Genomic DNA, 115,343 nt, shown 5'->3' with positions numbered 1-115,343 from the left:
AGTTCGTATTCTCCAATGACCTGGGTGCCGACAAGGTTTTTGTTTACCGTTTCGACCCCAAGGCCAACCCGGAGCGGCCGTTGACTCCGGCCACGCCAGCCTTCGTCCAGTTGCCGCCCGGAAGCGGGCCACGGCATTTGTTGTTCAGCGCCGACGGCAAACACGCCTGGCTGACCCTGGAAATGAGCGCGCAAGTCGCCGTATTCGATCACCGCGATGGCAAGCTTGAGCAAACGCAGATGGTCGAACTGGCTGCCGGTCAACCGGTCAGCGACAAGGCCGCTGCTGCATTGCACACCTCAGCCGATGGCAAGTTCCTCTACGTCAGCAACCGTGGCACGGCCAATCAGTTGCTGGTGTTCGCCATCGCCCCGGCGACCGGCCATCTCAAGGAGCTGCAACGCCGAACGGTGGAGGGTGACCATCCCCGTGAGTTCAGCCTCGACCCCAGTGGCAAGTTCGTGCTGATCGCCAACCAGAAAAGCAACCAGATTGTCGTCGTCGAACGCGATGCCAACACCGGTCTGTTGGGCAAAACCGTGCAGAAACTGCCGATAGACGCCCCGAGCGACCTCAGGTTTTTGCTGCGGCAATAGGCCGCAGGCCCCGGTTTATGGGGCCTGCGCCGTTCTATCAATGAGGCTGATATGTAGTAATGCTACAAAGCATTTCAAGGCCTCATTCCTCGAGGGTTAAGTTTGCTTCACGGCCCCACCGGGCAAGCAAGCCAACTGACTCCGAGGAATACCGCATGAACTTCAATCTCTTCTCCGTAATCGCCGCGTCTGCCATCTCTGCCAGCGTTGTTCTGCCTGCCAGTGCCAACGTTGAAGTCAGCGACAAAAAATCCCACACCCAGAGCTATACCCAGAAATACCTGCAACAAAGCGCCAAGTTCTACGCCGCGCTGGATCACAAAGCCCAAGACTGAAATGTCCTTTCTGCAGCCTTTATGCAGGAGCGAAGTCACTTGCCGATCGAGGGCTGAAGACTCGAAAAGCGCCGAAGTGATGTCGCTCCTGCATAACGCATTTACGACAGCATCAAATAGCTATCAAGGTATCGCTTGATATCATATGGCCACCGGTATAAATTTGGCGCGGATTTATTGACTCCTTCTCAAGAAAAGGATCGACAATATGGCGATGCGTCTGGCCGTGGTTTTGCTTTTCCTCTATTCCACTCCTATTTTGTCCGCGGCTGAGCCTGTTTCCGGCGAGCCTGACGCTGCCCGCGAGCGCTTGATTAGTTTTATTGAAGACTGAAATAGTCTCCTTTAATGATCAACGAAGTTGATATTCGCTATAGATGAGACTCGTTGGTTCTTCGGGCTGGTTTGATTGATTCTGTGGACTCTGAAACATGTCCACGGAGTTCATCATGGCCCATGCAATCATCACTTCTGCCAAACGCGGCGCCTATGTGGCCATCGGTCTTTACCTGGTCATGGTGCTGGTCGTCAGTCTTTCGCCGCAGTCGCAACAAACCTTCGAAGCGCCGATTCAGGTCGCCCATCCTGGTATCCAGTTTGAACACCGCGCCCAGCAGGCGATGGTCGATCAGGCTGACCTCGCAGGAGTCGGCGGAGCATGAACAGATGCAAACTCTTGATCATCGCCTTCCTGGCGTTCATCACCAATGGATTTTCCCTGCTGGGGATCGGGCAAGGCTCGATAGGCGGGGTGGCACGGGCCATCGAGGCTAACCACAACATCGCGCGCAACATCGACATCGCCAAGGGCATGGGTGTGGGCATGCTGGCCGGTAATCCGCCGGTTGACCCTGAAAGCAGTTTTTTCGGGCCGTTCCAGGTGGATTGCTCGGTCATCGGGATGTGTGAAGTTTTGGCCTGAGTACCAGCGAAATTAATTGTGGCGAGGAAGCTTGCTCCCGTCCGGCGGGAAGCAGTCGTAAAAGAGGCTGCTCCGCAGCCCAGCGGGAGCAAGTTCCCTCGCCACAATTCCAGTGCTGTTATTTTTTCATGATCAAAGTAAACAGTTCGGACTCTAGAAACCGCTGCAACCAGGCCTGTAGATGGCGATACGGTGTCTGCGCGAACCAATCGCGATCGACATGGGCGAATTGCCGTATGAACGGCATCAGCGCCACATCGGCCAGGCTTGGGTGCTGCGCGAACAAGTAGTCGCGCTGCTCCAGCAACTGATCAAGTTTGTGCAAAAACACCGAGCCCTCGGCGCGATAGGTTTCCATCGGGTGCTCGGGGTAGCGTTCGGCGTATTTGTAGTGGTTCAGATGCACCTTGAAGGTCTGATCGTTCTCTTCGATCAGCTCGGCGATTTGCGCCTGGCCTTGCGGATCATCCTTGAGCAGCCAGTCTTGTGGATCGTTCTGCGCCAGTGCCCAGCGCATGATCTCCAGACTTTCTTCGATCACCCGACCTTTGACGCTGAGCACCGGCACCGTGCCCTTGCTCGACAGCGCGAGCATCTCGGCGGGCTTGGCTTTGAGACTGACTTCGATGATGTCCACGGCCACGCCCGAATAACGCAGGGCCATGCGTGCGCGCATGGCGTATGGGCAGCGGCGGAAGGAATACAGCGTGTTCATTTCACCTCCAGGGTGCTCAAGCCATTGCCTTGGCGGCGAACCTGAATCTGTACCGGAATCCGCTCATGCATTTCCTGCACATGGGAAATCACCGCGACTTTGCGCCCCTGCGCCTGCAAGCCGTCGAGCGCATCCATGGCCAGTTGCAGCGACTCCGGGTCAAGGCTGCCGAAGCCTTCATCGATGAACAGCGACTCGATTTTCAGTGTGCTCGACGCCATCGACGCCAGGCCGAGAGCCAACGCCAGCGAAACCAGGAAAGTCTCGCCACCGGACAGCGAATGCACCGAGCGCAGTTCATCGCCCATTTCGGTGTCCATCACTAGCAACCCGAGCATGCTGCCGCCGCGTTTGAGGCGATAGCGGCGCACCAGTTGGCGCAATTGCACGTTGGCGTGGTGTACCAGCAAATCGAGGTTGTAGGCCTGGGCGATCTTGCGGAAGGTGTCGCCGGTGGCGGAACCGATCAACGCATTCAGGCGCGCCCAGCGCTGGAACTCGGCATAGGCATCGGCGATTTGTTGGGCCAGTGCCTGATTGGCATTCTGCCGGCGCTGATCTTCGGCTTGTTCGGCGCGCAGTTCGGCGCAGCGGTGCTCGCTGGCGGTGAACTGCGCCTGCAGTTCAGTCAGCGCCGAGGCGAGTTGTTCCGCGTCGAGGTTGCCGTTGTGTTGCGCTTGATGATCGACCAGGCGTTTATCGCGCTCCTGCAGCAACACCTTGGCCTGCTCGATGGCTTTTTCGCTGTTCAGCAAGCGCTGGCGCAGTTCGTTGACCTGCTGGTCTTCGATACTCAGCAGCGATTCCAGCCCGCCGTCATCCAGCTCCGGATGCAGGGCGCGCCAGTCGTTGATCTTGCCGCTCAGTTCACGGTCTTCGGTGTGCAGGGCCAGCTGGCGCTCCTGCTGCGCCTTGAGTTCGGCGGCGAGTTGCACTCGCTGCGTGCGCACCTCCTGAAGTTGCTGATTGGCCGAAGCTTCGGCGCTGCGTGCCTGTTCAACGGCTTGATCAAGCTGTTGCTGCCATTGCTCGGCACTGGCGTGGGTGCCGAGCAAGCCGCTCAGTGTTTGCTCACACGCCTGTTGCTGCGCCGTGAGTGCGTTGAGCTGTTGCTGCACTGTCTGCAGGTGTTGGCTGCGCGATTGCTGGCGATCCTGTTCTTTTTCCAGGGTTTGCTGGCGTTGCTGCTGTTCGCCGAGTTCGTCGCGCTGCTGTTCGAGTTGTTCCAGGCGCTGGGCGATCTGCTGATCGAGCTCCATGAAGGTCGCCGCGGGATCACGGCGTAAAGCTTCAAGCGTGGCGGCGGGGAGCAGGGTGCTGAAAGCCGCCAGCTCTTCATCCAGCCGCTGGCGATCATTGGCCAGTTCCTTTTGCTGATTGACCAGGTGCTGCGTCGCCTGCTGACTCGCTGTCTCACTGCTGCGCAGCTGTTGTTGCAGGCGTGCGGCATCCTGTTGCAGGGTCAGCAGGGCGGTTTGCCGTTGCTCGTCCTGGCTGATGCTCTGGTTCAGCTGGCTGTTTTGCTGCGCCAGCCAGGCATCGCGTTTGCCAGCATCCTGGGCGAACAATTGGGTCGCCAGCGGATGCGCTTCAAGGCTTGGCGTCAGGCTCTGTTGCTGCGTCGAGAGCGCTTCCTGTTGTTGCAGCAACTCTTTTTGCCGGGCGATCACGCCACCGACTTCAGCACGCAGCTCGGTGAGTTTTTCCTTGAGCAGGTCGACGGCTTTCTGCGCATTGGCCTGCTCGCTTTCGTCGTGTCGGCCAAGGCTTTGCAACAGCGCTTCAGGCTGGTGATACGGGTGCTCGTTGCTGCCGCACACCGGGCACGGCTGGTCATCCTGCAATTGCGCGCGCAACTCTTCGACACTGGCACTGCGCGCCAGGCGTTGGCGTTCCAGCAGCTCGCGGGTGACGTTGAGGGTTTGCTCGGCGACCACCAGTTCGCTCTTGGCCTGGACGCCGTCCTGGGTCAGGCGCTCGCGGGTTTGCTGCGCATCGAGTTGACGCTGCTGGAGATCGGCGCCACGTTTGTCCAGTTCCTGCTGGCTGGCCCAGAGCCTTGTCAGCTCTTCAAACCCGCGCAGTTGCTTGCGATTGTCTTGCAGCAGGCTGCCGAGAATCTGGATTTGTTCAGCCACCGCTTCGGGCTCGGCGCCGGCCTCTTTGTAGAGCACTTCCAGGTGTTGCTTTTGCCCGGCCAGTTCTTCGCCGGCCTGCGCTGCACGCTGTTCAAGCGAGGCCAGTTCTGTCTGACCCTTGTTCAGGCGATTGCCCACCAGCATCAGTTGCTGCAAGCGATCTCGGTAGGCATGCCAGGCATCGCTCAGCGGCGCCAGTGAGCTGCTTTGCTCAAGTTCGGTGGTAATGCGCTGCAAGCGTTCCGCGACCCGTTGTTGCAGGTCGAGCAGACCCTGGACGGTGCTGGTGCCCTGAGTGCAGGCCTCTTCGGCCTGTCGCAGCATCTCGGCACTTTGGTTCACGTCCTTGACCAGACGCGCGAGGGTGCTTTGCTCGTCGAACGCCTGGCGCAGCAACGGGGCGCTGCGGGTGTGTTGGCGTTGCGCTTCGGCCAGTGCCGCCTGGGCTGCGCTCAGGCTTTGTTCGAGCTGAGTCTGGCGTTCGGTCAGTTCATCCTGTTGCCGGGTGTACTGCGCAATCTGCGCCGCCAGCGGTGTGAGCTGAGCGCTGAGCTCAGTCTTGCGCGCGAACTGGTGCCGCTGTGGAGCCAGTTGTTCCAGGCGGTTGAGTTTCAGGCGCTCGCCGCCGAGGCTGTCCCAGTGAGCCTGGGCCGATTGCAGTTGCTCGCTGGCGGCCAACTGATCGTCCTGCACCTGGCGCAGTTGCTTCAGCCAGGTGTCCTGCAACTCCAGTTGCTTGAGTTGCGCCTGCTGCGTCTTGAGTTGCTGCTGTGCCTCGTTGAAACGCTCGTCCAGTTCGGCGCGCGCTTCGGCAGACAACGGCGTCACACCGCTGGCTTGATCCTGCAACAGCTTGTGGGCTTCGCGGGCCTCCTTGGTCTTGTCGAAGGCGCGGCGACCGAGACGGGTGTAGAGCGCGGTGTCGGTGAGCTTTTCCAGCAGTTCGCTGCGGTCGTTGTCATCGGCCTTGAGGAAGGCGCTGAACTCGCTTTGGGCCAGCAGCACGGCGCGGGTGAACTGTTCGAAATTCAGGCCCAGCGCAGCTTCCAGCTGTGTCTTGTATTCACCTTTCTGACTGGCCAGCAGTTGATCCTGATCGATATCACGCAGGCTCTGGCGACTGGCTTGCAGCTTGCCAGCGGCCTTTTCCCGGGCGCGGTTGGCTTCCCAGCGCGCGCGGTAGCGGCGGCCGTCGACCCCGACGAAATCCACTTCGGCATAGCCCTCGCCAGTGCCACGGCGCAACAGGGTGCGCGGGTCACCGGTGCCGATTTCGCCGTCGGCGTCCGGCACCTTGGCGTCACGGCCGGTGTTGTTCAGGCGCGGTACAGCGCCGAACAGGGCCAGGCACAGGGCGTCAAGCAAGGTGCTTTTGCCGGCACCGGTAGGCCCGGTAATGGCGAACAGGCCAGCGCTGGCCAACGGTTCGGCGGTGAAGTCGATCTCGAACGGTCCAGCCAGCGAGGCCAGGTTTTTCAGGCGGATTGCGAGGATCTTCATGGCTGTTCGCTCTCCAGCTGTACGTCTTGCAGCAGCTCGGCAAAGTCCTTGAGGGTTTGCTCGTCGACCTCGCTGCCGTAGCTGTCCTGCCAGGCACGACGGAACAGCTCCTGGGGCGTGAGCTGATCGAGTTCGATCAAGGAGCCACCTTCGTCGGCGCCATCGCGGTTGCCGTTGCCTGCGTACTCGGCGGCGATTCGCACCAGGCGTACAGCCTTGCCTTGCAGGGCGGTTTCAATTTGATTGCGCAAATCTGGCTGGGGCTCGTCGAGGCGAACCCGCACTTCCAGCCAGGGTTGGCGCTGGTAGTCCGCCAGCAGATCGATGATCGGCAGATCGGCCAGTTGCACCAGGATGTCCGCCAGCGGGGCCGGGCCGATGCGTTGCAGATTGACCGCGCGCGGGATCAGCCTGGGTTCCACGCTGACCAGGGTTTCGCCCTCGAGTGTGATGTCGAGGATCTGGTGCTGGTAGCCGATCTCGGAGAACGACAACGGAATCGGCGAGCCGCTGTAGCGGATGCGTTCTTCGCCGTTGACCTTCTGCGGTTTGTGCAGGTGGCCGAGGGCGACGTAGCTGATGCTGGGCCCGAACAGACTGGCGGGCAGGGCTTCGGCGTTGCCGATGATCAGGCTGCGTTCGGAGTCTTCCGACACCGAACCACCGGCCATGTGCGCATGGCTGATGGCGATCAGCGCCTGGCCCTTCTTGCGCTTGGCATTCGCTGCCTCGATCAGCCATTCATGAACCTGACCAATGCCGCGCACGTAGTTGTCACCCAAATGCGCCCCCGTGACTTCGGCAGGGCGAAGGAATGGCAACGCCAGGCACCAGGCAACGGTTTTACCTTTTGCATTCGGCAGCGGTATCAGCAAGCGTTCGGCGTCGAGTTGCCCATCATCCAGCCACAGCACACGGCCCAGCGCATGGGTGCGCAAGCGGCGCATCAACGGCGCCGGCAGTTCGATCCGCGATCCGGAATCGTGGTTGCCGGCAATCATCACAATGGTCAGCAACGGCTGCTGTTCGTGAGCGCTGACGATAAAATCGTAGAGGCGTTCCTGGGCTTTGACCGGCGGATTGACCGTGTCGAAGATGTCGCCGGCGATCAGCAGCACATCCGGCTGATCCAGCTTGAGCTGGCGCAGCAGCCAGTCGAGAAAACAACCGTGCTCAAAATCGCGATCCTGACCGTGCAGGTTTTGCCCGAGGTGCCAGTCGGAGGTGTGGAACAGACGCAAGGGCGACTCCGCTAAAAAAGGTGATGGCCGCGAGGAAAGATAACGGCGGCGAAAGGGGAGAGAGTTTACTGGGAAAAGGCGTGGAATGTAGAAAGCAAAAACGCTGTCTACGATAGTTCATACAGGTAATGCGCATATTCAGTGTGGGAAGATTCGTGACTGCGATATTTCAAGCTTGGCAAAGGGAGCAAGGGGGGCACGTAGTCGACGTAAATTGGCCCTCGGTCGATTATTCAAGGAAGCGTCATGACTCAACGGTTACTGCAACTTGATCAGGTGTCTTTCAACCTGCCCGACGGGCGCGTGTTGTTCGAACACTCGAACCACACGTTCATCACCAGTGCCACCGGCATCGTGGGTGCCAATGGGTGTGGCAAGTCCTTGCTCGGCCGGCTTCTCACGGGCGAGCAATGGCCCACCGGTGGCATTGTCCGCCGGGAAGGGCGGGTTTACGGGGTGGCGCAATTGCTTGATCCCGAGCGCTATCCCACCGTCGCCGCGCTGGCCGGCGTCGATCAAATCCTGGCGGCGCTGGCGCGCATTGCCCAGGGCAGTGTCGACGAAGACGACCATGCCCTGGCGGTCGACCAATGGGATTGCGCCACCCGCCTTGAGGCGCAACTGCAGCAAATCGGTCTGGGTCATTTGAATGCCGACGCGCGCACCGACACCCTCAGTGGTGGCGAGCGGCAACGGGTGGCGCTGATGGGGGCGTGGTTATCGAGGGCCGACTGGTTGATTCTGGATGAGCCGAGCAACCATCTGGATATCGATCAGCAACACAAGCTCGCGCAGCAGATCGAGCGCTGGCCCAATGGCTTGATCCTGATCAGCCATGACCGCAGCTTGCTGGAGCATGTCGACGAAATTGTCGAGCTTTCGCCCCTCGGGCTGGCGGTGTATGGCGGCAACTACAGTCATTATTCGGCAGCGCGCGAGCAGGAACAGCAGGCGTTCCAGTCGGCCCTGCAAGGCGAGCGGGCACAGGCCAGACGCGAACAACGCGAGATGGTCGTGCAGATGGAGCGTCAGCAACGGCGCAATGCGCGGGGCGACCGCCAGGGGCGTGACGGCAACCAGACCAAACTGATTACCAATGCGCAAAAAGAACGCAGCGAAAACAGTCAGGGCAAGCTGCGCCTCAATCAACAGGTGGCCCGCGAACAACAACAGCAACGTATCGCTGAGGCCCGGGCGCGCTGTGCGCCGGACATCCAGCGTGTGATGCTGTCACCGGAGTGTTCGGTGCCAAGTGGCAAGCTGATCGTGCAGTTGATCAATGTCGTTCTGCCTTTCGGCCATGCGCAGCCAATCAACCTGACGCTGACGGGCCCTATGCGCATGGCTATTCTGGGCGCCAACGGCAGCGGCAAGTCGACTCTGTTGCAGGTCATCGCCGGGCAGCTTCCAGCGCGTGCGGGGGACGTGGTGCGCAGTTGTCATGTCGGCTGGCTGGATCAACACGCCGGGCTGCAGCATCCGCAACGCACGGCGGTGCAATGGCTTTACGAAAGTAACCCGCAGTTGCCCGAAGCCGAGGCACGGACGCGGTTGGCGCAGATGGGGATCGATGCGGATCGAGTGATGCTCAAAACCTGCCAGTTGAGCGGAGGAGAGCGCCTGAAAATTGCCCTGGCCGCCGAGTTGTATGCGTTGCGACCACCGCAACTGCTGTTGCTGGATGAGCCGGACAATCATTTGGATTTGCCCAGTAAAATCGCCCTCGAGCAGATGCTCGACCAATACACCGGGGCGTTGATCGTAGTCTCCCACGACAGTGCTTTTTTACAGGCGATACATCTGGATACTGAATTCCATCTCGGCAATGATCGCACCGCGAACCTGTGGCGAGGGAGCGAGCTCCCTCGCCACAAAAGCTTTCTGCCATAAAAACGGGTGTTTACTTGGGATAAAGCGGCGGCAAACCACTGTCGCCCACCGGGTCGTGGACTCGTTCGGCGATCGGAAGGGTGCGAATCACCCGCCATAGCTCTTCACCCTGCCAGTGCTGGCCGGTTTCACTGTAGAGCGCGCCGTTCAGGCCGTCGAGGGCATCGGACAGCGGGACGAAACGGGCGGCCATGTCGGCCAGGGTTTCCGGTTGTTGTCGGGCCCAGGCGTCGAGGGCCTGGCGGGTGGCGTGGGGGTCGTTGGCCTGGCAGGCGCGCTTGAGGTCGTCGAGCACGGTGCGCGGGCTCGGGCCGGTTTGCGCGGCGCGCAGGATTGCCGGTTGCCAGCGGGCTCGCCACCACAGGCCAAAGCCGATCAAAGTGGTGCAGGCCAGAATCAGGGTGCTGAGTTTCCAGCGCCAGAGGGTTTCGCTGTCGACGCCGGCATTGGCCGAGGTGGTGCCAGCCGGCGTGTCGACCATCAGGCTTGGATTGGCCGCCACGTGCAGGGTGCGGGCGGGCAGGCTGGTGTGTTCCAGGTGATCTTCAAAGGTGTTCCACCACACCACTTCAACCGACGGCAATTCGATCGAACCGCTTCGCGACGGAACCAGCGCTTCGCGGTCTTCGCGACTGCCGATCAGACCGCGCTCGCTGTTCTGGTTGCCCAGCACCGGTTGATCCGGGTAACGGCGCAGGCCGTTGACCTCGGTGCCCGGCAGGGGCGGCAGTTGCGAGCTTGCCAGGCCTTCGGCTTTCACCGTCAGGCTACGGGTCAGCGAGTCACCGACCTGAACGTGTTCCGGCTCCGGGTTCCAGCTTTCACTCAGGGTCAGGCTGCGCGCTGGCAACCACGGCAGGTCGGCGGGGTAGGTGATGGGTTTGGCCTTGACCGTCAGCAGGATTTCACCGGAGCTGACGCGCATCAGTTTGCCGGACTTCGGCGACGTCGCCGTCGAGTCCTGGGTGGGTTGCGCATCCACCAGGGCGGCGTTGAAGATTTGCCCCGGAATGATCAGTTCACCGCTGTGCTGCGGATAGATCGCGTAGCGCATTTCAATCACGCCGTGGCGCACGCCGTTGATGTCTTTTTCGTAGGTGCGCGACTCGCCCAGCTGTTCGATGCGCGCATCGGGAATCTGCAACGGCGGCAAGCTGCTGTCGTCGTACAGCGACACCGAATGGTAGATACGCAAGGTCAGGATCGCCTGGGCCTGCACGTAGACGCTGGTTTGATCAAGAGTGGCGTCGATGAACACCGGAGCCTGTTTGTTCGGGTTGTTCTGGGTTTCGCTCTCGACCACTTGCACGGTAATCGGCTGGCTCTGCGCATCCCCCAACTTCAATGACGGGATTTCCACACTGCCGTTCTGCAACGGCAGCAGGGTAACGATCCAGCGGGTGGTCGCGCGGTTGTCACCATTGAGGGTGTTCAATTGGTTGACCTGGCGCGTGCCGCGGACTTCGAACAGCGGCTCCAGCGGCGTGAGGTCGGGTTTGCCGAACTGGGTGACATCGTTGGATTCCAGCGTCAGCTCGACCGTCTCGCCGGAGTTCAGGCGTGCGCGATCGACACTGGCTACCAGCTCGGCTGCCTGGACCTGCGAAGTGCAGAGCAGCAAGGCGATCATGAAAGCCGTGAAGCGGGTCATCGAGTTTTTCCCTGATCCTGATGTTGTTGCTGTTCGTACCAGAATTTGCGCCTGAGCAATTCTCCCGGGTCATCCGGGATCTGCCGCAGCCATTGCTCCAGCGCCTGTTGCTGCTCGCCTTCGATGCTGTCGCTGGCTGGGCGCATGGGCGGCGTGGTGTGTTGTTCATCACCCAGTTCGCTGCCTGGGACTTCGTTGGCGCCGGGACGCGGTGGCGTGGTTGACGGTTGTTCCGTTTCGGCGCTGGCCTGAGGGTCAGCGGTTTTCGGTTCGCCGTTGCTCGACGGCTGGGCCGGAGCGACGGGCGGTGTTTCCTGTTCGTTGGCCTGGGGCGTTTCGTCGGGTGCCTTGTCCGGTTCGGCTGCGGGCGGGGCTGCCTTCTGCTTGAGCAGACTTTCCACCAAGGCCTTGTTGGTCAGTGCCGGACGCAAATCCGGCTGGCGCTCAAGGGCCTGTTCGTAAGCATCCAGTGCCGCCTCCAGTTCACCGCTTTTAGCCAGGGCGTTGCCACGATTGTAGTGGGCGTGGGCGTCGTCGCCTTCGGCGAAGCGCTGGGCAGCTCCAGTGTAATCACCGGCCTCATAGAGGGCCACGCCTTGCCACTGATGATCTTCAAAGTGCCGCGCAGCCTCGGCCGGGCGTTTTTGCTTGAGCAGGTGCAGGCCCTGCTGGTCGGGGCGCAGCCACAGGTCCTGGAGCTCGAAGGCATAACCGGGTTGCGGCAGTGCCAGCAACAGCGGCAGGCACAACAACCAGCCACGCCGACCGGCGCAGGCCGCCAGCAGCAACAGCGGCAACAGCAGCCAGTAACCCTGATCGGCCCAGGTGTCCAGGCGCACGGTCTGGCCGTCGTTGCGCAGGTTGCGTGGGCCGTCGAGCAAACCCAGAGCCCGCAGATCCGAGTCGCTCAAACGCGCATGGCGATAGCGTCCGTCCAGATCACTGGCAAACGCTTTCAGTGCGGGCTCATCCAGATGCGGCACCAGAATGGCGCCTTGTTCGTCCTTGAGGAAACTGCCGTCCTCCTGAGTGATCGGCGCGCCTTCGGCGGTGCCGATGCCGATCATCAGCCACTGCGTTGATTTGCCGCTCAGTGCGCGCTGAATGCCTTGGCGTTCAGCCTCCGAGAGGGATGAGCCGATGAGCAGGATCCGGCCGTCACCCAGCGCAGCCTGATCCAGCAATGCCAAGGCCTTGATCACTGCCAGATCGGCGCGATGGCCGGGCTCCGGCATCAGCGACGGCTTGAGCGCATCGAGCAAGTTGCGGCTGGTCGACAGGTCGTCCGACAGCGGCACCAGCGTATGCGCACTGCCGGCATACACCACAATGGCGGTCTGCGCGTCGCTTCGGTAGTGCAGCAGGTCGAAGAGCTTGCGCCTGGCTTGTTCCAGGCGGTTGGGCTGAACGTCGGTCGCGAGCATTTCCGGGGTCAGCTCAAGGATGACCACCAGCGGGTCGGCCGGTTTCTGACTGAGTTGTTCGACCCGCGACCAGCTGGGTCCGACCAAGGCGAAAATGGTCAGCAGCCATGCCACGCCCAGCGCGATCCATGGCAGTTTGCTGTTGCGGCCATTGCCGCCGCTGAGCAGCGCGGCGTGAAAGGCCGGCGGCAGGATCATCTGCCAGCGCCCGGCGCGTTTCTGCCGGTGCCAGAGTTGCCAGAGCAACCAGCCAAGCAGCGGCAACAACAGCAGCCACCAAGGTCGGAACCAATACGGCCAGAGCGCGCTCATCGGCGCCTCCGCAGACGCAAACGTCTGAGACGCTGGCGCCAGTCAGGCAGTTGCGTTTGCAAAAACAGATCCTTGGTGAACAGGCGCTGCAGCGCGTTGTCCGGCCACAGTTCGCGTGCCACCAGCAACATGCTCAGCAACAGCGCGATCGCCAGTGGCCAGTGATACAACGCCTGGGCCGGGCGAGCCTGGGTCGGTTGCTGGGTCACGGGTTCCAGCTGATCGAGGGTGTCCTTGACGGCTTGCAGTTCCTTGCCATCACGTGCCCGGAAATACTGGCCACCGGTGGCTTCAGCGATTGCCATGAGGGAAGGTTCGTCCAGGTCAAGGCTCGGGTTGATGCCGAGAAAACCCAAGGTGCCGCTTTGTTCCGGGTCGGCGCCGATGCCGATCGGGTAAATTTTCACCCCTTCCTTGGCCGCCAGTCGCGCCGCCGTCAGCGGATCGATCTCGCCGCCGTTGTTGGCACCGTCCGTGACCAGGATCAGCACGCGACTTTGCGCCGGGCGCTGGCGCAGGCGTTTGAGGGCCAGGCCGATGGCGTCGCCGATGGCGGTGTTTTTGCCGGCAATGCCGATGCGCGCTTCGTCCAGCCAGACGCGTACGGTGTGCCGGTCGAAGGTCAGCGGTGCTTGCAGGTAAGCCTGGCTGCCGAACAGGATCAGGCCAACCCGGTCGCCTTCGCGGCTTTCGAGGAAGTCCCCGAGCAAATGCTGGACCAACGTCAGGCGGCTGACGTCCTCGTCCTGCCATTGCATGTCGGGGTAGTCCATGGAGCCGGAGACGTCGACAGCCACCAACAGGTCCCGGCCACTGGCGGCAATCGGCAGCGGGTCACCCAGCCATTGCGGGCGCGCGGCGGCGGTCAGCAGCATCAGCCACAACAGCAGGAACGGTGCCTGTTGGCGCCAGGCCGGCAGATTGGCCCGGGCCCGGCGCCCGGCCAGGCCTTCGAGGTCGCTGAGGAAGCTGACTTTGAGCGCCGGTTCGCCGCTGTCGGCGACCGGCAGCACGATGCGCATCAGCCACGGCAAGGGCAGCAGGGCAAAGATCCACGGCCAGGCGAACTCAAACATGTTTGCGAATCCAGGTCTCGACCGCCTGGGTCAGGCCCGCGATGGCCTTGTCGTCAAGCTTGCATTCAGGCTTGTAGGCGCCTTCAACCAGCACCATCCAGCGGGTCAGGCCGGCTGCCGGGCAGCGGTTGTCGAGGAATGCCAGCCATTTGCGGCCGTTGAGGGTATGACTCTGGCTGTAGGGGTAGTGATTGCGGCACAGGCGTTTGAGCAGGCCATTGAGTTGCTGCAACCAGGCGCCGGCCGGCGCGCCGTCGTACGGCTTGGGCATCAGCGCCAGTTCGGCCAGGGCGGCGACGCGTACCGGGTCCAGTGGTTGTTCGGCGCGCACGACAGGGCGCTTGTTGGGAATGAAGCGCCGCAGCTTCCAGATGGCGAAGCCTATGATCGGCAGCAACAACAGCAGGAGCCACCAGCCCGGCGCGGGAGGCCAGAATCCGATCGGGGGTGGGGAAATCAGCGGTTGCAGTTGATCGAGACCGTTCATCGGCCTTTACCTGGCTTCTGCGGGTTCAAGTATTCGCGCAGTTGTTCCACCATTTCGCTTTGGGTACTCAAGGGCATCAGCAATACCCGCAGCTTTTGCGCGAGCAGCTCCCAGCGGGCAATGCGGGCTTCGGCCTGGGCGCGGTACGTCTGGCGCAGGTCGAAGTTCAGCGTGTCGAGTTCCAGTTGCGCACCGCGTTCGGCGAAGCGCAGCAGCCCGGCAGCGGGCAGGGCATGGTCCAGCGGGTCGGACAGTGGCAGCAGCAACAGATCGCAATGCCGCGACAACAGGCTCAGCTGTTGTTCGGCGCTTTCCGACAGGGCGCGCTCATCGCAAATCACGATTGCCAGGCTGCCCGGGCGCAATACCTCGCGGGCGCGGCGCAAGGCAATGCCGAAGGCGTCGCGATCCGGCTCGCTTTCGGTGTGCAACGACTGATTGACCCGTACCAAACGATTGAGCAGTTGCAGCAGGCTTTGTTTGCTACGTCGAGGTTTGATTTCGTAGTGCTCGTTGTCGCCGAACACCAGTCCGCCGACCCGATCATTGTGGCCCAGTGCGGCCCAGCCGATCAGCGCTGCCGCCTGGGCGGCGAGCACTGATTTGAACATCAGCCCCGAGCCGAAAAACAGTCGACGGCTTTGCTCGACCATGATGAAAATCGGCCGCTCACGTTCTTCATGGAACAGTTTGGTGTGCGGCTCCTGGGTCCGTGCGGTCACGCGCCAGTCGATAGTGCGCACATCGTCGCCGGCCTGATAGACCCGCACCTGATCGAAATCCACCCCGCGCCCGCGCAGTTTGGAGTGGTGCAGGCCGATCAGCGGGCTGCGTTGGCTCGGCGTGGAAAACAGCTGCACTTCGCGCACGCGATGGCGCATCTCGATCATCTCGGCGAGCGTGATGCGGATGCCCGGTTCGGGCGGCAGAAGGGCGTTCATCGGACTCAAGCGACAGCTACGACGTCGAGGATCCGCTGGACCACCCGGTCCTGATCGATGCCAGCGGCTTCGGCTTCAAAGGACAGAATGATGCGGTGACGCAACACGTCGAACAGCACCGCCTGAATGTCTTCCGGGCTGACGAAGTCGCGACCGGCGAGCCAGGCGTGGGCGCGGGCACAGCGGTCGAGGGCAATCGAACCGCGAGGGCTGGCGCCATAGGCGATCCACTCGGCCATCTCCGGGTCGAATTTGGCCGGGGTGCGGGTGGCCATGACCAGTTGCACCAGGTATTCCTCCACGGCATCGGCCATGTACAAACCGAGGATTTCCTTGCGAGCGGCGAAAATTGCCTGCTGGCTGACCCGGCGTTCGGGCTTGGTTTCACCATTGAGCGCTTCGCCACGGGCCTGTTGCAGGATGCGGCGTTCGACGGCGGCGTCCGGGAAGCCGATTTTCACGTGCATCAGGAAACGGTCGAGCTGCGCCTCGGGCAGCGGATAGGTGCCTTCCTGCTCGATGGGGTTTTGCGTGGCCATCACCAAAAACAATGGCGACAGCTCGTACGTACTGCGCCCGACACTGACCTGGCGCTCGGCCATGGCTTCGAGCAACGCCGACTGAACCTTGGCCGGCGCGCGGTTGATTTCGTCCGCCAGCACCAGGTTGTGGAAGATCGGGCCTTGCTGGAAGACGAAACTGCCGGTTTCCGGGCGATAGATTTCCGTACCGGTGATGTCTGCAGGCAACAGGTCAGGGGTGAACTGGATGCGATGGAACTGAGCCTCGATGCCTTCGGCCAACTCTTTGATGGCCTTGGTCTTGGCCAGGCCCGGCGCGCCTTCGACCAGCATGTGGCCGTCGGCAAGCAAGGCGATGAGCAAGCGCTCGATGAGTTTTTCCTGGCCGAGAATCTGCGTTGAAAGAAAGGTTCGCAGCGCCAGCAGCGCTTCACGATGTTCCATCGATGACTGTTCCTGGAAATGGATGGCCGAGGTCGTGATTAATACGCCAGGGCTGGGGGCGTTACTTTAATCCATCGCGGGGGGCGGCGACTAACGGCATTTTGTGGAAAGTGCGGGAAATGGTTGGGGATTGTTGGATTTTTGCGGGGCGCGAGTCTTGGGATGGCTGGCAGGGCCTCATCGCTGGCAGGCCAGCTCCTACAGGTAAAGGCGGCGTGCATGCAATCTGTGCAACACATGAGCCACTGTAGGAGCTGGCTTGCCAGCGATGGGGCCGGTTCAGTGCCCTCAAATCTGGCTGATGAAGGTCCCGGTGCCATCAAGGATGTTCTTCAGTGTCTCCTCCACTTCCGCCAGATCGCTCGCATCCGTGCTGTGAGTGATCTCCAGCACATCATCCCCATTCAGCGCATCGGCATCCGCCGCCGCAATTTCAATTTTGAGCAGGGTGGCGCTCAGTGTGACCTTCACACCGTCGAGGGTCGAAGGCTCGCCGTCCAGGGTGATTTCCAGCTCGTCCTCGTCCGGATAGCGGCTCATCAGGAACATTTCGCCCTTGTCGCTGTGGCAGCAGAGCATGGCCATGTTGTCTTCCTCGTCGTCGCGCGGGTTGACGATCAAGAGGGCGGTGGTCATTTGCATGGGGGATTTCCTGGCTCGGCGAGCGTTGTAAAGGGCGAACAAATGGCGATTCTGCCAGCCCACGCGCATTTATGCTCGTCCGAGTGTCAGAGGATGTGTCGGGAACGAGGGAAGTGTTGCTGGTCATTTCCGGTACGCATGTCCCGTAAAACCGGACGGAAATCCGTCATTTTTCTGTGCGGATGCTAGTGTTGTTCGATGCGCGAGCCTGAAGCTGCGTACCGTTGACCGAATATGTCGCAGCACCGCAAGCACGGGCCTTGCCGCACTCGTTAAGCTGCGCAACGGATGAGCACCCGTAAAGACATTGCGCTGCACGCAGCCCAGTCGTTTTTGCAGATGCCCATTCACGGAAGGTGAATGTGACCCGAGTGTCTCGTCCAGCTTCACCCACCTGTCACCCTGTTTCCTCTGCCCGAGAATCAGGAACAGGGTGACGGGTTGCCCCGAACAGGGGTTTTTGCACGCGACGCTTCCATCAATAACAAGCCCAAGCGGAGTACCACAGATGGCGTTCTTCACCGCAGCCAGCAAAGCCGACTTCCAGCACCAACTGCAAGCGGCACTGGCGCAGCACATCAGTGAACAGGCACTGCCACAAGTGGCGCTGTTCGCTGAACAATTCTTCGGCATCATTTCCCTGGACGAACTGACCCAGCGTCGTTTGTCCGACCTCGCTGGCTGTACCCTTTCTGCGTGGCGCCTGCTTGAGCGCTTCGATCACGCGCAACCGCAAGTGCGCGTCTACAACCCCGATTACGAACGCCACGGCTGGCAGTCGACCCACACCGCGGTCGAAGTGCTGCACCACGACCTGCCATTTTTGGTGGACTCGGTGCGCACCGAGCTGAACCGTCGCGGCTACAGCATCCACACCCTGCAGACCACCGTGCTGAGCGTGCGTCGCGGCAGCAAGGGCGAGTTGCTGGAAATCCTGCCAAAAGGCACTCAGGGCGACGACGTGCTGCAAGAGTCGTTGATGTACCTGGAAATCGACCGTTGCGCCAACACCGCTGAATTGAACGTGCTGTCTAAAGAACTGGAGCAAGTGCTCGGTGAAGTGCGCGTTGCGGTGGCCGATTTTGAGCCGATGAAAGCCAAGGTCCAGGAAATCCTCAACAACCTGGACAGCAGCAAGTTCGTCGTCGATGGCGACGAAAAGGCTGAAATCAAAAGCTTCCTGGAATGGCTGGTGGGCAACCATTTCACCTTCCTGGGCTACGAAGAATTTGTTGTTCGCGATGAAGCCGATGGCGGCCACATTGTTTACGATCAGGACTCTTTCCTCGGCCTGACCAAATTGCTGCGCGCCGGCCTGACCTACGATGATCTGCGCATCGAAGACTACGCCGTGAACTACCTGCGCGAACCGACCCTGCTGTCGTTCGCCAAGGCCGCACACCCAAGCCGTGTACACCGTCCGGCTTACCCGGACTACGTGTCGATCCGTGAAATCGACGCCGACGGCAATGTCATCAAAGAATGCCGTTTCATGGGCCTGTACACCTCCTCGGTGTATGGCGAGAGCGTGCGGGTCATCCCATACATCCGCCGCAAGGTCGAGGAAATCGAACGCCGCTCTGGCTTCCAGGCCAAGGCTCACTTGGGCAAAGAGTTGGCGCAGGTGGTTGAAGTGCTGCCACGCGACGATCTGTTCCAGACGCCGGTGGACGAGCTGTTCAGCACCGTGATGTCGATCGTGCAGATCCAGGAACGCAACAAGATCCGCGTGTTCCTGCGCAAAGACCCGTACGGCCGCTTCTGCTACTGCCTGGCCTATGTGCCGCGTGACATCTACTCCACCGAAGTGCGCCAGAAGATCCAGCAAGTGCTGATGGATCGCCTGAAAGCGTCGGACTGCGAGTTCTGGACCTTCTTCTCCGAGTCCGTGCTGGCCCGCGTGCAACTGATCCTGCGCGTTGACCCGAAAAACCGCATCGACATCGACCCGCAGCAGCTGGAAAACGAAGTGATCCAGGCTTGCCGCAGCTGGCAGGACGATTACTCCGCGCTGACCGTCGAGACCTTCGGCGAAGCCCATGGCACCAACGTGCTGGCCGACTTCCCGAAAGGCTTCCCGGCGGGTTACCGCGAACGTTTCGCAGCCCACTCGGCTGTGGTCGACATGCAGCACCTGCTGAACCTCAGCGAGAAAAATCCGCTGGTCATGAGCTTCTACCAGCCGCTGGGCCAGGTGTCCGGTCAACGTGAGCTGCATTGCAAGCTGTACCACGCCGATACTCCGCTGGCATTGTCCGACGTGTTGCCGATCCTGGAAAACCTCGGCCTGCGCGTCCTGGGTGAATTCCCGTACCGCCTGCGTCACACCAACGGCCGCGAGTTCTGGATTCATGACTTCGCGTTTACCGCGGCCGAAGGCCTGGACCTGGACATCCAGCAACTCAACGACACCCTGCAGGACGCGTTCGTCCACATCGTCCGTGGCGATGCCGAGAACGATGCGTTCAACCGACTGGTGCTGACCGCCGGCCTGCCATGGCGTGACGTGGCGCTGCTGCGTGCCTACGCCCGCTACCTGAAGCAGATTCGCCTGGGCTTCGACCTCGGCTATATCGCCAGCACCCTGAACAACCACACCGACATCGCTCGCGAACTGACCCGGTTGTTCAAGACCCGTTTCTACCTGGCGCGCAAGCTGACCGGCGATGATCTGGACGATAAGCAACAACGCCTGGAGCACGCGATCCTGACGGCGCTGGACGACGTTCAGGTGTTGAACGAAGACCGCATCCTGCGTCGCTACCTTGACCTGATCAAGGCGACCCTGCGGACCAACTTCTATCAGACCGATGCCAACGGCCATAACAAGTCTTACTTCAGCTTCAAGTTCAACCCGCACTTGATCCCTGAACTGCCGAAGCCAGTGCCGAAGTTCGAGATTTTCGTCTACTCGCCACGGGTTGAAGGCGTGCACCTGCGCTTCGGTAACGTTGCCCGTGGTGGTCTGCGCTGGTCCGACCGTGAGGAAGACTTCCGTACCGAAGTCCTCGGCCTGGTAAAAGCCCAACAGGTGAAGAACTCGGTCATTGTGCCGGTCGGCGCGAAGGGCGGCTTCCTGCCGCGTCGCCTGCCACTGGGCGGCAGCCGCGACGAGATCGCGGCCGAAGGCATTGCGTGCTACCGCATCTTCATTTCGGGTCTGTTGGACATCACCGACAACCTGAAAGACGGCGCACTGGTACCGCCGGCCAATGTCGTGCGTCATGACGACGATGACCCGTACCTGGTGGTCGCGGCGGACAAGGGCACTGCAACCTTCTCCGACATCGCCAACGGTATCGCCATCGACTACGGCTTCTGGCTGGGTGACGCGTTCGCGTCCGGTGGTTCGGCCGGTTACGACCACAAGAAAATGGGCATCACCGCCAAGGGCGCGTGGGTTGGCGTACAGCGCCACTTCCGCGAACGCGGGATCAATGTCCAGGAAGACAGCATCACGGTCGTGGGCGTCGGCGACATGGCGGGTGACGTGTTCGGTAACGGCTTGCTGATGTCCGACAAGCTGCAACTGGTTGCTGCGTTCAACCACCTGCACATCTTCATCGACCCGAACCCGAACCCGGCGACCAGCTTCGTCGAGCGTCAGCGTCTGTTCGACCTGCCGCGTTCGGCCTGGTCGGATTACGACACCAGCATCATGTCCGAAGGTGGCGGTATCTTCTCGCGCAGCGCGAAGAGCATCGCGATCTCCCCGCAGATGCAGGAACGCTTCGACATCAAGGCTGACAAACTGACCCCGACCGAACTGCTGAACGCCTTGCTCAAGGCGCCGGTGGATCTGTTGTGGAACGGCGGTATCGGGACTTACGTCAAGGCCAGCAGCGAAAGCCACGCGGATGTCGGCGACAAGGCCAACGACGCACTGCGCGTGAACGGCAATGAACTGCGCTGCAAAGTCGTGGGCGAGGGCGGTAACCTCGGCATGACCCAATTGGGTCGTGTGGAATTCGGTCTCAATGGCGGCGGTTCCAACACCGACTTCATCGACAACGCCGGTGGCGTGGACTGCTCCGACCACGAAGTGAACATCAAGATCCTGCTGAACGAAGTGGTTCAGGCCGGCGACATGACCGACAAGCAACGCAACCAGTTGCTGGCGAGCATGACCGACGAAGTCGGTGGTCTGGTGCTGGGCAACAACTACAAGCAGACTCAGGCGCTGTCCCTGGCAGCCCGTCGCGCCTTGCCGCGAATTGCCGAATACAAGCGTCTGATGAACGACCTGGAAGGCCGCGGCAAGCTGGATCGCGCCATCGAGTTCCTGCCGTCGGAAGAAGCCCTCAACGAACGCATCGCCGAAGGCCATGGCCTGACCCGTGCCGAGTTGTCGGTGTTGATCTCCTACAGCAAGATCGACCTCAAGGAGCAGCTGCTGGGCTCCCTGGTGCCGGACGACGACTACCTGACCCGCGACATGGAAACCGCTTTCCCGCCGACCCTGGTGAGCAAGTTCTCCCAAGCCATGCGCCGTCACCGTCTGAAGCGTGAAATCGTCAGCACTCAGATCGCCAACGATCTGGTGAACCATATGGGCATCACTTTCGTTCAGCGACTCAAAGAGTCGACCGGCATGAGTCCGGCGAACGTGGCGGGCGCTTATGTGATCGTGCGCGACATTTTCCATCTCCCGCACTGGTTCCGTCAGATCGAAGCCCTGGATTACCAGGTCTCCGCTGATGTGCAACTGGAGCTGATGGACGAACTGATGCGTCTGGGCCGACGCGCTACGCGCTGGTTCCTGCGTGCCCGTCGCAACGAGCAGAACGCTGCCCGTGACGTTGCTCATTTCGGTCCGCATCTGAAGGAGTTGGGTCTGAAGCTCGACGAGCTGCTCAGCGGCGAAATCCGCGAAACCTGGCAGACCCGTTATCAGGCCTACGTCGAAGCCGGTGTGCCGGAGTTGCTGGCGCGTATGGTGGCTGGCACTTCGCACCTGTACACCCTGCTGCCGATCATCGAGGCGTCCGACGTGACTGGCCAGGATCCGGCTGAAGTGGCCAAGGCTTACTTTGCCGTGGGCAGTGCGCTGGACATCACCTGGTACATGCAACAGATCAGCGCGCTGCCGGTTGAAAACAACTGGCAGGCCCTGGCCCGTGAAGCGTTCCGTGATGATGTGGACTGGCAGCAACGTGCGATCACCATCTCGGTCCTGCAACAAGGCGACGGCACTCAGGACGTGGAAGCACGCCTGTCGCTTTGGATGGCGCAGAGCGAAAGCATGATTGAGCGCTGGCGTGCCATGCTGGTGGAAATCCGTGCTGCCAGCGGCACGGATTACGCCATGTACGCGGTGGCCAACCGTGAACTGTTGGACCTGGCGTTGAGCGGGCAAGCGGTGGTGGCACCTGCCACGGCCAATGCCGAGCTTGAGCTGGCTTAAGTAAGCGTTGAATGAAAAAGCCCCGCATTGAAAGATGCGGGGTTTTTTTTCATTCGAGGGGCAAGACAATACGCCGGCCCATGGATGACACTCAGCTGTAGGGGGTGGAGCCTGCGGGTGACGAGACCTTCCTTTCCAGAATATCCAGCTTGAACGTGGCGATGTCTCCAGACTTGTCGGTGAAGCAAGTGCTGTACGCCGGATCGCGCCAGATTTCTTTTTTGATAATGGCGGCGTTGCGGGCTTTCAAGTGAACGGTCGCCTGGTCGCTGCTCAAATCGTCCAGCGTGATGATTTGCTGATGGCTGTCCAGCAAATTGAATGAGGTGGTATCACCGCCGGCCGCCGGATAAGCGCCAAGCACACCTTGGTCGCCCTTGCTGAAGTACTTCTGATAGTACGCTTCGCTCAGAATCTGCAGGTTGTAGTAGTCGTCATAACACCTGAAGTGGATGACCATGGCCGTGCGTTTTCTGCCGCCGACAGGGCGCATTGTGCCGCTTGCAGGATCATAGCCTTCAAAGGTAGTCACAATATTTGGCGGGATCGGCGATCTGCGTCCGCCAGGTTCAAAATGACCTGCGCTCAATATCTGGTCAAAAAATGTCATGTTGCTTCCATTGCACGTAATACGGGCAATGAAGGATCTTTCCTGGTCTTTAGTCATGAAGACGTCCTTGTCAGTAAAAACGGTTGTTGGCGCTGTAGCGCGGATCTGAAGATACCGTTATTCAAATGTCATGGTTTTGATTAATTGTGAGCAAACCCTTCCTGTCCTGGTTTGGGTTTACTCACAAATTTTGTCGCTGGCTTAATACAGTTTCTGCTCTGGTGTTGTGTCGGTCATTGAGAGGTTAGTTGTCGGTCTGGTCAGTAATTTATTGAGCGACTGGTCAAACTTCTGCAAGGCCCTTACTTGCACGTTTTGCTGTTCGTTGATGTCTGCCACGATCTCCTCGCTGCGCTTGAAGTCGGCCCATACAGGGCTGAGCGCTTTGGCGTCACGACCTTGTGCCGTACCGATATAGTTGAACTGGCTGTCATAGAAATCGGCACTGACTTTGGACTCCACGTCCGAGCTGCGTGAGGTGATCAATTGACTGCGACTGTCGATGATCGCAACGACATCCGGTTTGGCGGCCTTGAGGCTTTGCATGTCCGGGTACACCGTTACCGAACCGAACTGACGTTGCAGCGAGGCTTTGACCCAATCCACGGCGAGGTCGGGTTTTGAGGTGGCGACGTAAGCGTCATGGATTTCCTGCACCAGCAGGCTCTGGCCGAAGCCGGTGCCGGCATTGGCCTGGTATTCCTGCAAGTAGGCGCGGTTGGCCTGGGTATTGTGGTTGTACACGACGCCCAGGGAAACATCGCTGCCGTTGGGAATGCGCGTCGCGCTGCTGCGGCCCACCGGTTCGGTGAAGATTCCGTCCAGCGAGGAAACCGCCGAAGGCGCCGTGGGAACCGAGCAGCCAGTCATGAAAGCAGCCAGCGTTAACGTACTGACAAGTGCAAGTTTCATTGTGTTTCTCCAGTGAAACAACATCAGCAGGAAAGTTGGAGTTGCCGGAAGCACCGGCAATGTCTTCAGACTAAACCGCGAAGAGAAAAATGAAACAGCCAATCATTGCAGTTAACAGGTGACCAATAGTTTTGTTTGGTGTAAAGAAGTCAGGTTAATTGCCTTGAGAAATAAAAACGCCCGAATGATGGATTCGGGCGTATTTATTTATGGCTGTCGCTTCAGCGATCAGTTTTTCAGCGGGACCAATATTTTTTCATCAGGCGACAACACCATGAATACCAGCAACTTTGCGGGCTCGGTGGCGCTGGCGTTTTTTGACACCAAGTGTTCGGAGCCAGCCGCTTCGTACCAATATTCGCCTGCCTTGTACGTCACTGCCTTCTCGCCTTTTACCTGAGAAGTAATAGACCCAGAGAGGACGTATGCCATGGCGGTACCGTCGTGTTTGTGGGCAATGGACGATTGGCCTGGCTCATAGTCCACCTCGATCATTAGAGCCTTTTTCCCGGGTACGTTTTTCAGCATTTGGTCTTGCAAGACCGTGACCTTTTCCGAAGGGTCGCCAGCATCATGTGCGAATGCCGAAGAGGAGACGGTCAGGGCCAGGGCAACAAGGGGAGCGGCACAGTAGCGCAAAACGTTCATGGTTCATCACCTGCGTTGGATGAGTGGTGTGGAACCAATCTAGTGCGCGGCGTGTGGCAATAGAACCACCAATATTCGGGAAGATCAGGGGACCAATTGCGCAAGCGGACGCTAAAAAGATCGCAGCCTCCGGTGATTTCCGCAGGGGTACCCATACCCTGCGGGAACGACCAAAGGCTGCGATCTTTAACGGGTTTTCTAGCGGATCGGAAAGCTGTTGAAGTCGACGGCGTTAGCCAGCTGGCAGTCGATCAGATCGATGAAGCCTTGTACCTGCGGGCTGTGGAAATGCGACTGCATGGCCGATTCCGATTGCCAGTGGGCACTGACGGTCCAGCGGTTACTGTCCTCAGGGCAGCGGTCGACCATATAGGAGTCACAGCCCGGTAGTTCGCGCAGGGTGTCGACAATCTTTTGCAGTTGCTTACCCAGTTCTTCCGAGCGGCCGGCGACGGCCTGCACCTTAACGGTATTGATCACTTTGTAGGACATTGGCTCACACTCCTGAATCAGGCCGGACGAATCCTGCTCATTGAGGGATAACGTCTACGCAGAATAGGCCTGCACCCCCGGACATCCAATAGCCAATCGCCTGATAAAGCCGCAGACCAATCCATCAGGCGACTTGCTGCAAAATGTCCCTCAGCCGATCCAGCGCCGTGTCGATGTCCAGGGTTTCGATGGCGCCGAAGCCCATGAGAAAGCCGGCCTGAGGCGTTCGCTGGTAGAAAAAGCTCTCGATGGAATACAGCCCCACTTCGACTTTTTTCGCGAGTTCGATGACCAGGGCAATATCAATTGGCGCTTTGCACATGACCGCCATGTGAAAACCCGCGGTGCTCGGGATCGCTTCAAGCCACGGTGACAGGTCGCCGGCCATGCGCGAGAGGATGCGCTCCCGTCTGCCGGCATAGATCGTGTGGCAACGGCGGATATGCTTGAGCAAACAGCCTTCAGCAATGAATTTCGCCAGTGCCCATTGGGGCAGGGTGGAGGTGTGCAGGTCGGTCAGTTGCTTGGCGCGCACCACGGCTTCGTGGATGGCTGGCGGCAGGACCGCGTATCCGAGGCGCAGCTCCGGCAACAGGGTTTTCGAGAACGTCCCGACGTAGGCGACGATTCCGCGCTCATCCATGCTTTGCAGCGAGTCCGTGGGACGGCCTTCATAGCGAAATTCGCTGTCATAGTCGTCCTCGATGATGATCGCCCCCAACTCATGGGCCTTGGCCAGCAACGCAACCCGCCGCGCCTGGCTCATGGGCATGCCCAGCGGAAACTGGTGCGAGGGGGTGACGTAAATCAGCCGGGTGCCGAGGGGGATCTTGTCCACCTGAATACCTTCGGCATCCACCGGCACGCCTACCACCGTGGCGCCGTGGGTGCCGAACAGCAGGCGCGCGGGCGGATAACCGGGGTCTTCCATGGCCACGATGCTGCCGGGACGGGTCAGCACCCGGGAAATCAGATCCAGCGCCTGTTGCGCGCCATTGCACACCACTACGTCGTCGTCCTGACAATTGACCCCACGGGAGAACGCGATGTGTCGTGCGATGGCATTACGCAACGCCGGCAGGCCTTCGGGCAGGCTGTAGAAGCCCTTGGACCCTGCCATCTGCCGTAAGGCGTGGGACGTGCAGCGCCGCCAGTCATCCTGTGGGAACTGGCCCTTGCTGGTGGCGCCGCCGATAAAGTCGTAACGCAGCGAGCCTTCCAGCGTCGGGTGGCGCAGAAACACCGGCAGGGTGCGCCAGGACTCGATCACTTCGAAACCCGCGAGCTCGGTATGGTTTTGCTTGCGCTCGACTCTGGCGGTCCGCGCATTGACGTAGGTACCCTTGCCGATCACGCCGGTGAGGAAGTTCTCGTAGGTCAGTTGCGCGTAGGTATCGGAAATCGTCTTGCGAGATATACCCAATTGCTCGGCCAACAGGCGGCTGGGGGGAAGTTGTGTCCCGGCTGCCAGGCGTCCCGACTCGATGGCGTTGCGCAGTTGCTTGTACAACTGGCCCGCCAGGTCCTTGCGGCCATTGATGACAACATGTAGTTCCATACCGGCGAGGCTCCGGAGCAATTAAGGCGCGTGTGCGAGGCGCCAGATTACCCTCATCCGGTGTGAATGCAGAAGTTGCGTGGCGCAAATACCGCTAATTGGTCTGGCGCCGGGCGGTCCACGGTTTTTTCGCAGAATTGGACCTGTAACGCGCTGGCATCAACGACTATCTTGAGGGTTCATCACCGTGACACGAGGCTTGCCATGACCCTCCGCCTGGATTACTACAGCGCTTCACCCAAAGCGATGAAAGCAATGATCGCGCTGGAGGCGTTGACCAGCAGCCTGAGCATTGAAATGGCGTTGCTGCACCTGATCAAGATCCGCGCCTCGCAGCTCAATGGCTGTGCGTTCTGCACAGACATGCACTCAGTCGATGCCCGGCGTCTGGGCGAGACTGACCGGCGCCTGTATTCGATTGTGGTGTGGCGCGACAGCAACTTCTTCAACCCGCGCGAGCGCGCGGCCCTGGCCTGGACCGAGGCCGTGACGCTGCTTTCGCAAAACCATGTGCCGGATGACGTCTATGAACAGGCGCGGGCGCAGTTCAGTGAAGGTGAACTGGTGGACCTGACCATGGCGGTCACCACCATCAACAGCTGGAATCGCCTGGCCGTGAGTTTTCGGCAGACGCCCAGCGTTTGAACTGCATCCCCCCCCTTGTGGACGCGGGCTTGCCCGCGAAGCATTCACGGCGCAGGCGGGCGCTGTGGTTTCACCGACGTGCCGAAGGTATTGCCCATGCGTGTGCTGGTGGCTGCCGGAGTTGCCAGACCGACTTGATTGGGTGGACGCTTGTTAATCGGCACGTTCATGGCTTCCAGATTTTTTTGTGCAGCGGCGGCGCCTTCCGGGTTGTTCCCCATCTGCTGGCTCAGGCAGTTGTAGTCCGGCGCCTTGTAGCCTCCCACCGATACGTCAACACACCCCAATGGCTCTTCGGCCTGCGCCAGTGTCAGTGCGCTCATCAGCAAAACGCCTGATGCGATGCTCATTAACGTGTTCATTCAAGACCTCCTGTCCCGCCCGAACGGGCTGTGGATACACTTGAGTCTAATGCATAGCGTTTTGCTATCTCATGATGGTTTTTTTGCACTGGCCGTCACACCAGATTCATAAACAGTGATCAGGATGACGGTTTTCAGGGGCAGGGCAGCCGTGCAACGAGGCAGAGTCAGGGGCGCGCGTCAGATTGTGTTGATGCAGATTCGCCAGGTGTGCCTGGCGTTGCTGATCGGCTTGATCGCATCGGTCGCGACGGCCGGGCCGCTGGATGCCGCGACACCCCAGGAGCTGGACATTCCGGCCCAGGAACTGGCCGGCGCACTTGAGCAGTTCAGTCGTTCAACCGGCATGGCTGTGTTGGTGGATCGGCAACTGACCCGCGGTCGACGTTCGCTTGCGGTCAAGGGCCGCTTGAGCGCCACGGATGCCCTGAGCCAGATGCTCAGTGGCAGCGGATTGATGGCCCGGTACGCCCGTGCCGACGCCTTCACCTTGCAAAAGGCAACGGTAGCGCCGGTGCCTGCCGCTGCGGCCCATGTGGAAAAGGCTTCGCCGCTGCCCGGCAGCAGTTATGCGGCGTCGATTCAAAGTGCGATTGAACGCAGCCTGTGCCGCTCGTCATTGATCCGGCCGGGCAGTTTTCGCGCGTTGCTGCAACTGTGGATCGGCCGCGATGGTGTGGTTCAGCACAGCCGTCTGGTCAGCTCGACGGGTGATGCCCAGCGCGACGCCGCGCTGGTGGAAAGTTTGCGTAACCTGGATATCGAACGCCCGGCACCCAGCTCTCTGAGCCAGCCGGTCACGCTGCTTTTGTTACCGGAATCATCAGGAAAACGCATGGAATGCTCAAAAGGGAAAGGAGTTTCCGGGGGATGAAAGACACCGGAAAAAAATCGATGGTCGGGTTGTTCCTGACTTCCTATGACGACTTCAAGGTGCGCCTGCGTCGACGTCTGGGGTCTGAGGATCTGGCCAACGATGTGCTGCACGAAACCTACCTGCGGGTCGACCGCATGGAAGACGTGCCGGACATCGCCCAGCCCAATGCCTATTTGTATCGCATGGCGCTCAACATCGCCGCCGACCGCCGCCAGTCGGACGCCCGCTTGTTGACGGGCAGTGAGGTGGAAGAGTTGTTGCAGGTGTCCGATGAGGCGCTAGATCCGGCGCGGGTGGTCGGCGGGCAGAAAGAGATCCTGTTGCTGCTCAGCGCCCTGTACGAGTTGCCCGCGCGACGACGCAAAATCTTTATCGCCGCACGCCTGGAAGAGGCGCCACACCTGGAAATTTCCCAGCGTTTCGGCATTTCGACACGCATGGTCGAGAAGGAAATCAAAGCCGCTTTAGGCCATTGCGCCGCACGGCTGGAAAGAAAAGTGATTCAGAGGTTCGGTCCCTGCGCGGGAAAACCGTCTTGAAAGTAGAGTCCCGAATAATCCGTGAGTATCCCCGCGCTTTGAACATCTTTCGAATTTCGCCACCTGAGGCCCAGGCCCAGCCTCAGGATCGGCTCACCCGCGAAGCCCAGAGTTGGTTGGTCCTGTTGACCTCCGGCCGGGCGACTGTTGCCGATGCCAACGCCTTGCGTGAATGGTGCGCGCAAAGCCCTGAGCATGCCCAGGCATTCGAGCAGGCCAAGGTGCTGTGGCACCAGTTGCGTCCGGCTGCCGAGCAAATGCAGGCGCCACGTCATTTCGGGCGGCGGGCGTTTCTCGGTGGCGCCATCGCGGCTTCGGCAGCGTTTTTCCTTATTCGTGGGACAGTGCCGGGTGGATTCTCCGGATTGGGCGCGGACTACATCACTGAAGTCGGCGAGCAGCGCCGGTTGGATCTGGCGGGCGACGTGAGCCTGGAGCTCAATACCCAGACGCGCCTCAACCATCGGCAGGGCGCCGATGGCAGCCAGGGCCTCGAATTGCTCAGCGGTGAAGTTGAGGTCCTGACGCAGGCTGATACACCCCTCAAGGTGCAGGCCGGGGGCGGTTGGCTGAGCGCCAGTCGTGCGCGATTCAACGTGCGCAATATCAATCAGAGCGTGTGCGTCACGTGCCTGGATGGTGCGCTGCAACTGGAAACTCTGGGGCGCAGCGTTCGTTTGGAAACGGGTCAGCAGGTGACCTACGACACCCGGCAGATCGGCACGCCGCAATCGGTCGACACCACGGCGGTGATTGCCTGGCGCCAGCAAATACTGGTGTTCAACGACGCCACGCTGGCGTCGGTAATCGATGAAATCAACCGCTACCGTCCCGGCATGTTGCTGTTGCTCAACAGCGAGCTGGGCAAACGCAAGGTGCAGGCGCGGTTCAGCCTGGATCAGCTGGCGGGCGTGGCGTTGTTGATTCGTGATGCGTATGGGGTCAAGTGCACGGAGTTGCCGGGTGGGGTGGTGGTGCTTAGCTAATGCCTGGCGTTGGTTGAGGCTTGAATGTTCTGACGCTACCGCGAGCAGGCTAGCGATGAACGGTGACGCGGTGACATCGAAATGGCAGCCCTTTGAGGCTGCCATTTTTTTGGGGGTACTCCCCAATCATGAAGTTTGTGTGACATCCGTTCGGTCTGGCCCTTCGATAACCGCCTATGTCGTAACAGCAGGTTCTACTCGGCCTGCGGCCTCTTGCGCCAATTGAAAAGGACCTAGTAGTGATGCTCGTTCGCCAAGCCCGTCGCAATACCCATTCCTTGCCTGTCCGCCGTGACGCTGCGCGTTCGGTGGACCCGGCGCTGTGGTTGCTCAAGCCGCTGGCGCAGGCGATTGCGCTGTGCCTGGTGGCCGGCAGTGCCGAGGCGGCGACCGCGTTCAGTTCCAGCTGGTTTGCCGCCAAGGGCGCGGCGCAACAGGCCGCGGCAGCGCGTCCGGCAGGTGGCTTGCCGGGCATGACACCGCCGCTGGCGCAACAGCAACGTGCCCGGCAACAGCTGGAGCGTTCGGTGCAGACGCTCAACAACACCGTGGCCGCCATTGCTGCGCAACAGGCCGCGCAGGCCGCCGGACGGGCAGCGGCGTTCGCCACGGTGAAGTTCGTGCCGGACGGCCTGGGCGAGGGCGGCTTGAAGGTCGATACCGGCCTGACCCAGGGTTGGCAGAATGCCAAGGGGCCGCAACAGACACAGGCCGATGGCAAGACCACGGTGAGGATCGAGCAGACCGCCGACAAGGCCATTCTCAACTGGGAAACCTTCAACGTCGGCCGCGATACCACGGTGGAATTCGCCCAGCAGTCGAACTGGGCGGCGCTCAACCGGGTCAACGACCCGAGCGCGCGGGCGAGCCAGATCCAGGGCCAGATCAAGGGCGACGGCACGGTGATGCTGGTCAACCGCAATGGCATCGTGTTCAGTGGCACCAGCCAGGTCAACGTGCGCAACCTGGTGGCGGCTGCGACGAATATCAGCGACGCCCAGTTCCGCGACCGTGGCCTGTATTTCGACAGCACCGGCAGCCAGCCGACCTTTACCGATGCCGCTGGCAAAGTGCTGGTGGAGCGTGGCGCGCGGATTGAGACTCACAAGCCGACGCTGTCCACCGATTCCGGTGGCTACGTGCTGCTGCTCGGCAATGAGGTGGAAAACGCCGGCACCATCAGCACCGCCAAGGGCCAGACCGTGCTCGGCGCCGGTGACCGCTTCTACATTCGCAAAGGCTCGGGCACTGAAGGCAATGGTTTTTCCACCACGTTTGGCAGTGAGGTCATTCCTGGCTTCAAGGCCGGTGGTTCGGGCAAGGTCAGCAACACCGGGCTGATCCAGGCCTCGACCGGCGACATCACCATGACCGGTCATGAAGTCGTGCAAAACGGCGTGTTGCTGGCGAGTACCTCGGTCAATACCCGTGGCACCATTCATCTGCTCAACCCGGCGACCGACACCAGCGGCAGCGTGACTCTGGGCCAGGGCAGCGTCAACGCGATCATGCTCGACAGCAGTGATCTGACCGCTCTCGACAGTCAGCACGATGCCGCATTGACCGGGGTGACGCTCAACAACCGTATCCGCAGCGATCAGTCGCGCATCGACATCGGCAGCGGCGGTACCGTGGAGTTTCAGGACGGTTCGATCACCCTTGCCACGGGCGGTCAGGTCGCGGTGGCGGCGGGCCAACGCAGCCTTGTGCGCAACGGTGCGCTGATCGATGTGTCCGGGGCGTTGGGCGTCAAAGTGGCGATGGAAGCCAACAACATCAAGATCAACGTGCAGGGCAACGAGCAGCGCGATTCCTCGATCAACCGCGAAAGTGGCGCACTCAACAGCAATGACGTGTGGGTCGATGTGCGCGAGCTGATTTTCGTGCCCGCCGGCACCAACGGCTATGCCACTGATCGCTGGTACACCGCCGGTGGTCTGCTGGAAGTCGGTGGTTACCTCGGCACGCAGGGGCACAGCATCGGTGAGTGGATGGCCCAGGGTGGCACGGTCAGTTTCACCGGCAATGATGTGGTGACCGAGAAAGGATCGGTGATCAATCTGTCCGGCGGCACCCTCGATGTGCAGAGCGGTTTCATTCGCCAGAGCTGGTTGCGTGGCGCCGATGGTCGTTTGTACGAAGTGTCGCGGGCACCGGGCGACATCCTCTACACGGGCCTCTACAAAGGCTATGAAGACCACAGCGAACGCTGGGGCCAAACCCGTTACTTCTTCAACCCACTGATCGCGCCGAGACAACGTTTCGAGTCTGGTTACTCGGTAGGTCGTGATGCCGGGCAATTGGTGATCGCCACCAACAACGCGGTGCTCGATGGCCAGTTGGTGGGCGAAGTGTTCCAGGGTGAACGTCAGATCCAGGCGCCTCGTGCCGGGCTCGACGGTTATGACCAGGCGCAGACTGCCAGGGCGCGGCGGGCGCAGTTGATCGTCGGTACTTATGATCCAAGTTGGTCGGCCACCACCAATGGCCTGGTGTATCAGCATCTCGCCATGCTCGATCAGGTGCAGATCGGTGGTGAGCGTCCCGCCGATGGCAGCGACCTGGGGTTGACCGGCGCGGTGTCCGACGACCGCAAAGGCAAGCTGTTCCTTGATACCGACATGGTCAATGGTTTCCGTCTGGGCGCGTTGAAAGTCGCGGCCAAGGACAAGGTTGAAGTCAATGAAGCCGTGACCGTGGACACCGGCGGTGACATCACCCTGTACGGGCAGGATGTGCGGGTCAATGCAGACCTGACCGCCCGCGCTGGCAGCCTGCAGCTGGGTAACCAATTGGCGCAAACGAGCAAACCCACGCATACGACCGTGGCCGAAGGTGTGCACCTGGACACCCGTGGTCTGTGGGTGAACGCGCGTATCGATCCGACCGATGCCAACAACCTGGCCTATCTGAATGGTGGCCTGGTGTCGATCCGCAGCACCGGCGATATCACTGTGGCCAGTGGCAGCGTCATCGACGTTTCGTCCGGCGGTGCGGTGTTGAGCAATGGCAAGACCCGGGGCGGCAAGGGCGGCGACGTCTCCCTTGAATCCAGTGCGGATACCCTGCCAGGCCAATTGCAATTGGTCATGGACGGTGACGTGCGCGGTTATGGCGTCACGGGCGGTGGCACGCTGAAGATTCAGGCCAACAAAGTGTTGATCGGCGAGCCTGACGGCCCTCTGGCCGATCACACCTTGCGACTGGCAGCGGATACGTTCAACAAGGGGTTCTCGGCTTACAACATCATCGGCCTTACGACCCTGCAAGTGGCAGACGATGCGGTGGTCGACGTGTCCATGCCGGTCTACCGTTTTTCCGATTCGGCAGCGAACCAAACCGGTGGCGCCGATCCGCTGATGGCATTGGAGCTGTGGACACCAAGCCTGTTCCAGGAGAACCCGGCCAAAGGCGTGCTGACCCAACGCGGCGGCGCTAGTCTGTCACTGCAAGCGGGCGGCAGCCAGATCAATCAGATAGACCCACTGAACAGTTTGTTGACCATCGGCCAAGGCGCGCGCATCAGCGTCGATCCCGGCCAGCGCATCAACTTGCGCAGTGCCGGGCAGCTCACCGTTGACGGTGAACTCAACGCTTGGGGCGGCACCCTCGACATTCGTCAGCAGCAGTTCGGTTCGATTGATGTAGAGAGCTCGCAGCAGGAGGCGGATCCGACAGCTCATAATCGTTCGATCTGGATCGGTGACCATGCAGTGCTGGATGTGGCGGGGCGCGCAACTACGGCGGTCGATGCGCTCGGCCGGGTCTACGGTCAGGTGGGCAAGGGCGGCAGCATCATCATTGGCGGCGAGATCGACGCTAAAAAGGCCACCGCGACGTCGGCGGATGCCTATGTGATCGTGCGGCCGGGCGCTCGTCTGGAGGCGTCCGGTGCCGAGGCTGTGCTGGATATTGCCGGCACTGGTCCGACCCGGGTCGCCACGGACGGCGGGCGCATTGCCTTGAGTTCCTACAACGGGTTGTTCATCGACGGCACCCTGCGTGCCGCTGCTGGTGGGGTCGGTGCAGCCGGGGGACGTCTGGAAATCGCCCTCGATTCGCCGTTGTATCGCGATACTCAGGGAAACAACGCTGTTCGGGTAGCCAGGGAACTGATCATTGGCCAAGGGCCGGACGACGTGCGGCTACCCGCCGATTTGCGGCCTGGAGAGGCCGCTGCACCGTTGCGTTATGGCTACACCCGACTGAGCGCCGATCAATTGATGACCGGCGGCTTCGATAGCCTGAGCCTGCTGAGCAACGGCCTGCTGACGTTCGACGGTGATGTCGATCTGCACATGAACCAGAGCCTGAGCCTGTACGCCGGATCACTGTCCCTCGCCGAAAGCTCCAAAGATACCGCGCGCATTAATCTGGCTGCGCCTTACGTGCGCCTGTCGGGGTTGGGTGAGTATTACACCCCTCCCAGCGCGTTAACCCGCCCTCGAGTGCTGAACACCCCCACCAACCGGGTATCGGCCGCGCAGTTCAGCGCCACCGCGAATTTGCTTGATCTGGGCAACGCCTTCTCGTTCGGTAGCGACGGGCTGATCAAGTTGCTCAACGGGGCGACCATGGCGGTCAGTCGCCGCAGTTTTGACCTGGTCACCCTCGACAGCAGTGGCGACATACGTATGCTCGCAAAGCCGGATTTACAGACGGGTTCCAGGGTGTGGACGGCCGGTGATTTGCACTTGCGCGCGGCACAGATCTATCCGGGCACTCGGGTCTGGTCCGATATACGCGCCGGGTATCAGAGCGAGAGCAGGATCGATCCCGACCGTACGCTGAGCATCAGTGGCAATGGTGCGGCACCGGCCGTGCCGCCTTATTCGGTGTTCGGCAGGCTGAAACTGTACGGGGGGAATATCGAGCAAGGCGGGGTCATTCGCGCACCCTTGGGTTTGATCACGTTGGGTAACGATGCCTTTGGCGATACCCGGGCCATTCACTTGTTGCCGGGCAGCGTGACCTCGGTCAGCGGCGCCGGACTGGTCATGCCGTATGGCGGCACAACCGATGGCACCGACTACCGCTACAACGGCCAGTCCGTGGTGCTGCAAGGGATTGCCAACGAAAATACCGGGGTGGTCCTGAGTGCCCAGTACGTCGATGCGCAAACAGGCTCGTTGATCGACCTGTCCGGGGGCGGGGATTTGCGCGGTGCCGGGTTTGTCTCCGGGCGTGGCGGTTCTACCGATGCGCGTTTCAACCCACTGGTTCGCAACGCGGCTGATGGCACGTTCAGCCTGCCGGGCCTGAGCAGTAACCCGGTGTATGCCATCGTGCCAGGCAATCAGAACGCCTATGCACCGATGCTTGGCGAGGCCGGTGCCAGTGATCCACGCATTGGCCAGCAGATCAGCATCGGTGCCGGTGTTCCAGGCCTGGCGGCGGGCACTTATACCTTGCTGCCATCGACCTTTGCCTTGCTGCCCGGCGCCTTCCGGGTCGAAGTCAACGGTCAGGCAGCGCCGGGAGCAATCAACGGCGCGCTGAAAATGCGCAATGGCTCCTGGGCAAGTTCCGGGCAAATGTCGATTGCCAACACCGGGCTGCGTGACAGTCTTTCCAGCCAGGTCATCCTGACGTCGGCGGATGTGCTGCGCCGCTATTCCCAATACAACGAAACCAGCTACAACCAATTCGTTAACAGCGACGCTGCACGTCGCGGGGTGCCGCGCGGGCAGACGACCCTGGACGGCAAATCACTGACGTTTTTGTTCAAATCAAGTGATCGTGACACAGCCCTTGATTTCAACGGCAAGGCATTGTTCGCTGCCGCCGAGGGTGGTGTGCTCGGCACCGCAGCGGTAAGGGGATCATGGGCTTTTGAAATTCTTGGCACTGGTGCCGTCAGCACTCAGGGTTTCGACGGTGTTTCGTTGTATGCCGACGCCCTTAACAATCTTGATGCCGGGCGTTTGGCCATCGGTGCAACGCCGTTTGTGCAATACGACACTGCGGGTAATTTCATTCAATTCAGAGGTGATACCAGGAGCATTGACCTGCGCGAGGGGGCGATGCTCTCGGCGCCTGAAGTCGTCCTGTGGACGACGGGCCTCACTGGCGGCATTACCCTTGAAGCGGGGGCGGGCATCAATACGCTGGGGCGTGGGAACGTGCCCTATGACTCCACGGCGGGCTTCATCTATCAGCCAGGGCAAGCCAGCCTGTTGATGGTGTCCAACGGTTGGACCAATGTGCTGGCGCCGGACGCGGGCACTAACGGAGGGGGCGCCGGCAGTATCCGGATCGGCACCTGCCCGGCGCAGGGTTGCATCAATCCTTCGTTGCTCTATTCCAACGGCAGCATCACCGCAGCCACCGATAATCAATTTGAGTTGGGCGAAGCGGTGCGTTTCGGTACGCGTCACCTGGCGTTGGCCGTCGGCGCGGTGAACGCCGGCAGCGCCGAAGCGCTTGCGGCGGCGAGCGGTCGCTTGCCGGCCGGCCTGACCCTGAACCAGAACGTCCTCGATCGACTGCTGCGCGGCGACACGCAATTCGGTGCACCGGCTCTGGAAACCCTGAGCCTGACCACCCGCGATTCATTCAACTTCATTGGCAGCGTGACTCTCGACACCCTGGACCCACAAACGGGCAAGAGCCGCCTGGAAAACCTGATACTGGTGACACCGGCCATTTACGGCCTGGGCGATGCCAGTGATGTGGCGACCATTCGCACCGCCAACCTGATCTGGAACGGCGCGACCCAGGCCCCCGGCACCGTGGTCAACGGCGGCGCAGGCACCGGCCATGGCACGCTGAATATCGAGGCGCAACGCATCGAGTTCGGCTATGGCCCGAATCCGCAGCCCAATGGCCTGGACCAGAACAATCGCCTGGCGCTGGGTTTTGCCAACGTCAACCTCAATGCCAGCGAACGCATCACCGCCAATCACAAGGGCAGCCTGGCCGTTTACGAACAACAGGGCGCTTACGACCCGGTCAAGGGTTATGCCTACAGCGGCGGCAACCTCAACCTGCGCACGCCGCTGCTCACCGGTGAAGCCGGCTCGGTCAACTTGCTCAAGGCGGGCAACAGCCTGACCCTGACGTCGCCAACCGGCGATCGCACTGCCGTCGCCGATGCCTTGGGCGCGGAGCTGAATCTCGAAGCACGCAACGTGTTGCTGGACGGCCGCATCGTGTTGGCCAGCGGCAAATTGGTGGTCAAGTCCGAGGGCGATGTGACGCTGACCCGTAACGCTGAACTGGACGTGGCAGGACGCACGCTGCCGTTCAACGATGTGAAGAAATACAGCTGGGGCGGCGACGTGGCCCTGTACAGCAGCAACGGCAATATCCGCCAGGCCGCCGGTTCGCGCATCGACCTGTCGGCAGTCAACAACCAGGCCGGTAACCTGAGTGCCGTGGCATTGGCCACCGGTGCGGGCGTGGTCGATCTGCAGGGAGAAATCCTCGGCAACAGCAGCGGCTATTACGATGCGGGCGGCACCTGGGTGCCCTACAAGGCGGGCGGTGTGGATATTCGCGCGCAGCAGCTGGGCAGCAGCGGTGACCTCAACGGCGAATTCGCCGCGCTCAACCAGCGGCTCAATGCCGGGCAAGTGTTTGGTAGCCGCAGCTTCCAGCTCAAGCAAGGCAATCTAGTGATTGGCGACGGGCTCAAGGCTGGCGAGGTCAATGTCTCGGTGGACAACGGCAGCCTTACCGTCGTGGGCCTGATCGACGCCAGTGGCGAGCGCGTCGGCAGCATTCGCCTGTCGGGCAAAAATGGCCTGACCGTGGCCGGCAGCGCGGTGCTCGATGCCCATGGCCAGATGTTGCGGGTCGATAGCTACGGAAAGATCATCGACGCACCGAACCGGGCCATGGTCGAGCTGAACGCCGGCGATGGCCTGTTGACGCTGGCCTCCGGTGCGCGGATCGACTTGCGTCACGGCACCGACGTCGCCATCGGTAATTTGCCGGGGCAGCATGACGGTCGCGCGCGGGGCACACTGGAACTCAACGCACCGCGTGTGGGTGCTGGCGATATCGCTATCGATGCCAGCGGTGCGCTGAACATTCAGGGTGCGCGCTCCATTGGGCTCAACGCCACGCGCCGCTACATTGATGCCGCCGACGGTACCGACCCGGCCGCCAGCGGTCGTCCGTACCAGGTCATCGACCAGGCTTATCTGGACGGCATTCACGTCGACAGCACCGCGTTCATCAACGCAGCCCTGGCCAATACGGATTTGCTGCAACGCAAACTGGCCGGCCTGAATAACGCCGCCTACGCCGATGCCTTCCACCTGCGTCCCGGCGTGGAAATAGCCAGCAAGACCACTGACGGCGATCTGGTGGTGCAAGGCGATCTGGACTTGTCCGGCTACCGCTACGCCAGTCTCAACCCGCACACGCAGAAGACGTCGGTCTACGGTTCCGGCGAGGCCGGCAGCCTGGTGATTCGAGCCGGTGGCAACCTGGATGTTTACGGCAGCATCAACGACGGTTTTGCGCCATCACCGGAAACCGTCGATGACACCGGCTGGAAACTGGTGCCGGGTGTGCAGCCGTTCGGCGGCGACCTGATTGTGCCGGGCGCGGGTGTGACCCTTGCTGACGGTACCCAATACCCGATCGGTGCCACGTTGAACTACGACTTGCCGATCCAGGCCGCGACACTGGCCAGTGGCACGCTGTTACCCACTCAGGGCGTGCTGGCCGAGACGTACACGTTCAGCGCCGGTACGGTATTGGCGGGGGCGGTGCATGACGCGGCGGGTAATCTGTTGTACGCCGCCGGCACATTGCTGGGGGCCGACGTCACCTTGCCGGCGGGCAGTCTTCTTGGCGCGGGTACGCAGCTGAACAAGACCACCGCGATGCAAGGCCTGCTGTGGCCTAAAGGCGTGCCGCTGCCGGCTACGTTTTTCGACAACGCAACGGCGGGCGTGAAGCTCAGCGGTTCGCTGGCACTTTTGCGTGGTTCGCTGATTCCGTCCATGACGGATGTGAAACTGGCGGATGGCACTGCGTATATCGATTTGCGCCCACTGAGCGGCACCCAGCAAGGGCGCAACTGGGCGGTGGCGAGCATGTTGCCGTCGGGCAGTGCGTCGTGGTCGACACGGGTGGTAGCGGGTGCGGATCTGGGCGCGGCGGACAATCGAGTGGTGAAGCCCGTCACCACTGAGGGCAACCTTCGACTGGCCGATACTCACTACGGTCTTAAAGTGATTGAATCGGCCGCGAAGCTGGTCTGGACGGTGGACAACGGGTTTGGATTCAACCCCTATGAGCCTGTACCTGAGGAGTATCTGATTCTCTGCGACATCGTGCCTGATGCTTGCGCACCGATGGAACGCTGGACGTGGGCGCCTGGCAACTATATGGGTTTTACTGATTACTCGCCCGTCAGTGTCGATGATATGTTTTGGTGCGTTGATATTGATCCGTCGCTTTGCCTTGAAAGCAAACCAGGCACCGCCGTCAACGCCCACACTCAGATGTTCAGCGTACTGCGAACCGGCACCGGCGATCTGGACCTGATGGCCGCCGGTAACCTGAGCATGGATTCACCCTTCGGTGTGTACACCGCCGGTACTCAGTCCAGCAATATCGACCCACGTTACAACCAGCCTCGCGGGCGAATGTCGGACGGTGGCTCGGTGCTGGGCAGTGCCGGCAGTGACTATGAAAAATGGGTCAATGGCGGCAGCGACAGCCTCTATCAGGCCTGGTTTCCGCAGATGGGCGGGAACCTGACAATCAATGCGGGCGGATCTGTGTCCGGTGATGCTGTCGGACGTAAGGCACTCTCTCTTGGTGGAATGCGCGAGCAAAACCCGAGCGTTGCCGTAGGTAACTGGTTATGGCGTCAGGGCACTGCTGGCAATGACGTGCCGACAGCCTGGTGGATCAATTTCGGTAGCTATGCAACTCGCCTGCCTCTTGCATCAGATGTGGAACCCGAACCTTATCTGGTGGGGTTCACCGGTTTTGGCACGCTGGGTGGTGGCAACATCAGCCTCAGGGCAGGCGCTGATAGCGGCATGCTCAGGCCATTGGGAGACGTCTTTGGTACGAATCAAAACCCTCGAAGCCAGGGACTTATTGTGGCGGTAGGCAGCACCGGGCGCGTAGGTAGCGACGGCAGCCTGCAACTGACCGGTGGCGGTGACATGGATATCCGCATCGGCGGCACGCTCAACCCGTCACTGCAAGCCAGGGCGGGAGCGACCGGTGTCGGCACCCCCATTCATGATCTGCAGGGCGCGCTGATTAACCTGCGGGGAGCTGCACATGTGAGCGCATCGGCGGTGGGTGGAATCCGATTGCAGTACGGCTCATTCTCAGGCAACCAGGACCAGCGCGAGGCTCGCGGCTACGATCCGTTTACGGCCACCACCAGCAGCGCAACCGGCGGCCTGGTGTTGATTCCGGGGGACTCGGGCATGCAGCTCAATACCCGAGGTGATTTGGTGTTGGGAGGCGCGGCGGACCCTGGTCGGGTAGTACTGCAGAACTCCACATCGTTCACTACGCCTGATGGGGTGGTGCATGCGGGCGGTGGTTTGACAGGCTTCTCGTTATGGACCGATCACACCGCCATCGATCTTTTCTCGGCGGGAGGCAATCTCACGCCAAGTACATTGATGGCTGAAGCGATCAACAATTCAACGATCCCTAGCGGTAGCAATACTTCACCCACCGATAATCGATTCGTTATGCCCTCGATCCTGCGAGCAGTCGCCGGGCAAGGTTCAATCTATGCCGGTCCGTCTGCTGGTTTCTATGGTGGGGGGAGTAACTATCCGGGCATTTCGTACTCCTTGTTGTTGGCACCCTCACAATCCGGGCAGCTTGAATTGCTGGCAGGGGATTCCATCTATGCCGGTGGCTATGCAATCAATCAATCGGGTGCCAGCCCGCTGTCCATCGCGACGCCATTTACGCCTGCGTTCAATGGTTATGCCAAGGATGGTCAGCGAGTGATAACGCTGATGTCTAATAGCGGCGCTGATAGCGTCTCGCCCGGACTCAACAGCCGTTATCCATTGTTCGCCTTCGGTGCCGAGAGCTATTCAGGCTTGAGTGGGGTTCAGGCCCCTGCGCGGTTCTACGCGCTAACCGGCGATCTGGTTGGCGTTCGCAGTGGCGAAACCTTGAGTTTCAGCAACTCCAAACGCACCTGGTACGAAGCGGCCGGGCCGGTCTGGATGTTGGCCGGACGCGATATCGTCGCGTCGGGTACAACCGTCGGACAGCCACAGGCCGTGAACCGCGATGGTATGGGCAACAGCAGTGACACCGTCACCGCCACGGGCAACCTGTTCATCCACAACAACGCGAACGATGTCTCGCGCGTGTCCGCCGGTCGCGACATTCTTTACAGCAGTTTCGACATTGCCGGCCCCGGCACGCTGGAAATCAATGCCGGGCGCAATATCCTGATGGAAGACCGCGCCAGCATCACCAGTATCGGGCCAGTAATGGCGGGTGATAACCGTCCGGGTGCCAGCCTTGTATTGCAGGCGGGCGCAGGGGCCGATGGTCCGGATTACGGCCGCTTCATCGCCCGCTATCTGGACCCGAAAAACCAGGCTGCCGGCGGTACGCCGCTCAGCGATCAACCGGGTAAGGTGGTCAAGACCTACGATGAAGAACTGATGTCCTGGCTGATTCTGGGCTACGGCTTTAACGGCAATGCAGAACAGGCACGGACGTTCTACGCCGCACTGCCGGGCACCGAGCAAGCCGTGTTCGCTCGTCAGGTGTACTTCGCCGAGTTGCGTGCCGGTGGCCTGGAATACGCCGATGCAAACGGTCCGCGCCAGGGCAGTTACCTGCGCGGTCGCAACGCGATTGCGGCGTTGTTCCCGACGACCGATGTGGCGGGCAATACCATTCGCTACGACGGCGACATCACGTTGTACGGCGGCGCAGGCGTGAAGACGCTGTTCGGCGGTGACATTCAGATGCTCACTCCCGGCGGTGGCCAGGTGTTCGGTGTCGAAGGTGCGGCGCCGCCGTCCACGGCGGGGATCGTCACCCAGGGCGAGGGCAACATTCAGCTGTATTCCCAGGGCAGCATCCTGCTTGGGCAGAGCCGGGTCATGACCACGTTCGGCGGCAGCATTCTCGGCTGGTCGGCCGAAGGCGACATCAACGCCGGCCGGGGTTCAAAAACCACCGTGGTGTTCACGCCGCCCAAACGTATCTACGACACCTGGGGCAACGTGACGCTGTCGCCGACCGTGCCGAGCACCGGCGCCGGTATCGCCACGCTCAACCCGATTGCCGAAGTGCCACCGGGCGACATCGACCTGATCGCACCGCTGGGTACGATCGATGCGGGCGAGGCGGGGATCCGGGTGTCGGGCAACATCAACATCATCGCCCTGCGGGTGGTCAACGCGGCGAACATCCAGGTGCAGGGCAAGTCGTCGGGCATTCCGGTGACGGCGTCGGTGAACACTGGGGCGATCACTTCGGCCAGCTCCGCGGCTACATCCGCCACGCAAGCGGCCGAGGACATGTCACGCCAGCAACAGGCCGCGGCACGCAAAAACCTGCCGTCGATCGTGACGGTACAAGTGCTGAGCCTGGGCAACGAACCGCTGACACCGAGCAGCGACGGCGCAAGCCGTGCGCCGACGCCTGGCTACAACCCCGATAGCCCGGTGCAGGTGCTGGGTGCCGGCGCATTGGATGAGCGGGCGCGTGGGCAATTGACGGAAGAAGAACGCGGCAATCTGACGTTGTAACGCGCCATCAAGCAGGATCAGAGGCGACCTTCGGGTCGCCTTTTTTATGCGTCAAATTCACACAAGACCCTGTAGGAGCAAGCTTGCTCCTACAGGGTTCTTTGCTGTCTCAATCATCTCATTTCAACGCCATCCGCCCATCTTTGAAATGAAGCTTTGATGACAAAAGTTCGGTAGCACAACGCCATTCAGGTCATGCCTATGTGACGTGCTTGAGGCGGCCGAAAGGCCACTTTTCCAGCCGATGGCGGGACGCCGGGAGCCAGGCAGTCAGCCAGCCTGCCGCAGCGCAGACGGTTACCGGTACTTCGAATTCAGGGGGTGGTGTGAACGATTTTTTCAAGTCACGGCTGGCGCTGTGGGGCTGGCTGCTGGTGACGGCGGGCGCTCAGCCGGCGTGGGCGCAGCAGAGCGTCGAGCTGACGGAACCGAGGCCGGTGGACGTCAACGAATACTTCGTGCGCGGCAACACCGTGCTCGATGCCCGCACGATCGAAGAGGCGGTGTATCCCTTCCTCGGTCCGCAAAAATACCTGGCCGATATCGAAGGCGCCCGCGATGCGTTGCAGAAGGCGTATCAGGCCAACGGCTATCAATCGGTGTTCGTGGAGTTGCCGGAGCAGAAAGTCGAGGACGGCATCGTCTATCTGCAAGTGAGCGAAACCAAGGTGGGTCGGGTTCGTGTCGTCGGCGCCAAGCATTATTCTCCGGTGGAAATTCGCGATGACGTACCGGCGCTCAAAGAAGGCCATGTGCCGGACTTCGCCCAGGTGCAGACTGAACTGGCACAACTGAACAAGAACCCCGGTCGCCAGGTCATGCCGCTGGTGCGCGAAGGTCAACGCCCAGGGACCATGGACGTCGACTTGCAGGTTGAAGACCAGGACCCGTGGCAAGCCAGTCTGGGCCTGAACAACGACTACAGCGCCGACACCGAAAAGCTGCGCAGTGTCGCCAGCCTCGGCTACAACAACTTGTGGCAGTTGGGCCACAGCGTGTCGCTCACGTTCTTTACCGCGCCCGAGGACACCTCCAACGCCAAGGTCTGGTCCGGTTCCTACACCGCGCCGCTCAGCGAGCGCTGGAGCGTGCAGTTTGCCGGTTACCAGTCCGACAGCAACGTCGCGACCATCGGCGGCAGCAACGTGTTGGGCAAGGGTCATTCCTACGGCGTGTCGGCGATCTACACGCTGCCGTCCAGTGGCAACTGGTCCAACTCGCTGTCGGCCGGCATCGACTTCAAGGACTTCGACGAGCAACTGGATTTCGCCGGTGACAGCGACAAGGTGCCGCTCAAGTACGCGCCATTCACCTTCGCCTACAACGGCTTTCGCTACACCGAAAGCTCGCAGTTAGGTCTCGGCCTGAGCCTGGTGGCGGGCACTCGCAGCTTTCTCGGCTACGGCAGTTCCGACGAAGACTTCGACTACAAACGCTATCGCGCCAGCCCCAGTTTTGCGGTGCTCAAGGGCGATACCCAATACACCTACACCTTCGGCAATGACTGGCAGACCGCGAGCAAGGCGTCGTTCCAACTCGCTTCCGGGCCGCTGGTATCCAACGAGCAATTTTCCGCCGGTGGCGCCACGTCAGTACGCGGCTACCTGGCGGCCGAACGCACCGGTGACGACGGCTACCTGCTGAGCCAGGAACTGCGCACGCCATCCCTCGCCAAGTACCTCGGCACTTACGTGCAGGAGTGGCGTTTCTATGCCTTCGCCGAAGGCGCCCAGTTGTACCTGCGCGACGAACTTCCCGACCAGGACGCCGATTACGCCCTCGCCAGTGTGGGCCTTGGCACCCGCGCGAGCCTGAGCAAATGGCTGTCCGGCAGCCTCGACTGGGGCTATCCGCTGCTCGAAGGGCCGAATACCTCGAAACAGGAATCGCGCCTGCATTTCAACCTGCAAGCGACATTCTGAACCTACGGAGACATTTTCATGCAGCGCATATTTCTCGCTTTCCTGATGTGCCTGAGCTTCGTGCTCCCGGCCACCGCCCAGGCGTGGTGGCAAGACGATTGGCACTACCGCAAACAGCTCTCGGTCGACACCACGCCCCAGGGCGCGGCGATCAACGAGGCGTTGGGGCGTACCGCGTTGCTGGTGCGCCTGCACACCGGCAACTTCACCTTCGACGGGGTCAAGGAAGACGGCTCCGACCTGCGCTTCGTCGCCGCCGATGACAAGACCGTGCTCAACCACCAGGTCGAAAGTTTCGATGCGCTGATGGGCATGGCGCTGGTGTGGATTGATGTACCGAAAGTGGAGGGCGGTCAGCGCCAGGACATCTGGATGTACTACGGCAACCAGAAGGCAGCGGCCACCGGTAACGGTCAGTTGACCTTCGATCCGAACTACACCGCGCTCTACCATTTCGACGGTGCCACGGGGGCGCCGGCCAAGGACACCACCGCCTACGGCAACACCGCGCAGAGCGCCACCGGTACGAGCATCGACGGTGTGATCGGTCGTGCCTTGCAGTTCAGTGGTCAGCCGCTGCTGTTGCCGGCCAGTCCATCGTTGCAGCACAACGCCGGCAGCGCGTTCACCTTCAGCGCCTGGTTGAAGCTGGATCAGGCCAATGGCGAGCAACTGGTTCTGGCCCGTCGTGAAGGCGAACACAGTCTGCTGGTCGGTTTGAATCAGGGTATGCCATTCGTTGAAATCGACGGTCAGCGCGCCGTGTCGACCCAGGCCCTGAACCCCGGTCAATGGCAGCACTTGGCGCTGACCGCTGAAGGCAGCAAGGTCTCGCTCTACCTCAATGGCCGTGAATCCGCGAGCCTGGCAGTGGCGATGCCGGCATTCAATTCGGTCATGGCCATTGGTGCCGACGTGTCCGCCAGTGCTTACCTGCCGTTTGCCGGCGCGATCGACGAGCTGCGTCTGTCGAAAGTCGCCCGACCTGCCGCGCAGTTGCTGGCCGATGCCACGTCCCAGGGCGCCGAGTCGAAACTGCTGGCCTATGGTGTTGACGAAGAGCAATCGGGTTACGGTTTCGGCAGCCTCGGTTTCCTGCTCAACGCCGTGCCGCTGGACGCCTGGGTGATCATCGCGGTGCTGGTGCTGATGATGGTCCAGTCGTGGTTCATCATGGTTCGCAAGAACCGCATGGTCAGCCGTGTCTCGGCAGCCAACGAAGCGTTCCGCGAGCAGTTCGCCAAGGTCGGTACCCGCCTGGAAATGTTCGCCGACGACCAGGACCTCACCCTGCGCCTGCAGCACTCGTCGCTGTGGCGCCTGTATCTGTTGGCGGTCAAGGAAATCCGCACCCGTCGCGAGCAGGGCGCCGATACCTCGTCGGTGTCGGCAGCCACCATTGAAGCGATCCGCTGCTCCATGGACGGCGTGCGCACCCGGGAAAACCAGGCGCTCAGCTCGAAACTCTCGACCTTGTCCAACGCCATCGCCGGCGGGCCGTACATCGGCCTGCTCGGTACGGTGCTAGGGATCATGGTGGTGTTCCTCGGCACGGCTATGGCCGGCGACGTGAACATCAACGCCATCGCTCCGGGTATGGCTGCCGCCTTGCTCGCCACCGCCATGGGCCTGTTCGTCGCGATCCCGGCGCTGTTTGGCTACAACCGCTTGATCACCCGCAACAAGGAAGTCAGCGCCGACATGCGCGTGTTCGTCGACGAGTTCATCACGCGCCTGGCGGAAATGCATGGCGAAAGCCAGTTCAGCGAAGCCGCCCACCGCCGTGGCAATCACGCCAACGCCCACACCAACGCCCAAGCACCGGCCTGAGGAGCACTGACATGGCTTCCGTAAATGCCTCCCACGACGATGACGATGATGCAGCGGTGGACAGCATCAACATCACGCCCCTGGTGGACGTGCTGATGGTGGTGTTGGTGATGTTCATCCTCACCGCCACCGCACAGGTTTCGGGCATCCAGATCAACCTGCCCAAGGCCAGCGCTTCCGTGTCGTTGTCCGAAGCCAAGACCAAGGCGATTTCGGTCAACGACGGCGGCCAGGTGTTCCTCGATGTCTACCCGGTGACCCTGGCCGAGCTGGAAGACCGCTTGCGTATCGAGAAGGCCCAGAGCCCGGACTTCCCGGTGATCGTGCGCGGTGACGCCACGGTGCAGTACCAGAAAGTCATCGAGGTGCTGGACCTGCTGCGTCGTCTGGAACTGTCACAGGTCGGTCTGGTGACCGGCAAACCGACACAGGGCTGACCATGACTGCTCAACTTCCCATCAGCCCGTCACCTGTCAAGAAGTCACCCGTGCGCTTTGTGAAGTGGGGCGCCGGGTTGCTGATTGCCGGCGTGGCCGCGTGGTTCCTGTGGCAATGGGCCAACGACATGAGCGGCATTCGTCGCGAAGCGCCGAAGGTGCCGACCATCATTCCGTTGCCGCCACCGCCGCCTCCACCACCGGAAAAACCACCGGAACCGGAACCTCCCGTGGAAGAAAAAATGGTCGAGCCCGAGCCGACGCCGGAGCCGGAGGACGTGAAACCGATCGAGGAAGCACCGCCGTCACCGGTGGACGATCTGGCCAAGCCGATGGAGATGGACGGCGAGGCCCAGTCCGGTACCGACAGCTTCGGAATCAGTGCGGGCAAGGGCAATGGCATGGCCGGTTCCGGCGGCGGACGTCTGGGCAACGGCACGTACAACCAGTTCATGGCCGTCAGTTTTCAGCGCTTGTTGCGCGATAACCCGGACCTGCGCAACCAGGCCTACAAGGCGCAGGTCGACGTGTGGATGAGCACTTCGGGTGACATCACTCGGGTCGAGCTGGCTCAGTCCAGCGGCAACCCCGAAGTCGACGCGCAAATACTCGCTGCACTGCGCGGTGCGCCGCGCATGAGCCAGCGGCCACCGGCCTCTTTCACTGTGCCCATGCGCGTGGCCCTGCAAGGGCGGCGTCCGGGTTAACCCCATTATCAAAAGCTTTGCCAAAAGGAGTTGTGTGCCAATGATTTCCAACGTGAATCGATTGTCCCTGGCGGTCGGCATGGTCATTGCGACCCTGGTCGGTCAGGCCGCAGCCGCGCCTGCGCCCTCGGAGAACGCCACGATCAATCTGATCCGCTTGCTGGTAGAGCAAGGCGTGTTGAAGCAGGACAAGGCTGACAAACTGATCGCCCAGGCCCAGAGCGAAGCGGATCAGGCCCGCAAAGCCGCCACCGCTGCACCCACCGCCGTTGCCGCCAGCGGGCCGGCCGCCGCACCGGGCGATGTGCGGGTGCAGTATGTGCCGGCTGCCGTGCGCGACCAGATCCGCGATCAGGTCAAGGCCGAGGTCATGGCCACCGCCAAGCAGGAAAACTGGGCGCAGCCCAACACCTTTCCGGACTGGGTGTCGCGTGTCAGCTTCGATGGCGATATCCGTCTGCGTGACGAATCGCGCTACTACTCGGGCACCAATAGCAACGAAATCGTCGACTTCGCCAAGCTCAACAACAACGGCCCATACGACGTGAACCCCAACAGCAGCACCGGCCTGCCACCGTTGCTCAACACCCGCGAAGACCGTGAAAACCTGCTGCGCCTGCGGGCGCGCCTGGGCATGAAAGCGGTGATTGCACCGGACTGGACGGCCGGTATCCGCATCGGCACCGGTTCCGACAACAGCCCGGTGTCGACCACCCAGACCCTCGGTGGCGGTTTCGGCAAGAAAGACATCTGGCTCGATCAGGGTTACCTGACCTGGAAAGCCACCGACGAATTGACCCTCACCGGTGGCCGCTTCAGCAACCCGTTCTTCTCCACCGACATGCTGTATTCCAACGAGCTGAACTTCGACGGTATCGCGGCGATGTTCGACCACAAGCTCAACCGCGACTGGGGCATGTTCGGCACCGTCGGTGCATTCCCGATCGAGTACACCAACGACACCAGCTCCAGCAACGGCTTCGACAAGGAAGAGAGCGACAACAAGTGGCTGTTCGGTGCGCAGGTCGGCGCCAACTGGGCGATCAACGCCAGCAACCGCCTCAAAGGTGCGTTGGCCTACTACCGCTTCGACGACATCGAAGGCCAGCGTTCCAGCCCTTGCGAGCCGTGGGCCGGTGCACCGGGCTGCGACAGTGACGGCAGCCGTTCGGCGTTCATGCAAAAGGGCAACACGGTGTTCCTGCTGCGTGACATCACGCCGAACCCGCTCAACCCGGCGACCACGCCGCAACCGCAATACGTGGGCCTGGCCTCGGAGTTCAACCTGCTGGACCTCAACTTCGTCTGGGACAGCGACCTGCCGGAAGACTTCAAGCTGCGCAGCCAGGCCAATTATGTACATAACCTGGGCTACGACGAAGGTGAGATGCGCAAGCGTGCGGCAGGGCAGATCGTCAACAACCTCGACAGCGATGGCGACATCGAAAGCGGGGCCAATGCGTGGATGATGCAGTTCACCCTCGGCAGCGCGCTGGACATGCGCAAGCAGGGCGACTGGAACCTGTTCGCCGGCTACAAGTACATCCAGCCGGATGCCTTGCCGGACGGTTTCAACGATTCCTCGTTTCACTTGGGCGGCACCAACGCCAAGGGCTATTTCCTGGGCGGCAACTACGGTCTGGCCAAGAACGTCTATGCCACCGGTCGCTGGTTGAGTTCCGAAGCGGTGTACGGCGCACCGTTCGATATCGACGTCTTGCAGCTTGAGATCAACACGCGCTTCTAAAGCGCAGGGAGAGCTTCATGAACACGAAAATCCTGTTGTTTGCCCTGGGCGCGCTGGTGGCCCAAGGGGCGAGCGCCGAGGGCATGGAGGAACGCCTGCGCACGCAACTGCGCAGCACTACCCAACAGTTGCAGGCCTTGCAAAGCCAGCAGGCCCAGGCCAGTGCTGCACAGGTCGCGGCGCAAGCCGAAACCCGGGCGGCTCAAGCGCAGATCAAGCAATTGACGGCCGAGCTGGCCAAGTACAAAGGCGCGGCCGAGCAACTGGCGAGCCAGCAGGACACCTTGCAAAGCCAGGCCCAGGCGCAGATGGCGGCGAGCAACGAGCAGCTCGGCAAGTTCAAGAAGGCTTACGACGAACTGTTGGTCATGGCCCGCGGCAAAGAAGCCGAACGGGCCAGGCTCGAAACTCAATTGGCGGAACGTGACACACAAATGCAGCAATGTTCGGTGAAGAATCAACAGATGTACGGCGTGGCCAAGGAGATTCTTGCGGCCTACGAAAAAATCGACGTCGCCGAAGTGATGAAGATACGCCAACCGTTTGCCGGCACGGCCCGGGTCAAGTTCGAAGAACTGGCTCAGGGCTTTGGCGACGAGCTCTACAAGACCCAATTCGACGCGCCCCAGGCTGCGATCACTCACTGAAAACAGGGAAGAACTCACATGACTCAATTGATCGCTCACGTATCGCCACAATCGCTCACCGAAGTGCTGCAAACCGCCGGCTATCGGGTCAACCAGACCGATCAGAACGGCATCGTGCAACTGCTTAGCGCCAGCCAGGGAATCGGCTACGCAGTGCGCTTCGGCAACCCGGCCGGCGAGCAGGGCCGCTATGTCGATTTCACCTTCAGTTGCGCCTTGCGCGTCCAGGGCGAATTGCCGGCCGGCCTGGCAGAACTGTGGAATGCCTCGCGCCGCTTTGCCCGGCTGTCAGTGCAGGGCGAGTTCCTGGTGATGGAGATGGACGTGGTGGTGGCCGCCGGTGTCAGCGCCGATTACCTGCGCGGCAATCTGGAACTGTGGGATCGCCTGTTACAGGAATTCATCGTTTACCTGCGCGACTACAGCCAGAACGCGGCGCAGTTGCAGGCCCAGGTTCAACCTGCCGAAACCGCTGAACACGAGGTGGCTGCCCAGTGAAAAAACGTACGGTAGTGGCCAGCGCGGGGGCGTTGGCGGTATTGGTGGTGGCCGTTGCGTTAGGTGTGCGAACGGGCAACGACCCGGTCGCAGCACCGCAGCCGGTCAAGTCATTGGCGGTTGCATCGACGGAGCCGGCGGTGGCGCGGTTGGGCAATCAACAGGTGGACAGCGACGAACTCAAGGCGTTGTTGGCGTCCTTGCCCGCCGAATCCCGGGACCAGTTGCGCGGCAATCGCGCGACGCTGGAGAGCTGGATTCGCTCGCGCCTGGCCGAGAAAGCCGTCCTCGAACAGGCCGATGCCCAGGGCTGGCGTCAGCGTCCGGAAGTTGAACAACAAACCCGCGCTGCCACCGAGCAAATCGTCTTTCGCAACTACCTGCAATCGGTCAGCCAGGTGCCGGCGGATTACCCCAGCGCCGCTGAATTGCAACAAGCCTATGACGCGGGCAAGGCGCAGTGGATGACACCGGCGCTGTTCCGGGTCAGTCAGATTTTCCTTGGGGTGAACGATCCGCAGAGCCTTGATAGCGTGCGCAAGCAAGCCCTGGAACTTAGCCGCAAGGCGCAGGCAACTCCGGCGGAGTTCGCCGCACTGGCGGGCCAGTTTTCGCAGGATCACGACAGTGCCGAACGCGGTGGTGACACGGGCCTGCAACCGTTGGCGCAACTGGTACCGGAAGTGCGCGGCGTGGTGTCCCGGCTCAAGGTCGGTGCAGTGTCCGAGCCGGTGCAAAGTGCGATGGGCTTCCACGTGATCAAGTTGACCGAGCAGCAACCGGGGCGGGTGGCGACCCTGGACGAACTGCGTGAGCGGTTGACCCAGGCCCTGCGCGCCCAACGCCAGGAGCAAATTGCCAAGGCCTATCTGGAAGGCATGCTCAACACGGCAACGCTGAGTATCGACGGCGCCGAACTCAATAAAATCCTGGAGGCAAAACCCGAACAACTGTAGGCGCGAACCTGCACGCGATAGCGGCCCGTCAGTCATCATTGATGTGGCCTGCCCCACCGTTATCGCGAGCAGGCTCGCTCCCACAGGGGACCGGTCACGTCGAGGCATCGCCTTATACCAACAAAAAACGACAGGGAGTCATCGATGTCATTCACCGAATCAACTGGGTCTCAGCGCGTCGCCGATTACCGATCACCGGCTGACTCAGCCGAATCCTGGCTGGCCCTTGCAGACGGGATGGACACCGAGGTCGCGCAGTATTTTCTGGTCAGCGCCCGCTGCGGTTGTTTCATGCAGGCTGCCCGCAGCCTCAATGTCCGGCCGACGATCCTGCGCAAGCATCTGGCCCAACTGGAAGATCAACTGCAAAGAACGCTGTTCATGTTCAAGGACAGTTCACTGACACTCAGCCGTGACGGCCATCAATTGCACGTCCGGTTGCTGGCTCTGGCGCACGAACGCACCTTGCCGGTGATTGAGCAGCCGTTGATTCGCCTGGCGGTGGCGCAAACCCTTCTGCATGACATCCTCGGACGTGATCTGGTGTCGCTGTTGCGCCGCAACGCCAGTTTGCGTCTGGAGATCATTTCGCTGGACAGCGATCTGTCATTGCAAGCGGTCAGTGCCGACGTGGTGCTGTGGCTGGCCGGCACCGAATCGCCGATGCCACGCCCAAATTTCTCCACCACAGAGCCGCAGCCGCTGGCGAGGCTGGACTACCAGCCGTACATAGCCAAACGCTATTCACGGGTGACGGCCCGCCCGGAAAAGCTCGATGACCTCGCCGATTTCCTTCTGGTGCAATGGCAGCATGAACGGCAGGTGGACAGCTTCCGTCCGTGGAACGCGCTGGTGGAACAGCGTCTGGCGGGGGTGGTGCGGTTGCATTCCTATGAACTGATGCTGGAGATGATCCGCTGCAGCGCCTGCATCGGCCTGCTGCCCGGCTACATGAGCCGTTATGACCGTGGCCTGATCGCGTTACCGGGGTTGTTCAACCAGCCGATGCAACGCCAGGTATGGCTGGCGGTGAATGACCAGTCCCAGGACAAGGCGCAGGTACAGAGGCTGGTTGAATTGATCCTCAGCACTTTCGAAGAACGATGGGATTGGTTCCAGGACTGACCCGTTCCACAGGTAGGAGCGAGCCTGCTCGCGATAGCGCCTCGTCAGTCAACATCGTCGTCGACTGTTACATCGCTTCGCGAGCAAGCTCGCTCCTACAGAGGTGTTCGCCATTCGGGAGTTTTGCGTTATAGAGTGAGTGGCCATGTCTGCCTCAAGGATGATTCGCCCATGCCCACTTCCAAGCCTGTTATCACCCTCGAACGCCTCAATGAGTCCCACATCGAAGGCATCACCGCGCTTTACCGCGAACCCGTGGTTGCCCGTCAAACGCTGCAGTTACCGTTTCCCTCCAGTGACATCTGGCGCAAACGACTGGTGTCGGACAACGAGCGGGTGATGCAACTGGTGGCGCTGCATCAAGGCGCCGTGATCGGCAGCATTTCGCTGGAACAGTTCTCACGTATTCGTCGTAGCCATGCAGGCAGCTTTGGCATGGGCGTCGCGCGCGCCTGGCAGGGGAAGGGCGTCGGCTCGAAACTGCTGTCGGCAGCCTTGGATATCGCGGACAACTGGATGAACCTGCGGCGGGTCGAGCTGAGCGTGTATGTCGACAACGAAGCCGCCATCCGCCTGTACCGCAAGTTCGGCTTCGAAAACGAAGGGCTGTTTCGCGACTATGCGGTGCGTGACGGTGCCTACGTCGATACCTTGAGCATGGCGCGCCTGCGCCGCATGCCTGGTGCCGATTGATCGCACACCCTGAGGTAAAGGCCACCGCTCGTACGTTTAGTCGTACGTCGGCAACGCGCATCTGCCATGCTCAGCGTCCGCGACACGGCTTCAATCATAGGAACAGCGCAATGGATGACGTACAGCAACTGGGCGAGATGCTTCGTCACTACGCAGAAAGCGAAGCGCACAAGAAGCAGTTGTTCGAATCGCAGTCGGCCGAATGGGCGAAGCGCATCGGTGAATTGTTCGATCAGATCCAGCAGTGGCTGGAGCCGGTGCAGTCACCGCATTTGTTGGAGGTCAGCCGAGAAGCATATGTCGTGTCAGGGCCGAGCTTGGCGGTCGAGACATCACCGTTCAAGACTGAAAAGCTGTCGATTGTCATTGCTGGCAAACCCGTGGAATTTGTCCCGGATGTGATGGGCGTTGGCGGGCAGATTTCCGTGGCGGTGATGGGCTTTACCGCGGCACGGGTTGGCAGCGTGTCGCTGGTGTGCATGCCGCCCGCCACGAATTGGCAGTGGCGCAAGACCAATGGCCTGAAAGACCCGGACACCTTCGCGTTTGACGCAAACTTTTTGGCGCAACAACTGCAAAGCCTGATCCCCCGCGAACGCAGCTGAGACAAGATCACTGTAGGAGCGAGCCTGCTCGCTCTTACAGTGATCGGTGGTGCCTCAGATGTCGAGGTTACCCCAACCCGGTTTCTGCACTTCAGGCGCAACCGCCTTCACCGTCTTGCCCGTCGCCAACTCCACGCGCTTTGCGACTTCCGGATCATCGGCAAACGGAATCAAACTGGCATCGTCCAGGCTTTCAGCCGTCTGATGGCGCAAGCAGTATTCGATGGTGACCCATACAAACACCACCCCCAGGATATTCAACAGGATCTCGGTCATCAGGCTATCTGCGCCTCACGTTCGGCCATCGACACATCCGCTACCCGCACCGTTCGCCAGACGTTGTACGCCATCAGCAGCATGCCGCTGAGGAAAAACACGCCACCGGTAAAACGCACTACGAACCCCGGATGGCTGGCTTGCAAGGCTTCGACGAAGGAGTAAGTCAACGTGCCGTCGTCGTTGATCGCGCGCCACATCAGGCCCTGGGTGATGCCGTTGACCCACATCGAGGCGATGTACAACACCGTGCCGATGGTCGCCAGCCAGAAGTGCGCGTTGATCAGGCCGATGCTGTACATCTGCTCGCGGCCGAAGACTTTCGGCACCATGTGGTAGGTCGCGCCAAAGGTGATCATCGCCACCCAACCCAGGGCCCCGGCGTGCACGTGGCCGATGGTCCAGTCGGTGTAGTGGGAGAGGGCGTTGACGGTCTTGATCGCCATCATCGGACCTTCAAAGGTCGACATGCCGTAGAACGCCAGCGACAGCACCAGAAAACGCAGGATCGGGTCGGTGCGCAACTTATGCCAGGCACCGGAGAGCGTCATCATGCCGTTGATCATGCCGCCCCAGCTCGGCGCCAGCAGGATCAGCGACATGGCCATGCCCAGCGACTGTGCCCAGTCGGGCAATGCGGTGTAATGCAGGTGGTGCGGGCCGGCCCAGATGTACAGGGTGATCAGCGCCCAGAAATGCACGATCGACAGGCGATAGGAGTACACCGGCCGCCCCACCTGTTTCGGCACGAAGTAATACATCATCCCGAGAAAACCGGTGGTGAGGAAAAAGCCCACGGCGTTGTGCCCGTACCACCACTGCACCATGGCATCGGTGGCCCCGGAATACACAGGGTAGGACTTGAACCAGTCCACCGGGATCGACAGGTGATTGACCACGTGCAGCATGGCGATCACCACGATGAACGCGCCGAAGAACCAGTTGCCGACGTAGATGTGCTTGGTCTTGCGCTGCACCACGGTGGTGAAGAACACGATGGCGTAGGCCACCCAGACCACGGTCATCCACACCGCGCCGGTGAACTCGATCTCGGCGTATTCCTTGGTGGTGGTGTAACCCAGCGGCAGGCTGATCAGCATGATCACGATCACCGATTGCCAGCCCCAGAAGGTGAAGGCGGCGAGGGTGTCGGAGTACAGCCGCACCTGGCAGGTACGTTGCACCGCGTAGTAACTGGCGGCGAACTGCGCGCTGCCGGCGAAGCCGAAAATCACCAGGCTGGTGTGCAGCGGTCGCAGGCGCCCGAAGGTGGTCCATGGCAGGTCGAGGTTCATCTCGGGCCACACCAGTTGCGAGGCGATCCACACGCCCATCGCCATCCCCACGACGCCCCAGAACACGGTCGCCACGATGAATTGGCGGACGACCTTGTAGTTATAGGCCCGTCCGATAGTTGTTGTGCTCATGGTCAATGCTTCCACGGTTGCAGAGTCGTGCTGCACTGTAGAAACCTGACTGGAAACAAAACAGACTCAGGAATATTTCATTTATGCGGATCAGATTGGGTGCATCAATGCGGCGATTTGACGCGAACTGATACGGTTTTTATCCATTCAGGTGAATCTGTAAGGTCCTGCACCACTGGCGCATAGTCGCTTTTCTGAACGAGCCGCAGAGCCCGATTCCCCACAGGTTTTGTGCCTGATTCTGATGAGGTGAGCCATGTATCAATACGATGATTACGACCGGGCGCTGGTGTTCGAGCGTGTTGCGCAGTTTCGGGATCAGGTTGAGCGCTTCATGGCCGGTGAGCTGAGCGAAGAAGAGTTCCTGCCGCTGCGCTTGCAAAATGGCCTGTACATGCAAAAGCACGCCTACATGCTTCGGGTGGCGATTCCCTACGGCACCTTGAGTGCCCGGCAGATGCGCACACTGGCAAGCATCGCCCGGGACTACGATCGCGGTTATGGCCACTTCACCACCCGGCAGAACATGCAGTTCAACTGGATCGAGCTGGCCCAGGTGCCGGATATCCTTGAACGCCTGGCCCAAGTGGAAATGCACGCGATCCAGACGTCCGGCAACTGCGTGCGTAACATCACTACCGAAGCCTTTGCCGGGGTGGCGGCCGATGAAATGATCGACCCGCGTCCGCTGGCGGAAATCCTGCGGCAGTGGTCGACCATCAACCCGGAGTTCCTGTTCCTGCCGCGCAAGTTCAAGATCGCCATCTGCTCAGCCGAGCAGGATCGCGCGGCGATCATGATGCATGATATTGGCCTTTATCTTTACCCCGGCGACGACGGCCAAATGCTGCTGCGGGTGATCGTCGGCGGAGGTCTGGGGCGCACGCCGATCCTCGGTTTGCAAATCCGCGACGGCTTGCCGTGGCAGCACCTGCTGTCGTATGTCGAGGCGGTGCTGCGGGTGTACAACCGTCATGGTCGGCGGGACAACAAGTACAAGGCGCGGATCAAGATTCTGGTCAAGGCCCTGGGCATCGAGGCATTCGCCCAGGAAGTGGAGGAGGAGTGGCAGTACCTCAGGGACGGCCCGGCGCAACTGACTGAAGACGAATACCGGCGCGTGGCCAGTGCCTTCGTCGCACCGCCCTATCGTCAGCTGGCCGACACCAACCTTGATTTCGGCACGCACCTGGCCGAGAGCCCGGAATTCGCTCGTTGGGTGCGGCGTAACGTGCAGCCGCACAAAGTGTCGGGTTATGTCAGCGTTGTGTTGTCGACCAAGCCGGGCGAATCTGCGCCGCCGGGCGATGTCACCGACACGCAAATGGACGCGGTGGCGCAGTGGTCCGAGCGCTTCGGTTTCGGTGAAATCCGTATTGCCCATGAACAGAATATCGTCCTGCCGGATGTGCCCAAGGCCGACCTGTTCGCGCTCTGGCGCCTGGCCTGCCAACACAACCTGGGCAGCGCCAACGTCGGCTTGCTCACCGACATCATCGCCTGCCCCGGTGGTGATTTCTGCGCGCTGGCCAACGCCAAGTCGATTCCCATCGCGCAGGCCATTGCCGCTCGCTTTGAAGACCTTGACTATCTGCATGACCTGGGTGACATCAGCCTTAACATCTCCGGCTGCATGAACGCCTGCGGTCACCACCACATCGGCAACATCGGCATTCTGGGGGTCGATAAGAACGGCAGCGAGTGGTACCAGATCACCCTCGGTGGCGCCCAGGGCAAGAACAGCGCCTTGGGCAAGGTTATCGGCCCGTCCTTCAGCGCCGCCGAAGTGCCGGATGTGATCGAGCAGATCGTCGACACGTTCGTGCGGTATCGCGAGAGCGAAGAACTGTTCGTCGATGCCTTCCAGCGAATCGGGCTGGAGCCGTTCAAGGAAGCGGTTTACCCGAAAGTGCTTGAGGTGTCGGCATGAACAATCTGTTGCGGCTGGAGGAGGGCGTGGTGCGGATTGTCGCGGATGACCCGTGGACACTGGTGCGCGAACCGCAAGCACCGATGCCCGCAGGTTCAGTGATACTGCCGCTGACCCTGTGGCTGGAAAACCCGCAGCAACAGGCTGTATGGCTGGGGCCGGACGATGAGGTGGAAAGCCTCAAACCCTGGTTTGCCCAACTGCCCTTGATCGCCCTGGATTTCCCGAGTTTTCGCGATGGTCGCGGTTATAGCCAGGCGTATCTATTGCGCACTCGATTGGGTTGGACCGGCGAATTGCGCGCAATCGGCGATGTGCTGCGCGATCAGCTCAGCCACATGCGCCAATGCGGTTTCGACAGTTTCGCCGTGCGCGAAGACAAATCCGCGGAAGATGCGTTGAAGGGACTGGCGGGTATGAGCGTGTTGTACGGTCGCTCGGTGATTGAGCCGCGGCCGCTGTTTCGGCGGCGGTGATCTGAGCTATTCATTGGCTGTACTGACGCCATCGCGGGCAAGCCCGCGAAGGGGGCATTGGATCCGCCAGCGACTATTTCAACGCCGGATCGCCCATGTTCATTTTCTTCCAGCCCTGCAACAGCACCTGCGCCTTGGATTCCTGCCCGTTGTCGAGGTAGTACTGGATCAGCGACAGCCGTGCGTTGCGGTTGGCGGGTTGTACTTTCAACAGTCTTTCCAGCTCTTCACAGGCTTGGTCAACGTTGCCGCTGTCATGAAGTGCTACCGCCAGCACGTAGCCGTATTGACCGTTTTGCGGTTCCAGTTGCACGGCTTTGCGCAGGTAGGGCATGGCCTGCCCGGCCTTGCCCGCACGGACCATCGACAGACCCTGAGTGTGTTGCAGGAGAGCGGCATCCGGGTGTTCTTTCAGGCTTTGAGCCAGTAACGCCTGCGCTTCCTGGCTGCGACCATTGGCCTCCAGCCATTGCACCAGCGTTACCAGCGCCGGGTAGAAATCCGGATCACGTTTGAGCGCCGTGCGCAGCAACCCCTCGACTTCGCCGCTGCGCCCGCTGGCCTGATACAGCATGGCCAGATTGAGATTGGCTTCGGCGCGTTCGGCGAGGCTTTTTTGCACCGTTTCGTACTCACCGATGGCGGCGTTCCAGCTGTCCTGAGCGCTGCCCAGACCCGTACGCGCGACACTGAGCAGATCGCGGGCGGCGGCAATGCGCACGGCTTTCACAGGGTCATTGAGTAACGGCGACAACAGGGCTGCGCGCTCCGGCGGCGGCAGGAACGCGCTGATCGCCCGGACGGCGCTTTCACGCACGAGTGGCGCTGGGTTGCTCAGATCCTTGGTCGCCAGTTTCAGAGCCTGTTCGCTCGGATACAGCGGCAACTCGGCCAGCAGGGTCGCCCGCTGAATCGCCGGCAGGTTGCTGCGTTGCAGTTGCTCGTACAAGGCTTGCGCGGCACCGGGTTGGCCGTTGCGGATCAGCCACAGGCTTTCGTCATAGCGTGGGGCTTGTACGGCGCTGGCGTTGGCGGTGTTCCAGTGCTTGAACTGCTCGGTGATCTTGTCCCCGGCCTTGCCCTGGTGGCAGCTCAGGCAGGCGTCCGGTGTGCCGAGCTTTTTCGCCCGCTCCGGGTTGGGAATGCTGAAGCTGTGGTCGTGCCTGAAGTCATTACCCATGTAGAACTTGCCAGGCATATGGCAATCCACGCATTGCGAACCCGGTTGGCCCGGGGTGTGACGGGTGTGTTCGATGGAATCATAGTTTTTCGCTTGCAGGCCCTTGCCGTCGACACCTTCCACCGCGTTCTTGCCGGCGGTGTTGTGGCATTGCAGGCAGACGCCGTTACCCGGCGCCTTGAGTTCGGTGCTGTGGGGGTTGTGGCAATTGCTGCAGCGCACGCCCTTGTCGAACATCTTGCTTTGGGCGAAGGAGCCGTGCTCAAACACTTCATCCTTGATTTTTCCGTCCAGAGCGTACAGTTCGCGGGTCAGGACGCTGGGCAGGTAGTCATCCATCAGGCGGTTGCCGGCGGTGAAACCATCCCCCAGCGGCGCGCGTCGGGCGTGGCAGCGGGCGCAGGTTTCGATCTCGACGGTGGCGTTCTTGTCCTTGAGGTCGACGGCAAACCCGGCATGAATCAGGTCGGTTTTTTTCGCGGTCCATTCCAGGTGGTTGGACGCCGGACCGTGGCAAGCCTGGCAGCCCACGCCGAGGCTGTTCCATTGACTGTCAAAGGTGTTTTTTGCCGCATCGAAGTTACGTTTATAGCCGGTGGTGTGGCATTCGACGCACATGAAATTGGCGTTCTGGCTCGGTTTGCTCCAGTGCAGCGGGTCCTTGAAGGTTACGCCCTGGCCTGGATAGAGATGAAACCAGCGGTGTTTCTCGGTATCCCAGGCCACGCCCAAGGCTTGCAAACGGCCTTCACCGACCTCGATCAAATACTGCTGCAACGGTGCGATGCCAAAGGTGTAGGCGACTTTGAAGTCGGCGTTCTTGCCATCGATGCCGGGGGTATTGACCCAGAAGCCGTCGTCCTTGCGCGAGAAACGGGTGGTTTCGTTTTCCGCCTTGAAGGTGACGTTGTTGAAGTCGCCGAGCAGGGTGTCGGCGGTGGCTGCCTGCATCGCCAATTGGTGATGGGAGCCTTGCCAATCCTTGACCTGGGCACTGTGGCAGCCTTGGCATTGCTGCTCGTCGACCATTGTTGCCGGCGCCATGGCCACCGGTTTGGGTTGCGGTTTGACAGGTTGCACGGTGGGCGTGCTGACGGGCGAATACGGCGTCGGCGCAGGGTTGCCGCCGAGCAGAAACCAGCCGATACCGGCGACAGCCAGCAGCAGGAAGCCGATGGTGACGGGGAACAGATAGCGACTGATCAGAGAGGGTTGCGAATCAGGGTTTGGGTTTGCCGCTTTATTCTTATCTTTCGGCATTACGACTTCCGTAGTCCAGTTGCGTTTGCCGTCAGGCGCGCGTTAATGCTCGGTGCAGCTTTGCCGGTAGGCCGGCGTGTGTCAAATGATGGTGATGATACTGCTGGCCCCATCGCTGGCTTGCCGGCGATAGCGGCCTGCAAGACGCCGAATTATTCCCCGACAAACCACCGGAAATACGGATTCCCGCCATCCCCGCGCATCACTTCGCGAATATCCCGGCTCCAGGCCTCGCGATCACCGTCATAGGCATGCAGGCGCTCCGGCTCCTGTTCGGCGTTTTGTAGCCGACCACGCCCATGGAGTAGGCACTGATGTTGGTCTGGCGGATGTCGTCGCCAAAAATCACGAGAGTGTTGGGTTTATCGGCAGCCCCCGCCGTGGCCGAAATTGCCATCACCGACGTCGCGATCAGGGCGAGTTTGGGTAGCCACTTGCGTATGCGAGTCATAAGACTTGCTTCTTTTTGCGCATTGGCGTCGCTTGAATACGACAAACGTTTATTGCAGTCCTGCGTCACGCTTTCTTATTGCACTTGCCCGGTTGTGAAGGCATCGAACGGATAGATCCGGCGCCATTCGGCGGCCATGTCGACGACGGTCCAGCCACGTTTGTTTGCTTCGTCCAGGGCTTTGTCCAGACGGCCGAACTGCGATTGGCGGTCATAGGCCCATTCGCGTTTGGCATCGGTGTGATGCACCAGGCCCATGAAGCGTTTGCCCGGCCCGGCGGCGGTCCACTGCAGCATTTGCAGATCGCCATCGGAATTGCCGAAGGCGAGAATCGGCCGACGGCCAATCACCGCGTCGATGCTGACCGGCTTGCCCGGGCCATCGTCGTTGTGCGCCAGTTTCGGCGTGCGCAGGATCGACGCCTTGCCATCCTTGTATTCAAACGAAGTGACAAACGTGGTGCCGATCACCTGCTCGGGCGGGATGCCATAGACTTTTTCGGCAAAGGCGCGCATGAAGCCGGTATCACCTCCGGAAACGATGTAGGTCTTGAAGTTCTGGCTGCGCAGGTAGTCGAGCATTTCCAGCATCGGCTGGAAGATCATCTCGGTGTAGGGCTTGCCGGTTTTTGGGTGGCGAGCCTGGCTCAGCCAGGTCTTGGCGTAGTCGTCGAAGGCTTCGGTGGTCATGCCGGTATGGGTCGCACCGAAGATTTTCAGCATGCCGTCGAGGCCGCTGGCGGCGAGGGCCTTGTGATCGTTTTCCAGCACGGCCTGGAACGGCTGGGTGGTTTTCCATTCCGGGTGTTGTGGCGCGGTGCGCTTGACCTCTTCCAGGGCAAACAGCAATTCGAAGTACATCGGTTGCTCGCTCCACAAGGTGCCGTCGTTATCGAACACGGCGATGCGGTGCTCGGGTTTGACGAAGTCCTTGCTGCTTTGATCGGTCACGGCCTGGACGAACTCTATGATGTTCTTTTTCGATGGGCCGTCGTTCCAGGATGGCAGTGGCTCGGCGGCCTGAACCAGCAGTGGCAGGCTCAGGACCAACGCAAGTAGCAGCTTTAACCCGTGGAGCTGGCGGTGCGCTATCGGATTCGTCATGGGAAATCCTTCTCGAACGGGGTTGAGTAGCCGCAGTGCGAGAGCGACTGACTCTTTGTTCTGTTCGGCCTGACTATGCAGCGTAGTCAAGAATTCCTTGAGTTGGTGCATTGCCTGATCTTTGGTCGGCTCGCGGCCGTAACAGGCCCGCAACACTGCTTGCAGGCGCGGGCCTGCGGGTGCCCAGGTGGGCGAAGTTCTGCGTATAGGCGTCGATCAGTTGCATCGATTAATAACGGTGCTATTCGATCGGCGGCAGAGTCAGCACCAGCGGCTTGGTGCGCAAGTTCATCCAGACGAAAGAGTAGGGTGTGTCGGCGTTGGGCGTGACGAACGCGGGGTCTTTGGCGCTGAAGTCAGCACCCACGCCACAACTGACGAACATCGTCATCAAACCGAAAGCAGCAGTGCGAATGGCAATGTGCATTGAAAAGTCCTTATTTACCGAAGGTGGCGTTGATGCCGACGTATACCGTGAACTTCGGCAGGTCATCCCCCTTGTGATCGACGGTCCACTGCGGCTCGATGAAGGCATTGAGGATATTTGACCCGGATTTCCACACTTTGCCGCCCCCCAAGCCGAGGGGGATGTAGTGGGTGTCGTTTTTCAGGTCGAAGGTCCAGGTGCCGGTCGAGCGCAGATACCAGCCTTTGTCCAGGTTGTGGATGATGAAAGGCTGCATGGTTGCGCTTTTGACGTGAGGCCGGTCGCTGTCACCTGCAAAGGAACTCTGGTACTGCACCAACGCCCCCAGCAGGCCACGGGGAGAGGCGTCGATGGCTACGGCAGCCAGGCCACCTTGCCATTTACCGGTGCCCAACTCGTCCTGATCGGCGGTCGGCGCGGTGATCATCGGGCCGACGCCCAACTGCACGCCTTCGGTCTTGAGCAGGAAGATATCGAACAGGTTCAGATCGCCTTCACCGGTGCTGTAGCCGCTGTTCGGATCGGGACGAGTGCTGATCGGCGCAGTGACGCGTATCAACTGCGGCACGCCAATGAAGTCGTTGGGCGCAATCGGCAGGGTGCCGCGCACCAGCACGTCATTGCTGTGGATATTGGAGTCGTAGTACTTCGGCGTGTAGTAGTCCTGCAGACTCATCCCCGGCGCGATGTTCAGCGGGTTGTTGCTTTTGTTGGCGGTCTCGGCGTCATCCGCGCTTGCGAGACTGAAAGGCACAAGCAAGGTGACCAGTAGAAAGGTGTGCTTCCACAATGTGTTCGACATGATTCCCCGGTTCCTTGGTGACTCATTGCTCAACCTGGCACTTGCCGGCCGTTACGACGCAATCTCTTTGCTATCAAGGCGGTAGGACACGTCTTGTTGACGCTAGCAGTTAACCTCCGTTTATCCAGCCGAAGTGATTAATTGCTTGGTTTTGTCTGCAAAAGCTCCGCAATTTTGTGTACTAAAAAGTTAAGTGCAACGGTGGTTTCGTATGTCAAAGCAACCGTTTAATCGCCCCACACTGTGGATGGGGCGATCAGCTGCGACTCGATTGTCAGTGTTTGCGCGATTGCCCAAACGCCCGTTCTTCTTGCTCGCGTAACTCCGGTGTCAGTTCCTCGCCGAAATCCTCCATTTCAAAGACCTGACGGATTTCGATCTCGGCCTCGGTGCCCGGCATCGGATTGGGGCAACGCTTGACCCATTCGATGGCTTCTTCTTTCGACTTCACCTGCCATAGCCAGAAACCGGCGATCAGTTCCTTGGTTTCGGCGAAGGGGCCGTCGGTCACCGTGCGTTTATCGCCGGCGAAGCGCACACGGGCGCCCTTGCTGCTGGGGTGCAGGCCTTCGCCCGCGACGAGGATGCCGGCCTTGGCCAGTTCTTCGTTGTAGTTGCCCATGGCGGTCAGCAGTTCCTGGCTGGGCATGATGCCGGCTTCGGAGTCTTTGCTTGCTTTAATGATGATCATGAAGCGCATGGTGGTCTCTCCGCTGGATTTGAATAATTCAGTTCTAGTCGAATGACGCTCGCCTGGATCGACAGCAATCGCAAAAATTTTTAGACCAGCTGTAGTACATTTTCCATCGCGGTGACTGATAAGTCGCTATCGCGAGCAGGTTCGCTCCCACAGGGGTTGGCGGTGTCTGGAAGATTTGTTTTCGGGGTAGGTCGACGGACAATTTCGTGGTTAACTTCGGCCTCGTCAAATTCTCCACCACAACGTTCAGAAGGACTCCGTTCATGGCTCAAGTCACTCTTAAAGGCAATCCGGTTCAAGTCAACGGTCAACTGCCTCAAGCCGGTTCCAAGGCGCCAGCCTTTTCCCTGGTCGCCGGCAATCTGTCCGACGTCACCCTGAAAGATTTTGCCGGCAAGCGCAAAGTGCTGAACATCTTCCCAAGCGTTGACACCCCGACCTGCGCCACCTCCGTGCGCAAGTTCAACGCCCAGGCCAACGACATCAGCAACACCGTGGTGTTGTGCATCTCCGCTGACCTTCCGTTCGCCCAGGCGCGTTTCTGCGGTGCCGAAGGCCTGGAAAACGTCCAGAACCTGTCGACCCTGCGCGGTGCCGAGTTCATCGAAAACTACGGCGTAGCCATCGCTGACGGCCCGCTCAAAGGCCTGACCGCCCGTGCCGTGGTGGTACTGGACGAGAACGATAACGTGCTGCACAGCGAACTGGTCAAGGAAATCGCTGAAGAACCGAACTACGAAGCGGCCCTTGCTGTACTGAAATAAGCATACCTTTACAAAGTTTAACGGCCTGGCCCTGTCCAGGCCGTTTTCATTTGTGTTTCAGTGTCTTGGATAAATCTCCTGTTACGTAAGCCGAAGGTAAATTGCCGGTAAAGGCGCTTTGCTTAAGACCCGCCAGTGCTTATCGTTCAGCCTCATGTAAAACAAGCCCACGCGCCCAATGGTTGATCACTCAATGCAATCCTCTGCTCCCCGTAGTCCTCGTCGCTGGCTGTTCGGCCTGCTAGTCCTGCTGGTCATCGCTGGCCTGTGCTGGAAATTCTGGCCCGGCAGCGCTGCGCCCAAAGAGGGTGCGGGGCAGAAAGCCGTGGCCGGGCACACGGGACGGTCGGGCGGCATGCGGCCGGGTTTCGGTGGCGCTTCCGGGCCGGTTCCGGTGCGTGTGGCGCCGGCAGTCACGGGTGACTTCCCGCTGTATTACAAGGCGCTGGGCACGGTCACCGCGCTCAATACCATCAATGTGCGCAGCCGCGTGGGCGGTGAACTGGTCAAGATCCATTTCGAGGAAGGGCAGATGGTCAAAGCGGGCGATCTGCTGGCCGAGATTGACCCGCGCCCCTACCAGAACGCCTTGCTCCAGGCCGAAGGCACGTTGCTGCAGAACCAGGCGCAACTGAAGAACGCCCAGGTCGACGTCGAGCGCTATCGCGGCCTGTACCGCGAAGACAGCATCGCCAAGCAGACCCTGGACACCGCCGAAGCACTGGTCGGTCAGTACCAGGGCACGGTCAAGACCAATCAGGCGGCGGTCAACGACGCCAAGCTCAATCTTGAATTCACCCGCATCCGCGCGCCCATCGCCGGACGCGTCGGCCTGCGTCAACTCGACGTCGGTAACCTGGTGGCCGCCAACGACACCACCGCGCTGGCGATCATTACCCAGACGCAACCGATCAGCGTGGCCTTCACTTTGCCGGAAAACAGCCTCGACGTGGTGCTGGCCCGTTATCGCAGCGGCGCCAGGCTGCCCGCCGAAGCGTGGGATCGCGGCGATACCAAACTGCAAGCCACCGGCGTGCTGCAGAGCCTGGACAACCAGATTGATGTCACCACCGGCACCCTGAAGTTCAAGGCCCGTTACGACAATCGCGACCAGGCACTGTTTCCCAACCAGTTCGTCAATGTGCGCCTGCTGGCCGACACCCTCAAAGGCGTAGTACTCGCACCGTCCGCCGCGATTCAGTTCGGCACCAACGGCACGTTCGTCTATGCCCTGGACGGCGACAAGAAGGTCAAGATCCGCCAGTTGAAAATCGGTGCCAGCGACGGTGAGAACACCGTGGTCACCGAAGGCCTGGCGGCCGGTGATCGTGTCGTGCTGGAAGGCACTGACCGTTTGAAAGATGGCAGCGACGTGGAAGTGGTCAACGATCCGCAGCAAGTGCCGACCAACCCGGCTGGCCATCTACAGGGCAAATCCGCGGCCACCCCTGAGCCGGCACCCGCCGACAAGGCGAAAAAGGGCGGCGCATGAATCTCTCGCGGCTGTTCATCCTTCGTCCGGTAGCGACGACCTTGAGCATGCTGGCCATTATCCTGGCCGGCGTGATCGCTTATCGGTTGCTGCCTGTGTCGGCCTTGCCTCAGGTCGATTACCCGACCATTCGCGTCATGACGCTGTATCCCGGCGCCAGCCCGGATGTCATGACCAGCGCCGTGACCGCACCGCTTGAACGACAATTCGGGCAAATGCCCGGGCTGACGCAAATGGCTTCCACCAGTTCCGGCGGTGCGTCGGTGCTGACCCTGCGTTTCAGCCTCGATATCAACATGGACGTGGCCGAGCAGCAGGTGCAGGCGGCAATCAATGCGGCCACCAACCTGCTGCCCACGGACCTGCCGGCACCGCCGGTGTACAACAAGGTCAACCCGGCCGACACGCCGGTGCTGACCCTGGCCATCACTTCCAAGACCATGCTGTTGCCCAAGCTCAATGACCTGGTCGATACCCGCATGGCGCAAAAAATTGCCCAGATCAGCGGCGTCGGCATGGTCAGCATTGCCGGTGGACAGCGTCAGGCAGTGCGGATCAAGGTCAATCCCGAAGCCCTGGCGGCCAACGGTCTGAACCTGTCGGACGTGCGCACCTTGATTGCGGCTTCCAACGTCAACCAGCCCAAGGGCAACTTCGACGGTCCGACCCGGGTGTCGATGCTCGATGCCAACGATCAGCTGACCTCGCCCAAGGATTACGCCAACCTGATCCTGGCCTACGCCAACGGTGCGCCGCTGCGCCTCAAGGATGTGGCAGAAATCGTCGACGGCGCGGAAAACGAGCGTCTGGCCGCGTGGGCCAACGAAAACCAGGCCGTGCTGTTGAACATCCAGCGTCAGCCCGGTGCCAACGTCATCGAAGTAGTCGACCGGATCAAGGCCTTGCTGCCGAGCATCACCGACAACCTCCCGGCCGGCCTCGATGTAGTCGTACTCACAGACCGCACCCAGACCATTCGTGCCTCGGTCAAGGACGTGCAACACGAACTGTTGATCGCCATTGTGCTGGTGGTCATGGTCACGTTCCTGTTCCTGCGTCGGGCCAGCGCGACGATCATTCCGTCGGTGGCCGTGCCGCTGTCGCTGATCGGCACCTTCGGCGTGATGTATCTGGCGGGGTTCTCGGTCAATAACCTGACCCTGATGGCCCTGACCATCGCCACCGGTTTTGTGGTGGACGATGCAATCGTCATGCTGGAAAACATTTCCCGCTTCATCGAAGAGGGTGACAGCCCGCTGAATGCTGCGCTCAAGGGCGCCAAGCAGATCGGTTTCACCCTGATCTCCCTGACCCTGTCGCTGATCGCCGTACTGATCCCGCTGCTGTTCATGGCCGATGTGGTTGGGCGCTTGTTCCGCGAGTTCGCCATTACCCTGGCGGTGGCGATTCTGATTTCGCTGGTGGTGTCCCTGACCCTGACGCCGATGATGTGCGCGCGTCTGCTCAAGCGCGAACCCAAGGAAGAGGAACAAGGCCGTTTCTACCGGGCCAGCGGCGCCGCGATCGACTGGATGATCGCAGCGTACGGGCGCAAGTTGCAGTGGGTGCTCAAGCACCAGCCGCTGACGCTGATGGTGGCCATCGGCACACTGGCGTTGACGGTGTTCTTGTACATGGTGGTGCCCAAGGGCTTTTTCCCGGTGCAGGACACGGGCGTGATCCAGGGCATTTCCGAGGCACCGCAGTCCATTTCCTTTGCGGCAATGAGTGAGCGTCAGCAAGAACTGGCCAAGGTCATCCTTGCCGATCCGGCGGTCGAGAGCCTGTCGTCCTACATTGGTGTCGATGGCGACAACTCGACACTCAACAGCGGCCGCTTGCTGATCAACCTCAAGGCCCATAGCGATCGCGACCTGAGCGCGACCGAAGTGATTGCGCGTCTGCAGCCTGAACTCGACAAACTGGTCGGTATCCGTCTGTTCATGCAGCCGGTGCAAGACCTGACCATCGAGGACCGGGTCAGCCGCACGCAGTACCAGTTCAGCATGTCGTCGCCGGACTCCGAATTGCTCAGCCTGTGGAGCGGGCGTCTGGTCGAGGCGTTGGCGCAACAGCCAGAGCTGACCGACGTCGCCAGCGATTTGCAGGACAAGGGCTTGCAGGTCTATCTGGTGATCGATCGTGACGCGGCGTCGCGGCTCGGGGTGTCGGTGTCGAACATCACCGACGCGCTGTATGACGCCTTTGGTCAACGGCAGATTTCCACGATCTACACCCAGGCCAGCCAGTATCGCGTGGTGCTGCAATCGCAATCCGGCGAGAAAATCGGCCCGCAGGCGCTTGACCAGATCCACGTCAAGACCACCGATGGCGGGCAGGTGCGCCTGTCCAGCCTGGCGCGTATCGAAGAGCGGCAGGCGCAACTGGCGATTACCCACATCGGTCAGTTCCCCGCGGTAATGATGTCGTTCAACCTCGCGCCCGGCGTGGCGTTGGGGCATGCGGTCGAGATCATCGAGCAGGTGCAAAAGGACATCGGCATGCCAATTGGCGTGCAGACCCAGTTCCAGGGCGCGGCCGAGGCGTTCCAGGCGTCGTTGTCGAGCACGCTGCTGCTGATTCTGGCGGCGGTGGTGACCATGTACATCGTGCTGGGTGTGCTCTACGAGAGCTATATCCACCCGATCACCATTCTCTCGACCTTGCCCTCGGCAGCGGTGGGCGCCTTGCTGGCGCTGATCCTCAGCGGCAATGACCTGGGCATGATCGCGATCATCGGCATCATCCTGCTGATCGGTATCGTCAAGAAGAACGCGATCATGATGATCGACTTCGCCCTCGATGCCGAGCGCAATCAGGGCATGGACCCGGAAACGGCGATTTATCAGGCGGCGCTGCTGCGTTTCCGGCCGATCCTGATGACGACACTTGCGGCGCTGTTCGGTGCCGTGCCGTTGATGCTCGCCACCGGTTCCGGCGCGGAACTGCGCCAGCCGCTGGGTCTGGTCATGGTGGGCGGGCTGTTGCTGAGCCAGGTGCTGACGCTGTTCACCACCCCGGTGATCTACCTGTATTTCGACCGTCTGGGTCGGCGCTGGGGCCGCAAGCCTGAGCCGGTGGAAGCGGCAGAGCAGCCATGAACCTCTCCGGTCCTTTCATCAAGCGCCCCGTAGCAACCATGTTGCTCAGCCTGGCGATCATGCTGCTGGGCGGCGTGAGCTTTGGCTTGCTGCCGGTATCGCCGTTGCCGCAAATGGACTTCCCGGTGATCGTGGTGCAAGCCAGCTTGCCCGGTGCCAGCCCGGAGGTCATGGCATCGACCGTGGCCACACCGCTGGAGCGTTCCTTCGGCGCCATCGCCGGGGTCAACACCATGAGCAGTCGCTCCAGCCAGGGCTCGACGCGGGTGATCCTGCAATTCGACCTGGACCGCGACATCAATGGCGCGGCGCGGGAGGTGCAAGCGGCGATCAACGCCTCGCGTAACCTGTTGCCCAGCGGTATGCGCAGCATGCCGACGTACAAAAAGGTCAACCCGTCCCAGGCGCCGATCATGGTGCTGTCGCTGACCTCGGACGTCCTTGAGAAGGGCCAGTTGTATGACCTGGCTTCGACCATTCTGTCCCAGAGCCTGTCGCAAGTGCAGGGCGTCGGCGAAGTGCAGATCGGCGGCAGCTCCCTGCCGGCAGTGCGGATCGAACTCGAGCCGCAGGCGCTGAACCAGTACGGCGTGGCCCTGGACGATGTGCGCAAAACCATCGCCAATGCCAACGTGCGCCGGCCCAAGGGCTCGGTGGAGGATGGCCAGCGCCTCTGGCAGGTGCAGGCCAACGACCAGTTGGAGAAAGCCAAGGATTACGAATCGCTGATCATCCACTACGCGGACGGCGCGGCCCTGCGCCTGAAGGATGTGGCCAAGGTCAGCGACGGTGTCGAGGACCGCTACAACAGCGGGTTCTTCAACAATGACGCGGCGGTGCTGCTGGTGATCAACCGTCAGGCCGGTGCCAACATCATCGAGACGGTCAACGAGATCAAGGCCCAGTTGCCGGCGCTGCAAGCCGTGCTGCCGGCCAGCGTCAAACTGAACCTGGCCATGGACCGTTCGCCGGTGATCAAGGCCACCTTGCACGAAGCGGAAATGACCCTGCTGATCGCCGTGGCCCTGGTGATTCTGGTGGTGTTCCTGTTCCTCGGTAACTTCCGCGCCTCGCTGATTCCGACACTGGCGGTGCCGGTGTCGCTGGTCGGCACCTTTGCCGTGATGTACCTGTACGGGTTTTCCCTCAACAACCTGTCGCTGATGGCGCTGATTCTGGCCACCGGGTTGGTGGTGGACGACGCCATCGTGGTGCTGGAAAACATTTCCCGACACATCGACGCGGGCATGCGCCCCATGAAAGCGGCGTATCTGGGCGCGCAGGAAGTCGGCTTCACCTTGCTGTCGATGAACGTGTCGCTGGTGGCGGTGTTCCTGTCGATCCTGTTCATGGGCGGGATCATCGAAAGCCTGTTCCGCGAGTTTTCCATCACGTTGGCAGCGTCCATCGTGGTGTCGCTGATCGTTTCCCTGACCTTGACCCCGATGCTTTGCGCGCGCTGGTTGACGCCGCATACGCCTGGCCAGGAAAACCGCCTGCAACGCTGGAGCCAGCGGGCGAACGAGTGGATGGTCGGAAAGTACGCGACGAGCCTTGATTGGGTACTGCGCCACAGACGCCTGACGTTGCTCAGCCTATTTGTGACAATTGGTGTGAACATTGCGCTGTATGTGGTTGTTCCCAAAACATTTCTTCCGCAGCAGGATACCGGCCAACTGATCGGTTTCGTGCGCGGTGACGACGGCCTGTCGTTCAGCGTGATGCAGCCGAAAATGGAAATTTTCCGCCGCGCCGTGCTCAAGGACGCAGCCGTTGAAAGCGTGGCCGGTTTCATCGGCGGCACCAACGGCACCAACAACGCCTTCATGCTGGTGCGCCTCAAGCCGATCAAGGACCGCAGTATTTCCGCGCAAAAGGTCATCGAACGCCTGCGCAAGGAAATGCCCAAGGTCGCCGGCGCGCAACTGATGCTGATGGCTGACCAGGATTTGCAGTTCGGTGGCGGCCGCGAGCAAACGACGTCGCAGTTTTCCTACATTCTGCAAAGTGGCGACCTCGGCTCGCTGCGCGAGTGGTACCCGAAAGTCGTGACCGCGCTCAAGGCGTTGCCGGAACTGACCGCCATTGACGCCCGCGAAGGCCGGGGTGCGCAGCAAGTGACGCTGATCGTCGACCGCGACCAGGCCAAACGCCTGGGTGTGGACATGGACATGGTCACGGCGGTGCTGAACAACGCCTACAGCCAACGGCAGATTTCGACCATCTACGACAGCCTCAACCAGTATAAGGTGGTGATGGAGGTCAATCCGAAATACGCCCAGGACCCGATCACCCTCAAGCAGGTGCAGGTAATCACTGCCGATGGCGCGCGGATTCCGTTGTCGACCATCGCCCGTTACGAAAACAGCCTGGAAGACGATCGCGTCAGCCACGAAGGCCAGTTCGCCTCGGAAAGCATTGCCTTCGACATGGCCGAAGGCGTGACTGTGGAGCAGGGCAGCGCCGCCATCGAGCGGGCCATTGCCTCGGTGGGACTGCCGGAAGACGTCATCGCGAAAATGGCCGGTACTGCCGATGCCTTTGCCGCCACCCAGAAGAGCCAGCCATGGATGATCCTGGGTGCGCTGGTGGCGGTGTATCTGGTGCTTGGCGTGCTGTATGAAAGCTATATTCACCCGCTGACGATTCTGTCCACGTTGCCATCGGCGGGGGTGGGCGCGTTGTTGTCGATCTACGCGTTGGGGGGCGAGTTCAGCCTGATTTCACTGTTGGGGCTGTTCCTGCTGATCGGCGTGGTGAAGAAAAACGCGATTCTGATGATCGACCTCGCGCTGCAACTGGAGCGTCGTCAAGGCATGGCGCCACTGGAGTCGATTCGCAACGCCTGTTTGCAACGTTTGCGGCCGATCCTGATGACGACCCTGGCGGCGATCCTTGGCGCGTTGCCGTTGCTGCTGGGGCGCGCCGAAGGGGCGGAAATGCGCCAGCCGCTGGGCCTGACCATCATTGGCGGGTTGATCTTCAGCCAGGTGCTGACCCTTTACACCACCCCGGTGGTTTACCTCTATCTCGACAAACTGCGCCACCGCTTCAACCGCTGGCGTGGGGTACGTACCGATGCTGCTCTGGAAACTCCGCTATGACTGACCGTTCGCTGTTCAACCTGGCTACACCGCTGATCACCGCCCGAGGCTCGCGGTTGTTGAGCCTGTCGCTGTGCGCAGTTCTGCTTAGCGCCTGCGCCATCGGCCCGGATTACCAGCGCCCGCAAACGGCGGAACCTGCGCAGTACAAGGAAGCGGCGGGTTGGCGTCAGGCCAGTCCAAGCGACGCCCTGGCCCGCGGTGCGTGGTGGGAACTGTATGGCGATCAGCAACTCAATGGCCTGATCGAAAAGCTCAACAGTTCCAATCAGACCGTCGCCCAGTCCGAAGCGCAATACCGTCAGGCCCAAGCGCTGGTGCGCAGTGCCCGGGGCGCGTTTTTCCCCACGGTGGACCTGACCCTGGGCAAAAACCGCTCCAGCCAGGGCACAGGCAGCAGCAGTTCCAGCCTGACCAGTTCTTCCAGCGGCATTCGTGACACCTACACGGCTCAGGCCGGGGTCAGTTGGGAAGCGGACGTCTGGGGCAAACTGCGCCGGGGCCTTGAAGCCGACACCGCGAATGCCCAGGCCAGCTTTGCCGATCTGGCGGCGATGCGCTTGAGCCAGCAGTCGGAACTGGTGCAGAACTACCTGCAATTGCGGGTGATCGACGAGCAAAAGCGGCTATTGGAGGCGACGGTCGAGGCGTACCAACGTTCGCTGAAAATGACCGAAAACCAATACCGTGCCGGTGTGTCCGGCAAGGACGCGGTGGCCCAGGCGCAGACGCAGCTCAAGGGCACCGAAGCGGACATGGTCGACCTGATCTGGCAGCGCGCCCAGTTCGAAAACGCCATTGCCGTGCTGATCGGCTTGCCGCCGGCGCAATTCAGCCTGGCAGAGACCAGGAACATTCCGCAATTGCCCGAGGTGCCATTGAGCCTGCCTTCGCAACTGCTGGAGCGGCGACCGGACATTGCCTCGGCTGAACGCTCGGTGATCGCCGCCAACGCCAACATCGGCGTGGCCAAGGCCGCGTACTACCCGGACCTGACCCTGAGTTTGAACGGCGGATACAGCAGTAGCACCTCCAAAGACCTGTTCAGCGTACCGAACCGATTCTGGTCGGTGGGGCCGCAACTGGCCATGACCTTGTTCGATGGGGGGCAACGCTCGGCCGAAGTGGACCGCAGTGAAGCGGCCTACGACGAGACCGTGGCCAAGTACCGCCAGACCGTGCTCGATGGGTTTCGCGAAGTGGAAAACTATCTGGTGCAGCTCAAGGTGTTGCAGGACGAGGCCGTGGTGCGGCAACAGGCACTGGATGCCGCGCGCGAGTCGTTGCGCTTGACCCAGAATCAGTACAAGGCCGGTGTGATCGCCTATCTCGATGTAGTGGTCGTTCAAGCGGCGGCCTTGAACAATGAGCGCAGCACCCTGGATCTGATGCAGAGCCGCTTGATCGCCAGCGTGCAGTTGATTGCCGCACTGGGCGGTGGTTGGGACGGACAGTTGTAGGGACAGTACGGGGGCGAATCCACCGTTTTAGAGCGTTTTCGTTAGATCAAACAAGCGTTTCATCGCCTTGATGGCTATTTGCTCATTTTGTGAGTGCGTTCTCACTTGGAATCAGTACAATCGCCAGTTTTGCGCCCCCGAGAATGGAAGCGATACGGCGGTGATTCTGAGAATTTTCCATGCTCATCGGTAGCTATTCCCCCACGCTGGTCATCATTTCGTTGTGTGTGGCGATCCTTGCCTCATACACCGCCCTCGATCTGACCGGACGTATTGCCACGGCCAGGGGGCGTGCCGTGCATCTATGGACAGCGGGTGGCGCATTTGCCATGGGCGTGGGCATCTGGTCGATGCACTTCATCGGCATGCTCGCCTTCGACTTGCCCATCGATCTGGGCTACGACATCGCCATTACCTTGCTCTCACTGCTGATCGGTATCCTTTCCAGCGGCTTCGCCCTGTGGCTGGTCAGTCAGCCGCAATTGCCGCTGTGGCAGCTGGGCTTCGGTGCGCTGGTCATGGGGGCCGGGATCAGTGCCATGCACTACACCGGCATGGCCGCCATGCGCATGCAGCCGGGAATCGACTACGACCCGACGCTGTTCAGTGCCTCGCTGTTCATCGCGGTCGGTGCGTCCGGTGCGGCGCTGTGGATCGCCTTCCACTTGCGTCAGCACACGCCTTACGTGCGGCTGATTCGTGGCGGGGCGGCTGTGATCATGGGTATCGCCATCGTCGGCATGCATTACACGGGCATGGCGGCAGCCCAGTTTGCCGATGGCAGCTTCTGTGGCGCGGCCACCGCTGGCCTGAGCGGCAAGGGCCTGGACAACCTCGTACTGATCACCACCCTGGCGGTGCTGAGCATCGCCTTGCTGACCTCGATCCTCGATGCACGCCTGGAAGCCCGCACCGCCGCCTTGGCGCAGTCCTTGACCGAGGCCAATCGCGAGCTCACTCAACTGGCGTTGCACGACACCTTGACCGGCCTGCCGAACCGGGTGCTGCTGGCCGACCGTATCGATCAGGCCATGTCGCGGGTGGACGGTGAGGGTGGCTGCTTTGCCCTGATGTTCATCGACCTGGACGGCTTCAAACCGGTCAACGATGCGTTCGGTCACCACATGGGCGATCAGTTGTTGCGTGAAGTCAGCCTGCGCTTGCGCGAGGACTTGCGCAGCCAGGACACGCTGGCCCGGATCGGTGGCGATGAGTTTGTGTTGCTGGTGCAGCTGAGTGAACCCAATGACGCGATGGGGCTGGCAGCACGTCAGGTCAGCCTGATCGGCCAGGCTTTCCGTGTCGCTGATCATGATTTGCAGATCTCTGCCAGCGTGGGCATCGCCCTGTATCCGGGTAATGGCCAGGCTACCCATGAATTGCTGATGAATGCCGATGCGGCGATGTACCACGCCAAGGGTGCGGGCAAAAACGGTTACAGCTTTTTCGACGCTTCGATGAACAGCAACGCGCGCAAGCAGCTGCAACTGTTGCAAGACCTGCGTAATGCTGTGGATCATCAAGAGTTCAGTCTGCATTACCAACCCAAGTTCGATGCCAACAACGGCCGTCCCGTCGGTGCCGAAGCGCTGTTGCGCTGGGAGCACCCGACCCAGGGCATGTTGCTGCCGGACAAGTTCATCGACCTCGCGGAGAAAACCGGGCTGATCATTCCCATTGGCGATTGGGTGCTCAACGAAGCCTGCCGCCAGATGCGCGAATGGTACGTGCTGGGTTACACCGACTGGCGTATCGCGGTAAACCTCTCCGCGTTGCAGTTCTGCCACGCAGGGCTGGTGCAAAGCGTCGCCAAGGCGTTGGCCACGCACCATTTGCCAGCCAACAGCCTGACCCTGGAAATCACCGAAACCACCGCCATGAGCGATGCCGACGCGAGCATGACGGTATTGCAGGAACTCTCGGACATGGGCGTCGACTTGTCCATCGACGACTTTGGTACTGGCTATTCGAGCCTGATGTACCTCAAGCGACTGCCGGCCAACGAGCTGAAGATCGACCGCGGGTTTGTGCGTGATCTGGAGCGCGACAGCGATGACGCGGCCATCGTCTCGGCGATCGTTGCCCTCGGTCAGGCGCTGGGCTTGCGCATCGTCGCCGAAGGCGTGGAAACCGGTGTGCAGCAGGACTTCCTGACCCAGCTCGGTTGTGATTCGCTGCAAGGCTATCTGCTCGGCCATCCGTTACCGGCAGAGCGCTTCATGATGCAAATCCAGCGCGCCGAACAACTGGAAACCGCCTGACCTGAGGCTGGCGCAGGTCCATGCAAAAAAAACCAAGGACAGTTATTCTTCCCCTCGACCGCTTACGCTTGAATGGGGGAAAGCTTGCATGGATAAAGTCATCGTCATCACGGGTGGCAGTCGCGGCATCGGTGCCGCCACCGCCCTGTTGGCCGCCGAACAGGGCTATCGGATCTGCATCAACTATCTGACCGATGAACAAGCCGCGCAAAGCGTGCTGGAGCAGGTGCGAGCCCTCGGTGCCCAAGCCATTGCGGTCCGCGCGGATGTCAGCATCGAAGACGAAGTGATCGCCTTGTTCAGTCGGGTGGACGCCGAGCTCGGCCGGGTCACGGCGCTGGTGAATAACGCCGGCACGGTGGGGCAAAAGTCTCGGGTCGACGAAATGTCCGAATTCCGCATTCTGAAAATCCTCAAGACCAACGTCCTGGCCCCGGTGCTGTGCGCCAAGCACGCAATCCTGCGCATGTCCCCCAAACATGGCGGGCAGGGCGGCAGCATCGTCAATGTATCCTCGGTCGCCGCCCGCCTGGGCTCGCCCAATGAATACGTCGACTACGCGGCATCCAAGGGCGCGCTCGACACCTTCACTATCGGCCTGTCGAAAGAAGTGGCGGGTGAGGGGATTCGTGTCAACGCAGTGCGGCCCGGCTACATCTACACCGATTTCCATGCCCTGAGCGGCGATCCGGACCGGGTCAGCAAGCTGGAATCGGCGATTCCCATGGCCCGTGGCGGGCGGCCGGATGAAGTGGCCGAGGCCATTGTCTGGTTGTTGTCGGACAAGGCGTCGTATGCGACGGGGACTTTTGTTGATCTGGGTGGCGGGCGCTAGATCAAATTCAGAGTGAGCCTTCGCTTTGCCACAGTTCGCATTTGGCATTCTCCGCCGTCATTAAAGACTCCTCTTTTTAAATTGGCGCACCTCGTTCATCGGGGTGCGTTTTTTCTCCGTTAAAGTTAGATTGAGTGCTGCTTGATATATTGAGTATCAAGTAATCTCGTCGTGTTTGTTGTGTGAGTGAAGTGCTGTAACTATTATCGGTCTTGCTTCGCGATTGACGGGGTAGTTAATTAAATAAAGGAGTATTTAATATGGATCTTTACAAGGACGAAGTTTTGTTTTGGGATGAGTTTGTTTTGCGCTATTTGCACCGGGAATATTCCGGGCTGGCGTCTGTTGATTATCTGCAAGGGGCCGCCTATCTCGCTGACCAGATGATACTGGAACGTCGTAAACGCACTGTGCTGGAGGGCTGACATGAACCAGGATGATTTGAATAAATCGGTTGTCGCCCATCTTTTCCTCGCAGGAAAGCCACTGGTATTGAATTACCAGCTGATGGAGAAGCGGCTCGCGCGCCCGCGCCTTACCACGGCTCAACGTACGGAGTACCAGCGTCAGCTCAACTACGAAGGCGGTTTTTTAACCGTGGCGGATCGTGATGATGCTGAGCCGCTGTTAATCCACTTTCGCTCGGAAAATGATCGATACACCTTACGCGTAGCCACCCCTGGGAGATTTTATGGCTATTTCCTGAGTATGGAGAGAATGCAAAGTACAAATGGACTGACGTCGTCCAGCGGAAATCTGATTGTCACGCAAGACGTTAATCCAACTCGGTTTTATATGAATGCGTTGAGCAAGGGGTACGAGCGTCTGTTCAATGTTGCTCGTAAGTTAATAGTGGGCGAGTCGGATAGCCGCGCGGATGCTCAGGATAAAGTTTTGGGTCCTACTTTTCTTTACAGGAATAAAACGCCGCTTGTTAACGATGAGCAGCAATATTTCTCCGACACTGTTCTGAGGGCCGAACACGTTATCTGGGATCCGCTACCCGTTGAATTTACCGTGCAAATCAGGGGCGCCGGTGTCCTGGCGTTGGACGATATCGGCTGAAATCAATGGAACAAGCCGTGAACCGAGGGTGGCCGCCCGGTTCACGGAGGGTGTGTAGCCCAATGGATTTCTGCGGTGAGCTTTAGAACGACCGGACAATCCGCCCCAAGGTTTCCATCGCCTTTTCCGAGTCCTCGGTCCAGGGGCTGCCGTAATTCAAACGAATGCAATTCCTGAAGCGCTGGGTCGGTGAAAAAATCGGCCCTGGCGCGATGCTGATCCCCTGCGCTAACGCCATCTGGAACAGTTTCAATGAATCCATCTGTTCCGGCAGTTCCAGCCACAGAAAGTAACCGCCGGCCGGTTGGCTGACGCGGGTCTGCGCCGGAAAATAGCGGGCGATGGCCGAGAGCATGGCGCTCTGCTGGTCTTCCAGCGAATGACGCAGTTTGCGCAGATGCCGGTCGTAACCACCGTGTTGCAGATAGTCGGCGATAGCTGCCTGGGCCGGCATCGATGCGCATAGCGACGTCATGAGTTTGAGCCGTTCGATCTTTTGCGCGTACCGTCCAGCCGCGACCCAACCGATCCGGTAACCGGGGGCGAGGCTTTTGGCGAACGAACCGCAGTGCATCACCAGACCTTCGGTATCAAACGCTTTGGCGGGTTTCGGCGCCTGCTGCCCGTAATACAACTCGGCGTAGACATCGTCCTCGATCAGCGGCACTTGATGGCTGCGCAGCAGTTCCACCAATGCCTGTTTCTTCGCCTCGGGCATGGTCGCGCCCATGGGGTTCTGGAAGCTGGTCATGCACCAGCAGGCCTTGATCGGGTGGCGTTCCAGGGTCTGCGCCAACACCCCGAGGTCGATGCCGTCGCGCGGATGCACCGGGATTTCCACGGCTTTGAGCTTCAGCCGTTCCAGGATTTGCAGGCAGGCATAGAACGCCGGGGCTTCGATGGCCACCAGGTCGCCGGGTTGGGTCACCGCTTGCAGGCACAGGTTCAGCGCTTCAAGGGCGCCGTTGGTGATCAGCAGTTCTTCCATGGGCAGCATCAGTCCGCCGACCATGTAACGCAGGGCTATCTGCCGCCGAAGCTGTGGATTGCCCGGTGACATGTCGGTGACCACCATGCGCGGGTCCATATCGCGGCTGGCACTGGCCAGCGAGCGCGACAGCCGTTGCAGCGGAAACAGGGTCGGGCTGGGGAACGCCGAGCCGAAGGGCACGGTGTTCGGGTCTTTGATCGAGTCGAGGACCGAGAACACCAGTTCGCTGACGTCGACTTCGGTGGACTCGTTGACCTGGCTGCTGATCACCGGCTCGGAAAACGGGCGCGGCGCATGGGCATTGACGAAATAGCCGGAACGCGGCCGGGCGCGGATCAGGCCACGGCGCTCGAGCAGGTAATAGGCCTGGAACACCGTGGACGGGCTGACGCCGTAAGTCTGGCTGGCGTAGCGCACCGACGGAACGCGCTGGCCGGGACCCAGGACGCCGGAGCGGATCAGTTCAGCGATGTCGTCGGCGAATTTTTCGTAGCGTTTCATCGTTAGCCCGGATTGGTGTCATTCAGAAAAAACAAGGTGACTTCTTCGCGAGCAGTTTAATGGCTCAACGGCTCATCGGGGCAACAAACCGGCTTTTCGCCACGCTGTAGATGCCCGGTTCATCACTGTCGACCACCTTGAAGCTGATGCTCTGCGAACTGCTGCTCGGCCGTTCGGTTGTCATCGCCACCGACAACGGCACGTCGACAATCTCGCCAGGGGCCAGGCTCAGGTCGGTCTTGCCTTGCAACTGGAAGCCGTCGCTGTCGACAAGGGTCAGGTGGTAGTTCTGGCGTTGCTGGGTCTTGTTGATGACTTTCAGGCTGTAGATGTTTTCGATCTGCCCCTGACTGTTCTCGCGGAACAGGCCACGGTCCTTGCTGATGTCCAGCGACACCATCGGCCGCTCGATGAGCGCCACCACCAGCGCAGCGATCATCACCAGCAGCACGGCGGTGTATCCGATCAGCCGTGGCCGCAGCAGGTGCGTCTTGCCACCCTGCAACTGGCGCTCGGAGGTGTAACTGATCAAACCGCGCTCATAGCCCATTTTGTCCATGATCGAATCACAGACATCAATGCACGCGGCGCAACCAATGCATTCCATTTGCAAACCGTCGCGAATGTCGATGCCCGTCGGGCAGACCTGCACGCACAGCTGACAGTCGATGCAATCACCCAGGCCGACCTCGGCCGGGTTGACTTCACGTTTACGCGGGCCACGGTTCTCACCACGGGCGACGTCGTAGGCAATGGTCAGCGTGTCTTTGTCGAACATCACACTCTGGAACCGCGCATAGGGGCACATGTGTATGCACACCGCTTCGCGCAGCCAACCGGCGTTGATGTAGGTCGCACCGGTAAAGAACAACACCCAGAACAGGCTGACGCCGCTGATTTGCAAGGTCAGCAATTCTTCGGCCAGCGGGCGGATGGGCGTGAAATAGCCGACGAAGGTAAGGCCGGTGAGCAGACTGATGGCCAGCCATAACGTGTGCTTGGCCGAGCGGCGCATCAATTTGTTCAGGCCCCAGGGCGCGGCTTGCAGCTTGATGCGCTGGTTGCGCTCGCCTTCGGTGATTTTCTCGCACCACATGAAGATCCAGGTCCAGGAGCTTTGCGGGCAGGTGTAACCGCACCAGACCCGGCCGGCGAACACGGTGATCGCAAACAGGCCGAACGCGGCAATGATCAGCAGCGCCGAGAGCAGGATGAAATCCTGCGGCCAGAAGGTTGCGCCGAAAATGTGGAATTTGCTTTCGGATAGATCCCAAAGCACTGCTTGCCGACCGCCCCAGTTCAGCCACACGGTGCCGAAAAACAACAGGAACAGAAAACCCGCGCCGCTTATGCGCAGGGTGCGGAACAGCCCGGTGAAGCTGCGGGTATGGATCAGGCTGTCAATGGACGTGGCCTTCATCTTCGAACGCGAAGGCTCATACGTCTGGATGGTGGGTGCGCTGTCTACGTTTCGGACGGGGATTCTCTCGCTCATGGTCTTTCGCTCATCAGCCTCCATCAGGCATGAGCACTATGAGCGGCGATCTGTTTGCATAACAGACTCAGGTATTGCAATAAAAAGCGGATCAGATGCTGGCTGCCGGAGTTGCTGCGACAAGTTGAAGCACCTGTCGCAGCTGCCCTTTAACGTGGGTCTCAGGCGCTTGCGGGTGATTGATCCAGATCGGTCAAATCACCGAATCACTGTCGGTGGCCTTCAAGTGTCGGCGTCCATCGATGGCACCTGCCACGGTCAATGCGTCGGCTTCTGCTTCGGTGATGTAAATGCGCTGGCCGTTGAGGTCCACCGCCGACATGGCTTTGGCCCCGTCAGTGACAATGGTGACGTCTGGACACAGGCGAATCTCCTCGCCATTTTCGGTGGTGAAAAAGCAGGTTTCGTTTTCGATGCGCACGGTCATGGCGTGATCCTTTTTCAGCGGGTGCCTGAAAGGTTAGGGCGCCAGAAACTGCCATCGTTCGGTGCAACCGATTAATGGTCGCTGCGGTCCATCTTCCATAGCCCCTCACAAGGACAGCACCAATGAACGCGTGGTGGCATGAAGTTTGGGTGACCCTGCAAGCGGAGTTCGCCGACATCGGCGACGCTTCGCAACTGACCCGCGTGACCGTGCGCCTGCTGACGGCAGCGGTACTGGGCGCAATTCTCGGTTTCGAGCGTGAGCACAAGGGCAAGGCGGCGGGCGTGCGCACCCACATGCTGGTGGCGGTTGGGGCGGCGTTGTTCGTGCTGGTGCCGCAAATGTCCGGCTCGCAGGCGGACGCCATGAGTCGCGTCATCCAAGGCGTGATCGCCGGGATCGGCTTTCTCTGTGCCGGCACCATCCTGAAAAACGAAGAGGGCGATGAAGGCCACGTCAAAGGCCTGACCACCGCAGCGGGTTTGTGGATGACCGCCGCCATTGGCCTAACGTCGGGGTTGGGGCGCGAAGCGACAGCGGTGCTCAGCACCTTGCTGGCGTTACTGGTATTGGGCGTGATGCCCCGCGTGGTGAAGCTCTTCGAAAAAGACCAGGAACCATAAGGAACCGCAATGACGCGGCTCCTCTGCTCAGCGATGAACTGTCTTTATTCAGGCGTAACAATCACCGGTGGCATGGTCGTCGGCGGTTCTTCCCTGGGCGGCGGTTGGGTCCCGGGTGGGTCTTGCTCTGGCACCGGTTGCGGATCGCTCGGTGGGATCACCGGATTGTCGATGTTCGGATCGGGCGTTTCAGCGGGGAATGGATTGTTCATCGTCCTGCCTCCAGTGGCACATGGCTTGAGTCGTGCTTAAGTTGATTGACCACTGGGCGAGGGAATTGATTCCGGCCAATTGCCTATGAACTTTTCGCGCCGGCAGTCGCTCGGAACCTAAGTGAGTTCATTGCCGGGCGGCTGGCCCGACGGGAAGACATCCAGACACAAGAGCGTCCATGGGGCGTAAAGGAGAGATGCTCGATGACGGCTGAAAAACCGACTGAACTGAGCTACAACCCGCACATGCCACTGTCGCAAGCGCTGTTGCTGCCGCGCATTGCCATTGAAAACACCATGCCGACCCTCGACGGAGGCCAGTTTGCGGTCAAGGCCGTGGTGGGGCAGGACATCGTGGTCACCAGCAAGGTGTTCGCCGACGGTCACGACAAGCTGGCGGTGCGCGTGCGCTGGCGGGCCGAAGGCGATGAAACCTGGCAAAGCGAAGTCATGACCGATCTGGGCAACAACGGTTGGCAGGGCCGCTTCCAGGTGCCGGGTCAGGGCCGCTATGTGTTTTGCATCGAAGCCTGGATCGATCAATTCGCCAGTTTCCGCTATGAGCTCGAGAAGAAACACGCTGCCGCCGTGCCCGTCAGCCTGGAGTTGCAGGAAGGGCGCCTGCACGTTCAGCAAGCCGCCGAACGCAGCGAAGGCCAACTGAGCGAACAACTGGCGGCGTTGCACCATGAGTTGTCGGGCCTGCTCGAAACCGAGCAGGTCGCGTTGTTCCTGCACCAGCGTAGCGCCGAGTTGATGGCCCAGGCCGATCACCGGGCCTACCTGAGCCTGAGCGCTGAGTTTCCCATCGACGTTGAGCGCGAACTCGCCCAGTTCGCCAGTTGGTATGAGCTGTTCCCACGCTCGATCACCGACGATCCGAAGCGCCATGGCACCTTCAATGACGTGCACTCACGCCTGCCGATGATTCAGGACATGGGCTTTGACGTGCTGTATTTCCCGCCGATCCATCCGATCGGTCGCAGCTTTCGCAAAGGGCCGAACAATTCACTGACCGCCGGGCCGGACGATCCGGGCAGCCCCTATGCCATCGGCAGCGAGGAGGGCGGGCACGAAGCGATTCACTCGCAGCTGGGCACCCGCGAAGACTTCCGTCGACTGGTGGCCGCAGCGGCGGAGTACGGGCTGGAAATCGCCCTCGACTTTGCCATCCAGTGCTCCCAGGACCATCCGTGGCTAAAGCAGCATCCGGGCTGGTTCAACTGGCGCCCCGACGGCACGATCAAATACGCGGAGAACCCGCCGAAAAAATACCAGGACATCGTCAACGTCGATTTCTATGCCGTTGAAGCGATCCCCAGTCTCTGGGTGGAGTTGCGCGACATCATCGTCGGCTGGGTCGAGGAGGGGGTGAAAATTTTCCGTGTGGACAACCCGCACACCAAGCCGCTGCCTTTCTGGCAATGGCTGATTGCCGATGTGCGGGCGTTATACCCCGAGGTGATCTTTCTCGCCGAAGCCTTTACCACGCCGGCGATGATGGCGCGGCTGGGCAAGGTCGGTTATTCCCAGAGCTATACCTATTTCACCTGGCGCAACAGCAAGACCGAGCTGGCAACGTACTTTACCGAGCTCAATGAGTCGCCGTGGCGCGAATGCTACCGGCCGAATTTTTTCGTCAATACGCCGGACATCAACCCGGCATTCCTGCACGAATCCGGGCGTCCCGGGTTTCTCATCCGTGCGGTGCTGGCAACCATGGGCTCAGGCCTGTGGGGCATGTATTCCGGTTTCGAGCTGTGTGAATCGGCAGCAGTGCCGGGCAAGGAGGAGTACCTCGACTCCGAGAAGTACGAAATCCGTCCACGGGACTTCACCGCGCCGGGCAACATCATTGCCGAGATCGCCCAGCTCAACCGCATCCGCCGGCAGAACCCGGCCTTGCACACGCATCTGGGGCTGAAGGTCTACAACGCCTGGAACGACAACATTCTGTATTTCGGCAAGCGCAGTGCCGATGGCAGCAATTTCATTCTGGTGGCGGTCAACCTCGATCCGCATAACGTGCAGGAGGCGAATTTCGAACTGCCGCTATGGGAAATGGGCTTGTCCGACGATGCCAGTACTCAGGGCGAAGATTTGATGAACGGGCATCGCTGGACCTGGTATGGCAAATATCAATTCATGCGGATCGACCCGGCGTATCAGCCGTTCGGGATCTGGCGGATTACCGCATCTTGAGTGCACCACCCACCCTGTGGCGAGGGAGCTTGCTCCCGCTGGGTCGCGAAGCGGCCCCATTTTCTTCAGGCTCATGCGACTAATCGTTTTTTGCGACTGCTATGCAACTGAGCGGGAGCGAGCTCCCTCGCCACAAAAGCACCCAATCCAACGGGGCTTACCTTGAATTCAACAGGAGTTTCAAATGGCGAAGAAACCCAAGGCAGCTACATTCATTAAAGACCCGCTCTGGTACAAGGACGCGGTGATCTATCAAGTTCACGTCAAATCTTATTTCGACTCCAACAACGACGGGATCGGCGACTTTCCCGGCTTGATCGCCAAACTCGACTACATCGCCGAACTCGGCGTCAACACCATCTGGCTCTTGCCGTTCTATCCGTCGCCACGCCGCGACGATGGCTACGACATCGCCGAATACCGGGGCGTCCACAGTGACTACGGGACCATGGCCGATGCCAAGCGCTTCATCGCCGAGGCGCACAAGCGTGGCTTGCGGGTCATTACCGAACTGGTCATCAACCACACCTCCGATCAGCACGCCTGGTTCCAGCGCGCGCGTAAGGCCAAGAAAGGCTCGGCGGCGCGGGATTTCTATGTGTGGTCGGACGACGATCAAAAGTACGACGGCACGCGCATCATCTTTCTCGACACCGAAAAATCCAACTGGACCTGGGACCCGGTGGCCGGCCAGTATTTCTGGCACCGTTTCTACTCGCACCAGCCCGACCTGAATTTCGACAACCCGCAAGTCATGAAAGCCGTGCTGTCGGTGATGCGTTACTGGCTGGACATGGGCATCGACGGATTGCGCCTCGATGCGATTCCGTACCTGATCGAGCGTGACGGCACCAACAACGAAAACCTGCCCGAAACCCACGACGTCCTGAAGCAGATCCGCGCCGAGATCGATGCCAATTACCCGGACCGCATGCTGCTGGCAGAGGCCAACCAATGGCCGGAGGACACCCAGCTGTATTTTGGCGACACCGACAAGAAAGGCCTGAACGGCGATGAATGCCACATGGCGTTTCACTTCCCGCTGATGCCGCGCATGTACATGGCGCTGGCCCAGGAAGACCGTTTTCCGATCACCGATATTCTGCGCCAGACCCCGGAAATTCCGGCGAACTGCCAATGGGCGATTTTCCTGCGCAACCACGATGAGCTGACGCTGGAAATGGTCACCGACAAGGAGCGCGATTACCTGTGGAATTACTACGCGGCCGACCGTCGGGCGCGGATCAACCTGGGGATTCGCCGTCGACTGGCGCCGTTGATGGAGCGCGACCGCCGCCGCGTGGAGCTGCTCAACAGTCTGCTGCTGTCGATGCCCGGTACGCCGACCCTGTATTACGGTGACGAAATCGGCATGGGCGACAACATTTACCTTGGCGACCGCGACGGCGTGCGCACGCCGATGCAGTGGTCGATCGACCGTAACGGCGGATTCTCCCGCGCCGATCCGGCCAGCCTGGTATTGCCGCCGATCATGGACCCGCAATACGGCTATCTGTCGGTCAACGTCGAAACCCAGGCCGGCGACCCGCATTCGTTGCTGAACTGGACCCGGCGCATGCTCGCCGTGCGCAAGCAATCCAAGGCGTTTGGCCGTGGCACGCTGAAGATGCTTTCGCCGACCAACCGCCGGGTGCTGGCCTATACCCGTGAATACACCGGGCCTGACGGCAAGCACGAAATTATCCTGTGCGTGGCCAACGTTTCGCGCAGTGCCCAGGCGGTTGAGCTGGACCTGTCGGCGTACGTCGGCATGGTGCCGGTGGAGATGCTGGGCGGAAATGCCTTCCCGCCGATCGGTCAGTTGAATTTCCTGCTGACCCTGGCGCCTTACGGCTTTTATTGGTTCGTCCTGGCGGCAGAAAACCAGATGCCGAGCTGGCACGTGGAGCCGGCGCAGAGCCTTCCGGACTTCACCACGCTAGTATTGAAAAAACGCATGGAGGAATTGCTCGAAGCGCCGTCACGCAACACGTTGGAGCAGAACATTTTGCCGACCTGGCTGCAGAACCGTCGCTGGTTCGCTGGCAAGGACGCGGCAATCGATCAGGTCGAGCTGGCCTATGGTGTACGGTTTGGCGATGCCCAGCACCCGGTGTTGTTGAGCGAGATCGAAGTCACCAGCGGCGGGCAGACCAGTCGCTATCAATTGCCGCTCGGCTTCATTGCCGAAGATCAGGTCGGTGCGGCACTGCCCCAGCAATTGGCGCTGTCCCGGGTTCGCCGTGGGCCCCAGGTCGGTCTGATCACCGATGCCTTCAGTCTGGAAAACTTCATCCGCGCCGTGTTGCAAGGCATGGATAACAACACCGTATTGCTGTCGGACGGTGGCGAAATTCGCTTCGAGCCAACCCCCGAGCTGGCCAAGCTGGGACTCACGGCAGAGTCCGAGGTGCGTTATCTGTCGGCGGAGCAATCCAACAGTTCGGTGGTGGTTGGCAACAGCCTGGTGCTTAAGCTGATCCGCAAAGTGGCTTCAGGCGTGCACCCGGAACTGGAAATGAGCGCGTATCTGACCGCTGCCGGTTTCAGCAACATTTCGCCGTTGTTGGGTGCCGTGGTGCGCCGCGACGCCGCAGGTGATGACAACCTGCTGATGATCGCCCAAGGCTACTTGAGCAATCAGGGCGATGCCTGGGAGTGGACGCAGAACAACCTCGAACGAGCGCTGCGCGATGAGTTGGCCGATGCCATGTCCGAACAGGAACAGCACTACAACGCGCTCGGCGAGCTGAAAGACTTCGCTGGCATGCTCGGTCAGCGACTGGGGGAAATGCACCAGGTACTGGCGGCACCGAGCGCCAATCCGGACTTCGAACCGCGGGTCACCACGGCGAAGGAAGCGTTGGCCTCGGCCAAGGACGTCGCGGCGCAAATCGAGCGCGCCCTGAAGTTGCTCAAGCAACATCAAAACGAACTGAGCCCGGCAGACAAAACACGGGTCAGTCGTTTGCTGGACAACAAGACAGCCATCCTCGCCCATGTGCAAGCGCTGGCCAAAAAGACGGCCGGTGGCCTGCGAATTCGCGTTCACGGCGACTTGCACCTCGGCCAGGTACTGGTGATCAAGGGCGATGCCTACCTCATCGATTTCGAAGGCGAGCCCGCACGGCCGTTGCACGAACGACGGGGCAAGCACAGCCCGTACAAGGATGTCAGCGGCGTCCTGCGCTCCTTCGATTACGCGGCGGCCATGACGATCAACGTGCACAACGTCGATAACTCGGCTCAGGCCCAGGCGGCTCGCGAGCGAGTAGCGGATCGCTATTTGAATGAGGCCAGGCAGGCATTTGTCGACGCTTATCGGCTGGCGGCAGCTACGCTTGGTCATGCGTGGCAAGATCCAGAAGGCGAGGACGCTGCGCTGGCGTTGTTCGGACTGGAGAAGGCGGCGTACGAAGTGGCTTATGAGGCGGAAAACCGTCCCGGATGGCTGCCCGTGCCATTGCACGGTTTATATGGATTATTAAGTGGGCTTAAACCCTTTTCCGATCTTGGTGGAGAGTAGTCATGAGTTTCTCGAACAAGGAACAGGGTCAACATCACAAAGAAGCACTGCTACCCAGGACGCGGGATATCGACGCGCTGGTGCGTGCCGAGCATCACGATCCCTTTGCCATTCTCGGCCCCCACGGCGATGGCGCCGGCGGGCAGTTCATTCGGGCCTATTTGCCGGACGCGTTAAGCGTGCATGTGGTGGCCAAAGAAACCGGGGAGGAGCTTGGTCCGCTTGAGGCGACGCAAACCCCCGGGTTGTTCGTCGGCCACTTCGATCGGGCGCAACCGTACCTGCTGCGTACTCGTTGGGCCGGCGGCGAACAAACCGCCGAAGACCCTTACAGCTTTGGCGCGTTGCTCGGTGACATGGATTTGTACTTGTTCGCCGAGGGCAATCACCGTGACTTGAGCAGCGCCCTGGGTGCGCAGTTGAAAACCGTGGACGGCGTTGAAGGCGTTCGCTTCGCGGTCTGGGCGCCGAACGCCCGGCGAGTGTCGGTGGTCGGAGATTTCAATGTCTGGGATGGCCGCCGCCATCCGATGCGCCTGCGTCATCCCACCGGGGTCTGGGAGCTGTTCATCCCGGGCCTGCAAGCGGGGGAAGCCTACAAATACGAAATCCTCGGCAAGGACGGCATTCTGCCGCTCAAGGCCGACCCGATGGCGCTGGCCACCAGCCTGCCGCCGGACACGGCTTCGAAGGTCGCCTCGCCATTGAAGGTCGACTGGCAGGACCAGGACTGGATGCAGTCCCGTGCCGAGCGTCATCGCCCAAGCGCGCCGTTGTCGATCTACGAATTGCACGCCGGTTCCTGGCAATGCGAACTGGACGATCTGGGCGAAGTGGCCCGCCAGTACACCTGGCCCGAGTTGGCCGAGCGATTGATCCCGTATGTCAAAGAGCTCGGCTTCACCCACATCGAACTGATGCCGATCATGGAGCACCCGTTCGGTGGTTCGTGGGGCTACCAGTTGTTGTCGCAATTCGCCACCAGTGCCCGTTACGGCTCGGGCGACGAGTTTGCAGCGTTCGTCAACGCCTGCCACCAGGCGGAAATCGGCGTGATCCTCGATTGGGTGCCGGCGCATTTTCCCACCGACACCCACGGCCTTGCGCAGTTCGACGGCACCGCGCTTTACGAATACGGCAACCCGCAGGAAGGCTTTCATCAGGATTGGGACACGCTGATCTACAACCTGGGGCGCACCGAGGTCCACGGCTACATGCTGGCGTCGGCACTGCACTGGCTCAAGCATTTCCATGTCGATGGCTTGCGGGTCGATGCGGTGGCATCGATGCTCTACCGCGATTATTCGCGCAAGGCCGGCGAGTGGGTGCCGAACCGCCATGGCGGTCGGGAAAATCTGGAGTCCATCGACTTTCTGCGCCATCTCAACGACGTCGTCGCTCTGGAAGCCCCAGGTGCGCTGGTGATTGCCGAAGAGTCCACGGCGTGGCCGGGCGTCAGCCAGAGCACGCAACAGGGTGGGCTGGGCTTCGCCTACAAATGGAACATGGGCTGGATGCACGATTCGCTGCATTACATTCAGCAAGACCCGGTCTACCGCGCCCATCACCATAACGAACTGAGTTTCGGCCTGGTTTACGCCTGGTCCGAGCGTTTCATCCTGCCGATTTCCCACGACGAAGTGGTGCACGGCAAGCATTCGCTGATCGACAAGATGCCGGGCGACCGCTGGCAGAAATTCGCCAACCTGCGGGCTTACCTGAGTTTCATGTGGGCGCACCCGGGCAAGAAACTGCTGTTCATGGGTTGCGAATTCGGCCAGTGGCGCGAGTGGAACCACGACCAGCAACTGGACTGGTACTTGCTTCAGTATTCCGAACATAAAGGCGTGCAGAAACTGGTGGGCGACCTCAATCGCCTGTACCGCGAAGTGCCGGCGCTGCATGAGCAGGACGATGTACCGCAAGGCTTCCAGTGGTTGATCGGCGATGATGCGATCAACAGCGTCTACGCCTGGCTGCGCTGGAGCAAGGACGGCAAACCGGTGTTGGTGGTGGCCAACTTCACCCCGGTGCCCCGTGAGGCGTACCGCATTGGCGTGCCGTTTGGCGGGCGCTGGACCGAGTTGCTCAACAGTGACTCGACGACCTACGCCGGTTCCAACTATGGCAACAGCGGCGGCGCGTCGACCGAGGAAGTACCGAGCCATGGTCAGGCGTTGTCGCTGGTACTGAATCTGCCGCCGTTGGCGGTGTTGATGTTGAGTCCGCAGGTCTGATCCCAGACCGCGTCGCTTCTATCGCGGGCAAGCCCGCTTCCACAGGGATCACCGTTGTACCTGTGGGAGCGGGCTTGCCAGCGATGGCTTCAGCCCAGTCAATACGGCGTTTGAGGTCTGATCCTCACCACCGCATCCGTACACCGAGGCTGCCAATGATGCCGTTCAAATCATTGTCATCCACATCACTGCTGTAGTCGGCGCTGACATACAGGCTCACTGCCGGGGTCATCCGAGCTACCAGGCCCAGGCCCAGTTCGACCGTCGACGATTTGCGACTGCTGCTGATCTTGTCGACCTCATCGAGGGTCACGGTATTGCCGGTGTATACGGTGTGCCACAAGTTGGTCCGCACATAGGGCTCGACGGGCAGGCCGTTGATGTCGTAGCTACCTTTCAGTTTTGCACCGACCCGGCCGCTCCATGACGTCAGATCGCTGGAGGACGCATTGCCCGAGCCCGCATACGGGGTGTCCAGGGTGATCCGCTGATTGATCAACTGTGCTTGTGGTTCCACCACCCAGTTTTCGCTGATGCCAATCGGGAAACCGCCTTCGACCGACAATGTCACCGCGCTGCCCTCGGTGGCTTGGCGCGCCCCTTTTTCGTTGCGACTGAAGCCATTGACTCGGCCACCACTGGCCGACAAGTCGACGTGCCAGCCTTGTGGCCCGGTCAGACTGTAGTAAGCGCCGAGGCTTTGGCCTTGCAGGTTGAGGGTGTCGCTGTGCGGGTCAGCCAGGGCGCGGTTGGTCAGCAAGCCATTGCTGTTGCCCTGGTACTGGCTGATGCCACCGATCAGGCCGACCCGCTGAGTATGGCCGCTGCCGCTTTGCAGGGTGAGGATGGCCGGGCTTTTCACTTCACCTGAGCCGGGGATCGTAAACCCTTGAGCCAGCGCGTCACTTTGCGCCTGGCGGGAAGCTTTTCCGTAGAGCTGGTCCCAGGCGTTGGGTGTGGCATCTTCGGTGGTCAATTGGCTACTTCGCCTGTCGGCGACGGCGTTGATGCGGCCCGGATAGGTGCTGGCGAGCGCGGGCAGGGTGAGGACAGGGATGTCCTGGCGATACCAGGGCGTCGTTTCGTCCTCGGCCGGTTGGGCCTGTACTTCCATGGAGGAGCACAGCAAGAGCGAACTCGAGACAGTGCAAAAAGTGATTTTTATCTCTTGTTGGGTGAGTGAAGTTTTCATGGGGTCCTACCTTGCTATCGCAGACCGTACTCGCCTTGGCGTCTCTCCTACCCCGAATGAGGGGCGACCGAATGAAAGGGGGCAAGCCGGGGGCCTCCCGTATACGCGGGTGTCTTGGGGGCTTGCCCCTGATTGTATTTCCGGGGGTAGTAACGTGAAGTCAAGTGGACCCCCACCACTGCGTCAAGAAAATGGCCGATAAGTGGTAGTGGTATTTTATGGATTGTAAGTGACTGATTTACGGCGCCTCTCTAAGTGCTTGTTAAATGGAAAAATCGTCAAAAAAGTCGCGATCTAGAGCCTTTGCTCAGTGTTACCAGCTGAGCCTGAGGCCCACATTAGCGGCGACACCCCGTTGCTGATTGCTGTCGATATTGCTGCTGTAGTCGACATTGGCATACACGCTGATGCTCGGTGCAAGGGTCAAGTTCGCGCCGATGCCCAGATCGGCCCATGATGACCGCTGCTCGGTGTCGATATCGGTGGTACCGGCAAAAGTGACCGTATCGGTACCCGAAAAGGTGTGCCACAGATTCGCCCTCAGATAGGGTTCCAGTGGCAGTCCGCTGACGTCATAGCGACCTTTGAGGCGAGCACCGAGTCGGCCGATCCAGGAGGGATCGGAATCGAACGCCACCTCGGAGATGCCATCGTTCTGGCTGTCGAGTTCGATCCGTTGATGGATCATCTGTGCCTGGGGTTCGACCACCCAATCATTGACCACCGCGAACGGATAACCGGCCTCCACGGACAGGGTCACGGCGTGCCCGTCGTTGTCGATTTTCAGGCCACGTTCGGAATGGCTGTCACCGTCGAGCCAGGTGTACATCGCTACGGCGTCGATGTAGGCATTGCCTGGATCGGTCAACGTCCAATAGGCACCGAGGCTGTCGCCTTCGAGTTCGACCTTGCCGGCGCGTCTGTCTTCGAAGCCCTGGTTGAACCCGTCGACGTCACCCTTCAAGCGGCTGTGGCCGACGAAGAAGCCCGTGCGCTGGGTTTGCCCGCCAGACAATTGCGAACCGAACAGATCGTTGCCGACCTGGAAACCGTTCAGCGAACCGTCGAGTTTCGGCGTGACGGTGCCAGCCCAGGTCTGTTCGAAGTTCTTGCCATAGACCCGACCCCAGCCCGCCCCGAAAGTACCGGTTTCGGTGAGCAGGCGTTGGTCGCCCTGACGATCGTGGAATGTGCCGAGTGCGTTCAGGGCCAGTTGTGCCGCCGCGGGTGGCAATACCGACCACGTCGGCACTTCCGGACGATACAGGGGAATGGGCGCGGCGCCGGGCGCGGGCGTCGGCAGCGCGGGGCTGCCGGCCGCTGCCACTGGCGCCGCCACCAGCGGCACCAGAATCGGTGGCAAGGTTGGGTCGGGGTTGGGTACCTCGACCAAAGGCGCTGCCACCACCGATGAACGCAAGAACCAACTGTTCTCGCTGCCAGGCGTTACGCCGCCCTTGTACAGGACGTAATCGAAAGCACCGGCCGACACTGGCGCCTTCAGACTGAAGGCGTCATTGCTGCTGACTGCGCTGCCTTGGGCCTGGACCACTTGTATGCCGTTTTGCAGGGTTTCAGCACCTGCGCCGCCCAGGTTGCTGACGGTGATCGCAGTGGAACCGGTCAAGCTGCCGTCGTTGACCACCAGTTTGTCGCTGGGCGAGTTGTCGCCGCCGAGTGCGCTTTGCACCCACAACTGGCCACCGCTGCCTGCATAATTGCCTTGTACGGTCAGGGTGTCGCTGGTGCGGGCGTTGCCGCTGCTGAGGTCGATGATCCCGGCGTTGTTCAAGGTGGCACCCTGGCCAGCAGTGAACGGCGTGATGCTGCCTTGGGTTGACGTTATGACGCTGCTGCCGTCGATGTTGAACATGCCGGTGCCGCTGACGCTGTCTCCGAGCACGAAGTTACCGTCGACGTCGAACCGGGCGCCATTGTTCAGGCTGACAGTTTCCCAGTTGATGTAGCGGGCGGCGCCGGCGGATGCAGTGTGATCAAAGGTTAACTGATCGGTGCCTGGGCCCCCGTCGATGCTCGGGGTCAGGGCGAGCGTGGTTTCACTCAGGTTGCGCACGATGGCGCTGTCATTGTCATCACCCATCAGGATTGCCGAGCGGATGATGCCGCCACCGTCCCATAGAAATGTGTCATTGCCGGCACTGGCGCGGATCTCGCCGACGATCTCGCCACCGGTCACGGTAATGCTGTCGTTACCGCCGCTGACACTGATATTGCCGCCAATCCTGCCGCCGGAAACGATGATGGTGTCGGTGCCGAACCCGGTGACCAGGTTGCCGATGATTTGCCCGCCAGACAGGTCGAACAGGTTGTTGTCGAGTTTCATGTCGACCCGGCCGATGGTGCCCCCGGTCATTCGGGCGGTATCACCGTCCTCGAAGGCGCCGACAATCGTACCGCCGGTCATCAGGAAGAAATCGCGGTTGTCACCCTGGGCCAGGGACTGGATCGTGCCGCCGGTCATGGTGAAATTGTCGATGCCATTGCCTTGGTTGACGGCTCCGGTGACTTGTCCGGCGCTGATGTTGAAGACATCCGCGCCGTCGCCCTGATCGACGGTGCCGACGATCTGCCCGGAGTCCATGTTGACGGTGTCGATGCCGGCGCCGAACGTCACGTTGCCATTGATCGTGCCAGTGCCGTTGGCGGGCAGGTTCAGGGTGTTATCACCGGCCAGGTCGCTCAGGGGACCGCCGGTGCCACTGTCACACAGGTGGGTATCGTTGCCGGCGGTAGGGGTGAAGGTGCACGCTGCCTGAGCGGTATGCGGCCAACCAATGAAGAGCAGGAAGGAGAACGCGCAGGCGCTGTAACGGTATTTGGGCAGGTCGGTAGCACGTGTCATGCAAGTCCCTCGCACGTTGATCAGTGGCTGACTGGCCTTTTCAACAATGACAAGGCATCAGCACCTTCGGCAGCGCGGGTTGCGAGACAACATCAGCAATGTGAATTCCCTTGTTCGGGGACTTCGAAAACTTCGGCAACGGTGGCTGCGGTGTTTGTTCGTAACCGCATGGGTACGGACGTCACGACCGTAACAGCAGTTTCCGGACACCGCTACTGACACAAATGACAGGTCGACTGACTTTTTGGCCGACCGAGGACGCAGAGTGGGCGCTTAGAGGTGGACTTCCACCGCCAGCGGCAAGTGGTCCGACAGGTGTGTCCAAGGCTTGCTGCCGAGTATTTTCGGATCGTGGCTGCTGGCATTGCGCAGATAGATGCGATCCAGCCGCAGCAGTGGAAAACGCGCCGGGTAGGTTTTGGCTGGGCGACCGTGGTGGCGCTCGAACGCCTCGTGCAGATAGTCACGGCGGGCGAGGGCGGCGTTGCCTTGCAGTTGCCAGTCGTTGAAATCGCCGGCAATGATCACAGGTGCGTCGTCAGGCAGGGATTCGAGCAGTTGGCATAGCAGCTGCAATTGCAACTGACGATGGCTTTCCAGAAGACTGAGATGCACGCAGATGGCGTGGACTTCGGCGTGTCCCGGCACATCGAGCACGCAGTGCAGCAAGCCCCGGCGCTCCGGACCGGTGATGGACACATCCAGGTTGCGGTATTCGCGAATCGGGTACTTCGACAACAGGGCGTTGCCGTGGTGGCCGTCGGGGTAGACCGCGTTGCGTCCGTAGGCAAAATCGCTCCACATGCTGTCCGCCAGAAATTCGTATTGCGAGGTCTGCGGCCAGTTGTTGTAACGGGACGAGTGGCCATCATGTTCGCCGACGACTTCCTGCAGAAACACCAGGTCCGCCGACGTGCTGCGCACCGCTTCTCGCAGCTCCGGGAGGATGAAACGTCGGTTCAGGGCGGTGAAGCCCTTGTGGGTATTGACCGTCAGTACTCGCAACCGATGAATGGCCGGGGGACTGGTCAGCGGCACCGACTCGGCCGTTTGTGGCTTGGAATGGGTGGTCACGTTCACTCCTCTGAATCCGGATGGCTTATGCATGCGACTGATGCGGCGCCGGGCAGTTCAGTTGGGGTGATCGCATGATCTATCAGCCTCCATCGCGAGCACGCTCGCTCCTACGGTCTGGATTCAGACAAACACGATTTCATAGGGCAAACGCATCCGCTCCAGCAGCACTCGGGGCAACAGCGGAGCGATGCCGATGGCGGGTTCGCCGTCCAGCTGGCTGGCGTAAGCGTGGGTGGCATGGCTTTTACGGGCGACTGTCCAGGTGTCCAGGCGCAGCTTGCGCGCGCGATGCCAGGGGATCAGTTCGCGATCCCGCGCTGGCCAGTGCCACGCCCAGACCGGCACTTCGTTGAATGTCGCCCCGGCGATTGATGCTGCAGTGGCGCTGGCTCGGCCCACGGCATCATGGTCGCTGAGACCATCCGCGGCCCAGGTGCTGAACACCACATCGCCGGGGCGCAGGTAACGGGCGATGAATTCGGTCAGCTCCAGTTCGTGCTCAGCCAGAACGTTGTCGGTAAAACCGCCACGAATCCATTTCAAGCTGTGCATGGGCAACCCAAGCCGACGCAGGGCTTCGACACTCTCTTGGGAACGAAACACACTCAAGCGCTTTTCCGACCACTGCTGCGAGGCCGGATGGCTGGCGCTACCGTCGGTGATCGAAATCAACTGCAGGGGATGACCCATCGTGCTCAGCAGTTGCAACAAGCCGCCGCAGGTCACCACTTCATCGCCCGGATGCGGGGCGATCACCACGGCGCGGGCACCGGGTGGGACCAAGGACTGCGTGCTGATGACCGGAATGTTGTCCAGCTGCAAGGCACTGTTCCAGATCTGTGCCGGCAGGCTGCTTTCGCTGAGGGAAACAGGTTTCATGAGGTGACGTCCTTGTGTCGTTACGCCTTCAGTCGTGCCCGATGCTGACAAGACCCGTGAGGGCGGGTTGATAACGATGCGCGGCATTCCCAACCCTGGAATGCCGCGCATCGAGTATTACTCATGGAATGTGATTCGTCGCGTCCGAGGTTCCCAACGGCCGCTTTTCAGCTGGCTGGTACGCGGCGAAGGTGTTTACTCCTCTTCCTCATGTTGCAACTCGAACAGCAGCAGCGAGCGGCCGGTGACCGAGTATTCGTGTCCGAACTCGAAACGCTCCTGGCCCCGGATCGACGGCTGGTTGGTGTCGATCATGCAGGTCCAGAATCCGCCATCGGGCACTTCCGGCAGCAGGAAGTTGACGATGTCGTGATGGGCATTGACCACCAGCAGCAGGGTCGCGTCGGCGCCTTTACGGCGAATGCCGGTTTCCTGTGCACGGCCATCCAGCAGCATGCCCATGCAGCGATTGTGCGCATCGTGCCAGTGTTCGGTGGTCATTTCGCTGCCATCCGCCGCCAGCCAGGTCACGTCCTTGACGCCGATGTCTTCGTTGTAATTGCCGACCAGAAAGCGTCCGCGCCGCAGGATCGGATAGGCCAGGCGCAATTTGATCAGGCGTTTGACGAACTTGAGCAATGCCTTGCCGTCTTCACTCAGGTCCCAATTGACCCAGCCGATTTCGCTGTCCTGACAATAGGCATTGTTGTTGCCGTCCTGGGTGCGGGCGAATTCGTCGCCGGCCACCAGCATCGGCGTGCCCTGAGCCAACAGCAGCGTGGCAAAGAAGTTGCGCATTTGCCGATGCCGCAACTCGTTGATTTCCGGATCGTCGGTCGGGCCTTCGACGCCATGGTTCCAGGACAGGTTGTTGTTGCTGCCGTCCTGATTGTTTTCGTCGTTGGCTTCGTTGTGTTTGTCGTTGTACGACACCAGATCGTTGAGGGTGAAACCGTCGTGGGCGGTGATGAAGTTCACCGAGGCATACGGCCGCCGGCCGCGCTGATTGAACATCTCGCCGGAAGCGGTCATGCGGCTGGCAAAGTCAGCCAGTTGCCCATCGTCGCCTTTCCAGAATGCGCGCACGGTGTCGCGAAACTTGTCGTTCCACTCGACCCAGCCCGGCGGGAAATTGCCCACCTGATAACCGCCGGGCCCACAGTCCCATGGCTCGGCAATCATCTTGACCTGGCGCAGCACCGGGTCCTGCCGGCAGGCCACAAGGAAGCTGTGACGCTCGTCGAAACCGTCGTGGTAGCGGCCGAGAATGGTCGCCAGGTCGAAACGGAAGCCGTCGACGTGCATCTCCGAGGCCCAGTAGCGAAGGGAGTCGGTGACCATTTGCAGCACGCACGGGTGGCTCAGGTCGAGGGTGTTGCCGGTGCCGGAATCGTTGATGTAGTAGCGTTTGTCGTCGGGCATCAAGCGGTAATACGAGGCGTTGTCGATGCCGCGCATGGACAGGGTCGGGCCTTGTTCGTTGCCCTCGGCCGTGTGGTTGTAAACCACGTCGAGGATCACTTCCAGATTGGCTTCGTGCAGGTGCGCGACCATCTCCTTGAACTCGGCGATCTTGCCGCTGGCCAGATAACGCGGGTCAGGGGCGAAGAAGGCGATGCTGTTGTAGCCCCAGTAATTGGTCATGCCTTTGTGCAGCAGGTGCTGGTCGTTGACGAAGGCGTGGATCGGCAGCAATTCAACGGTCGACACGCCGAGTTTACGAATGTGTTCCAGCACGTCGTCGACCATCAGGCCGGCGAAGGTGCCGCGTACGTTTTCCGGTACGGAAGGGTGGCGCATGCTGATGCCGCGCACATGGGTTTCGTAGATGATCGTTTTGTCCCACGGCACGCTGACGCGATGGTCATGACCCCACGTGTGCGCCGGGTCGATGACTTTGCATTTGGGCACGAAGGGTGCGCTGTCGCGTTCGTCGAAACTGAGATCGGCGTCGGGGTGGCCAATGGTGTAGCCGAACAATGCTTCGGACCATTTCAACTGGCCGACCAATTGCTTGGCATACGGGTCGATCAGCAGTTTGTTGTGGTTGAAGCGATGGCCGTTGGCCGGGTCGTACGGACCGTAGACGCGGTAGCCGTAGATCATACCCGGGTGGGCGTCAGGCAGGTAGCCGTGGTAGATCTCGTCGGTGTATTCCGGCAGTTCAATGCGTTCCAGTTCGACTTCGCCCGCATCATCGAAAATGCACAGTTCGACCTTGGTGGCGTTGGCAGAGAACAAGGCAAAGTTGACCCCCAGACCATCCCAGGTCGCACCCAGCGGAAAGGGCAGGCCTTCGCGGATGCGCGAAGGCTCGGCACGGGGGGCTGGCGTGTCTTTTATTGGACGGGTCATAGGTGCTCCTGCAATGGACGAATACGGATATTGGACGTGTGGGAGCGAGCAGGCTCGTTCCCACAGGTGTTTTGCGGGATGAGCCAGCCCGCAGTGGCGGGCTGACCCGCCACTTACTCATTCAGGACTACCGCTGAATAATCAGACCGCTGGCGGTTTTCGTACCGCGCGGGGCTTTTTCTCGGCGGCTTTTTCCCCGGGAGGAACGATGGAGGACGCCGCAGCCGGTTTGGCTTTCGCCTTCGCCGCTGCCACCTTGACCTCGCCAGCCTTGCCGTTGGCGGTTTTGCTGACGGCAGGTTTGCTGGCCGGCGCCTTCGGCGGCTTTTTCGGCGCCAGGGCTTCGGCCTCGGCCAGCTTGCGCGCCATCTCCCAGTGGCGCGATTCCTGGCCTTCTGGTTTCCCTTCTGATTCCCAGATCTGATAGGCAAACTCGCGGATGCGTTTATCGTCGGTACTCATCGCAATGCTCCTGAACTGAACTCAAGTGTCGATAGTTTGGATAATGAGATTGACCGGGAAATCCCCCAGCGCGTCGCTGATTAACAGCTCCTTGTGTTCTGTGACTGTGGCGCTGGAAAAAAGTCCCTTCAGATTTTCGCCTGCCGTGGTGAACGGCAAATGGATCCGGGTATCGCCCCACTGCGGCGCGTCCACGCGTGGCACGGCACTGTTTTCCAGCAGCGGCGCGCAACGGATCGGCACGATGACGATGGCGCGTTTACCCTCCCATTGGCGAACAAATCCAAGCACCCGATGGGCCTGGCTGCCGTTGATGTCGAGCGCCTGGTAGGTGCCATGTCGAAACAGCTCGGCGTGCTCGGCACGCAGGGTTAAAGTCCGCGCAATCAAGGCTTGCTTGATGCGCCCGTCGCGCCAGTGCTCCATCAAATCAGGCAGATTGAACGGCTGCTGCAAGGCCTGTTGGCGACTGGCGTAATCCACCGGGCGGCGGTTGTCCGGATCGACCAGCGAGAAGTCCCAGAACTCGTTGCCCTGATAGAGATCCGGCACGCCCGGCACGGTCATGCGCAGCAAAGTTTGCGCCAATCCATTGAGGGCGCCGGGTACGGCAATCGTGCGGACGACCTTGGCGAGGGCGGTGCGCAACAGGTCACCTTCGGGGCTCAACAGCAGGCGCTGGGTGAAGCGTTCGGTGGCTTGTTCGTAGACATCGTTGGGCGCGCTCCAGCTGCTCTGCAACTTGGCTTCGCGCAGGGCTTTGCGTTGCCATTGGCTGATGCGCTGGGCGAAGGCCTCAAGCGCCTGTGGGTCGTCGGGGCGCAGGTCCAGCGGCCAACTGCCAAGCAGTGCCTGATAGAGAAACAGCTCATCACCGGCAGATGGCATCTGGTCATCGTCGCGCAGCGGGCGGGCGAGGGCGTGCCAGAGACCGATCTGTTCGACGTACCACTTACTGCGCTCACTCAGGACGGCCAGGCGCGCGCGAGTATCTTCGCCGCGCTTGTGATCGTGGGTCGCGGTGGCGAGCAGGTTGTCGGGAAACAATTCCAGGCGCTTGCGGTTCGCCTCATGGAAATCAGATACCGGCGCACTGAATTGTTCGGTGCTGAAGCCGACGTCATTTCGCGACAGCAACACCGCCGAGCGATAGAACGCCGTGTCTTCCACTGCTTTCGCGGCGGCGGGAGACGTCAGCTGTTGAAAGCGCACGCAGGCATGCTTGAGGCGCTTGCGCAGGCGTCCGGCAGGGCGCTTGCGCCAGGCCTCGCCACCCAGCCAATTGGCCAGGCAGTCGAGCACCGGCCAGTCGGCCTCGCCCAGTGTCTGGCGGGCGCCGTCCATGGCCTGCTGGAAAAACACCTCGTCCTGGGCCGTACGGCCAAGGGCGCTGATGTAAGTGCGATATACCGAAAAATGCACGATCAATTCCTGCAACGCTCGCCGGATCGCGCCGAGCGTCAGGTCGCGGGTCATCAGGTCGTCCCGGGCCACCTGCAACAAAGCCTGGGCCACGCTTTCGAAATCCCCGGCGAGCGAGCCGTTGAGGATTTGCTGGCGCGCCAGTAGCGCTTCCTGGCGGAAGTCGGCCGGGCGTTCGCTGTAGCGCTGCCAGACTTCACCCAGCGCGTCTTCACCGTCGGGATCGTGTTGCAGCAGTGACAACTGATTCATGAATTCGTAGCCAGTGGTGCCATCCACCGACCAGTCGCGGTGCAGGGTTTCGCCTTCACCAAGGATTTTTTCGACGTAGATCGGCAAGTGCCGGCCCGGTGCCAGACTGTCGACCCGGCGCCGCAGTTTGCGACAGTAGCCCCGCGGGTCAGCCAGACCGTCGATATGATCGATGCGCAAGCCGTCGACCAGTCCCTCGGCCACCAGTTGGAAAATTTTGGCGTGGGTCGCCTCGAATACCGCTGGACGCTCGACCCGCAATCCACCCAGTTCGTTGACATCGAAAAAGCGCCGCCAATTGATGTCATCGGCGGCGGTGCGCCAACTGGCGAGGCGATAACTTTGGCGTTCGAGCAGGTCGTGCAGTCGCTGGAAGCCTTCGCTGGTCAGCGAGTCGTAGGCTTTCAGATTGTGCTCGATGCCTTCCAGGATCGCGGGGTGGCTGGCCAGTTCGCGCAACTCATCCTTCAACGCTATCGCCAGGCGGTGGGCGTCAGTTTGATAGCTCAGGGTGCTGAATCGGTCGGCCAGTAATTTGAGCGGCTCGGCTTCGGCCTTGAGCAGTTCCCCGTAATGGCTGGGGCAAATCGGAAAGTGGTGGTCGTAGTGCTCGACATAAAACGCACCGCGCTCATCGAAGCGCAGCTTCAGAGTGCCGTCCTGCAGGGCGATGCCGTAGTCGCTGCCAAGAAATGGCAACAGTAACTGGCCTTCCATCAACGGATCGGGCGAGTGCCACTGGATATCGAAGAACTCGCCGTACGGGCTCAGCCGTCCCCATTCCAGCAAGTCCAGCCACCAGGGATTGTCGTTGCCGCCAACCGCCATATGGTTGGAAACGATGTCGAGGATCAGCCCCATGTCGTGCCCGCGCAACGCGCTGACCAGACGCCGCAGCGCCGGTTCGCCGCCTAACTCCGGATTGACCGTGGTCGGGTCTACCACGTCATAGCCGTGCATCGAGCCGGCGCGGGCGCTCAGCAGGGGCGAGGCGTAAACGTGGCTGATCCCGAGGCGGGCAAAGTACGGCACCAGTGGCACCGCATCGTCCAGGGTGAATCCTTTATGGAATTGCAGTCGCAGGGTTGCCCGTAATGGCAGCATCGTCACTGGATTCATTGGTCACGCTCGGCCGCCTGGAGTCGCGCACAGGCGAGCAGTTCCAGACGCCGGGCGGCGTCGGGGTGATCGAGCAGCGCCTCGCTGAAACCGGGCAGTCGTCGCGACCAGTTCGGGTGGGAATCGATGGTGCCGGGCAGATTGGCCTGCTGTTCGATACCCAACGCATCTTCAAGCGGCAACAAGACCAAAGGCGCCCGGGTGTGGCCGAGGAAACGCACACTGGCGTCGAGCACCTGATCGGTCTCGTGGGACTCTTCGCGAAAGTTCTGTGGGTCCTGGCTCAACGTCCGGCGCAGGCCTTCGCGCTCGCGTTCGCGATGTTGACGCCACTCGATTTCGCCGCTGGCATCGACCAAGCCAAGGCGGGCGTTCCAGTCAATGTCGCGGCCATGCCACCAGCCATTAAGCGTTGGCAAGTCGTGGGTACTGGTGGTCGCCAAGGCGTTGTCGGGCCATTCGAGAATCGACTTGAAGTGGGTGTTGTCCTGTTCGAACAGCAGCACCCGCATGCCCAGTATTGAGCGTGCGACAAGTTTTTCCCGCAGGCCGTCCGGCACGGTGCCAAGGTCTTCGCCGAGCACGATGGCCTGGTGCCGATGGGATTCCAGCGTCAGCAGGCGCAGCAAATCGTCGACCGGGTAATAAAGGTAGGCGCCGTCGGCGGGCGATGCGCCGTTGGGGATCACCCATAAACGTTGCAAGCCCATGATGTGGTCGATCCGCAGGCCACCGGCATGGGCGAAATTGGCCCGGAGCATCTCGATGAAGGCACGGAAGCCGTGGCGCACCAGACCTTCCGGTGAAAACGCCGAGATCCCCCAACCTTGACCGGTGCGATTGAGAATGTCCGGTGGCGCGCCGACTGTCAGTGCAGCGAGCAATTCATCCTGGCGGCTCCAGGCCTGGCTGCCACCGCCATCGGCACCCACCGCCAGATCGGCGATCAGGCCAATGCCCATGCCACTGCTGCGGGCGGCGGCTTGCGCGCGCTCCAGGCAGCGGGTGATCAACCACTGGCAGAAAGCGAAGAAACCAATGCGCCCGGCATTCTCTTCGGCGAATTCAGCCAGCGCTGCGCTGCGCGGGTTGCGCCATTGTTCCGGCCACTCACGCCAATCGAGGCTTTCACCCTTGGCGGCCCGCGCTTCCTGGATGGCTTCGAAGCGGCAGTGGTTTTCCAGGGCTTCGCCACCGGCGTGGCGAAAACTGCTGAAATCGGCGTGCAAGGGGTGTTCGCCTTGCACGAAGCCCTCGTACAGCGCCTGCAATAGTCTGTGTTTGGCCTCGGCGGCGGTGGGCCAGTCGATCAGTGGCAGTTCTTCAAGGTGCTTGAGTGGGTCACCAAGGCCGGTGGCATCAATGGCGGCGCGCATGGCCCGCTCACCGAGAATGGCACCCGGCGCGCAGTACAGGCTATTGAGAAACAAACGGCTGGACGGCGAATAAGGGCTGTAACGCTGAGTATCGTTGCTGAACATCGCGTGCAGCGGGCTGATCGCCAGTGCTTCGGCACCGCGCTCGCCGGCTACCCGCGCCAGATCTTCCAGCGCCTGGGTATCACCGAATCCGCCGTCGCCGGCACGCCGCAAGGCATACAGTTGAACGCTCAGGCCCCAGGTGCGGGGGATCGGGCTGTCGACCGCATCGCCGACGCTGTAGCAGCGTTCCGGGGCCACGGCCAGGGTAAAGGTTTGACCGTCGATGCTGACGTGCTGATAACCCACCGGGATCAGGCCCGGCAGAATCGCCTCGGCATCGAGCTTCAGATTCAGTCGTGAGCCGTCTTCAAGGTGAATCTCGCAGGGTGTCTCCGGCTGGAAATACCGGGCCAGGTCGAGCCCGGTACCGACGTCCACGGTCATCATGGGGGGCAGGTGCCGGGTATCCTGAGCCCGTTGCAGTTCTTGCAGGCTGGCATCGATTTCCTGGGCACTGCCGGCCGGATGGCCCAGGCCGGTGAGGACGTTGCGCAGCACGGAGGGTGCGACTTTTTGCGGGCGGCCATTGGCGTCGATCCAGTCGACTGCCAGGCCGGCGCGGCTTGCAAGGATTTCAAGTTGCGCATCACTCATTGGCGCTCTCCATCAAGGGGTAGCAAAGGGGTTGCGGCGGTGAGGCTGACAAGCGCGCAATACGGGGCAAGGGTGCCTTGTTGCAGTCGTTGAGCTGACCCTGACGGATGTTCGAACAGCCAGTTCGCGTCGGTGGGCGGCTTGTGCGGCAGCGGTGTGTGGCCGAGGTTCAGGTCGATGCGCAGCTGGCTGCCATCGCCCAGACACCAACTCGCGCTCACTGCGCCGGGAGCCAATACGCTGGCGTTCAGTGCATGGGCACTGGGCAAGCGCGGGACGATGTGCTGGTGGCGCAGCTGTAGCAGGTGCCGGTACAGCTCGTGGATCTGCGATGGCTCGCGGGCTGATAGTGTTGGCCGCGATGCGTCAAACGTCGGCGGTGCATTCGGGTCCGGAATTTGCTCGCGCTTATGCGGATCAGCAAAGGCGCTGAACGCGGCAAACTCGTTACGCCGGCCTTCGCGCACCAGCCGTGCGAGCTCACCGTGATGGCTGGTGAAAAACAGAAACGGCTGCTCCGCCGCGAACTCGTCACCCATGAACATCAGCGGGATCATCGGCGACAGCAGCAACAAAGCCGTTGCCGCTTTCAAAGCGTCAGCATGAGCCAGTTGATGCAGACGCTCGCCGAAGGCGCGGTTGCCAATCTGGTCATGGTTCTGCAAAAACAGCACAAAGGCGCTGGGCGGCAGATGCCCACTGGGTTCTCCGCGCGCCTCGCCGTGGCGGTTGATATGGCCCTGAAACACAAAACCCTGGCTCAAACAGCGGGCCAGTTGTTCGGTGGGATTTTGCGCGTAGTCAGCGTAGTAGGCGTCGGTTTCGCCGGTCAGCAATACGTGCAATGCGTTGTGGCCGTCATCGTTCCACTGCGCGTCGTAACCTTGCTCGAGCAAACTGGCCTGGTTGTGTTCGTTTTCTACCATCAGCCAGACATGCCGTAACGGATCGGTCTGCTGACGCACCCGTTGCGCCAGCTCCTGAAGGAAATCCGGGTCTTCGATGGCATGCACGGCGTCCAGGCGCAGACCGTCGAAGCGGTACTCCAGCAGCCACATCAACGCGTTTTCGATGAAGAAGTCCCGCACCTCGCGCCGACGAAAATCAATGGCCGCACCCCACGGCGTGTGCTTGTCCTCGCGGAAGAAACTTTTGGCGTAGCGATGCAGGTAGTTGCCGTCGGGCCCGAAGTGGTTGTAGACCACGTCAAGAATCACCGCCAGGCCAAAGCCGTGGGCAGTATCGATCAGGTGCTTGAGTTGTTCAGGTGTACCGTATGAAGCCTGGGGCGCATACGGCAGCACGCCGTCATAACCCCAATTGCGCTCACCGGGAAACTGCGCGATGGGCATCAGCTCGATTGCGGTCACGCCGAGCTCGACCAAGCGAGCCAGCTGCTGCTCGACCGCTTGAAAGCCGCCGAGCACGCCGACGTGCAATTCGTAGATCACCGCTTCGCACCACGGTCGCCCCAGCCAGGTGCTGTGTCGCCACTGATAGGCAAGCGGATCGACCACCACGCTGTGTTGGTCGATGTCGCCGGCCTGGGCGCGGGAAGCCGGGTCGGGCACCTCCAATTCGCCATCGATGTTAAATCGATAACGAGTCCCCGCAGGGCACCGAGCATTGATCACGAACCAGCCGTCGGCCTGAGGCAGCATCGGCAAGGACTGTCCATTTTCCAACTCGACACTGACGTAAAACGCATCTGGCGCCCACAACGCGAATCGCGTCTGTTCTGCGTCCAGCTTGATTGCGCCGTGGGGCCAGGTCTCAAGGGTCCGAAACGGCATTTCCAAAACCCCTTATTGTTTGTGCGTTTTCCCCAAGGCCTTGGCCACCAGTTGTTCGTAGAGTTCGGCGTAGGGTTCGACGGCTTTGCACCAGTTGAAAGGCGCAGCCATGGCCCGGCAGCGCATGGCATGCAACAAGCCCGGAAAGGCGAAGACCTTGAACGCACGGCTCAGGGCTTCCTGATAACTTTCCACCGTGGATTCATCGAAGAGGAAACCGGTCACGCCGTTTTCAATGGTGTCGGCCAGGCCCCCGGTATTGCGCGCCACCGGCAGGGAACCGAAGCGTTGGGCGTACATCTGGCTCAAGCCGCAGGGTTCATAACGCGATGGCATCAACAGGAAATCGCTGCCGGCGAACATGCGCCGGGCATCGGTTTCGTTAAAGCCGATGCGCACGCCGATCTGCCCCGGAAACCGCAGGGCCAGCTCGCGCATCGCTTGTTCTTCTTCCGGCTCGCCACGGCCGATGATCGCGATCTGGCCACCGGATTTGACGATGTATTCGGACACCGCTTCGGTGAGGTCCAGGCCTTTCTGGTAAACCAGACGCGAGACCACGGCGAACAATGGACCCTCGGAGTCTTCAAGGCCAAACAGTTCACGCACATGGGCAGCGTTGGCGGCTTTGCCCTCCCAGTCGCCAATGCTGAACGGACGGAACAGGTGGGCGTCAGTGGCGGCATCCCAGCTTTCGTCGATGCCGTTGGGGATGCCGCTGAGCAAGCCTTGCTGGGTCTTGGCGGCGAGAAAACCATCGAGACCGCAGCCGAAATCCGGTGTGGTGATTTCCTGGGCGTAGGTCGCGCTGACGGTGGTGATGTGGCTCGAGTAGGCCATGCCGGCCTTGAGGAACGACATTTTGCCGTAGAACTCCATGCCTTCCTGTTGCAGCGCGTGATGGGGAATACCCAGTTCCGGGCAGGACCCCAGGCTGGTCACGCCTTGGTACGCGAGGTTATGGATGGTGAACAGCGTTGGGGTGCGTTGCCCGCGCCAGTGCATGTAGGCCGGCGCCAGCCCTGCAGGCCAGTCGTGGGCGTGCACCAGGTCCGGGCACCAGTGAATTTGTGCGAGGTTGGCGGCGATGTCGGCCGCTGCCAGGCCCAGGCGGGCGAAACGAATATGGTTGTCCGGCCAGTCCCGGCCGTTGTTGGCGCCGTAGGGCGAACCTTCACGCTCGTAGAGTTCAGGGCAGATCAACACGTAAATGACCAGACCGTCGGGCATGTCCATGCGCCCGATTTTGCACGGCGGCAATGCGGCGTGCCCACCGAGTTCGCCGATGATGTGAATCGGGTTTTCGCTGTGTAGCACCTGCGGATAACCGGGGATCAGCACCCGTACATCGTGCAGGTGCGCCATGGCCCGGGGCAGTGCGGCAGAAACGTCGCCCAGACCACCGGTTTTGACCAGGTCGGCGATTTCAGAGGTGACGAACAAGACCTTTTTCTTGTTCGGATTCTGGCTGGCCACGGGGGCCAGTGTCTTGCCACCGGGAACACTGATCGATTGGGCAGCGGGTGCACTCACGGTGCTTGATTCGCCGACATGCTGATGAGCACGCTCTCCCTTTACATCTAATGCCGCACTGATCATATGAATCTCCCGTGTTATTGATCTAATTCTCAGGTCTGGCAAATGGTTGGGTGACCAATTCCTGTGGTCGTGCACTAAAACGCTGCGCAACAGTGAGCAGGCGCTGCCCAATGCGCTGAAGCAGAAGGGGTGGATTAGCCATTGCAAGGATTGCACCAGTCGCAACGCACCTACCGTTCAGTCGACCGACCATCGATGGCAAAAGTTTCGACTTTTTTTCCAGTTTGTGACCGACCGGTTTTGCCCCGCGAAAATGAGTCTAGGCCAGAACTTAGAGCGGGATAGGCCAGATGGCAAAATTGTTCGACAATCGGTTTAAAGAGGTACGGACGTGCCGGATTGCGGGGCGAACGCACCGACGAAGTGCAGGTTTTTTTGGGAAATTGGTAAAAAATGAAGCAGAACTGTCACAACGATGTGCGTAGGCGAACCGTTGTCTTGCACCATTGCGGTGCGTAGTTTCGGCTGGCGTGGTGGCTGTCAGGGACTCATCGCGAGCAGGCTCGCTCCCACAGGTTTCTTCTAGGGTAACGATTCCTGCAGGAGCAAGCCTGCTCGCGATGAACGATGACTCGATATCAGTGAAGCAACCGGATGGGCTCTCCAGCGGCCCAAGCGCGTATATCTTCAATCATCTGCGCAAAGAACAGATGGTAGTTCTGCTGGCTGACGTACCCGACATGCGGCGTCGCCAGCACGTTCTCCAGGGTCCGGAACGGATGATGGGGCGGCAACGGCTCGACGTCGAACACATCCAGCGCAGCACCTGCCAGTTGCCGTTTCTGCAAGGCCTTGACCAGCGCCGCTTCATCGACGATCGGCCCGCGTGCGGTGTTGACCAGCAATGCAGTGGGTTTCATCCAGCTCAAGGCCTTGGCGTCCACCAGGCCTCGGGAGCGGTCGCTGAGCACCAGATGCACCGACAACACGTCGGCCTGTTCGAACAGTTCCTGTTTGCTGACGTAGGTCACGCCGACCTGCGCCGCCCGCTCTGCGGTGAGGTTTTCACTCCAGGCAATCACGCGCATGCCGAACACCTGGCCGAACTGCGCCACGCGTTGACCGATGCTGCCCAGGCCGACGATCGCCAGGGTCTTGCCATGCAAATCACCCCCCAGACCCTGTTGCCATTGGCCGGCGCGCAGGGCATTGGCTTCGGCAACCAGATTGCGGGTGGCGGCCATGATCAATGCCCAGGTCAATTCCGGAGCGGCATGCTTGTAGCTGTCGGTGCCGCACACCTGGATGCCCAGCGCCGCCGCCGCCTTGAAATCGAGGGCGGCATTGCGCATGCCGCCGGTCACCAGCAGTTTGAGTCGGGGCAGGCGGCGCAGCAGGTCTTCGTCGAATCGCGTACGTTCACGCATCACGCAGATCACTTCGAACGCCTCCAGGCGCTGGGCCAGGGTTTCGTGATCGGCAGGGTAGTCGTGGATGAAACTCACCTGGCCGACGTCTTCCAGTTCCGACCAGTCAACCACGTTGCGCGCCACGTCCTGCCAATCGTCAATCACTGCAATCTGCACCGCCATAGCCTTACCTCAGTTAACGCACGGGGTTGGTTCTGTTCAGCCAGTCGAGCAAGGCCTTGTGGAATTTCGCCGGTTCTTCCATTTGCGGAGCGTGGCCCAGACCCGGGAATTCCACCAGCGTCGACTGGGGAATGAGTTTTGCCACCTGCTTGCCGAGTACGTCATACCGGCCGATTTTCGCCTTGACCTCGGGAGAGGCGAGGTCTTTGTTGATCGCCGTGCTGTCGGACGTACCGATCAACAACAGGGTCGGCAGTTTCAGGTCCTTGAACTCGTAATACACCGGCTGGGTGAAGATCATGTCGTAAATCAGTGCCGAGTTCCATGCAACCTGAGTCTTGCCCGGGCCTTTGGCCAGGCCGGCGTACATGTCTACCCAGCGGTCAAACTCCGGCTTCCAGCGGCCGTCGTAGTAGGTGCTGCGTTGATAGTCATGAATGCCTTGGGCGTTGACCTTCAGTTCACGCTGGTACCACTGATCGACGGTGCGGTAGGGCACGCCGATGGCCTTCCAGTCTTCCAGGCCGATGGGGTTGACCAGGGCCAGTTGTTCAACCTGATCGGGATACTGCAGCGCGTAACGGGTGGCGAGCATGCCGCCGGTAGAATGGCCCAGCAGGGAGGCTTTCTGAATGCCGAGGGCTTTGAGCAATTGTTGGGTGTTGCTCGCCAGTTGCTGGAAGGTGTACTGATAGTGGTCAGGCTTGCTGGACGTACAGAAACCGATCTGGTCCGGCGCGATGACCCGATACCCGGCGTCGCTCAATGCCTTGATCGATGTTTCCCAGGTGGCCCCGCAAAAGTTCTTGCCGTGCATCAGCACCACGCTGCGACCATTGGCCTTGCCATGGGCGGCGACGTCCATGTAACCCATTTGCAGGGATTCGCCCTGGGACTCGAAGGCGAAGTGCTTGACGGTGTAGGGGTATTCGAAGCCTTGCAACTCGGGGCCGTAGGCCGGGCCTTCAGCGGCAAGGGCTGGCAGTGATGCGGTCAGCAGCAGGCCAGGAAGCCAGAATGAGCGGGTCAGGGGCATGGGGAACTCCATTGAAAATCCATCGATGCTGGATCGGGATGATTAGGGCGACATTAACAAGGCAATCGCCGTCCCACTTGGTTCAACCCATCCAGCCCAAAGTGGCCAGCGCGACAGCGCCATAACGGGCACCCTTGGCCAGGGTCACGATCAGCAGGAAACGCCCCAAGGGCTCACGCATCACGCCGGCCACCAGGGTCAGAGGGTCACCGATGATCGGCGCCCAACTGAGCAGCAGCGACCAATGCCCGTAGCGCTGATAATGGTGACGGGCTTTTTCCAGATGTGCAGGGCTGACCGGAAACCACCTGCGGTCACGGTAGCGCTCCACGGCGCGCCCCAGCCACCAGTTCACCAGCGAACCGAGGACATTGCCCAGAGTCGCCACCGCCAGCAATGCCCAAAGCCAATACTTGTCGCTGAGCAGCAAGCCCACCAGCAGCGCTTCGGACTGCAAAGGCAGCAGGGTAGCGGCGCCGAAGGCCGCCAGGAACAGACTGATATAGGCGCCGAAAATCAATGGGCCGGGTAATCCGCCACGACCATGTCCGTACCGTCCTTTTTCAGGCCGATCACTTGGTAGGCATCGCTCATGCCGTCCATCTCCATGCCGGGCGAACCCATGGGCATGCCGGGCGCTGCGACGCCTAGCAGATCGTCGCGTTTGCTCAGGGCCATGACCTGATCGGCAGGGACATGGCCTTCGACGAATTTGCCGTTGATCAAACCGGTGTGGCAGGACGCCAGGCGCGGGGGGACGCCATGTTGTTGCTTGAACTCACTCATGTTGGCTTCGACATGGTCCTCGACCTTGAAGCCATTGGCTTCCAGGTGGGTGATCCATTTTTTGCAGCAGCCGCAGTTGGCGTCGCGATGAACTTCGATCGGGATCAGGTCGGCGGCCTGGGCCAGGGAGGAAATGAACAGGGCGCTCAAGGCAGCCAGACGCAGAGGGGTTCGCATGTTGGCAAGGGTCTCGGGTTTGAGAGCGAAAAAACGCATTCTGACCGGTTTCCCTGGCGATGAGAGGGGACATTGTTACCGGGTTATACAAAAAGATGCAGACGCCCGGCTTTCCGCCGATGGCGTTCTCAAGTGCGCTATCGCCAGCAACATTTACAACTTCTCATGGTAAACGCGGCAGTGAAGCCAAAACGCTTCATCGGCTGTAACATGAGACCCCGTTTGCAGCGCCCCATCCCCGGAAAACGGTAAGGGCTTGGCATGCATTCGGATACAAAACGGATGCATTTATTCAGATTCAGGAAATGGTAATGACCCAGTCGCAACGTTTGAAATATTCGATTCTGATCTCCCTGGTGGTGCTGGGGATCATGTTTGGCCTTTCGTATTTGCAGAACACCGGCGTCATCAGCGAAAAACTGTTTCAGTACATCGCCATTGGCGTCGCGGTGGTCGTGGTGGTCGTCAATGGCGTGATGCGCCGCAAGGTCAAGCCCTGAGTCGCGAGACCCTGGCCAGGCTTGATCAACCGATGTGCAGCGCGGCAGCGGCCCGAGGGTCGAGGCTGTAGCTTTTGTCCGGGTTGAGGACAATCACGCCTTCGCTGCACAGACGCCTCAACACTTCGCGCACGCTCAGAAAGGACAGGGGAATATCCAAGTCCAGCAGATGACTGTGCACGCCGCGCACGCCAAGGCTGCGCTCGCTTTCGGCAGCTGTCAGAAGGGCGTCGATGACTTTCAGGCGAATCAGACTGGTTCGCAAGCCAAAGCTTTTGAGCAGGAAGCGAATCCGCTCGTTGCCATGGCGCTCGGTACGCTGGTCGAAAACACCGACCCCAATGGAGGTACCCTTTGGCGCGTTGCTGCCGTCCGTTGGCAGATGCGAGTTGTACATTGCAAAAACTCCTTTTCAGAGCCTGATCAGGAAAAATGGGGCGCTCTTACATAACAAGACGTATGGGCGACTCGAATCATGAAGACTTGAATGTAGAAATTTCGTCGTCATTACGTCACCGGTCTGTCAGACGCCTGTCAATGGCGGTTCAATCCCCTAAATATTTGTCGTTTGCTTCGTTCTTAAAAGGATGCGCGGCCTGCGTGTCAGTACGCAGAGCTGTGACCATCGTTTTTCGATCAGGAGCGAGTGTGATTATTTCCAGCCAGTTAACCAGGTTGAGCCTGGCGGGTTTGTTTGTCGGGCTGAGTCTTGCGGCGAATGCGCGCAGTCAGCCGGAGCAGGCGAGTGCCGAGATCCGTCGGACCAGTTTCGGCGTCCCGCACATTCGTGCGCAGGACGAGCGCGGGCTCGGTTACGGCATCGGCTATGCCTATGCTCAGGATAACCTGTGTTTGTTGGCCAATGAGATCGTCACGGTGAACGGTCAACGGTCGCGTTATTTCGGCCCGGACCTGTTTACGGTGGAAGAGCGTGAAAACCTGGTCAGCGACTTGTTTTTCAAATGGTTGAACACCCCGGAGGCCGTCAACGGATTCTGGCAGGCTCAACCCCCCGACGTGCGCGAGCTTATGGAAGGTTATGTGGCCGGCTACAACCGTTCCCTGACGGAGCGTCGGGAGCAGGGACTGCCGGCGCAATGTCAGGGCGACTGGGTGCGTGATATCTCCACCACGGATCTGGTCAAGTTGACCCGCCGTTTGTTGGTCGAAGGCGGTGTCGGGCAGTTTGCCGAAGCGCTGGCGGGTGCGACGCCTCCGGCCACCCTTGCCGGCCATGCCGGGAATCAAAGGTCCTATCAACTGGCCGCTGCGCGCATCCAGCGTTTTGCCCTCGATCGCGGCAGTAATGCGGTGGCCGTGGGCAGCGATCGTTCCTTCAATGGCCGCGGCATGTTGTTGGCCAACCCTCATTTCCCGTGGGTCGGCGGCATGCGTTTTTATCAGATGCACCTGACCATTCCCGGCAAACTGGATGTGATGGGCGCCGCTTTGCCGGGGCTGCCGTTGATCAATATCGGCTTCAACCAGCACTTGGCCTGGACCCACACCGTGGACTCGTCCAAGCATTTCACCCTGTATCGCCTGCAACTCGATCCAAAGGATTCGACGCGCTATACGGTCGACGGCAAGTCGCTGCCGATGCACAAGCAAACGCTGACGGTCGACGTGAAGCAGTCGGATGGTACGGTCAAGGCCATTTCCCAGGTGGTGTACAGCTCACAGTTCGGTCCGATCGTGCAGTGGCCCGGCAAGCTGGACTGGAACAACCAGTATGCCTACAGCTTGCGTGACGCCAACCTGGAAAACGATCGGGTGTTGACGCAGTGGTACGCGATGAATCGCGCCGGCAGCCTTGAAGCGTTTCAGGACAGCGTCCACGCGATCCAGGGCATCCCTTGGGTCAACACGCTGGCGGCGGACGACAAGGGGCAAACGCTCTATATGAATCTGTCGGTCGTGCCTAACGTCAGCGCCGAGAAGCTGGCGCAGTGCAGCGATCCGCGCATCAGCCTGCAAATGATCGTTCTCGATGGGTCCAACAGTGCTTGCGCCTGGGACATCGACCCGCAGGCCGCGCAAAAGGGCATTTATGCGGCGGACAAACTGCCGCAACTGTTGCGTAAGGACTTTGTTCAGCATTCCAATGATTCGGCATGGATGGCCAATCCGTCGCAACCCTTGACCGGTTTTTCGCCGCTGATCAGCCAGGACAGCCAACCATTGGGCCTGCGTTCGCGTTTCGCCCTGGACCGATTGAACACACTGACCAAGGCGGGCACCCTTGGCGCGGCGGACCTGCAGCACATGGTGATGGATGATCAGGTCTATCAGGCGGCACAAGTCATGCCCGACCTCCTGCAATTCTGCGCGGCCGATCTGGGGGCCGATGCGCAAACGCTGGCACCGCTGTGCGCCGGTCTCAAGGCTTGGGATCGCAAGGCAAATCTCGACAGCGGCCTGGGCTTTGTGCATTTTCAGAATGTCATGGCGTCTCTTGAGCAAGCGTCGGCAATCTGGCGTGTAGCGTTCGATGCCAAGGACCCGCAGCACACACCACGGGGGCTGGCGATCGATCGTCCGCCCGTGGCGCAAGCGCTGCGGCAGGCGATGTTGGCCTCGGTCGAACAGGTCAAGTCATCCGGTCTGACGCAGGACAGTCGCTGGGGCGATATTCAGGTCGTCAGCAGCGGTGGCCAGCAAACGCCAATTCACGGTGGGCCGGGCACACTGGGCGTCTATAACGCGATCCAGAGCGTGCCCAGAAGCGACGGCAAGCGTGAAGTCGTCAGCGGTACCAGCTATTTGCAAGTGGTGACGTTCGATGAAAAAGGACCGCAGGCCAAGGGATTGCTGGCGTTCTCACTGTCCAGTGATCCGACTTCAAGGTATTCCCGGGACCAGACCGAGGCATTTTCCAGCAAGCAACTGAGTGTGCTGCCGTTCACCGAGCAACAGATCAAGGCTGATCCGCAGTATCAGGCCCGGACAATTCGCGAGCAGGATAAAAAAGCCGGGAAGGTAGTTGCCCAATAAACACAGCAGACTTTGCTGCAGCAATAAAAGAAGGCCGCGCCCCGCAAGGGTCGCGGCCTTTCAGCTTTTCGGTGGTTGTTGCGGGATCGAGTTGAGGACCGGATTGCCCGCTTTGTTGCGGGTCAGATAGACCGGCAGCACCTTGGGCAGGGTCGCTACCAGGGTGTTGAGTTCCTTGATGTTGTAAATGCCACCGATGCGGATCGCGCCAGTGCTGTGGTCGGCAACCATCAACGGGGTTTCCAGATACCGGTTGATCAATGGCAGTGCATCGTTCAGCGCCAGGTCATCGAGTACCAGTTTGCCGTTGAGCCAGGCCAGCGAATTGTCATTGTCGTAGGTCTGACTGATTCGCGGAATGTGGTCGCCATGACGATAGCTCGCCTGCATCGACGGGCCGAGCCGCAAGCCGTCCCCCGGCAAATCATCGTTGCTGCTGACCAGCACCGAGCCTTCGATCAGGTTCACTTTCACCTGATCCTCATACATCCAGACGTTGAATTGGGTGCCGGTGACGCGGATCTTGCCTTCGGCCGCCTTGACGACGAATGGGTGCCTGCTGTCGTGGCTGACGCTGAAAAACGCCTCGCCTTTTTTCAGGGTGACCTGCCGATGATCCTTGTAATTGCTGTAGACCAGCTCGCTGCCCAGGTTCAGTTCGACTTTACTGCCGTCATCCAGGGTGACCTGGCGCACGTTATTGGTCGCTTCGAAGTGCTGGTACGCGTTGGGCAGCCATCCCAGGTTCCAGCCGCTGTAGGCCGCCAGTGGCAGCGCCAGCGCACAAACGGCAGCGGCCATGCCGAAGGTGCGCCACGGTGTCCGCGGTTTAATCGCCACCTTCGGCACGACGACGGGTTCCGGACGAGGCAAATCGCCGGCGACATCCCAGATTTCCTGCATGGCCTCGTACTCGAACGCATGAAGCGGGTGAGCATCCAGCCACTGCTCGAACGCCAGACGCTCCTGCGCGGTGCAGTCTTCGGCGTGCAGACGCATGCACCAGTGCGCGGCGGCATCGGTGATAGCGTCATATTCGGCTTGCGAGAGAGAATTGTCGGTCATTGACTCATCCTGATTTCCCGCATTCTAACCTTGGGTGGAACGCGGCGAGAACATCGGTCATGGCAATTACCCATCAAAG

General features: G+C 60.7%; 82 protein-coding genes and 2 pseudogenes (1 of these 84 cut by a window edge). 40 read left to right on the top strand and 44 right to left on the bottom strand.

What is annotated here, in order from left to right; translation table 11 throughout:
• From BVK86_RS03765 to BVK86_RS03750, 5 genes are all read left to right on the top strand, one after another.
• Nucleotides 1–596, top strand: the 3' portion of a protein-coding gene (locus tag BVK86_RS03765; protein WP_075945155.1) for a lactonase family protein. Its footprint begins 574 nt before the window's first position; the window shows 596 of its 1,170 coding nt (coding positions 575–1,170); its start codon lies off the left edge, out of view; it ends in the stop codon at nucleotides 594–596.
• A gap of 155 nt (nucleotides 597–751) precedes the next feature.
• Nucleotides 752–931, top strand: a complete 180-nt coding sequence (locus BVK86_RS03760) for a hypothetical protein (RefSeq protein WP_075945154.1) — start codon at nucleotides 752–754, stop codon at nucleotides 929–931.
• Nucleotides 932–1,139: 208 nt separating this feature from the next.
• The gene (locus tag BVK86_RS30315) at nucleotides 1,140–1,265 is read left to right on the top strand and encodes a hypothetical protein (RefSeq protein WP_269458088.1); all 126 of its coding nucleotides are present in this window, start codon (nucleotides 1,140–1,142) and stop codon (nucleotides 1,263–1,265) included.
• Nucleotides 1,266–1,380: 115 nt separating this feature from the next.
• Nucleotides 1,381–1,593, top strand: a complete 213-nt coding sequence (locus BVK86_RS03755) for a hypothetical protein (RefSeq protein WP_075945153.1) — start codon at nucleotides 1,381–1,383, stop codon at nucleotides 1,591–1,593.
• On the top strand, nucleotides 1,590–1,853 hold the full coding sequence (locus tag BVK86_RS03750; protein WP_075945152.1) for a hypothetical protein: 264 nt from the start codon (nucleotides 1,590–1,592) through the stop codon (nucleotides 1,851–1,853). Before BVK86_RS03755 ends, BVK86_RS03750 begins: the two co-directional genes overlap by 4 nt.
• Nucleotides 1,854–1,971: 118 nt before the next feature.
• Here the strand turns inward: BVK86_RS03750 and BVK86_RS03745 are convergent, their stop codons facing one another.
• Genes BVK86_RS03745 through BVK86_RS03735 form a run of 3 tightly spaced genes read right to left on the bottom strand, consistent with a single transcriptional unit; the run spans nucleotide 1,972 to nucleotide 7,447 of the window.
• Nucleotides 1,972–2,568 (bottom strand): glutathione S-transferase, encoded by a 597-nt coding sequence (locus BVK86_RS03745; protein ID WP_075945151.1) that lies wholly within the window; start codon nucleotides 2,566–2,568, stop codon nucleotides 1,972–1,974.
• Entirely contained in the window at nucleotides 2,565–6,206 is a 3,642-nt protein-coding gene (locus tag BVK86_RS03740) for an AAA family ATPase (protein ID WP_075945150.1), read from the bottom strand. Before BVK86_RS03740 ends, BVK86_RS03745 begins: the two co-directional genes overlap by 4 nt.
• Entirely contained in the window at nucleotides 6,203–7,447 is a 1,245-nt protein-coding gene (locus BVK86_RS03735) for an exonuclease SbcCD subunit D C-terminal domain-containing protein (protein ID WP_075945149.1), read from the bottom strand. The genes BVK86_RS03740 and BVK86_RS03735 overlap by 4 nt, the downstream gene beginning before the upstream one ends.
• Before the next feature lie 246 nt (nucleotides 7,448–7,693).
• On the opposite strand from BVK86_RS03735, the gene BVK86_RS03730 reads away from it, so the two are divergent.
• A complete protein-coding gene (locus BVK86_RS03730) occupies nucleotides 7,694–9,337 on the top strand; it encodes an ABC-F family ATP-binding cassette domain-containing protein (protein WP_075945148.1) in 1,644 nt (547 codons plus the stop codon).
• A gap of 10 nt (nucleotides 9,338–9,347) precedes the next feature.
• Here BVK86_RS03730 and BVK86_RS03725 read toward each other — a convergent pair whose 3' ends face one another.
• From BVK86_RS03725 to BVK86_RS03695, 7 genes are all read right to left on the bottom strand, one after another.
• Nucleotides 9,348–10,988: a BatD family protein gene (locus BVK86_RS03725; RefSeq protein WP_075945147.1), complete on the bottom strand. Its 1,641-nt coding sequence runs from the start codon at nucleotides 10,986–10,988 to the stop codon at nucleotides 9,348–9,350.
• Nucleotides 10,985–12,724 carry a tetratricopeptide repeat protein gene (locus BVK86_RS03720; protein ID WP_075945146.1) on the bottom strand — a complete coding sequence of 580 codons (1,740 nt, stop codon included), beginning with the start codon at nucleotides 12,722–12,724 and terminating at the stop codon, nucleotides 10,985–10,987. The genes BVK86_RS03725 and BVK86_RS03720 overlap by 4 nt, the downstream gene beginning before the upstream one ends.
• Nucleotides 12,721–13,800: a vWA domain-containing protein gene (locus BVK86_RS03715; protein WP_075945145.1), complete on the bottom strand. Its 1,080-nt coding sequence runs from the start codon at nucleotides 13,798–13,800 to the stop codon at nucleotides 12,721–12,723. Before BVK86_RS03715 ends, BVK86_RS03720 begins: the two co-directional genes overlap by 4 nt.
• Nucleotides 13,793–14,287: a DUF4381 domain-containing protein gene (locus BVK86_RS03710; RefSeq protein WP_075945144.1), complete on the bottom strand. Its 495-nt coding sequence runs from the start codon at nucleotides 14,285–14,287 to the stop codon at nucleotides 13,793–13,795. The genes BVK86_RS03715 and BVK86_RS03710 overlap by 8 nt, the downstream gene beginning before the upstream one ends.
• The gene (locus tag BVK86_RS03705; protein ID WP_075945143.1) at nucleotides 14,284–15,228 is read right to left on the bottom strand and encodes a DUF58 domain-containing protein; all 945 of its coding nucleotides are present in this window, start codon (nucleotides 15,226–15,228) and stop codon (nucleotides 14,284–14,286) included. The genes BVK86_RS03710 and BVK86_RS03705 overlap by 4 nt, the downstream gene beginning before the upstream one ends.
• A gap of 5 nt (nucleotides 15,229–15,233) precedes the next feature.
• The gene (locus tag BVK86_RS03700) at nucleotides 15,234–16,193 is read right to left on the bottom strand and encodes an AAA family ATPase (RefSeq protein ID WP_003218556.1); all 960 of its coding nucleotides are present in this window, start codon (nucleotides 16,191–16,193) and stop codon (nucleotides 15,234–15,236) included.
• 288 nt (nucleotides 16,194–16,481) lie between these two features.
• Nucleotides 16,482–16,835 carry a hypothetical protein gene (locus BVK86_RS03695; RefSeq protein WP_075945142.1) on the bottom strand — a complete coding sequence of 118 codons (354 nt, stop codon included), beginning with the start codon at nucleotides 16,833–16,835 and terminating at the stop codon, nucleotides 16,482–16,484.
• Between the two features lie 508 nt (nucleotides 16,836–17,343).
• Here BVK86_RS03695 and BVK86_RS03690 point away from each other — a divergent pair.
• Complete coding sequence (locus tag BVK86_RS03690) at nucleotides 17,344–22,239, top strand: NAD-glutamate dehydrogenase (protein ID WP_075945141.1); 4,896 nt, start codon at nucleotides 17,344–17,346, stop codon at nucleotides 22,237–22,239.
• Nucleotides 22,240–22,330: 91 nt separating this feature from the next.
• Here BVK86_RS03690 and BVK86_RS03685 read toward each other — a convergent pair whose 3' ends face one another.
• The 5 genes from BVK86_RS03685 to pdxR form a co-directional block, all read right to left on the bottom strand.
• Nucleotides 22,331–22,906 (bottom strand): hypothetical protein, encoded by a 576-nt coding sequence (locus BVK86_RS03685; RefSeq protein WP_139315746.1) that lies wholly within the window; start codon nucleotides 22,904–22,906, stop codon nucleotides 22,331–22,333.
• Between the two features lie 144 nt (nucleotides 22,907–23,050).
• On the bottom strand, nucleotides 23,051–23,761 hold the full coding sequence (locus BVK86_RS03680; RefSeq protein WP_075945139.1) for an ATPase: 711 nt from the start codon (nucleotides 23,759–23,761) through the stop codon (nucleotides 23,051–23,053).
• 228 nt (nucleotides 23,762–23,989) lie between these two features.
• Nucleotides 23,990–24,409 carry a cupin domain-containing protein gene (locus tag BVK86_RS03675; RefSeq protein WP_075945138.1) on the bottom strand — a complete coding sequence of 140 codons (420 nt, stop codon included), beginning with the start codon at nucleotides 24,407–24,409 and terminating at the stop codon, nucleotides 23,990–23,992.
• 198 nt (nucleotides 24,410–24,607) lie between these two features.
• Nucleotides 24,608–24,901 carry an antibiotic biosynthesis monooxygenase family protein gene (locus tag BVK86_RS03670; protein ID WP_075945137.1) on the bottom strand — a complete coding sequence of 98 codons (294 nt, stop codon included), beginning with the start codon at nucleotides 24,899–24,901 and terminating at the stop codon, nucleotides 24,608–24,610.
• A 124-nt stretch (nucleotides 24,902–25,025) separates the two neighbouring features.
• Nucleotides 25,026–26,459, bottom strand: a complete 1,434-nt coding sequence (gene pdxR, locus BVK86_RS03665; RefSeq protein ID WP_075945136.1) for a MocR-like pyridoxine biosynthesis transcription factor PdxR — start codon at nucleotides 26,457–26,459, stop codon at nucleotides 25,026–25,028.
• Nucleotides 26,460–26,663: 204 nt separating this feature from the next.
• Here pdxR and BVK86_RS03660 point away from each other — a divergent pair, with 204 nt between their 5' ends.
• Nucleotides 26,664–27,104, top strand: coding sequence for a carboxymuconolactone decarboxylase family protein (locus BVK86_RS03660; protein WP_075945135.1), 441 nt, complete (start codon nucleotides 26,664–26,666; stop codon nucleotides 27,102–27,104).
• Nucleotides 27,105–27,148: 44 nt separating this feature from the next.
• Here BVK86_RS03660 and BVK86_RS03655 read toward each other — a convergent pair whose 3' ends face one another.
• Nucleotides 27,149–27,466 carry a hypothetical protein gene (locus tag BVK86_RS03655; RefSeq protein WP_075945134.1) on the bottom strand — a complete coding sequence of 106 codons (318 nt, stop codon included), beginning with the start codon at nucleotides 27,464–27,466 and terminating at the stop codon, nucleotides 27,149–27,151.
• 193 nt (nucleotides 27,467–27,659) lie between these two features.
• Between BVK86_RS03655 and BVK86_RS03650 the strand changes: the two genes are divergently transcribed.
• The 15 genes from BVK86_RS03650 to BVK86_RS03580 all read left to right on the top strand — a co-directional run bounded on the left by BVK86_RS03650 (nucleotide 27,660) and on the right by BVK86_RS03580 (nucleotide 53,757).
• Nucleotides 27,660–28,340, top strand: coding sequence for a secretin and TonB N-terminal domain-containing protein (locus BVK86_RS03650; RefSeq protein WP_075945133.1), 681 nt, complete (start codon nucleotides 27,660–27,662; stop codon nucleotides 28,338–28,340).
• Entirely contained in the window at nucleotides 28,337–28,882 is a 546-nt protein-coding gene (locus BVK86_RS03645) for an RNA polymerase sigma factor (protein ID WP_075945132.1), read from the top strand. The genes BVK86_RS03650 and BVK86_RS03645 overlap by 4 nt, the downstream gene beginning before the upstream one ends.
• Before the next feature lie 38 nt (nucleotides 28,883–28,920).
• The gene (locus BVK86_RS03640; RefSeq protein WP_075945131.1) at nucleotides 28,921–29,868 is read left to right on the top strand and encodes a FecR family protein; all 948 of its coding nucleotides are present in this window, start codon (nucleotides 28,921–28,923) and stop codon (nucleotides 29,866–29,868) included.
• Between the two features lie 242 nt (nucleotides 29,869–30,110).
• The gene (locus BVK86_RS03635) at nucleotides 30,111–42,590 is read left to right on the top strand and encodes a filamentous haemagglutinin family protein (RefSeq protein WP_075945130.1); all 12,480 of its coding nucleotides are present in this window, start codon (nucleotides 30,111–30,113) and stop codon (nucleotides 42,588–42,590) included.
• A gap of 326 nt (nucleotides 42,591–42,916) precedes the next feature.
• Nucleotides 42,917–44,512 (top strand): ShlB/FhaC/HecB family hemolysin secretion/activation protein, encoded by a 1,596-nt coding sequence (locus BVK86_RS03630; RefSeq protein WP_075945129.1) that lies wholly within the window; start codon nucleotides 42,917–42,919, stop codon nucleotides 44,510–44,512.
• A gap of 18 nt (nucleotides 44,513–44,530) precedes the next feature.
• Nucleotides 44,531–46,342: a DUF2341 domain-containing protein gene (locus tag BVK86_RS03625; protein WP_075945128.1), complete on the top strand. Its 1,812-nt coding sequence runs from the start codon at nucleotides 44,531–44,533 to the stop codon at nucleotides 46,340–46,342.
• An 11-nt stretch (nucleotides 46,343–46,353) separates the two neighbouring features.
• The gene (locus tag BVK86_RS03620; protein WP_075945127.1) at nucleotides 46,354–46,779 is read left to right on the top strand and encodes an ExbD/TolR family protein; all 426 of its coding nucleotides are present in this window, start codon (nucleotides 46,354–46,356) and stop codon (nucleotides 46,777–46,779) included.
• A 2-nt stretch (nucleotides 46,780–46,781) separates the two neighbouring features.
• Nucleotides 46,782–47,486, top strand: coding sequence for an energy transducer TonB family protein (locus tag BVK86_RS03615; protein ID WP_075945126.1), 705 nt, complete (start codon nucleotides 46,782–46,784; stop codon nucleotides 47,484–47,486).
• 40 nt (nucleotides 47,487–47,526) lie between these two features.
• On the top strand, nucleotides 47,527–49,233 hold the full coding sequence (locus BVK86_RS03610) for a putative porin (RefSeq protein WP_075945125.1): 1,707 nt from the start codon (nucleotides 47,527–47,529) through the stop codon (nucleotides 49,231–49,233).
• A 17-nt stretch (nucleotides 49,234–49,250) separates the two neighbouring features.
• A complete protein-coding gene (locus BVK86_RS03605; protein ID WP_075945124.1) occupies nucleotides 49,251–49,880 on the top strand; it encodes a DNA repair protein in 630 nt (209 codons plus the stop codon).
• A gap of 18 nt (nucleotides 49,881–49,898) precedes the next feature.
• Nucleotides 49,899–50,378, top strand: a complete 480-nt coding sequence (locus BVK86_RS03600) for a YbjN domain-containing protein (protein ID WP_075945123.1) — start codon at nucleotides 49,899–49,901, stop codon at nucleotides 50,376–50,378.
• Nucleotides 50,375–51,334 carry a peptidylprolyl isomerase gene (locus BVK86_RS03595; RefSeq protein ID WP_075945122.1) on the top strand — a complete coding sequence of 320 codons (960 nt, stop codon included), beginning with the start codon at nucleotides 50,375–50,377 and terminating at the stop codon, nucleotides 51,332–51,334. Before BVK86_RS03600 ends, BVK86_RS03595 begins: the two co-directional genes overlap by 4 nt.
• A 144-nt stretch (nucleotides 51,335–51,478) precedes the next feature.
• On the top strand, nucleotides 51,479–52,459 hold the full coding sequence (locus tag BVK86_RS03590; protein WP_075945121.1) for a LysR family transcriptional regulator: 981 nt from the start codon (nucleotides 51,479–51,481) through the stop codon (nucleotides 52,457–52,459).
• A gap of 171 nt (nucleotides 52,460–52,630) precedes the next feature.
• Nucleotides 52,631–53,152, top strand: a complete 522-nt coding sequence (locus tag BVK86_RS03585) for a GNAT family N-acetyltransferase (RefSeq protein ID WP_075945120.1) — start codon at nucleotides 52,631–52,633, stop codon at nucleotides 53,150–53,152.
• Between the two features lie 110 nt (nucleotides 53,153–53,262).
• Nucleotides 53,263–53,757, top strand: a complete 495-nt coding sequence (locus tag BVK86_RS03580) for a hypothetical protein (RefSeq protein WP_075945119.1) — start codon at nucleotides 53,263–53,265, stop codon at nucleotides 53,755–53,757.
• Nucleotides 53,758–53,811: 54 nt separating this feature from the next.
• Here BVK86_RS03580 and BVK86_RS03575 read toward each other — a convergent pair whose 3' ends face one another.
• Nucleotides 53,812–54,033: a hypothetical protein gene (locus BVK86_RS03575; RefSeq protein WP_075945118.1), complete on the bottom strand. Its 222-nt coding sequence runs from the start codon at nucleotides 54,031–54,033 to the stop codon at nucleotides 53,812–53,814.
• Complete coding sequence (gene ccoN / locus BVK86_RS03570; RefSeq protein WP_075945117.1) at nucleotides 54,033–55,460, bottom strand: cytochrome-c oxidase, cbb3-type subunit I; 1,428 nt, start codon at nucleotides 55,458–55,460, stop codon at nucleotides 54,033–54,035. Before ccoN ends, BVK86_RS03575 begins: the two co-directional genes overlap by 1 nt.
• Nucleotides 55,461–55,716: 256 nt before the next feature.
• Here ccoN and BVK86_RS03560 point away from each other — a divergent pair, with 256 nt between their 5' ends.
• Together BVK86_RS03560 and BVK86_RS03555 are read left to right on the top strand one after the other, a co-directional pair.
• The gene (locus tag BVK86_RS03560) at nucleotides 55,717–57,390 is read left to right on the top strand and encodes a nitrite/sulfite reductase (protein WP_075945116.1); all 1,674 of its coding nucleotides are present in this window, start codon (nucleotides 55,717–55,719) and stop codon (nucleotides 57,388–57,390) included.
• Nucleotides 57,387–57,866: a DUF934 domain-containing protein gene (locus tag BVK86_RS03555; protein ID WP_075945115.1), complete on the top strand. Its 480-nt coding sequence runs from the start codon at nucleotides 57,387–57,389 to the stop codon at nucleotides 57,864–57,866. The genes BVK86_RS03560 and BVK86_RS03555 overlap by 4 nt, the downstream gene beginning before the upstream one ends.
• 73 nt (nucleotides 57,867–57,939) lie before the next feature.
• On the opposite strand, the gene BVK86_RS03550 is transcribed toward BVK86_RS03555, so the two are convergent.
• The 6 genes and pseudogenes from BVK86_RS03550 to BVK86_RS03525 all read right to left on the bottom strand — a co-directional run bounded on the left by BVK86_RS03550 (nucleotide 57,940) and on the right by BVK86_RS03525 (nucleotide 63,790).
• Nucleotides 57,940–60,306, bottom strand: a complete 2,367-nt coding sequence (locus BVK86_RS03550) for a tetratricopeptide repeat protein (RefSeq protein WP_075945114.1) — start codon at nucleotides 60,304–60,306, stop codon at nucleotides 57,940–57,942.
• Between the two features lie 256 nt (nucleotides 60,307–60,562).
• A pseudogene (locus BVK86_RS03545) lies at nucleotides 60,563–60,757 on the bottom strand (arylsulfatase); the annotation flags it as partial.
• Nucleotides 60,758–60,832: 75 nt separating this feature from the next.
• A complete protein-coding gene (locus tag BVK86_RS03540) occupies nucleotides 60,833–61,861 on the bottom strand; it encodes an HAD family hydrolase (RefSeq protein WP_075945113.1) in 1,029 nt (342 codons plus the stop codon).
• Between the two features lie 232 nt (nucleotides 61,862–62,093).
• Nucleotides 62,094–62,252: pseudogene (locus BVK86_RS29015) on the bottom strand (DUF1254 domain-containing protein); the annotation flags it as partial.
• Between the two features lie 46 nt (nucleotides 62,253–62,298).
• On the bottom strand, nucleotides 62,299–63,090 hold the full coding sequence (locus BVK86_RS03530; protein WP_075945112.1) for a hypothetical protein: 792 nt from the start codon (nucleotides 63,088–63,090) through the stop codon (nucleotides 62,299–62,301).
• 274 nt (nucleotides 63,091–63,364) lie between these two features.
• Nucleotides 63,365–63,790, bottom strand: coding sequence for a YciI family protein (locus BVK86_RS03525; RefSeq protein WP_075945111.1), 426 nt, complete (start codon nucleotides 63,788–63,790; stop codon nucleotides 63,365–63,367).
• A 263-nt stretch (nucleotides 63,791–64,053) separates the two neighbouring features.
• Here BVK86_RS03525 and tpx point away from each other — a divergent pair, with 263 nt between their 5' ends.
• The 9 genes from tpx (at nucleotide 64,054) to BVK86_RS03485 (ending at nucleotide 77,872) form a co-directional block, all read left to right on the top strand.
• On the top strand, nucleotides 64,054–64,554 hold the full coding sequence (gene tpx / locus BVK86_RS03520; protein WP_075945110.1) for a thiol peroxidase: 501 nt from the start codon (nucleotides 64,054–64,056) through the stop codon (nucleotides 64,552–64,554).
• Between the two features lie 178 nt (nucleotides 64,555–64,732).
• Complete coding sequence (locus tag BVK86_RS03515) at nucleotides 64,733–66,046, top strand: MdtA/MuxA family multidrug efflux RND transporter periplasmic adaptor subunit (RefSeq protein WP_075945109.1); 1,314 nt, start codon at nucleotides 64,733–64,735, stop codon at nucleotides 66,044–66,046.
• Nucleotides 66,043–69,147: an MdtB/MuxB family multidrug efflux RND transporter permease subunit gene (locus BVK86_RS03510; RefSeq protein ID WP_075945108.1), complete on the top strand. Its 3,105-nt coding sequence runs from the start codon at nucleotides 66,043–66,045 to the stop codon at nucleotides 69,145–69,147. Before BVK86_RS03515 ends, BVK86_RS03510 begins: the two co-directional genes overlap by 4 nt.
• Complete coding sequence (locus BVK86_RS03505) at nucleotides 69,144–72,251, top strand: efflux RND transporter permease subunit (RefSeq protein WP_075945107.1); 3,108 nt, start codon at nucleotides 69,144–69,146, stop codon at nucleotides 72,249–72,251. Before BVK86_RS03510 ends, BVK86_RS03505 begins: the two co-directional genes overlap by 4 nt.
• The gene (locus BVK86_RS03500; RefSeq protein ID WP_075945106.1) at nucleotides 72,248–73,711 is read left to right on the top strand and encodes an efflux transporter outer membrane subunit; all 1,464 of its coding nucleotides are present in this window, start codon (nucleotides 72,248–72,250) and stop codon (nucleotides 73,709–73,711) included. The genes BVK86_RS03505 and BVK86_RS03500 overlap by 4 nt, the downstream gene beginning before the upstream one ends.
• Before the next feature lie 179 nt (nucleotides 73,712–73,890).
• Nucleotides 73,891–75,972 carry a putative bifunctional diguanylate cyclase/phosphodiesterase gene (locus BVK86_RS03495; protein WP_075945105.1) on the top strand — a complete coding sequence of 694 codons (2,082 nt, stop codon included), beginning with the start codon at nucleotides 73,891–73,893 and terminating at the stop codon, nucleotides 75,970–75,972.
• A gap of 88 nt (nucleotides 75,973–76,060) precedes the next feature.
• Complete coding sequence (locus BVK86_RS03490) at nucleotides 76,061–76,807, top strand: SDR family oxidoreductase (protein ID WP_075945104.1); 747 nt, start codon at nucleotides 76,061–76,063, stop codon at nucleotides 76,805–76,807.
• A gap of 260 nt (nucleotides 76,808–77,067) precedes the next feature.
• Nucleotides 77,068–77,232, top strand: a complete 165-nt coding sequence (locus BVK86_RS29760; RefSeq protein WP_157720463.1) for a hypothetical protein — start codon at nucleotides 77,068–77,070, stop codon at nucleotides 77,230–77,232.
• Nucleotide 77,233: 1 nt separating this feature from the next.
• On the top strand, nucleotides 77,234–77,872 hold the full coding sequence (locus BVK86_RS03485) for a hypothetical protein (RefSeq protein ID WP_075945103.1): 639 nt from the start codon (nucleotides 77,234–77,236) through the stop codon (nucleotides 77,870–77,872).
• 82 nt (nucleotides 77,873–77,954) lie between these two features.
• Here BVK86_RS03485 and mapR read toward each other — a convergent pair whose 3' ends face one another.
• The 3 genes from mapR to BVK86_RS03470 form a co-directional block, all read right to left on the bottom strand.
• Nucleotides 77,955–79,364: a GntR family transcriptional regulator MpaR gene (gene mapR / locus BVK86_RS03480; RefSeq protein ID WP_075945102.1), complete on the bottom strand. Its 1,410-nt coding sequence runs from the start codon at nucleotides 79,362–79,364 to the stop codon at nucleotides 77,955–77,957.
• A gap of 64 nt (nucleotides 79,365–79,428) precedes the next feature.
• Nucleotides 79,429–80,859, bottom strand: coding sequence for a cytochrome c oxidase accessory protein CcoG (ccoG, locus tag BVK86_RS03475; protein WP_075945101.1), 1,431 nt, complete (start codon nucleotides 80,857–80,859; stop codon nucleotides 79,429–79,431).
• A 193-nt stretch (nucleotides 80,860–81,052) separates the two neighbouring features.
• Nucleotides 81,053–81,286, bottom strand: coding sequence for a DUF3203 family protein (locus tag BVK86_RS03470; RefSeq protein ID WP_075945100.1), 234 nt, complete (start codon nucleotides 81,284–81,286; stop codon nucleotides 81,053–81,055).
• A gap of 122 nt (nucleotides 81,287–81,408) precedes the next feature.
• On the opposite strand from BVK86_RS03470, the gene BVK86_RS03465 reads away from it, so the two are divergent.
• Nucleotides 81,409–81,909 carry an MgtC/SapB family protein gene (locus BVK86_RS03465; RefSeq protein ID WP_075945099.1) on the top strand — a complete coding sequence of 167 codons (501 nt, stop codon included), beginning with the start codon at nucleotides 81,409–81,411 and terminating at the stop codon, nucleotides 81,907–81,909.
• A gap of 44 nt (nucleotides 81,910–81,953) precedes the next feature.
• On the opposite strand, the gene BVK86_RS29755 is transcribed toward BVK86_RS03465, so the two are convergent.
• Nucleotides 81,954–82,121 (bottom strand): hypothetical protein, encoded by a 168-nt coding sequence (locus BVK86_RS29755; RefSeq protein ID WP_167371491.1) that lies wholly within the window; start codon nucleotides 82,119–82,121, stop codon nucleotides 81,954–81,956.
• Between the two features lie 204 nt (nucleotides 82,122–82,325).
• Between BVK86_RS29755 and BVK86_RS03460 the strand changes: the two genes are divergently transcribed.
• The 3 genes from BVK86_RS03460 (at nucleotide 82,326) to glgB (ending at nucleotide 90,086) form a co-directional block, all read left to right on the top strand.
• Nucleotides 82,326–84,323, top strand: a complete 1,998-nt coding sequence (locus BVK86_RS03460) for an alpha-1,4-glucan--maltose-1-phosphate maltosyltransferase (RefSeq protein ID WP_075945098.1) — start codon at nucleotides 82,326–82,328, stop codon at nucleotides 84,321–84,323.
• Nucleotides 84,324–84,507: 184 nt separating this feature from the next.
• Complete coding sequence (treS, locus tag BVK86_RS03455) at nucleotides 84,508–87,849, top strand: maltose alpha-D-glucosyltransferase (RefSeq protein WP_075945097.1); 3,342 nt, start codon at nucleotides 84,508–84,510, stop codon at nucleotides 87,847–87,849.
• 2 nt (nucleotides 87,850–87,851) lie between these two features.
• A complete protein-coding gene (glgB, locus tag BVK86_RS03450) occupies nucleotides 87,852–90,086 on the top strand; it encodes a 1,4-alpha-glucan branching protein GlgB (protein WP_075945096.1) in 2,235 nt (744 codons plus the stop codon).
• Between the two features lie 124 nt (nucleotides 90,087–90,210).
• Here the strand turns inward: glgB and BVK86_RS03445 are convergent, their stop codons facing one another.
• The 14 genes from BVK86_RS03445 to BVK86_RS03380 form a co-directional block, all read right to left on the bottom strand.
• Entirely contained in the window at nucleotides 90,211–91,278 is a 1,068-nt protein-coding gene (locus BVK86_RS03445; RefSeq protein WP_075945095.1) for an autotransporter outer membrane beta-barrel domain-containing protein, read from the bottom strand.
• 313 nt (nucleotides 91,279–91,591) lie between these two features.
• Nucleotides 91,592–94,141 carry an autotransporter family protein gene (locus BVK86_RS03440; protein ID WP_075945094.1) on the bottom strand — a complete coding sequence of 850 codons (2,550 nt, stop codon included), beginning with the start codon at nucleotides 94,139–94,141 and terminating at the stop codon, nucleotides 91,592–91,594.
• Between the two features lie 273 nt (nucleotides 94,142–94,414).
• Nucleotides 94,415–95,215: an endonuclease/exonuclease/phosphatase family protein gene (locus tag BVK86_RS03435; RefSeq protein ID WP_075945313.1), complete on the bottom strand. Its 801-nt coding sequence runs from the start codon at nucleotides 95,213–95,215 to the stop codon at nucleotides 94,415–94,417.
• A 123-nt stretch (nucleotides 95,216–95,338) separates the two neighbouring features.
• Nucleotides 95,339–96,097, bottom strand: coding sequence for a PIG-L deacetylase family protein (locus BVK86_RS03430; RefSeq protein ID WP_075945093.1), 759 nt, complete (start codon nucleotides 96,095–96,097; stop codon nucleotides 95,339–95,341).
• Between the two features lie 195 nt (nucleotides 96,098–96,292).
• The gene (gene glgX, locus BVK86_RS03425; protein ID WP_075945092.1) at nucleotides 96,293–98,452 is read right to left on the bottom strand and encodes a glycogen debranching protein GlgX; all 2,160 of its coding nucleotides are present in this window, start codon (nucleotides 98,450–98,452) and stop codon (nucleotides 96,293–96,295) included.
• Between the two features lie 141 nt (nucleotides 98,453–98,593).
• Entirely contained in the window at nucleotides 98,594–98,914 is a 321-nt protein-coding gene (locus BVK86_RS03420; RefSeq protein WP_075945091.1) for a DUF2934 domain-containing protein, read from the bottom strand.
• A 21-nt stretch (nucleotides 98,915–98,935) separates the two neighbouring features.
• Nucleotides 98,936–101,707 carry a malto-oligosyltrehalose synthase gene (locus tag BVK86_RS03415; protein WP_075945090.1) on the bottom strand — a complete coding sequence of 924 codons (2,772 nt, stop codon included), beginning with the start codon at nucleotides 101,705–101,707 and terminating at the stop codon, nucleotides 98,936–98,938.
• On the bottom strand, nucleotides 101,704–103,782 hold the full coding sequence (malQ, locus tag BVK86_RS03410; protein WP_075945089.1) for a 4-alpha-glucanotransferase: 2,079 nt from the start codon (nucleotides 103,780–103,782) through the stop codon (nucleotides 101,704–101,706). Before malQ ends, BVK86_RS03415 begins: the two co-directional genes overlap by 4 nt.
• Nucleotides 103,779–105,575 (bottom strand): malto-oligosyltrehalose trehalohydrolase, encoded by a 1,797-nt coding sequence (treZ, locus tag BVK86_RS03405; protein WP_075945088.1) that lies wholly within the window; start codon nucleotides 105,573–105,575, stop codon nucleotides 103,779–103,781. Before treZ ends, malQ begins: the two co-directional genes overlap by 4 nt.
• A 12-nt stretch (nucleotides 105,576–105,587) precedes the next feature.
• Nucleotides 105,588–107,174, bottom strand: a complete 1,587-nt coding sequence (glgA, locus tag BVK86_RS03400) for a glycogen synthase GlgA (protein WP_075945087.1) — start codon at nucleotides 107,172–107,174, stop codon at nucleotides 105,588–105,590.
• 578 nt (nucleotides 107,175–107,752) lie between these two features.
• Complete coding sequence (locus BVK86_RS03395; protein WP_075945086.1) at nucleotides 107,753–108,706, bottom strand: D-2-hydroxyacid dehydrogenase family protein; 954 nt, start codon at nucleotides 108,704–108,706, stop codon at nucleotides 107,753–107,755.
• A gap of 13 nt (nucleotides 108,707–108,719) precedes the next feature.
• Nucleotides 108,720–109,742: an alpha/beta fold hydrolase gene (locus BVK86_RS03390; RefSeq protein WP_075945085.1), complete on the bottom strand. Its 1,023-nt coding sequence runs from the start codon at nucleotides 109,740–109,742 to the stop codon at nucleotides 108,720–108,722.
• Nucleotides 109,743–109,824: 82 nt separating this feature from the next.
• A complete protein-coding gene (locus BVK86_RS03385; protein ID WP_075945312.1) occupies nucleotides 109,825–110,259 on the bottom strand; it encodes a YqaA family protein in 435 nt (144 codons plus the stop codon).
• Nucleotides 110,259–110,705, bottom strand: coding sequence for a DUF411 domain-containing protein (locus BVK86_RS03380; protein WP_075945311.1), 447 nt, complete (start codon nucleotides 110,703–110,705; stop codon nucleotides 110,259–110,261). Before BVK86_RS03380 ends, BVK86_RS03385 begins: the two co-directional genes overlap by 1 nt.
• Before the next feature lie 311 nt (nucleotides 110,706–111,016).
• Here BVK86_RS03380 and BVK86_RS03375 point away from each other — a divergent pair, with 311 nt between their 5' ends.
• Nucleotides 111,017–111,205 carry a hypothetical protein gene (locus tag BVK86_RS03375; RefSeq protein ID WP_075945084.1) on the top strand — a complete coding sequence of 63 codons (189 nt, stop codon included), beginning with the start codon at nucleotides 111,017–111,019 and terminating at the stop codon, nucleotides 111,203–111,205.
• Between the two features lie 25 nt (nucleotides 111,206–111,230).
• Here BVK86_RS03375 and BVK86_RS03370 read toward each other — a convergent pair whose 3' ends face one another.
• Entirely contained in the window at nucleotides 111,231–111,602 is a 372-nt protein-coding gene (locus BVK86_RS03370; RefSeq protein ID WP_075945083.1) for a fe2+ zn2+ uptake regulation protein, read from the bottom strand.
• A 251-nt stretch (nucleotides 111,603–111,853) separates the two neighbouring features.
• On the opposite strand from BVK86_RS03370, the gene pvdQ reads away from it, so the two are divergent.
• Nucleotides 111,854–114,199 carry a bifunctional acylase PvdQ gene (pvdQ, locus tag BVK86_RS03365; RefSeq protein ID WP_075945082.1) on the top strand — a complete coding sequence of 782 codons (2,346 nt, stop codon included), beginning with the start codon at nucleotides 111,854–111,856 and terminating at the stop codon, nucleotides 114,197–114,199.
• A 60-nt stretch (nucleotides 114,200–114,259) separates the two neighbouring features.
• Here the strand turns inward: pvdQ and BVK86_RS03360 are convergent, their stop codons facing one another.
• Entirely contained in the window at nucleotides 114,260–115,264 is a 1,005-nt protein-coding gene (locus tag BVK86_RS03360) for a FecR family protein (RefSeq protein WP_075945081.1), read from the bottom strand.
• Between the last annotated feature and the right edge of the window lie 79 nt (nucleotides 115,265–115,343).

The organism is Pseudomonas reinekei, from assembly GCF_001945365.1.
Lineage (GTDB): Bacteria > Pseudomonadota > Gammaproteobacteria > Pseudomonadales > Pseudomonadaceae > Aquipseudomonas > Aquipseudomonas reinekei.
Note: the sequence above shows the minus strand (reverse complement) of the source record. Positions and strands in the feature narration are given on the sequence as shown.

Bases quoted from the DNA above. Each gene is read 5' to 3' on its own strand.
- BVK86_RS03445 (WP_075945095.1), bottom strand. From the start codon at position 91,278: ATGAAAACTTCACTCACCCAACAAGAGATAAAAATCACTTTTTGCACT.
- mapR (WP_075945102.1), bottom strand. From the start codon at position 79,364: ATGAAACGCTACGAAAAATTCGCCGACGACATCGCTGAACTGATCCGC.
- BVK86_RS03590 (WP_075945121.1), top strand. From the start codon at position 51,479: ATGTCATTCACCGAATCAACTGGGTCTCAGCGCGTCGCCGATTACCGA.
- BVK86_RS03585 (WP_075945120.1), top strand. From the start codon at position 52,631: ATGCCCACTTCCAAGCCTGTTATCACCCTCGAACGCCTCAATGAGTCC.
- BVK86_RS03555 (WP_075945115.1), top strand. From the start codon at position 57,387: ATGAACAATCTGTTGCGGCTGGAGGAGGGCGTGGTGCGGATTGTCGCG.
- BVK86_RS30315 (WP_269458088.1), top strand. From the start codon at position 1,140: ATGGCGATGCGTCTGGCCGTGGTTTTGCTTTTCCTCTATTCCACTCCT.
- BVK86_RS03720 (WP_075945146.1), bottom strand. From the start codon at position 12,724: ATGAGCGCGCTCTGGCCGTATTGGTTCCGACCTTGGTGGCTGCTGTTG.
- BVK86_RS03715 (WP_075945145.1), bottom strand. From the start codon at position 13,800: ATGTTTGAGTTCGCCTGGCCGTGGATCTTTGCCCTGCTGCCCTTGCCG.
- BVK86_RS03465 (WP_075945099.1), top strand. From the start codon at position 81,409: ATGAACGCGTGGTGGCATGAAGTTTGGGTGACCCTGCAAGCGGAGTTC.
- BVK86_RS03660 (WP_075945135.1), top strand. From the start codon at position 26,664: ATGACCCTCCGCCTGGATTACTACAGCGCTTCACCCAAAGCGATGAAA.
- BVK86_RS03495 (WP_075945105.1), top strand. From the start codon at position 73,891: ATGCTCATCGGTAGCTATTCCCCCACGCTGGTCATCATTTCGTTGTGT.
- glgB (WP_075945096.1), top strand. From the start codon at position 87,852: ATGAGTTTCTCGAACAAGGAACAGGGTCAACATCACAAAGAAGCACTG.
- BVK86_RS03575 (WP_075945118.1), bottom strand. From the start codon at position 54,033: ATGACCGAGATCCTGTTGAATATCCTGGGGGTGGTGTTTGTATGGGTC.
- BVK86_RS03680 (WP_075945139.1), bottom strand. From the start codon at position 23,761: ATGAAACTTGCACTTGTCAGTACGTTAACGCTGGCTGCTTTCATGACT.
- treS (WP_075945097.1), top strand. From the start codon at position 84,508: ATGGCGAAGAAACCCAAGGCAGCTACATTCATTAAAGACCCGCTCTGG.
- BVK86_RS03760 (WP_075945154.1), top strand. From the start codon at position 752: ATGAACTTCAATCTCTTCTCCGTAATCGCCGCGTCTGCCATCTCTGCC.
- BVK86_RS03505 (WP_075945107.1), top strand. From the start codon at position 69,144: ATGAACCTCTCCGGTCCTTTCATCAAGCGCCCCGTAGCAACCATGTTG.
- pdxR (WP_075945136.1), bottom strand. From the start codon at position 26,459: ATGGAACTACATGTTGTCATCAATGGCCGCAAGGACCTGGCGGGCCAG.
- ccoG (WP_075945101.1), bottom strand. From the start codon at position 80,859: ATGAGCGAGAGAATCCCCGTCCGAAACGTAGACAGCGCACCCACCATC.
- BVK86_RS03655 (WP_075945134.1), bottom strand. From the start codon at position 27,466: ATGAACACGTTAATGAGCATCGCATCAGGCGTTTTGCTGATGAGCGCA.
- BVK86_RS03695 (WP_075945142.1), bottom strand. From the start codon at position 16,835: ATGCAAATGACCACCGCCCTCTTGATCGTCAACCCGCGCGACGACGAG.
- BVK86_RS03440 (WP_075945094.1), bottom strand. From the start codon at position 94,141: ATGACACGTGCTACCGACCTGCCCAAATACCGTTACAGCGCCTGCGCG.
- BVK86_RS03510 (WP_075945108.1), top strand. From the start codon at position 66,043: ATGAATCTCTCGCGGCTGTTCATCCTTCGTCCGGTAGCGACGACCTTG.
- BVK86_RS03460 (WP_075945098.1), top strand. From the start codon at position 82,326: ATGACGGCTGAAAAACCGACTGAACTGAGCTACAACCCGCACATGCCA.
- glgA (WP_075945087.1), bottom strand. From the start codon at position 107,174: ATGATCAGTGCGGCATTAGATGTAAAGGGAGAGCGTGCTCATCAGCAT.
- BVK86_RS03685 (WP_139315746.1), bottom strand. From the start codon at position 22,906: ATGACTAAAGACCAGGAAAGATCCTTCATTGCCCGTATTACGTGCAAT.
- BVK86_RS03670 (WP_075945137.1), bottom strand. From the start codon at position 24,901: ATGTCCTACAAAGTGATCAATACCGTTAAGGTGCAGGCCGTCGCCGGC.
- BVK86_RS03710 (WP_075945144.1), bottom strand. From the start codon at position 14,287: ATGAACGGTCTCGATCAACTGCAACCGCTGATTTCCCCACCCCCGATC.
- BVK86_RS03700 (WP_003218556.1), bottom strand. From the start codon at position 16,193: ATGGAACATCGTGAAGCGCTGCTGGCGCTGCGAACCTTTCTTTCAACG.
- BVK86_RS29760 (WP_157720463.1), top strand. From the start codon at position 77,068: ATGGATCTTTACAAGGACGAAGTTTTGTTTTGGGATGAGTTTGTTTTG.
- ccoN (WP_075945117.1), bottom strand. From the start codon at position 55,460: ATGAGCACAACAACTATCGGACGGGCCTATAACTACAAGGTCGTCCGC.
- BVK86_RS03500 (WP_075945106.1), top strand. From the start codon at position 72,248: ATGACTGACCGTTCGCTGTTCAACCTGGCTACACCGCTGATCACCGCC.
- BVK86_RS03610 (WP_075945125.1), top strand. From the start codon at position 47,527: ATGATTTCCAACGTGAATCGATTGTCCCTGGCGGTCGGCATGGTCATT.
- BVK86_RS03730 (WP_075945148.1), top strand. From the start codon at position 7,694: ATGACTCAACGGTTACTGCAACTTGATCAGGTGTCTTTCAACCTGCCC.
- BVK86_RS03420 (WP_075945091.1), bottom strand. From the start codon at position 98,914: ATGAGTACCGACGATAAACGCATCCGCGAGTTTGCCTATCAGATCTGG.
- BVK86_RS03675 (WP_075945138.1), bottom strand. From the start codon at position 24,409: ATGAACGTTTTGCGCTACTGTGCCGCTCCCCTTGTTGCCCTGGCCCTG.
- BVK86_RS03560 (WP_075945116.1), top strand. From the start codon at position 55,717: ATGTATCAATACGATGATTACGACCGGGCGCTGGTGTTCGAGCGTGTT.
- BVK86_RS03430 (WP_075945093.1), bottom strand. From the start codon at position 96,097: ATGAAACCTGTTTCCCTCAGCGAAAGCAGCCTGCCGGCACAGATCTGG.
- BVK86_RS29755 (WP_167371491.1), bottom strand. From the start codon at position 82,121: ATGAACAATCCATTCCCCGCTGAAACGCCCGATCCGAACATCGACAAT.
- BVK86_RS03750 (WP_075945152.1), top strand. From the start codon at position 1,590: ATGAACAGATGCAAACTCTTGATCATCGCCTTCCTGGCGTTCATCACC.
- BVK86_RS03690 (WP_075945141.1), top strand. From the start codon at position 17,344: ATGGCGTTCTTCACCGCAGCCAGCAAAGCCGACTTCCAGCACCAACTG.
- tpx (WP_075945110.1), top strand. From the start codon at position 64,054: ATGGCTCAAGTCACTCTTAAAGGCAATCCGGTTCAAGTCAACGGTCAA.
- BVK86_RS03390 (WP_075945085.1), bottom strand. From the start codon at position 109,742: ATGCCCCTGACCCGCTCATTCTGGCTTCCTGGCCTGCTGCTGACCGCA.
- glgX (WP_075945092.1), bottom strand. From the start codon at position 98,452: ATGACCCGTCCAATAAAAGACACGCCAGCCCCCCGTGCCGAGCCTTCG.
- BVK86_RS03370 (WP_075945083.1), bottom strand. From the start codon at position 111,602: ATGTACAACTCGCATCTGCCAACGGACGGCAGCAACGCGCCAAAGGGT.
- BVK86_RS03515 (WP_075945109.1), top strand. From the start codon at position 64,733: ATGGTTGATCACTCAATGCAATCCTCTGCTCCCCGTAGTCCTCGTCGC.
- BVK86_RS03625 (WP_075945128.1), top strand. From the start codon at position 44,531: ATGCAGCGCATATTTCTCGCTTTCCTGATGTGCCTGAGCTTCGTGCTC.
- BVK86_RS03525 (WP_075945111.1), bottom strand. From the start codon at position 63,790: ATGCGCTTCATGATCATCATTAAAGCAAGCAAAGACTCCGAAGCCGGC.
- BVK86_RS03740 (WP_075945150.1), bottom strand. From the start codon at position 6,206: ATGAAGATCCTCGCAATCCGCCTGAAAAACCTGGCCTCGCTGGCTGGA.
- BVK86_RS03580 (WP_075945119.1), top strand. From the start codon at position 53,263: ATGGATGACGTACAGCAACTGGGCGAGATGCTTCGTCACTACGCAGAA.
- BVK86_RS03745 (WP_075945151.1), bottom strand. From the start codon at position 2,568: ATGAACACGCTGTATTCCTTCCGCCGCTGCCCATACGCCATGCGCGCA.
- BVK86_RS03600 (WP_075945123.1), top strand. From the start codon at position 49,899: ATGACTCAATTGATCGCTCACGTATCGCCACAATCGCTCACCGAAGTG.
- BVK86_RS03605 (WP_075945124.1), top strand. From the start codon at position 49,251: ATGAACACGAAAATCCTGTTGTTTGCCCTGGGCGCGCTGGTGGCCCAA.
- BVK86_RS03550 (WP_075945114.1), bottom strand. From the start codon at position 60,306: ATGCCGAAAGATAAGAATAAAGCGGCAAACCCAAACCCTGATTCGCAA.
- BVK86_RS03395 (WP_075945086.1), bottom strand. From the start codon at position 108,706: ATGGCGGTGCAGATTGCAGTGATTGACGATTGGCAGGACGTGGCGCGC.
- BVK86_RS03620 (WP_075945127.1), top strand. From the start codon at position 46,354: ATGGCTTCCGTAAATGCCTCCCACGACGATGACGATGATGCAGCGGTG.
- BVK86_RS03415 (WP_075945090.1), bottom strand. From the start codon at position 101,707: ATGAATCCAGTGACGATGCTGCCATTACGGGCAACCCTGCGACTGCAA.
- malQ (WP_075945089.1), bottom strand. From the start codon at position 103,782: ATGAGTGATGCGCAACTTGAAATCCTTGCAAGCCGCGCCGGCCTGGCA.
- BVK86_RS03615 (WP_075945126.1), top strand. From the start codon at position 46,782: ATGACTGCTCAACTTCCCATCAGCCCGTCACCTGTCAAGAAGTCACCC.
- BVK86_RS03705 (WP_075945143.1), bottom strand. From the start codon at position 15,228: ATGAACGCCCTTCTGCCGCCCGAACCGGGCATCCGCATCACGCTCGCC.
- treZ (WP_075945088.1), bottom strand. From the start codon at position 105,575: ATGCCGTTTCGGACCCTTGAGACCTGGCCCCACGGCGCAATCAAGCTG.
- BVK86_RS03530 (WP_075945112.1), bottom strand. From the start codon at position 63,090: ATGTCGAACACATTGTGGAAGCACACCTTTCTACTGGTCACCTTGCTT.
- BVK86_RS03645 (WP_075945132.1), top strand. From the start codon at position 28,337: ATGAAAGACACCGGAAAAAAATCGATGGTCGGGTTGTTCCTGACTTCC.
- BVK86_RS03540 (WP_075945113.1), bottom strand. From the start codon at position 61,861: ATGACGAATCCGATAGCGCACCGCCAGCTCCACGGGTTAAAGCTGCTA.
- BVK86_RS03485 (WP_075945103.1), top strand. From the start codon at position 77,234: ATGAACCAGGATGATTTGAATAAATCGGTTGTCGCCCATCTTTTCCTC.
- BVK86_RS03725 (WP_075945147.1), bottom strand. From the start codon at position 10,988: ATGACCCGCTTCACGGCTTTCATGATCGCCTTGCTGCTCTGCACTTCG.
- BVK86_RS03490 (WP_075945104.1), top strand. From the start codon at position 76,061: ATGGATAAAGTCATCGTCATCACGGGTGGCAGTCGCGGCATCGGTGCC.
- BVK86_RS03375 (WP_075945084.1), top strand. From the start codon at position 111,017: ATGACCCAGTCGCAACGTTTGAAATATTCGATTCTGATCTCCCTGGTG.
- BVK86_RS03650 (WP_075945133.1), top strand. From the start codon at position 27,660: ATGCAGATTCGCCAGGTGTGCCTGGCGTTGCTGATCGGCTTGATCGCA.
- BVK86_RS03470 (WP_075945100.1), bottom strand. From the start codon at position 81,286: ATGACCGTGCGCATCGAAAACGAAACCTGCTTTTTCACCACCGAAAAT.
- BVK86_RS03755 (WP_075945153.1), top strand. From the start codon at position 1,381: ATGGCCCATGCAATCATCACTTCTGCCAAACGCGGCGCCTATGTGGCC.
- BVK86_RS03380 (WP_075945311.1), bottom strand. From the start codon at position 110,705: ATGCGAACCCCTCTGCGTCTGGCTGCCTTGAGCGCCCTGTTCATTTCC.
- BVK86_RS03635 (WP_075945130.1), top strand. From the start codon at position 30,111: ATGCTCGTTCGCCAAGCCCGTCGCAATACCCATTCCTTGCCTGTCCGC.
- BVK86_RS03360 (WP_075945081.1), bottom strand. From the start codon at position 115,264: ATGACCGACAATTCTCTCTCGCAAGCCGAATATGACGCTATCACCGAT.